The organism is Streptomyces sp. NPDC097981 (genome assembly GCF_040302565.1).
Lineage (GTDB): Bacteria > Actinomycetota > Actinomycetes > Streptomycetales > Streptomycetaceae > Streptomyces.
This window is the reverse complement of record NZ_JBEORW010000007.1, coordinates 56,828-167,940: the sequence shown is the minus strand read 5'-3', so window position 1 is coordinate 167,940 and position 111,113 is coordinate 56,828. Positions and strand designations below refer to the sequence as shown.

Annotated in this window: 106 protein-coding genes and 3 pseudogenes (2 of these 109 running past the window's edge); 54 read left to right on the top strand and 55 right to left on the bottom strand. The window is 72.8% G+C overall.

Going from position 1 to position 111,113, the window contains the following annotated elements:
- The 3 genes from ABTY04_RS09675 to ABTY04_RS09665 all read right to left on the bottom strand — a co-directional run.
- Positions 1-1,032, bottom strand: partial view of a sugar ABC transporter ATP-binding protein gene (locus tag ABTY04_RS09675; protein WP_352212796.1) — the 5' portion only. 540 nt of this gene lie to the left of the window's left edge; only the first 1,032 of its 1,572 coding nucleotides appear in the window; the start codon lies at positions 1,030-1,032; the stop codon falls past the left edge of the window.
- A 145-nt stretch (positions 1,033-1,177) separates the two neighbouring features.
- Positions 1,178-3,922 carry a SpoIIE family protein phosphatase gene (locus ABTY04_RS09670; RefSeq protein ID WP_352212795.1) on the bottom strand — a complete coding sequence of 915 codons (2,745 nt, stop codon included), beginning with the start codon at positions 3,920-3,922 and terminating at the stop codon, positions 1,178-1,180.
- Positions 3,923-4,018: 96 nt separating this feature from the next.
- The gene (locus ABTY04_RS09665) at positions 4,019-4,987 is read right to left on the bottom strand and encodes a cyclase family protein (RefSeq protein WP_352212794.1); all 969 of its coding nucleotides are present in this window, start codon (positions 4,985-4,987) and stop codon (positions 4,019-4,021) included.
- A gap of 418 nt (positions 4,988-5,405) precedes the next feature.
- On the opposite strand from ABTY04_RS09665, the gene ABTY04_RS09660 reads away from it, so the two are divergent.
- The 3 genes from ABTY04_RS09660 (at position 5,406) to ABTY04_RS09650 (ending at position 9,102) form a co-directional block, all read left to right on the top strand.
- Positions 5,406-6,818 carry a family 2B encapsulin nanocompartment shell protein gene (locus ABTY04_RS09660; RefSeq protein WP_352212793.1) on the top strand — a complete coding sequence of 471 codons (1,413 nt, stop codon included), beginning with the start codon at positions 5,406-5,408 and terminating at the stop codon, positions 6,816-6,818.
- 95 nt (positions 6,819-6,913) lie between these two features.
- Positions 6,914-8,206, top strand: a complete 1,293-nt coding sequence (locus ABTY04_RS09655) for a family 2 encapsulin nanocompartment cargo protein terpene cyclase (protein ID WP_352212792.1) — start codon at positions 6,914-6,916, stop codon at positions 8,204-8,206.
- A gap of 14 nt (positions 8,207-8,220) precedes the next feature.
- Complete coding sequence (locus ABTY04_RS09650; protein ID WP_352212791.1) at positions 8,221-9,102, top strand: geranyl diphosphate 2-C-methyltransferase; 882 nt, start codon at positions 8,221-8,223, stop codon at positions 9,100-9,102.
- An 88-nt stretch (positions 9,103-9,190) separates the two neighbouring features.
- Here ABTY04_RS09650 and ABTY04_RS09645 read toward each other — a convergent pair whose 3' ends face one another.
- The gene (locus tag ABTY04_RS09645) at positions 9,191-9,406 is read right to left on the bottom strand and encodes a hypothetical protein (protein ID WP_352212790.1); all 216 of its coding nucleotides are present in this window, start codon (positions 9,404-9,406) and stop codon (positions 9,191-9,193) included.
- A 260-nt stretch (positions 9,407-9,666) separates the two neighbouring features.
- Here ABTY04_RS09645 and ABTY04_RS09640 point away from each other — a divergent pair, with 260 nt between their 5' ends.
- Positions 9,667-10,455: a peptidoglycan recognition protein family protein gene (locus ABTY04_RS09640; protein ID WP_352212789.1), complete on the top strand. Its 789-nt coding sequence runs from the start codon at positions 9,667-9,669 to the stop codon at positions 10,453-10,455.
- 37 nt (positions 10,456-10,492) lie between these two features.
- Here ABTY04_RS09640 and ABTY04_RS09635 read toward each other — a convergent pair whose 3' ends face one another.
- Genes ABTY04_RS09635 through ABTY04_RS09625 form a run of 3 tightly spaced genes read right to left on the bottom strand, consistent with a single transcriptional unit; the run spans position 10,493 to position 15,010 of the window.
- Positions 10,493-11,464, bottom strand: coding sequence for an antibiotic biosynthesis monooxygenase (locus ABTY04_RS09635; RefSeq protein ID WP_352212788.1), 972 nt, complete (start codon positions 11,462-11,464; stop codon positions 10,493-10,495).
- Between the two features lie 4 nt (positions 11,465-11,468).
- Positions 11,469-14,186, bottom strand: coding sequence for a molybdopterin-dependent oxidoreductase (locus tag ABTY04_RS09630; RefSeq protein ID WP_352212787.1), 2,718 nt, complete (start codon positions 14,184-14,186; stop codon positions 11,469-11,471).
- Positions 14,183-15,010, bottom strand: coding sequence for an FAD binding domain-containing protein (locus ABTY04_RS09625; RefSeq protein WP_352212786.1), 828 nt, complete (start codon positions 15,008-15,010; stop codon positions 14,183-14,185). Before ABTY04_RS09625 ends, ABTY04_RS09630 begins: the two co-directional genes overlap by 4 nt.
- A 187-nt stretch (positions 15,011-15,197) precedes the next feature.
- Here ABTY04_RS09625 and ABTY04_RS09620 point away from each other — a divergent pair.
- Positions 15,198-15,433, top strand: a pseudogene (locus ABTY04_RS09620) (serine/threonine-protein kinase); the annotation flags it as partial.
- A gap of 57 nt (positions 15,434-15,490) precedes the next feature.
- On the opposite strand, the gene ABTY04_RS09615 reads toward ABTY04_RS09620, so the two are convergent.
- From ABTY04_RS09615 to ABTY04_RS09605, 3 genes are all read right to left on the bottom strand, one after another.
- Complete coding sequence (locus ABTY04_RS09615) at positions 15,491-18,391, bottom strand: ATP-binding protein (RefSeq protein WP_352212785.1); 2,901 nt, start codon at positions 18,389-18,391, stop codon at positions 15,491-15,493.
- A 190-nt stretch (positions 18,392-18,581) separates the two neighbouring features.
- Positions 18,582-19,961, bottom strand: coding sequence for a cytochrome P450 (locus ABTY04_RS09610; protein WP_352212784.1), 1,380 nt, complete (start codon positions 19,959-19,961; stop codon positions 18,582-18,584).
- 14 nt (positions 19,962-19,975) lie between these two features.
- Positions 19,976-21,010 (bottom strand): terpene synthase family protein, encoded by a 1,035-nt coding sequence (locus ABTY04_RS09605; RefSeq protein ID WP_352212783.1) that lies wholly within the window; start codon positions 21,008-21,010, stop codon positions 19,976-19,978.
- Positions 21,011-21,575: 565 nt separating this feature from the next.
- Here ABTY04_RS09605 and ABTY04_RS09600 point away from each other — a divergent pair.
- The gene (locus ABTY04_RS09600; RefSeq protein ID WP_352212782.1) at positions 21,576-22,022 is read left to right on the top strand and encodes a hypothetical protein; all 447 of its coding nucleotides are present in this window, start codon (positions 21,576-21,578) and stop codon (positions 22,020-22,022) included.
- A gap of 4 nt (positions 22,023-22,026) precedes the next feature.
- On the opposite strand, the gene ABTY04_RS09595 is transcribed toward ABTY04_RS09600, so the two are convergent.
- From ABTY04_RS09595 to ABTY04_RS09580, 4 genes and pseudogenes are all read right to left on the bottom strand, one after another.
- A complete protein-coding gene (locus tag ABTY04_RS09595) occupies positions 22,027-22,266 on the bottom strand; it encodes a hypothetical protein (protein ID WP_352212781.1) in 240 nt (79 codons plus the stop codon).
- Positions 22,263-22,964 (bottom strand): TNT domain-containing protein, encoded by a 702-nt coding sequence (locus tag ABTY04_RS09590; protein ID WP_352212780.1) that lies wholly within the window; start codon positions 22,962-22,964, stop codon positions 22,263-22,265. Before ABTY04_RS09590 ends, ABTY04_RS09595 begins: the two co-directional genes overlap by 4 nt.
- Positions 22,965-23,491: 527 nt before the next feature.
- Positions 23,492-23,641: pseudogene (locus ABTY04_RS09585) on the bottom strand (aminoglycoside phosphotransferase); the annotation flags it as partial.
- 12 nt (positions 23,642-23,653) lie between these two features.
- Entirely contained in the window at positions 23,654-24,463 is an 810-nt protein-coding gene (locus tag ABTY04_RS09580; RefSeq protein WP_352212779.1) for a dienelactone hydrolase family protein, read from the bottom strand.
- 389 nt (positions 24,464-24,852) lie between these two features.
- Here ABTY04_RS09580 and ABTY04_RS09575 point away from each other — a divergent pair, with 389 nt between their 5' ends.
- Genes ABTY04_RS09575 through ABTY04_RS09565 form a run of 3 tightly spaced genes read left to right on the top strand, consistent with a single transcriptional unit; the run spans position 24,853 to position 29,003 of the window.
- Entirely contained in the window at positions 24,853-26,379 is a 1,527-nt protein-coding gene (locus ABTY04_RS09575) for a lipase family protein (protein ID WP_352212778.1), read from the top strand.
- Positions 26,380-26,407: 28 nt separating this feature from the next.
- A complete protein-coding gene (locus ABTY04_RS09570) occupies positions 26,408-27,904 on the top strand; it encodes a cytochrome P450 family protein (RefSeq protein ID WP_352212777.1) in 1,497 nt (498 codons plus the stop codon).
- Positions 27,905-27,917: 13 nt separating this feature from the next.
- Positions 27,918-29,003: a beta-ketoacyl-ACP synthase 3 gene (locus tag ABTY04_RS09565; RefSeq protein WP_352212776.1), complete on the top strand. Its 1,086-nt coding sequence runs from the start codon at positions 27,918-27,920 to the stop codon at positions 29,001-29,003.
- Between the two features lie 52 nt (positions 29,004-29,055).
- Here the strand turns inward: ABTY04_RS09565 and ABTY04_RS09560 are convergent, their stop codons facing one another.
- The gene (locus tag ABTY04_RS09560) at positions 29,056-29,838 is read right to left on the bottom strand and encodes a 1-acyl-sn-glycerol-3-phosphate acyltransferase (protein ID WP_352212775.1); all 783 of its coding nucleotides are present in this window, start codon (positions 29,836-29,838) and stop codon (positions 29,056-29,058) included.
- 153 nt (positions 29,839-29,991) lie between these two features.
- Here ABTY04_RS09560 and ABTY04_RS09555 point away from each other — a divergent pair, with 153 nt between their 5' ends.
- The 11 genes from ABTY04_RS09555 (at position 29,992) to ABTY04_RS09505 (ending at position 41,203) form a co-directional block, all read left to right on the top strand.
- Positions 29,992-30,243, top strand: a complete 252-nt coding sequence (locus ABTY04_RS09555; protein WP_352212774.1) for an acyl carrier protein — start codon at positions 29,992-29,994, stop codon at positions 30,241-30,243.
- Complete coding sequence (locus ABTY04_RS09550; protein ID WP_352212773.1) at positions 30,240-31,445, top strand: beta-ketoacyl-[acyl-carrier-protein] synthase family protein; 1,206 nt, start codon at positions 30,240-30,242, stop codon at positions 31,443-31,445. The genes ABTY04_RS09555 and ABTY04_RS09550 overlap by 4 nt, the downstream gene beginning before the upstream one ends.
- 176 nt (positions 31,446-31,621) lie before the next feature.
- Positions 31,622-33,718, top strand: coding sequence for a SpoIIE family protein phosphatase (locus ABTY04_RS09545; protein ID WP_352212772.1), 2,097 nt, complete (start codon positions 31,622-31,624; stop codon positions 33,716-33,718).
- 37 nt (positions 33,719-33,755) lie between these two features.
- Positions 33,756-34,367 (top strand): nucleoside/nucleotide kinase family protein, encoded by a 612-nt coding sequence (locus ABTY04_RS09540; protein ID WP_352212771.1) that lies wholly within the window; start codon positions 33,756-33,758, stop codon positions 34,365-34,367.
- 261 nt (positions 34,368-34,628) lie between these two features.
- Positions 34,629-35,279, top strand: a complete 651-nt coding sequence (locus tag ABTY04_RS09535) for an RNA polymerase sigma factor (protein WP_352212770.1) — start codon at positions 34,629-34,631, stop codon at positions 35,277-35,279.
- Positions 35,280-36,226: 947 nt separating this feature from the next.
- Positions 36,227-37,033, top strand: coding sequence for an IclR family transcriptional regulator domain-containing protein (locus tag ABTY04_RS09530; protein ID WP_352212867.1), 807 nt, complete (start codon positions 36,227-36,229; stop codon positions 37,031-37,033).
- Positions 37,034-37,142: 109 nt separating this feature from the next.
- Positions 37,143-37,478: a hypothetical protein gene (locus ABTY04_RS09525; protein ID WP_352212769.1), complete on the top strand. Its 336-nt coding sequence runs from the start codon at positions 37,143-37,145 to the stop codon at positions 37,476-37,478.
- Between the two features lie 131 nt (positions 37,479-37,609).
- Positions 37,610-38,203, top strand: a complete 594-nt coding sequence (locus tag ABTY04_RS09520) for a hypothetical protein (RefSeq protein WP_352212768.1) — start codon at positions 37,610-37,612, stop codon at positions 38,201-38,203.
- Between the two features lie 105 nt (positions 38,204-38,308).
- Positions 38,309-38,554 (top strand): ferredoxin, encoded by a 246-nt coding sequence (locus ABTY04_RS09515; protein WP_352212866.1) that lies wholly within the window; start codon positions 38,309-38,311, stop codon positions 38,552-38,554.
- A complete protein-coding gene (locus ABTY04_RS09510; protein WP_352212767.1) occupies positions 38,547-39,938 on the top strand; it encodes an NAD(P)/FAD-dependent oxidoreductase in 1,392 nt (463 codons plus the stop codon). The genes ABTY04_RS09515 and ABTY04_RS09510 overlap by 8 nt, the downstream gene beginning before the upstream one ends.
- A 26-nt stretch (positions 39,939-39,964) precedes the next feature.
- A complete protein-coding gene (locus ABTY04_RS09505; protein WP_352212766.1) occupies positions 39,965-41,203 on the top strand; it encodes a cytochrome P450 in 1,239 nt (412 codons plus the stop codon).
- An 11-nt stretch (positions 41,204-41,214) separates the two neighbouring features.
- Here ABTY04_RS09505 and ABTY04_RS09500 read toward each other — a convergent pair whose 3' ends face one another.
- From ABTY04_RS09500 to ABTY04_RS09475, 6 genes and pseudogenes are all read right to left on the bottom strand, one after another.
- The gene (locus ABTY04_RS09500) at positions 41,215-42,333 is read right to left on the bottom strand and encodes a zinc ribbon domain-containing protein (protein ID WP_352212765.1); all 1,119 of its coding nucleotides are present in this window, start codon (positions 42,331-42,333) and stop codon (positions 41,215-41,217) included.
- A gap of 106 nt (positions 42,334-42,439) precedes the next feature.
- A pseudogene (locus ABTY04_RS09495) lies at positions 42,440-42,580 on the bottom strand (IS607 family transposase); the annotation flags it as partial.
- 17 nt (positions 42,581-42,597) lie between these two features.
- Entirely contained in the window at positions 42,598-42,903 is a 306-nt protein-coding gene (locus ABTY04_RS09490) for an excisionase family DNA-binding protein (RefSeq protein ID WP_352212764.1), read from the bottom strand.
- A 119-nt stretch (positions 42,904-43,022) separates the two neighbouring features.
- Positions 43,023-43,700: an HAD family acid phosphatase gene (locus ABTY04_RS09485; protein WP_352212763.1), complete on the bottom strand. Its 678-nt coding sequence runs from the start codon at positions 43,698-43,700 to the stop codon at positions 43,023-43,025.
- Between the two features lie 90 nt (positions 43,701-43,790).
- Positions 43,791-44,549 carry a 3-hydroxybutyrate dehydrogenase gene (locus ABTY04_RS09480; RefSeq protein WP_352212762.1) on the bottom strand — a complete coding sequence of 253 codons (759 nt, stop codon included), beginning with the start codon at positions 44,547-44,549 and terminating at the stop codon, positions 43,791-43,793.
- Positions 44,550-44,662: 113 nt separating this feature from the next.
- Entirely contained in the window at positions 44,663-45,664 is a 1,002-nt protein-coding gene (locus tag ABTY04_RS09475) for a CE1 family esterase (RefSeq protein WP_352212761.1), read from the bottom strand.
- 85 nt (positions 45,665-45,749) lie between these two features.
- On the opposite strand from ABTY04_RS09475, the gene ABTY04_RS09470 reads away from it, so the two are divergent.
- The 4 genes from ABTY04_RS09470 (at position 45,750) to ABTY04_RS09455 (ending at position 49,503) form a co-directional block, all read left to right on the top strand.
- Positions 45,750-46,718: a LysR family transcriptional regulator gene (locus tag ABTY04_RS09470; protein ID WP_352212760.1), complete on the top strand. Its 969-nt coding sequence runs from the start codon at positions 45,750-45,752 to the stop codon at positions 46,716-46,718.
- Complete coding sequence (locus ABTY04_RS09465; protein WP_352212759.1) at positions 46,715-47,587, top strand: serine hydrolase; 873 nt, start codon at positions 46,715-46,717, stop codon at positions 47,585-47,587. Before ABTY04_RS09470 ends, ABTY04_RS09465 begins: the two co-directional genes overlap by 4 nt.
- Positions 47,588-47,972: 385 nt before the next feature.
- Positions 47,973-48,728, top strand: a complete 756-nt coding sequence (locus ABTY04_RS09460; protein WP_352212758.1) for a carbonic anhydrase — start codon at positions 47,973-47,975, stop codon at positions 48,726-48,728.
- A gap of 109 nt (positions 48,729-48,837) precedes the next feature.
- Positions 48,838-49,503 carry a hemerythrin domain-containing protein gene (locus ABTY04_RS09455; protein ID WP_352212757.1) on the top strand — a complete coding sequence of 222 codons (666 nt, stop codon included), beginning with the start codon at positions 48,838-48,840 and terminating at the stop codon, positions 49,501-49,503.
- A 269-nt stretch (positions 49,504-49,772) separates the two neighbouring features.
- Here the strand turns inward: ABTY04_RS09455 and ABTY04_RS09450 are convergent, their stop codons facing one another.
- Genes ABTY04_RS09450 through ABTY04_RS09435 form a run of 4 tightly spaced genes read right to left on the bottom strand, consistent with a single transcriptional unit; the run spans position 49,773 to position 53,484 of the window.
- The gene (locus ABTY04_RS09450; RefSeq protein WP_352212756.1) at positions 49,773-50,882 is read right to left on the bottom strand and encodes an aryl-sulfate sulfotransferase; all 1,110 of its coding nucleotides are present in this window, start codon (positions 50,880-50,882) and stop codon (positions 49,773-49,775) included.
- 27 nt (positions 50,883-50,909) lie between these two features.
- Complete coding sequence (locus tag ABTY04_RS09445; protein ID WP_352212755.1) at positions 50,910-51,911, bottom strand: ABC transporter substrate-binding protein; 1,002 nt, start codon at positions 51,909-51,911, stop codon at positions 50,910-50,912.
- A gap of 50 nt (positions 51,912-51,961) precedes the next feature.
- Positions 51,962-52,696: an ABC transporter ATP-binding protein gene (locus tag ABTY04_RS09440; RefSeq protein ID WP_352212754.1), complete on the bottom strand. Its 735-nt coding sequence runs from the start codon at positions 52,694-52,696 to the stop codon at positions 51,962-51,964.
- Positions 52,693-53,484 (bottom strand): ABC transporter permease, encoded by a 792-nt coding sequence (locus ABTY04_RS09435; RefSeq protein ID WP_352212753.1) that lies wholly within the window; start codon positions 53,482-53,484, stop codon positions 52,693-52,695. Before ABTY04_RS09435 ends, ABTY04_RS09440 begins: the two co-directional genes overlap by 4 nt.
- Before the next feature lie 128 nt (positions 53,485-53,612).
- On the opposite strand from ABTY04_RS09435, the gene ABTY04_RS09430 reads away from it, so the two are divergent.
- Positions 53,613-54,188, top strand: coding sequence for a helix-turn-helix domain-containing protein (locus ABTY04_RS09430; RefSeq protein WP_352212752.1), 576 nt, complete (start codon positions 53,613-53,615; stop codon positions 54,186-54,188).
- An 88-nt stretch (positions 54,189-54,276) separates the two neighbouring features.
- Here the strand turns inward: ABTY04_RS09430 and ABTY04_RS09425 are convergent, their stop codons facing one another.
- Entirely contained in the window at positions 54,277-54,996 is a 720-nt protein-coding gene (locus tag ABTY04_RS09425) for a glycoside hydrolase family 16 protein (RefSeq protein ID WP_352212751.1), read from the bottom strand.
- A gap of 73 nt (positions 54,997-55,069) precedes the next feature.
- Positions 55,070-55,474, bottom strand: a complete 405-nt coding sequence (locus tag ABTY04_RS09420; RefSeq protein ID WP_352212750.1) for a DUF5997 family protein — start codon at positions 55,472-55,474, stop codon at positions 55,070-55,072.
- 58 nt (positions 55,475-55,532) lie between these two features.
- On the opposite strand from ABTY04_RS09420, the gene ABTY04_RS09415 reads away from it, so the two are divergent.
- Positions 55,533-56,315 (top strand): LysR substrate-binding domain-containing protein, encoded by a 783-nt coding sequence (locus ABTY04_RS09415; protein ID WP_352212749.1) that lies wholly within the window; start codon positions 55,533-55,535, stop codon positions 56,313-56,315.
- 61 nt (positions 56,316-56,376) lie between these two features.
- Here ABTY04_RS09415 and ABTY04_RS09410 read toward each other — a convergent pair whose 3' ends face one another.
- The 3 genes from ABTY04_RS09410 to ABTY04_RS09400 form a co-directional block, all read right to left on the bottom strand.
- Positions 56,377-57,117 (bottom strand): PP2C family protein-serine/threonine phosphatase, encoded by a 741-nt coding sequence (locus tag ABTY04_RS09410; RefSeq protein WP_352212748.1) that lies wholly within the window; start codon positions 57,115-57,117, stop codon positions 56,377-56,379.
- Between the two features lie 64 nt (positions 57,118-57,181).
- Entirely contained in the window at positions 57,182-58,315 is a 1,134-nt protein-coding gene (locus ABTY04_RS09405) for a site-2 protease family protein (protein ID WP_352212865.1), read from the bottom strand.
- Between the two features lie 108 nt (positions 58,316-58,423).
- Positions 58,424-58,780: a hypothetical protein gene (locus ABTY04_RS09400; RefSeq protein WP_352212747.1), complete on the bottom strand. Its 357-nt coding sequence runs from the start codon at positions 58,778-58,780 to the stop codon at positions 58,424-58,426.
- A gap of 360 nt (positions 58,781-59,140) precedes the next feature.
- Between ABTY04_RS09400 and ABTY04_RS09395 the strand changes: the two genes are divergently transcribed.
- From ABTY04_RS09395 to ABTY04_RS09385, 3 genes are read left to right on the top strand one after another with little or no spacing between them, the layout of a single operon-like run.
- Positions 59,141-61,264 carry a hypothetical protein gene (locus ABTY04_RS09395; protein WP_352212746.1) on the top strand — a complete coding sequence of 708 codons (2,124 nt, stop codon included), beginning with the start codon at positions 59,141-59,143 and terminating at the stop codon, positions 61,262-61,264.
- A 50-nt stretch (positions 61,265-61,314) separates the two neighbouring features.
- The gene (locus ABTY04_RS09390) at positions 61,315-62,961 is read left to right on the top strand and encodes a type 1 periplasmic-binding domain-containing protein (protein ID WP_352212745.1); all 1,647 of its coding nucleotides are present in this window, start codon (positions 61,315-61,317) and stop codon (positions 62,959-62,961) included.
- Between the two features lie 60 nt (positions 62,962-63,021).
- On the top strand, positions 63,022-63,612 hold the full coding sequence (locus ABTY04_RS09385) for an NIPSNAP family protein (protein WP_352212744.1): 591 nt from the start codon (positions 63,022-63,024) through the stop codon (positions 63,610-63,612).
- A 33-nt stretch (positions 63,613-63,645) separates the two neighbouring features.
- Here ABTY04_RS09385 and ABTY04_RS09380 read toward each other — a convergent pair whose 3' ends face one another.
- Positions 63,646-64,659, bottom strand: a complete 1,014-nt coding sequence (locus ABTY04_RS09380) for an alpha/beta fold hydrolase (protein ID WP_352212743.1) — start codon at positions 64,657-64,659, stop codon at positions 63,646-63,648.
- Positions 64,660-64,943: 284 nt separating this feature from the next.
- Between ABTY04_RS09380 and ABTY04_RS09375 the strand changes: the two genes are divergently transcribed.
- From ABTY04_RS09375 to hypE, 15 genes are all read left to right on the top strand, one after another.
- Complete coding sequence (locus tag ABTY04_RS09375) at positions 64,944-66,713, top strand: enoyl-CoA hydratase-related protein (protein WP_352212864.1); 1,770 nt, start codon at positions 64,944-64,946, stop codon at positions 66,711-66,713.
- A 91-nt stretch (positions 66,714-66,804) separates the two neighbouring features.
- Positions 66,805-67,863, top strand: a complete 1,059-nt coding sequence (locus ABTY04_RS09370) for an NADH-quinone oxidoreductase subunit B family protein (protein WP_352212742.1) — start codon at positions 66,805-66,807, stop codon at positions 67,861-67,863.
- Between the two features lie 97 nt (positions 67,864-67,960).
- Complete coding sequence (locus ABTY04_RS09365) at positions 67,961-69,745, top strand: nickel-dependent hydrogenase large subunit (RefSeq protein WP_352212741.1); 1,785 nt, start codon at positions 67,961-67,963, stop codon at positions 69,743-69,745.
- Positions 69,742-70,263, top strand: a complete 522-nt coding sequence (locus tag ABTY04_RS09360; protein ID WP_352212740.1) for a NifU-related iron-sulfur-binding protein — start codon at positions 69,742-69,744, stop codon at positions 70,261-70,263. The genes ABTY04_RS09365 and ABTY04_RS09360 overlap by 4 nt, the downstream gene beginning before the upstream one ends.
- Positions 70,264-70,313: 50 nt before the next feature.
- Positions 70,314-70,949 (top strand): DUF5947 family protein, encoded by a 636-nt coding sequence (locus tag ABTY04_RS09355; RefSeq protein WP_352212863.1) that lies wholly within the window; start codon positions 70,314-70,316, stop codon positions 70,947-70,949.
- The gene (locus tag ABTY04_RS09350) at positions 70,946-71,662 is read left to right on the top strand and encodes a DUF6084 family protein (protein WP_352212739.1); all 717 of its coding nucleotides are present in this window, start codon (positions 70,946-70,948) and stop codon (positions 71,660-71,662) included. The genes ABTY04_RS09355 and ABTY04_RS09350 overlap by 4 nt, the downstream gene beginning before the upstream one ends.
- Positions 71,659-73,080 carry a hypothetical protein gene (locus ABTY04_RS09345; protein ID WP_352212738.1) on the top strand — a complete coding sequence of 474 codons (1,422 nt, stop codon included), beginning with the start codon at positions 71,659-71,661 and terminating at the stop codon, positions 73,078-73,080. The genes ABTY04_RS09350 and ABTY04_RS09345 overlap by 4 nt, the downstream gene beginning before the upstream one ends.
- Complete coding sequence (locus ABTY04_RS09340; protein WP_352212737.1) at positions 73,077-73,607, top strand: hydrogenase maturation protease; 531 nt, start codon at positions 73,077-73,079, stop codon at positions 73,605-73,607. Before ABTY04_RS09345 ends, ABTY04_RS09340 begins: the two co-directional genes overlap by 4 nt.
- Before the next feature lie 9 nt (positions 73,608-73,616).
- Positions 73,617-73,718: a DUF6893 family small protein gene (locus tag ABTY04_RS41110; protein ID WP_502996596.1), complete on the top strand. Its 102-nt coding sequence runs from the start codon at positions 73,617-73,619 to the stop codon at positions 73,716-73,718.
- Between the two features lie 147 nt (positions 73,719-73,865).
- On the top strand, positions 73,866-74,273 hold the full coding sequence (locus ABTY04_RS09335) for a hydrogenase maturation nickel metallochaperone HypA/HybF (protein ID WP_352212736.1): 408 nt from the start codon (positions 73,866-73,868) through the stop codon (positions 74,271-74,273).
- Between the two features lie 3 nt (positions 74,274-74,276).
- Positions 74,277-75,152 carry a hydrogenase nickel incorporation protein HypB gene (hypB, locus tag ABTY04_RS09330; RefSeq protein ID WP_352212735.1) on the top strand — a complete coding sequence of 292 codons (876 nt, stop codon included), beginning with the start codon at positions 74,277-74,279 and terminating at the stop codon, positions 75,150-75,152.
- Complete coding sequence (hypF, locus tag ABTY04_RS09325) at positions 75,152-77,542, top strand: carbamoyltransferase HypF (RefSeq protein ID WP_352212734.1); 2,391 nt, start codon at positions 75,152-75,154, stop codon at positions 77,540-77,542. Before hypB ends, hypF begins: the two co-directional genes overlap by 1 nt.
- Complete coding sequence (locus ABTY04_RS09320) at positions 77,511-77,861, top strand: HypC/HybG/HupF family hydrogenase formation chaperone (RefSeq protein ID WP_352212733.1); 351 nt, start codon at positions 77,511-77,513, stop codon at positions 77,859-77,861. Before hypF ends, ABTY04_RS09320 begins: the two co-directional genes overlap by 32 nt.
- Entirely contained in the window at positions 77,858-78,991 is a 1,134-nt protein-coding gene (gene hypD, locus ABTY04_RS09315; RefSeq protein WP_352212732.1) for a hydrogenase formation protein HypD, read from the top strand. The genes ABTY04_RS09320 and hypD overlap by 4 nt, the downstream gene beginning before the upstream one ends.
- 97 nt (positions 78,992-79,088) lie before the next feature.
- On the top strand, positions 79,089-80,078 hold the full coding sequence (gene hypE, locus ABTY04_RS09310) for a hydrogenase expression/formation protein HypE (protein WP_502996602.1): 990 nt from the start codon (positions 79,089-79,091) through the stop codon (positions 80,076-80,078).
- Positions 80,079-80,093: 15 nt separating this feature from the next.
- Here the strand turns inward: hypE and ABTY04_RS09305 are convergent, their stop codons facing one another.
- Both ABTY04_RS09305 and ABTY04_RS09300 read right to left on the bottom strand, forming a co-directional pair.
- On the bottom strand, positions 80,094-80,303 hold the full coding sequence (locus ABTY04_RS09305; protein ID WP_352212730.1) for a hypothetical protein: 210 nt from the start codon (positions 80,301-80,303) through the stop codon (positions 80,094-80,096).
- A 67-nt stretch (positions 80,304-80,370) separates the two neighbouring features.
- A complete protein-coding gene (locus tag ABTY04_RS09300) occupies positions 80,371-81,210 on the bottom strand; it encodes a class II glutamine amidotransferase (RefSeq protein WP_352212729.1) in 840 nt (279 codons plus the stop codon).
- Between the two features lie 246 nt (positions 81,211-81,456).
- Here ABTY04_RS09300 and ABTY04_RS09295 point away from each other — a divergent pair, with 246 nt between their 5' ends.
- From ABTY04_RS09295 to ABTY04_RS09285, 3 genes are all read left to right on the top strand, one after another.
- On the top strand, positions 81,457-82,185 hold the full coding sequence (locus tag ABTY04_RS09295) for a DUF72 domain-containing protein (protein ID WP_352212728.1): 729 nt from the start codon (positions 81,457-81,459) through the stop codon (positions 82,183-82,185).
- 170 nt (positions 82,186-82,355) lie between these two features.
- The gene (locus tag ABTY04_RS09290; protein ID WP_352212727.1) at positions 82,356-83,000 is read left to right on the top strand and encodes a DUF4360 domain-containing protein; all 645 of its coding nucleotides are present in this window, start codon (positions 82,356-82,358) and stop codon (positions 82,998-83,000) included.
- A 48-nt stretch (positions 83,001-83,048) separates the two neighbouring features.
- Positions 83,049-83,732 (top strand): DUF4360 domain-containing protein, encoded by a 684-nt coding sequence (locus ABTY04_RS09285; protein ID WP_502996595.1) that lies wholly within the window; start codon positions 83,049-83,051, stop codon positions 83,730-83,732.
- 92 nt (positions 83,733-83,824) lie between these two features.
- Here ABTY04_RS09285 and ABTY04_RS09280 read toward each other — a convergent pair whose 3' ends face one another.
- The 3 genes from ABTY04_RS09280 to ABTY04_RS09270 form a co-directional block, all read right to left on the bottom strand.
- Complete coding sequence (locus tag ABTY04_RS09280; RefSeq protein WP_352212726.1) at positions 83,825-85,240, bottom strand: L,D-transpeptidase; 1,416 nt, start codon at positions 85,238-85,240, stop codon at positions 83,825-83,827.
- Positions 85,241-85,481: 241 nt separating this feature from the next.
- A complete protein-coding gene (locus ABTY04_RS09275) occupies positions 85,482-85,709 on the bottom strand; it encodes a DUF6296 family protein (RefSeq protein WP_352212725.1) in 228 nt (75 codons plus the stop codon).
- Between the two features lie 79 nt (positions 85,710-85,788).
- On the bottom strand, positions 85,789-86,454 hold the full coding sequence (locus tag ABTY04_RS09270; protein WP_352212724.1) for a maltokinase N-terminal cap-like domain-containing protein: 666 nt from the start codon (positions 86,452-86,454) through the stop codon (positions 85,789-85,791).
- A gap of 176 nt (positions 86,455-86,630) precedes the next feature.
- Between ABTY04_RS09270 and ABTY04_RS09265 the strand changes: the two genes are divergently transcribed.
- Both ABTY04_RS09265 and ABTY04_RS09260 read left to right on the top strand, forming a co-directional pair.
- Complete coding sequence (locus ABTY04_RS09265; protein WP_352212723.1) at positions 86,631-87,053, top strand: guanyl-specific ribonuclease; 423 nt, start codon at positions 86,631-86,633, stop codon at positions 87,051-87,053.
- 115 nt (positions 87,054-87,168) lie between these two features.
- Positions 87,169-88,098 (top strand): hypothetical protein, encoded by a 930-nt coding sequence (locus ABTY04_RS09260; protein WP_352212722.1) that lies wholly within the window; start codon positions 87,169-87,171, stop codon positions 88,096-88,098.
- A 30-nt stretch (positions 88,099-88,128) separates the two neighbouring features.
- On the opposite strand, the gene ABTY04_RS09255 is transcribed toward ABTY04_RS09260, so the two are convergent.
- Complete coding sequence (locus tag ABTY04_RS09255; protein WP_352212721.1) at positions 88,129-88,749, bottom strand: L-threonylcarbamoyladenylate synthase; 621 nt, start codon at positions 88,747-88,749, stop codon at positions 88,129-88,131.
- 313 nt (positions 88,750-89,062) lie between these two features.
- Complete coding sequence (locus ABTY04_RS09250; RefSeq protein ID WP_352212720.1) at positions 89,063-89,965, bottom strand: MBL fold metallo-hydrolase; 903 nt, start codon at positions 89,963-89,965, stop codon at positions 89,063-89,065.
- A 130-nt stretch (positions 89,966-90,095) separates the two neighbouring features.
- Between ABTY04_RS09250 and ABTY04_RS09245 the strand changes: the two genes are divergently transcribed.
- The gene (locus tag ABTY04_RS09245) at positions 90,096-90,524 is read left to right on the top strand and encodes a MarR family winged helix-turn-helix transcriptional regulator (RefSeq protein WP_352212719.1); all 429 of its coding nucleotides are present in this window, start codon (positions 90,096-90,098) and stop codon (positions 90,522-90,524) included.
- A gap of 40 nt (positions 90,525-90,564) precedes the next feature.
- Here ABTY04_RS09245 and ABTY04_RS09240 read toward each other — a convergent pair whose 3' ends face one another.
- Complete coding sequence (locus ABTY04_RS09240) at positions 90,565-91,266, bottom strand: TetR/AcrR family transcriptional regulator C-terminal domain-containing protein (protein WP_352212718.1); 702 nt, start codon at positions 91,264-91,266, stop codon at positions 90,565-90,567.
- Positions 91,267-91,385: 119 nt separating this feature from the next.
- Here ABTY04_RS09240 and ABTY04_RS09235 point away from each other — a divergent pair, with 119 nt between their 5' ends.
- Positions 91,386-92,132: a DUF4386 domain-containing protein gene (locus tag ABTY04_RS09235; protein WP_352212717.1), complete on the top strand. Its 747-nt coding sequence runs from the start codon at positions 91,386-91,388 to the stop codon at positions 92,130-92,132.
- Here the strand turns inward: ABTY04_RS09235 and ABTY04_RS09230 are convergent.
- From ABTY04_RS09230 to ABTY04_RS09215, 4 genes are all read right to left on the bottom strand, one after another.
- Positions 92,057-93,682 carry an FAD-dependent monooxygenase gene (locus ABTY04_RS09230; protein WP_352212716.1) on the bottom strand — a complete coding sequence of 542 codons (1,626 nt, stop codon included), beginning with the start codon at positions 93,680-93,682 and terminating at the stop codon, positions 92,057-92,059. The two genes, ABTY04_RS09235 and ABTY04_RS09230, sit on opposite strands and share 76 nt — an antisense overlap.
- A 162-nt stretch (positions 93,683-93,844) precedes the next feature.
- A complete protein-coding gene (lysA, locus tag ABTY04_RS09225; protein WP_352212715.1) occupies positions 93,845-95,179 on the bottom strand; it encodes a diaminopimelate decarboxylase in 1,335 nt (444 codons plus the stop codon).
- Between the two features lie 13 nt (positions 95,180-95,192).
- Entirely contained in the window at positions 95,193-95,531 is a 339-nt protein-coding gene (locus ABTY04_RS09220; protein WP_352212714.1) for an SAV_915 family protein, read from the bottom strand.
- Positions 95,532-95,611: 80 nt separating this feature from the next.
- Positions 95,612-96,529 carry a cation diffusion facilitator family transporter gene (locus tag ABTY04_RS09215; RefSeq protein ID WP_502996594.1) on the bottom strand — a complete coding sequence of 306 codons (918 nt, stop codon included), beginning with the start codon at positions 96,527-96,529 and terminating at the stop codon, positions 95,612-95,614.
- Between the two features lie 17 nt (positions 96,530-96,546).
- Here ABTY04_RS09215 and ABTY04_RS09210 point away from each other — a divergent pair, with 17 nt between their 5' ends.
- The gene (locus ABTY04_RS09210; protein WP_352212713.1) at positions 96,547-96,903 is read left to right on the top strand and encodes an ArsR/SmtB family transcription factor; all 357 of its coding nucleotides are present in this window, start codon (positions 96,547-96,549) and stop codon (positions 96,901-96,903) included.
- A gap of 285 nt (positions 96,904-97,188) precedes the next feature.
- Here ABTY04_RS09210 and ABTY04_RS09205 read toward each other — a convergent pair whose 3' ends face one another.
- The 11 genes from ABTY04_RS09205 to ABTY04_RS09155 all read right to left on the bottom strand — a co-directional run bounded on the left by ABTY04_RS09205 (position 97,189) and on the right by ABTY04_RS09155 (position 108,710).
- Complete coding sequence (locus ABTY04_RS09205) at positions 97,189-97,440, bottom strand: hypothetical protein (RefSeq protein WP_352212712.1); 252 nt, start codon at positions 97,438-97,440, stop codon at positions 97,189-97,191.
- Positions 97,437-99,347 carry a peroxidase family protein gene (locus tag ABTY04_RS09200; protein ID WP_352212711.1) on the bottom strand — a complete coding sequence of 637 codons (1,911 nt, stop codon included), beginning with the start codon at positions 99,345-99,347 and terminating at the stop codon, positions 97,437-97,439. The genes ABTY04_RS09205 and ABTY04_RS09200 overlap by 4 nt, the downstream gene beginning before the upstream one ends.
- Before the next feature lie 57 nt (positions 99,348-99,404).
- Complete coding sequence (locus ABTY04_RS09195) at positions 99,405-100,772, bottom strand: lipase family protein (RefSeq protein ID WP_352212710.1); 1,368 nt, start codon at positions 100,770-100,772, stop codon at positions 99,405-99,407.
- A 90-nt stretch (positions 100,773-100,862) separates the two neighbouring features.
- Positions 100,863-102,281, bottom strand: a complete 1,419-nt coding sequence (locus ABTY04_RS09190; protein ID WP_352212709.1) for a cytochrome P450 — start codon at positions 102,279-102,281, stop codon at positions 100,863-100,865.
- The gene (locus tag ABTY04_RS09185; protein ID WP_352212708.1) at positions 102,278-103,684 is read right to left on the bottom strand and encodes an FAD-binding oxidoreductase; all 1,407 of its coding nucleotides are present in this window, start codon (positions 103,682-103,684) and stop codon (positions 102,278-102,280) included. Before ABTY04_RS09185 ends, ABTY04_RS09190 begins: the two co-directional genes overlap by 4 nt.
- A 40-nt stretch (positions 103,685-103,724) precedes the next feature.
- Entirely contained in the window at positions 103,725-105,332 is a 1,608-nt protein-coding gene (mdlC, locus tag ABTY04_RS09180; protein WP_352212707.1) for a benzoylformate decarboxylase, read from the bottom strand.
- A 362-nt stretch (positions 105,333-105,694) separates the two neighbouring features.
- Complete coding sequence (locus ABTY04_RS09175) at positions 105,695-106,342, bottom strand: class I SAM-dependent methyltransferase (RefSeq protein WP_352212706.1); 648 nt, start codon at positions 106,340-106,342, stop codon at positions 105,695-105,697.
- A gap of 62 nt (positions 106,343-106,404) precedes the next feature.
- Positions 106,405-106,791 carry a VOC family protein gene (locus ABTY04_RS09170; RefSeq protein WP_352212705.1) on the bottom strand — a complete coding sequence of 129 codons (387 nt, stop codon included), beginning with the start codon at positions 106,789-106,791 and terminating at the stop codon, positions 106,405-106,407.
- 11 nt (positions 106,792-106,802) lie between these two features.
- A complete protein-coding gene (locus ABTY04_RS09165) occupies positions 106,803-107,690 on the bottom strand; it encodes an oxygenase MpaB family protein (RefSeq protein ID WP_352212704.1) in 888 nt (295 codons plus the stop codon).
- Positions 107,691-107,718: 28 nt separating this feature from the next.
- A complete protein-coding gene (locus ABTY04_RS41105; RefSeq protein ID WP_502996593.1) occupies positions 107,719-108,099 on the bottom strand; it encodes a WD40 repeat domain-containing protein in 381 nt (126 codons plus the stop codon).
- Positions 108,100-108,236: 137 nt separating this feature from the next.
- Entirely contained in the window at positions 108,237-108,710 is a 474-nt protein-coding gene (locus ABTY04_RS09155) for a MarR family winged helix-turn-helix transcriptional regulator (RefSeq protein ID WP_352212703.1), read from the bottom strand.
- 124 nt (positions 108,711-108,834) lie between these two features.
- Between ABTY04_RS09155 and ABTY04_RS09150 the strand changes: the two genes are divergently transcribed.
- Both ABTY04_RS09150 and ABTY04_RS09145 read left to right on the top strand, forming a co-directional pair.
- Positions 108,835-109,245, top strand: coding sequence for an organic hydroperoxide resistance protein (locus ABTY04_RS09150; RefSeq protein ID WP_030293642.1), 411 nt, complete (start codon positions 108,835-108,837; stop codon positions 109,243-109,245).
- A gap of 253 nt (positions 109,246-109,498) precedes the next feature.
- Positions 109,499-110,122, top strand: coding sequence for a hypothetical protein (locus tag ABTY04_RS09145; protein WP_352212702.1), 624 nt, complete (start codon positions 109,499-109,501; stop codon positions 110,120-110,122).
- Here the strand turns inward: ABTY04_RS09145 and ABTY04_RS09140 are convergent.
- Positions 110,100-111,113, bottom strand: partial view of a hypothetical protein gene (locus ABTY04_RS09140; RefSeq protein WP_352212701.1) — the final stretch only. It continues 2,592 nt past the right edge of the window; only the last 1,014 of its 3,606 coding nucleotides appear in the window; its start codon lies beyond the right edge, outside the window — the gene reads right to left on this strand; its stop codon occupies positions 110,100-110,102. The genes ABTY04_RS09145 and ABTY04_RS09140 overlap by 23 nt on opposite strands.

Genomic DNA, 111,113 nt, shown 5'->3' with positions numbered 1-111,113 from the left:
GCCGAGGGCGGCGGCGAACGAGCGCGGACGGTACGGACGGCCGTCGAGCACGGCCCGCCCGCCGAGGAGCGGCAGCCCGCCGGCGAGGGCGCGGCCGAGGTGCGTGTGGCCCGCACCGGTCAGGCCGACCATGCCGAGGATCTCGCCCTCGGGCAGATCGAGGCTGACGGGCCGGGTGCGTTCGGTGGTCACACCGTCGAGGCGCAGGACGGGCGGCCGGCGGGCGGGCACGCCGGGAGCCGCCGGCACGGCGGAGGGCGGGCGGCCGGCCGGTTCGCGGCCCACGATGTCGCGCACCAGACGGGCGGGGCTGTACGGGGCGAGGGCACCGTGGCTGACGAGCCGGCCGTCGCGCAGGACGGCGAACGTGTCGGCGACCTCGTACACCTCGTCGAGGCGGTGGCTGACGTACAGGATTCCGTGTCCCCGGTCGCGCAGGGCGTGCAGTACGCCGAACAGCCGGGCGCAGTCCGCGGCCGGGAGGGTGGCGGTCGGCTCGTCGAGGACGAACAGCTCCGCCTGTTTCGCCAGGCCGCGGGCGATCGCGACCAGTGAGCGTTCGGCGGGGGCCAGGTCGGCAACCCGGGCGTCGGCGGCCAGGTGCCCGGCGACGATCCGCAGCGCCTCGGCGCAGCGCTCCCGGGTCTGCCGCCAGGAGATCAGGCCGCGGCGGCGGGGGTACCCGGTCCCCAGGGCGATGTTCTCGGCGACGGTCATCCATTCGACCAGACCGAGATCCTGGTGGATGAAGGACATGGCGCGGTGGGCCGCGTCGGAGCCGAGCGGGTGCCCCGCCACGGTCACCTCCCCCTCGTCGGCTCGGTGGACCCCGGCGAGCACTTTGATGAGGGTGGACTTCCCGGCGCCGTTGGGGCCGAGGAGCGCGAGGACGCTGCCGCCGTGGATGTCGAGGCCGACGGCGTTCAGGGCGAGGGTGCCGCCGAACCGCTTGCGGAGTCCGCGCATGCGGACGAGGGGTTCTCCGCCGGAGCCCGAGGGCGGGCGCGTCGAGGTGACGGGAGTGTCATGCACGGACTTCTCCGGGGCCGCCTGGGGAGGTTCTTCCTGAAGCGATGAGGACATCGGTGATGCTACTGGTGGTTATAGCGACATGAGTGATATGTCGGCTTCTGTGCCTCCGATGGTCGAGTGTCCGGTACCGGGGGAGGCATGACGGTCAGGCCGCGTCCAGGGCGCATTCGGCCCAGATGACCTTGCCGTGGGTGGTGTACCGGGTGCCCCAGGTGTGGGCGAGCTGCGCGACGAGGAACAGACCGCGTCCGCCCTCCTCCGTGCTGGCCGCGCGCCGCAGGTGCGGGGCGGTGCTGCTGCCGTCGGAGACCTCGCAGATCAGGGTGCGGTCGTGGACCAGGCGTACCTGGATGGGTTCGGTGCCGTAGCGGACCGCATTGGTGACCAGCTCGCTGAGCATCAGCTCGGCGGCGAACGTGAGCTCGTCCAGCCCCCAGTCGGTCAGCTGCCGGGTGGCGGCGGCCCGGATGCCGGAGACGAGGGACGGGTCGGCCGGTACGTTCCACGTGGCGATCCGGTCGGCGGGCACGGCACGGGTGCGGGCGACGAGCAGCGCGATGTCGTCCCCGGGGTGGTCGGGTGCCACGGCGTCGATGACCGCCTGGCAGGTGTCCTCCGCCGTCCGGCCGGGATGGCCCAGGGCGCGGGTCAGCTGGTCGAGGGCCACGTCGATGTCGCGATGGCGGTCCTCGACGAGTCCGTCGGTGTAGAGGACGAGCGTGCTCCCCTCGGGCAGCTCGATCTCGGCCGTTTCGAAGGGCAGACCGCCCAGGCCCAGCGGCGGTCCGGCGGGCAGCTCGGGGAACGTCACGCCCCCGTCGGGATGGACCAGCGCAGGCGGGGGATGGCCGGCGCGGGCCATCGTGCACTGCCGCGACGTGGGGTCGTAGACGGCGTAGAGACAGGTGGCGCCGACGATGCCGGTGCTGCCGGAGTCGTTGTCGCCGCCCTCCTCCCGGTCCAGGCGCACCAAGAGGTTGTCCAGGTGGGTGAGGAGCTCGTCGGGGGCGAGTTCCAGTTCGGCGAAGTTGCGCGCTGCGGTGCGCAGCCGGCCCATCGTGGCGGCGGCGTGCAGGCCGTGGCCGACGACGTCACCCACGAGAAGGGCGACGCGGGTGCCGGAGAGGGGGATGACGTCGAACCAGTCGCCGCCCACCCCCGACTCCGCGGGCAGGTAGCGGTGCGCGACCTCGACGGCGCCCTGCTCGGGCATGCCGTGCGGGAGCAGGCTGCGCTGCAGGGCCAGGGCCAGGCTGTGCTCACGGGTGTAGCGCCGGGCGTTGTCGATGCAGAGGGCGGCGCGGGCCGCGAGTTCCTGGGCCAGCCAGCTGTCGTCGTCCCCGAAGGGCGCCGGGTCCTGCGAACGGTAGAAGCTCACGATCCCCAGCAGGACGCCGCGCGCGAGCAGCGGCACGGAGACGAGGGAGTGCACGTCGCGGGCGAGGATCCGCCGGGCGTGCGCGGGTTCCTGGCCGATCCAGCCGACGGCATGGCGCAGGTCGGGTTCCAGCACCGCCCGCCCGCTGTCCAGACACCGCATGTGGGGAGTGCCCGCGCGCAGCTCCACTCGTTGGCCGACGGGGTAGAACGGGCAGTCCTCGCGGATGCCGTGGACCACCGTGCGGTGCAGCTCGCTCCGGGGATCGGCGGACTCCTCACCGCGCAGCACGGCCTCGGGCACGTCGATGGTGACGTAGTCGGCCAGGCGCGGGACTGCCATTTCGGCGAGTTCCCGGGCGGTGCGGGTCACGTCGAGGGTGGTGCCGATACGGGTGCTGGCCTCGGCCAGCAGCTCCAGGCGGCGGCGCGCCGCGATGGCGTACTTCCCCACTTCGGGCTCGCCGACCAGTACCAGTCCTCTGACCTTGCCGGGGGTCTCCGCGGCGTCCGGGGCGCCCGCGGCACCGGGCCGGGGGAGGGGCGGGTGGTCCGGCGGAGGTCCGGCGCGGGTCGGGCCGCAGACGTGGTGCGCCGCCGGCCACCCGCCGCTGAACACGGCCTCGACGACGACGCCCTCCACCCCGGAACGGCTCGTGACCGGGCTGCTCAGCAGCGTGACCCCCCGCCCGTGGGGCAGGGACACCTCGACGGCGGCCCGCTGGGCCGAGCCGATGAGGTCGGTGGCCCGATCCTTGAGGATCAGCTGGTCGCTGCGGTCCAGCCCGCTGTCGCCGAGCTCGTCCAGCCCGATCAGCGGCCCGTCTCCGGGAGCCGCGCCGTCGTGGGCGAGGTGGCCGGCGTCGAGGTACGCCCGCAGCAGTGCGCGCTCGCGCTCGGAACGCTGCTCCATCAGCCGCCGCTCGATGGTCTCGGCCGCCCGGCGGACCAGCACGGGCAGTGCCGGGTGCTCAAAGCCGTGGGGGTACCCGAAGCAGAGGACGCCGACGATGTCCCCGCTCAGCTGGTCGCGGATCGGCGTCGCGGAACAGGCGTTCGACTGGGAGCGCTGGGCGAAGTGCTCGGCCCCGTAGACCTGGACGAGCCGCCGTTCGGCGAGCGCGAGACCGATGCCGTTGGTGCCCGCGAACCGCTCGGCGAAGACGAACCCGGGGACGCTCTGGATGGGAGGAAGGGTGCGGGCCAGGGTGGGCTCCCCGAAGCGGCGCTGGAGCACCGTTCCGTTCCCGTCGGCGAGGGAGACGTTCATCTGGCTGCCCGCGAACCGGTGCGCCAGCTGGTCGAGCACCGGTCCGGCCGCCCGGACGAGCCGGCTGTCCGGATCGAAATCGTCCCGGTAGGGAAGCTCGGTCTGGTCCGGCGAGAGTCCCAGCGACTGGCAGCGCAGCCAGGAGTTCAGGATCGGGCTGCGCACCCCTCCCGAAATCGGCTCGCCCACCAGGAACCGCTCACGGGAGCGTGCGGGGCCGATCTGCTCTCCCGTGGCCCCCATACGCATCACTTCCCCTTCCCGAGCCGCCCGCGGCCGCACCGGGGCGCTTACACCGAGCAAGTGCCTTCTGAGTATATTCCTACCCGTTTGTACGCATCATAGGATCGCGACCGGGTTGACGGGCGAACCGGTACCGCAGGGCACGTTCAGCGGGGTCACGACGATCATGAACTCGTAGCGCCCCGCCTCGGCGCACGCGGTCGAGAGCGCTTCGAGCTCCAGGTTGTCCAGCAGTGGCACCCCCATGGCGGCCACGGCGAGGGCGTGGACCGGGGAGTGGACGCCCTCGACCGGCGAGGGGCGCAGGTCGCTGTCTCCGTCCCCGCCGAGCAGGGCGATGGCGCGCTCGGCCAGCATCGGCACGGCGTCCACGTGCAAGCCCGCGCTCGCGGCGTCGGAGTCCCAGGGCCCGAGTTCCCGGCTGCGCCGGAAGCGGCCGGAGCGCAGCAGTACCGCGCAGCCGTCGTCGATCCTCACGCCGAGTGCGCTTTCCGCGGCGGCGAGGTCCCGCGCGTGGACCGCGTGCCCGGGCTCCAGCCAGTCGACCCCGAGGGCGGCCGGCAGGTCGAGCAGCACGCCCCTCGTGACCAGGGGGCCGAGCGCCGCCACGGAGCCGAAGCGGGTGCCCGCGGCGTCGATGGCCTCCCGCGCCGGACGACCTTCGTACAGCCGCCCTGCGTAGGCGATGTGTGACAGTGCGTCCAGGTGACTCACGGCCTTGCCGTGGTAGTCGACCGCGATGAAGTCCTTGTACGTGGCGGGCTCCGGGGCCTCCACGTCGCCGAGATCGGACATGTAGTGCAACGCGGGCCTGCGGTTGTCCGGGCCGGGCCGCGTGTCCCAGGGCAGACCCAGCGGCACCGCGGTCCCGGACCGGATCAGGGCGGCGGCGCGCCGCACGTGGTCCGGCGTGACCCGGTTCCAGGCGCCGCGGTCGGCCGGGACCCAGCGTCCCCACGTGCGGACCGCGGCGAAGAGCGCGTCGAACTCCTGGCGGGAGACCTCGGGCTCCCGGCCGGAAGGGGGCGGCGGGGGTGTCACGCCGTCCGCGGGGCTGGTGTTCATCCGTACTCACCGCTCCAGGGCTCGCAGGGCCCCCGTGTCGGGGGCGTGCTGGCGAACGAGCGCCCCGACGCCCGCACGGAACCACATGCCCGCCGGCCCCGGGATCCATGCCTGGGGCGCCACTCGTCATCCGCCGCTCGCCGCCACCGGGCGGGAAGCGGCAGTGGCACCGACCCGACCGGGGGACAGGTGTTCGACCGTGTCCGGAAGTCGTCGGACGGGTCTCCAAACGCCTCGCGGGACAAGATCGCCGTATCGAGGTAATGCCGCTGGCTGAAGGGGCTGCTGTGGCGAACTGACAGTTAGTGTGCTCCCGGATCTGGATGGATTGCCCGGATATCCGCCCCCCTTTTTCTTCTTTCACCGGTGGCGTGCGCGCGTGCGCCGATCACCGCCCTTACGAAGGAGAGCCTGCCCGATGACCGTGGAGACCAGCCCGGAGGCGCAGCTTGAGCCGCCCCGGCAGACCAGCCTGGGCACGGCAGCTGCACGCAACCTTGCCACGACGACCAAGTCCGCCCCTCAGATGCAGGAGATCACCTCCCGCTGGCTGCTGAGGATGCTCCCGTGGGTGGAGACGAAGGGCGGCACCTACCGGGTGAACCGCCGGCTGACCTACACCGTCGGCGACGGCCGCATCGAGTTCGTCCAGGACGGCGCCCACGTCCGGGTGATCCCCCGCGAGCTCGGCGAACTCGCCATGCTGCGCGGCTTCGACGACGAGGAGGTGCTGACCGAGCTCGCCGGCCGGTGCGTCCAGCGTGACTTCCGTGTCGGCGAGGTACTGGTCGAGCGCGGCACCCCCGCCGAGCGGATCCACCTGATCGCCCACGGCCGGGTCAACCAGACCTCCGTCGGCAAGTACGGCGACGAGGTCGCCGTCGCCGTACTCGCCGACGGCGACCGGTTCGGCGAACACGCCCTGCTCGACGGCGGCGGGACGTGGGACTACACCGCCACCGCCGCGACCTCCGGCACCCTGCTCACCCTGTCCCGCGCCGACTTCGAGGCCGTGCTCTCCTCGGCGCCGCACCTCCACGCCCACATCCAGCAGTTCGGCTCGCTCCCGCACCAGCGGCAGAACAAGCACGGCGAGGCCGAGATCGCGATGTCGGCCGGCCACCGCGGCGAAGCGGAGCTGCCCGGCGCCTTCGTCGACTACGAACTCCACCCGCGCGAGTACGAACTCTCCATCGCCCAGACCGTACTGCGGGTCCACACGAGGGTCGCCGACCTCTACAACGAGCCGATGAACCAGACCGAGGAGCAGCTCAGGCTCACCATCGAGGCGCTGCGCGAGCGCCAGGAGCACGAGCTGATCAACAACCGGGAGTTCGGCCTTCTCCACAACGCCGCCTTCAAGCAGCGGATCCAGACCCACTCCGGCCCGCCCACCCCGGACGACCTCGACGAGCTGCTCTGCCGCCGCCGCGGCTCCAAGCTCTTCCTCGCCCACCCCAAGGCCATCGCGGCGATGGGGCGCGAGTTCAACTCCCGCGGGCTCTACCCGGACCACGTCGACCTCGGCGGACAGCAGGTCCCGGCCTGGCGCGGCGTCCCGATCCTGCCGTGCAACAAGATCCCCATCAGCAAGGAGAACACCACCTCGATCCTGGTGATGCGAACAGGCGAGGACAACCAGGGCGTCATCGGCCTGCGCCAGACCGGTCTGCCGGAGGAGTACGAGCCCGGCCTGTCCGTGCGGTTCATGGGCATCGACGAGCGCTCGATCATCTCCTACCTGGTCTCCACCTACTACTCCGCCGCCATCCTGGTGCCCGACGCGCTCGGCGTGCTGGAGAACGTCCAGATCGCCCGCAGGCAGGACTAGGACCCGTAGGACGGCAACGACAGGCCGGACTGTCCCGGCCGGCCGGGCATGCCCGGGATCCGGGACAGTCCCCTCACTTCACCAAGGAGCCACGGATGCCCGATCCCGGGCTTTCCCCTCTGCAGTCGAGCCTCCCTGCCGCCGCGGCCCGGTTCGGGGCCCACGGACACGGCCGCGGCGTCGAAGCCGTCGGGATCGGCCTGCCCACCCTGCCCCCGGCCGCCGTGCCGGTACCCGCCGTACCTGAGGCACCCGCCGTGGCGGTACCCACCGCACCTCCGGTCCCCGCGCGGACAGCGAGTCCTGCCCTGGAGCGGATCCTGCGCGGCCCCAGTGGCCTGGGCACGGCAGGGCTGTCCCTGGCGCGCCGCGCGGAGCCGCCCGCACCTGCGCAGGCGCCCCCGGCGGCAGGCCGTCCGATCCCGGGCCTCTACCACCATCCGGTACCGAAACCCGACCCCGTACGGGTGGAGGAGGTCGGTCGCAGGATCAAGGCGTGGGCGGTGGACGAGGTCGAGCTGTACCCCCCGGAGTGGGAGGACCAGTTCGACGGCTTCTCCGTGGGCCGCTACATGGTCGCCTGCCACCCGGACGCGCCCACCGTCGAGCACCTGATGCTCGCCGCCCGGCTGATGGTCGCCGAGAACGTGGTCGACGACTGCTACTGCGAGGACCACGGGGGCTCGCCCGTCGGCCTCGGCGGACGCCTGCTGCTGGCGCACACCGCCCTCGACCCCCTCCACACGACGACGGAATACCAGCCGCACTGGTCGGAGTCACTCCACTCCGACGCGCCACGGCGCGCCTACCGGTCGGCCATGGAGTACTTCGGCCGGGAGGCCACCCCCTCCCAGGCCGACCGGTTCCGGCACGACATGGCCCGGCTGCACCTGGGGTACCTCGCCGAGGCCGCCTGGGCCGAGACGGACTACGTGCCGGAGGTGTGGGAGTACCTGTCGATGCGGCAGTTCAACAATTTCCGCCCCTGCCCCACCATCACCGACACCGTCGGCGGCTACGAACTGCCGGCGGACCTGCATGCCCAGCCCGCCATGCAACGGGTCATCGCGCTCGCCGGGAACGCGACCACCATCGTCAACGACCTGTACTCCTACACCAAGGAACTCGCCAGCCCCGGCCGGCACCTGAACCTGCCCGTGGTGATCGCCGAACGCGAAGGCGTCTCCGTTCGCGAGGCCTATCTGAAGGCCGTCGAGGTGCACAACGACCTCATGCACGCCTTCGAGGCCGCGGCCGCCGACCTGGCCGCCGCCTGCCCCGTCCCGATCGTGCTGCGCTTCCTGAAGGGCGTTGCCGTGTGGGTCGACGGCAACCACTACTGGCACCAGACCAATACCTATCGCTACAGCCTGCCCGACTTCTGGTAAGGACGGATTCATCTGTGACCAACACCGAGCTCACCATGGCCCCCGCCTCCACGTTCATCCCTGCCCCGGCGACGCCCTACCAGGGTGACATCGCCCGGTACTGGGACCACGAGGCCCGGCCGGTGAACCTGCGTCTCGGAGATGTCGACGGTCTCTACCACCACCACTACGGCATCGGGGACATCGACCACGCGGCCCTCGGCGACAGCAGCGACAGCGCATACGAGAAGAGGCTGATCGCCGAGCTCCACCGCCTGGAGTCGGCGCAGGCCGACGTGCTCCTGGACCACCTCGGCTCCATCGGCCGCGACGACACGCTCGTGGACGCCGGCTGCGGCCGCGGCGGATCCATGGTCATGGCCCATCAGCGGTTCGGATGCAAGGTCGAAGGCGTCACGCTGTCGGCCAAGCAAGCCGACTTCGCGAACCAGCGCGCCCTCGAACTCGGCATCGAGGACTCCGTCCGCGCCCGCGTCTGCAACATGCTCGACACGCCCTTCGAGACCGGGCAGGCCGCCGCCTCGTGGAACAACGAGTCGAGCATGTACGTCGACTTGCACGACCTGTTCGCGGAGCATTCCCGCGTGCTCGCCGTCGGCGGCCGCTACGTCACCATCACCGGCTGCTGGAACCCCCGTTACGGCCAGCCCTCGAAGTGGGTCTCCCAGATCAACGCGCACTTCGAATGCAACATCCACTCCCGCCGGCAGTACATGCGGGCCATGGCCGACAACCGTCTCGTACCGCAGGCCGTCATCGACCTGACTCCGGCGACCCTGCCCTACTGGGAGCTGCGGGCCACTTCCTCCCTGGTCACCGGCATCGAGGAGGCGTTCATCAACTCCTACAAGGACGGCTCGTTCCAGTACCTCCTGATCGCAGCCGACCGCGTCTGACCCTGAGGGAAACCTGAAAGGGCGGCGGGACCCGTGACCGGCGGGCCCCGCCTTCCGCGTGCCGCGGAGTGCGAGGCCCCGGGTCCGGCTACCGGGAACGGCGCTCCATCACCCGCCGCGCCGCCTCGCTCTCCGCTGCCGGCGGTGACAGCTCGTCGAGGATGTCGATGTCGGTGTCGCGCTCCAGCTCCTCCTCCCAGGCCGCGGCGAGCCGCTCCTGCTCCTCACGCGGGCTGCCCTCGACGACCTCCCGGTGGTCAGGGTCGAGAGCGGCCAGAAAGCGTCCGACGGCGTCGAAGGACATCCCGTACTCCTTGCATGGCTGAGTGGGACGAGGGACCTGCGGCGGCCCTCCCTCGCCCAGGATGTGAGACCCGGCCCGGCCGCAGCGCCGGACGCGGCCCGCGCCGCACCCGGATGGCCGTCCCCGCTCACCCCGTGGCGCCTCCCGGACGGCCCGGATCGAGGTCCGGGACCGTGAATGTGCCGCCCGTCGGTGTGTCCTGCGCGCTCCGGCGGGCGGAGCCCCTTCAAATGAACAGCCTCCGACGGAAAGGGCACGGCATGACCTCCTCCGTGCAGCAACAGGAACCGGCGCGCGCAGCGCACCTCACCCGCCGGGCGGTGGTCACGGGCGCGTTGGCCCTGGCCGCCGGATCCGCACTCCCCCTGCTCCCGGCGGGCCGCGCGTACGCCGCCGCTGCCGGACCGGACATCCTGAGCTGCGCCACCTGGGGGGCGCGGGCCGCGTCCGAGCCCGTGGTGATCCTGGACAACCGCCCGGAGCGGATCATCGTCCACCACACGGCCACGGCGAACGTGGCCGACTACTCGCAGCAGCGTGCCTTCGCCCTGGCCAAGGCGATCCAGACGTACCACATGGACGCCCAGGGCTGGATCGACACCGGGCAGCACTTCACGGTCAGCCGCGGGGCGTTCGTCCTGGAGGGCCGCCACAGCAGCCTCGCGGAGCTCCGCACCGGCACGCGGCAGGTGCGTGCGGCGCACTGCATCGGGCAGAACACGGTGTCGATCGGCATCGAGAACGAGGGCACGTACATGACCGAAGACCCGCCGGCGGTGCAGTTCGCGGCGCTGGCGGACCTGTGCGCCCACATCTGCCGCCAGTACGGACTGGCCGCCTCGGAGATCTACGGCCACCGCGACTTCAACTCGACGTCCTGCCCCGGCGACCGCCTCTACGCCCTGCTCCCGACGCTCCGCAAGGACGTCGCCACCCGCCTGGGCACCTCCGTGGTGGACCGGGACCCCATCCGGGACCTGATCGCCGAGGCCACCACGCACGCCCTCGGCGGCCTCCCGGAATACCTCCCGGCGGGCCTGCTGCCGTAGCGGAACCGCGGGTTTGCCGGCGTGGTGGTCCGCCGGGTCAGGGCAGGTGCCAGATCTGGGTCGTCATGAGGTAGAAGACGACGACCCAGAACAGGTTCAGTGCGGTGACGATCCCCAGGCCGATGAGGTTGGTCCGTCTCGGCGGTTCGTCCGGAGAGGGCCGCAGCCACCGCTTGAGCAGCGGGTTCACGTAGAACGGCATCGTGAAGAAGCTCATGATGAGGCTGGAGAGAAGGTTTCCGATGAGCAGCCCGATCCAGATCGGCAGCTTCAGCGGTGACATGGCGAGGGCCAGCAGCACGACGGTCGGGTACAGGCCGACCCAGACCGCGATCGCGGTCTTGATGTTCGAGGGCGGCGGCGCTTCCTTGTCGTTCTCCTCGAAGGCGAACCAGCTGCCGAACGAGTTGTCGATGGTACGCATCCTGTACTCGTTGAACTTCTCTCCCTCCTGCAGGACTTCCTGCCGCTTGGCCGACGTCAGCCAGGCGTCGAGGTGCTCGGCGTTGTCGAACCGGTACAGCGTGGTCCACTCGTCCTGAAGTCCTTCGACCGGGCGGAAGACCTCGGTTCCGCGGAATCCCTCGAACTTGCTCTCCTCCTCGCTCATGTGGCGCTGCCATGCGAGGAAGTCGTCCTCGGAATTCGGGTGGACGCGGTGGGTGACCACCACGGTCACCAGCGGATCCGCCGGGCGGGTGCCGCCGCTGACCACCTGCTGGGTCGCGGGACCGTCGAAGTACTTGCTGCCGGCGTCGAGGAGCTGCTGCCGCGTGGCGCTGTTGATCCACGTCTGCAGATTGCCTATCGAGTCGAAGCGGTACACGGTGACCCAGTCGGGCTGCAGGGGCGTCGGCGGGGAGATCTCGGAGCCGAGGGCCCCGGGATACCGGGAGGCGGCCGCGTTGACGTTCTCCTGCCACGTCTCGTACTCCCGCTCCAGGCCGGGCCGGACCTTCTGACCGATGATCGCGGTCGCCGTGGCGTCATCGTGCTTCGCGGTGTCCATGGTCTCAGGCCGCCCGTACGGACCGGCTTTCGCCCAGCCGGCTGTAGATGCGTTCGGGAGTCAGGGGCAGCTCGCGGTACCGGACGCCGGTGGCGTCGTGGAGTGCGTTCGCCAGCGCGGGGGCCACCGGGTTGATGCAGCACTCGGCCATCCCCTTCGCCCGCATGGGGCCGACGGAATCGGAGGAGTCCACCAGGAGCACCTCGGTGCGGGGGACGTCGGCGTAGGTGGGGATGCGGTAGTTGCGGAGGTTCGGGTTGACCATGACGCCGTTCGCGTCGATGTGGTGGTTCTCGGTCAGTGTGAACCCGATTCCCTGGGCGACTCCGCCTTCCACCTGCCCCCGGACCTGCGCCGGGTTGATCACGACGCCGGCGTCGGTCGCCTGGACGCTGTACAGGATGCGGATCTCGCCGGTCACCGGGTGGACGGCGATACGGAACCCGTGCGCGTTGGAGACGACGCTCCGGGGCGATCCGTAGGCCTTGCGGGCGGCGGTGAAGCGGATGCCGCGGGCCCGGGCCAGTGCGACGAGCTCGGCCAGCGACACGCGCCGCTCGCCGCAGACGACGCCGTCGTCGTCCATCGAGCACATCACCAGGTGGACGCCCGTGTGGGCGGCGGCGAACTCCAGGATGCGGTCGCGCACGGCGTTGGATGCCCTGAGCACCGCGTTGCCCGACACGAAGAGGCCCGCACTGGCGAAGGCGCCGGTGTCGAACCCGGTGCGGTCGGTGTCGGCTTGCACGAGGCGGATCCGCGACGGCGTCGTACCCAGCTGATTGGCGGCGATCTGGACATGGGCGGTCGACGTGCCCTCGCCGAATTCGACGGTTCCGACGGCCAGTTCGTAGACGAGGTCGTCGCCGAGCGTGAGCCAGGCCTCCGAGATGTGTTCGGTCGGGGGCGCGGTCTCGTGCAGTGAACTCGCGACGCCGGCCCCGACGAGCCACTCGGGGCCGGGGGAGGGCACGTCGGCCGTCCGGGCCATGGCCTTGTCGACCAGGTCGATGCACTTCGACAGCCCGTCCTCGGTGAAGAGCACGTCATCGGGGCCGTCGTGCATGGCGACGAGAGGATCGCCCGGCCGTACGATGTTGCGGCGGCGCAGCTCGACCGGGTCCATGTGCAGGGCGAGCGCCAGTTCGTGCATCGCCGATTCCACGGCGAACGCCGGCTGCGTCATCCCGTACCCGCGCAGCGCGCCGCTCGGCACGGTGTTGGTGTACACGGAGTACGCGTCGTACTTCTTGTTGGGGCAGCGGTACATCATGACGGCGGCGCTGCCGGCGAACAGCGTTTCGCCGCCGTGGTTCCCGTAGGCGCCCGTGTCCGACACGTTGCGGACCTGGAACGCCGTGAGCCTTCCGTCCGCCTTGGCGCCGAGCTTGACCGTCAGCGTCATCGGATGCCGCGGCGAGGCCGTCGTGAACTCCTCCTCGCGGGTGTACTCGAAGCAGACGGGGCGCCCGGTGTCCAGGGTGGCCAGCGCGACCAGATCCTCCGAGATCACCTCCTGCTTGCCGCCGAAGCCGCCGCCGACGCGCTTGCAGAACACGCGCAGCTGGTCCGGACGCAGCGCGAAGAGGTGCGAGAGTTTCACCTTCGCGATCGACGGAGACTGCGAACTGGTGCGGACGTTGAGGCGGCCGTCCTCCATCCATGCGATCGAGCCGTGCGTTTCGAGGTGGGCGTGCTGCACGCGCGGTGAGGAGTACGTGCCCTCGTGGATCACGTCGGCCTCGGCGAAACCGGCGTCGACGTCGCCGATGTGCGAATGGATTTCGACCAGGATGTTGTGCACGGGATCCAGCGCGAACGGGTCCTCCGCGCTGTGCAACTGCGGTGCGCCGTCGGCCATGGCCTCTTCGGGGTCGAAGACCGACGGCAGCACCTCGTACTCGACGACGACCCTGCGGCAGCCCTCCTCCGCCGCGCCGACCGTGTCGGCGAGGACCGCCACGACGCGCTGGCCCGCGAAGCGCATGGTGTCGTCGAGGATGTAGGTGTCGTCAGGATCGACGAGGTGGTCGGTGTGGATCGCCGTAGTGAACCGTTTCCGCGGTACGTCTTCCCAGGTGTAGACGCGATGGACGCCGGGAACGGCGAGTGCGGCGCTCTTGTCGACCGAGACGATCCGGGCGTGCGCGTGGGGTGAGTGCAGCACCTTGAGGTGCAGCATTCCCTCGATGTGGGTGTCCATCGTGAACTCGGCGCGACCGGTCACCACGTCGCTGGCCGCCGGCGCGCTCACGCTCGTGCCGACGGCCTTCCCCGGCGCGGCCGAATCCACGCCGACGACGCCCCTCACGGCGTCCTCGATCCCCCGGTAGCCGGTGCAGCGGCAGAGGTTGCCCTTCAGGGCGCGCGGCAGGTCCGCCTTCTGGGCCTCGGTGAACGTGGCCGAGGTCATGATCATCCCTGCCGTGCAGAAGCCGCACTGGAACCCGGGCGCGTCGCGGAACCGGCGCTGCATCGGATGCAGGTCGCCCGGTGATCCGAGCCCTTCGATCGTGGTCACCTCGTGACCGTCCGCGCGGAACGCGGGGGTGATGCAGCTGTGGACCGGGCTGCCGTCCAGCCACACGGTGCACGCGCCGCAGTCGCCCGCGTCGCACCCCTTCTTGACGCCGTGGTGGCCGAGCGAGCGCAGGAAGGTACGCAGGCACTGGCCGGGGTCCGGTTCCTCGTCGAAGCCCTTTCCGTTGACGATGTAGGTCATGCCCGACCCCCAGCCATGAGTTCGCGGCGGATCTCTTCGGCGAAGTGCTTCGTCAGGTGGCGGCGGTGGTCGGGGGTCCCGTTGGGATCCGCGAACCACACGTCGGCGGGGATGACGTCGACGCTCTGCTGGAGCGTTGCGGCATCGGGCATGGAGTCGAAGGCCATGCGCACGGGCCGCGTGGTGCCGGCGGTGACGGTGAGCATCAGGTCGTCTGATCCCTGCGTCTGCGTACCGATGAGGAACACGGTCGAACGGCCCAGACGGGTCAGCGTGAAGCGGCGGTGGGCGGTGCGTTTGCCCAGGGCGCGCACCGGAATGTCGATGCGCCGCAGGATTTCCCCGGGGGCGAGGACGTTCTGGTGGTCGCCGGTCACGAAGTCCAGGGCGTCCACCGTGCGGGTGGACCCGTCCGGAGCCCACAGCTCGTACTCCGCTTCGAGGGCGACGGTCAACGTGATCATGGGGCCGGCGGGCAGGGACATGCAGATGTTGCCGCCGACGGTGGCCGCGTTCCAGACTTTGAAGGAGGACAGGAACGCCTCGCAGCTCGTCCCGAAGAGAGAGCCCGCCGTCCAACCGGCGGGCGGCGCAAAGGCGTAGAGGTCGCGGATGGTGCACGTCGCGCCTATCTCCAGGCCCTTGTCACCCGGGACCAGCGGGTCCCAGCGCAATGCCGTCAGATCGATCAGGCGGCGCAGGCTCGGCTGCTCCGCCGAGAACAGCCACGTCCCGCCGGCGAGCCAGGCGTCGCCTTCGCGCCAGTCCGTGCTCGGATGATCGGACGGCCGCCGGATGACTTCGGTGATGGTGTTGAGATCCATGGGAACCGATCTCCTTCGGCGCTCATCGCGTAACGCGGCGCAGTCCGGGGCCGGCCGCCGGGGTCGCAGTGCCCGAAGGAGGACCGGCGGGGGCACGGATTCCCTTCCCACGGTAGAACAGGCGGATCGGTCCTGCCAGGCGAGCGCGGGGGCGCGGGCGTTCGGCCGGCGCCGGTGCCGGCCTGTGTCCGAGGGCGGCCGCACCGTCGCCGTGAAGGTGGTGCAGGCGGATACGCCGGGCACCCCGAGTTCCGCAGGCGTTTCGCCCGTGAAGTGGCCGCCGCGCGGCGGGTGGGCGGGAGTTGCACGGCAGCCGTGCTCGACACCGACCCCGAGGCCGCCGTCCCCTGGGTGGCCACCCAGTACGTCCCGGGGCCCGACCTGCACGCCGTGGTCGCCGAGCAGTTCGGGCCGCTGCCCGAGTAGCTGGTGGTGATGTCCTCAGCGGACGGTTCGGGCCATGCGATCGCGGTCCGGCAATCAGGCTCCCAGGGCTCTGCGCAGGCCGAGCCGGTCGGTGCCCAGCTTGGTGAAGACCGCCGACAGCAGCTCGGATACGGCCTGCACGTCGGTGTGCATCTTCGCCGCGATCGCCGTGTTGTCGAGGCCGAGTGCGGCGTGCCCGGCCGCCGCGTGCTCGGCGACGGTCAAGGTGTCCTGTTCGGAGGCGTGCAGGCGCCGTGGACGCAGTCCGGCCGACGCGAGCTGTGCGTGGGCGCGGCGTGCGAGTGCGTCGGCCCCGCATGCGACGGCGGTCTCCATGCCCCGGTAGAGCTGCTGCGCCGCCCGGTGCGGGTCACCCAGGGTGTGCAGGGCCGTGCCGTGGTCGATGAGCGCGTGAGCCAGTTCACAGGCGGCCGGGGACTGTTCGAGGTGGTCCACCGCCTCCTGCAGCAGGACGGCCGCGGGAGCCGGGTCGGTGACCGCGGCCGACACCCGCAGGGCGTGGCCGATGACGCTGGACGTTCCGAACGCCCGTGCCCGGGCCACCGCTTCGGCTGCCGTGGCGCGCGCCTGCTCGGGCTCGCGGGCGGCCTGCGCGAGGGCCAGGTCGAGTTGCCAGGGGCTCCAGGACGGGTTGCGGGTACCGCGCAGGTCGAGGCGCTTGCCCGCTGCGGCGAGGTGCTGTGCGGCCTCGTCGACCAGGCCCCGGGCCAGGAGGAGCTTGCCCCACACGGCCTGGGGGTCGGGGTAGACGACCGCGTTCGGGAAGCCCTCGGCCAGCTTGTAGGCGTCGGCGACCCGCTGCGCCTCCTCGGTGTTCCCGCGGGCGAGCAGCGTCTCGATGAGGGTCCCGATCGCGTACCACTGCGCCGGGATCCCGTGTCCGATGCGGTCGGCGATCGCCAGACCGTTGCGTACGAAGTCCTCCGCCTCGGCGAGCCGCCCGCGCCGGTAGCGCACGTAGCCGAGCAGGGTGTACACGAACGACAGGTGCGCGCCGCGCCAGCCCTTCCCCTCGAACTCGACGATGCCGGTGTTGAAGAGGTCCTCGGCGCGGCCCGGCTGATCGCAGTACATGAGGGTGATCGCGACGACGGCGGGTACCTCGAACCCGAAGTCCTGGTCGGTCCAGCTCATGCCGCCGTCCAGCGCCTGTTCCACGAACTCCAGTGCGGTGGTGGCCGGTTCGCCGCGCAGGGCGGCGTCCCAGGCCCGCAGGCCCAGGATGTGCCGCTCGGGCAGGCCGCGGCCGGTGAGCCGCTTGGCGAACTGGGCGAGGAGGCGGGAGCGGGCGGGCGAGTTCTCCTCGTCGACCCGGACCGAGTTCCACTTGAACTGCTCGGCCTGCATGCGCAGCCGGGTACGCGAGTTCGTGGCGTGCTTGGCCTCCTCGGAGAGGAGGCCGGCGGCCTCCGCCAGCTGACCCGTGTGCGCGAGGGCCTGGGCGAGCCGGTACGTGATCGCCTCGCGCAGGGTCTGTTCGGTCTTGGGCTCCTCCAGCGCGGCCCTGAGCTGGTTGACGGTGGTCAAGGGGTCGTGCAGGAGGTTGGCGGAGCCGAGCTCGAACAGCACCTCGGCCCGGTCCTCCGCGTCCGGCGGTTCGCGCAGCGCCCGGGCCAGGTAACGGCGTGCGGCGTCGGGCGCTCCTGCGGAGAAGCTCTCGCGGGCGGCCTGGCGCAGCTGCTGCACCACCCAGGGGTCCCCGTCGGGGTGCATCTCCAGCAGGTGGCGCGCCGCGGCCGCGGCGCCCTGCCCGTCGTCGACCAGGGCCTGTGCGGCCATCCCGTGCATCGCGACGCGCACACCGGGCGGAATCGACCGGTACACGGCGCTGGCGATGAGGGGATGGAAGAACTCCACGACCTCCTTGCGCCGCAGGCTGGTGAGGACGGTCAGGATGCGGGCGGTGCGCAGCTGGTCGATGGCCTCGGAGACCTGTGCCTCACCGAGGGCCGCCACGCTTCCGACGATGCCGGTGGGGACCGCGGTGCCGAGCACCGCGGCGGCCCAGGCGAGCCGGACGGTGGACGGTCCGAGCTGTTCGAGCCGCTCGATCAGGCCACTGCCCTTGACGGCGGATGCCAGATCGCGCAGCACGGGGATGCTGTCCTGGTGTGGCTTCAGGTCGCGGTCGCGGCCCTTCATGGCCAGCTCGACGACCTCGAAGGGGTTGCCGCCGGTGATCGCCCAGCACTCCCGGCAGAACACGTCGTCGGCGCTTTGGCCGAGGGCGTCGCGCACTATGCGGGCCACCGCGCTCGTGGTGAGCGGGGCCAGTTCGTGCGGACGCGTCCCCTGGCGCCCCATCAGGGCGCGCAGCGCGGCGGCGCCGGCGGGGATCTCGTCCGGGCGGCAGGCCACCATGATCAGCATGGCGAGTTCCTCGGCCCGTGCCGCGAACGCGGTCAGCCATGCGAGGGACTCTGCGTCGGCCCAGTGCGCGTCGTCGAGGATCAGTACCACGGGGGCACGGCGCACCGTCAGATGGGTGACGACCCAGTCCAGACCGTCGCGCACGCCCTGCGGGTCGGGTGCCGTCGGGTTTTCCGGGGCGGCGGTCAGTCCGAGCGCCGGGGCGACGATGTTGTACCAGGTGCCGAGGACGTCGCGGCGTTCGTTCTCGGTCATGGCGGCGAAGGCCGGTTGGATGAGCTGCCGCATCACGTGGAACGGCACCTGTTTCTCCTGCTCGCCGCCGCGGGCGAACAGTACGGTGCACGAGCGCTCGGAGGCGTGCCTGCGGGCCTCGGCCAGCAGCGTGGTCTTGCCGATGCCGCCCGACCCCGCGAAGGTCAGGACACCTCCGCGGCGGGCGGTGCTGCCGTTGTCCGTGGTGCCGCAGAGCTCGTCCACCGCGCGGTGGATCGCGCGAATCTCGGATTCCCGCTCGAGCAGCGGCTGGGACGCCCACCCTCGCGGTTCCGTGACATGTGACATTCTTGCCCCCTCCAGCGCGTGCGGCCGAGTGTACGACCCCGGGGACAAGAAGTTGCTGCTTAAGCACATTATTGCGGGATCACGTCACTCGTACGGGGAGAACGCTGTATCCTCGACGGTCTTTATGAGAAGCATGGCGTCGCGGGATCAGCGAACTCGTCTTGAAATGAACGGGATCAATCAGAATCCGTCAATGGCGTGAAACAGGGATCATGGGCAGCTCGCTGGGCTGGGGCATGCCCGCCGGAAGTTCACGTACCGTCACCCCCGGTGCGGGCACCAGTCGCCACCGGGATGCCACGGTCGCCACGGCCGTCAGGATCTCCGCCACGGCGAACGAATCACCGATGCACTTGTGCTGGCCGGCCCCGAACGGGATGTACCGGTGGGCACGGGGCCGTTCGTCCCCGTCCTCCTGCCAGCGGTCCGGATCGAAGACCGCGGGATCGCGGAACAACGCGGGGTCGCGGTGCAACGCGTACGGGCTGTAGGCCAGTTCGGCCCCGGCCGGGATGGAGACGCCGCCCAGTGTGAGAGGTTCCAGGGCCCGCCGGGTGAAGAGAAGGGGCGAATGCAGGCGCAGGGCTTCCTGGAACACGCTGTTGGTGTACGGGAGGTGCGCCATGTCGGCCGGCCGGACGGGGCGCGTGCCCACCACCGCGTCGACCTCGGCGTGGAGGCGCTTCTCCACCTCGGGGTGACGGCCGAGCTCGTGGAAGATCCAGGCCAGGGTGGTCGCCGAGGTCTCCGTACCGGCGAACATGATGGCGATGACCTCGTCCCGCACCTGCTCGGCGCCCATCGTCGTGCCCGTCTCGGGGTCGACGCTGGACAGCAGCAGGGAGAGCAGGTCGTGACGGCCCTCCTCGCCCCCCTCCCCGGCCTCTCCCGCTCCTTCGGCACCGTACTGGGCGATCACCTGGTCGATGATCCGCCGGAGGCGGGCGGCCGCCGCGTCGAACCGCCGGTTCAGCGGTATGGGCAGCCGGTCAAGGGATTTGGGTATCACCGCCCGGAGCAGCATGCCTTCGAGGACGACGGGCAGCGAGCGGTGCACTTCGGCGATGGCGGGCCGGCTCAGGTCCCCCGAGAAGATCATCTCGGCCACCGAGGACAGGGCGTACCGCCGGGTCTCGTTGACCATCGAGATCTCGCGGCCCGCCGTCCACGACGCGGTCATCTCCTCCGCCGCCCGGCTCATCACCGCGGCGTATTCGGTGATGTGGCTGCGGTGGAAGGCAGGCTGGATCATCCGGCGCTGCTTGCGGTGGAACTCCCCGTCGGTCGTCACGATCCCGTTGCCGAACATCGGCCGGAGCCTGTCGAAGATCCTGCCGCGCCCGAACTTCTGCGCCTGCTGGACCAGTACGGCGTGGACGTGGTCCGGGCTCGTGAGCACGTGGACGGGCCACGTGCCGATGTCGAGCCGCACGATGTCGCCGTGCTCGCGCAGCGATTCGAGGAACGCGATCGGCTGCCGCCACAGGGGGAGCGCGTGGCCCAGGAGTGGTAACCGCCCCGGAGCCGCGGGGGCGTGGACCGCAGGGCCGGGGTGTTCCGTACGGGCCATGGGCCGACTCCCTGTCATGCCACCGAGACCAGGTCCGGGCGGGTGTACGCAGACTCCAGCCCGGCTGCGAACCGTTCGTCGCTGTACCGTGTGCACTCGTAACGCTGCCACAGATCGGCGCCGATCATCCAGTCTTCGTAACTCCGCACGCACCGGGTGGCCGCTTCGCGCACGGCCGGGTCGGTCTCCGGCTCGCCGTCCATGACGTGAAACAGGCGCTCTTTCGCCGCGACGTAGTCCTCTATGCGGGACTGGATACGGCCCTCGACCGACTGGACCGCATCCGGGAGGGTGCATTCCTCCCAGGCGGAGACGAGGGAGACGAGGTTGTTGTTGTCCCCGCAGGCGTGCTCCTTCGGCAGGGAGAACACGTCGTTGCCCCACGAGATGATGTCCACGGCGCTCTGGAGGACCGCCTGGAAAGCCGGGAGGTCGTGAACCTGCTGCGGCAGGTCGATTCCCAGTCCGGCCTCGACCATGTCCATCATCGGTAGCAGTTGGGAACTGTGCCGGCGCATCAGGACGTAGTCGTGGACCGAAGGACGTGCAATGGAGGTGCGATTGCCCGCCTCCTGGTCCAAGGAACCCAGCATCAGGGGAACATGTGTCCGGTATCGCGCCGCGGTGCCCGGGGACATTCCGGCGAGGATCCGGTCGCACAGGTCGATGAATCCGTTCACCAGTGGATTCCGGGGCATCGCCGTGGTGGTCCTGCCGGTGGCCAGATATGTGGTGACCGCATCGGTGACGGGCCGCCAGGCCGCAAGTTCACCCGTTCTGATGAGGTGGTCGTGCTGGTCGTCCAGGACGAACGACCAGGCCATCCACTCGGCGAGCAACACGACGGTGTCGTACGGCACCTCGCCGCTCACCCGGCCCGCAAGGTGGCCGCAGCCGATCGACGCGAACTGCTCCGCGGCGTCGTTGACGAGCTCGTGGCGCAAGGCCCAGGACGTGGCCTCGGCGTTGGCCCGTGCGGCCAGCGGATGTTTGGAGTTCCCGAAGGGGAGATGGAAATCGGGAACGGGGAAAGGGTCGAGCCGGGCCATTGATCCCCCCAGGGAAGAGCCGGATTCGTCAATACCCGCTCAATGTACGATCGTCATGGCACGTGCGATTTCGGATCGCCCCTCCGAAGCGGTGCCGTCACGGCTGCACACTCCGCGACTGCCGGAATGAACCAGTCATGAACTGGCCAGATCCCGCCTCCGCACGACTACATCAGGCCACCCGTGAACTAATTTACCCTCAGGGCGCAGCGCACTGTCAATGTAGGAAGTGGGGAGATATTGCATTAACCCTGCTATTGCTCGAAGAATATCCCCGGGGGATATGCGGGCGGCATGGTCGCGGCCGCGGCGGCGCCGCTTGGGGAGCGTGGGCCCCTTGGGAGGGTGCTCGGGCGGCCGGACCCACCGCAGCCGACGGCCGGCATGGTCGCCTTCCGGCCACTGATGTGAGCGCCGGAACGGTCCGGTGCGAACCCGGCGACGGGTGAAGGCTGTTGAGGGCGGGGTGGTGCCCCGTCGGTCGGGTGGCCGAAGAGCGCCGTGATGGTACGGGGCACTCCCTACACTGCGAAGGGGACGCAGCCGTCCGGGGAAGGGGGGGAACATGACCGAGCACCATGCGGCAGACCCGGGCGACGGCCAGGAGGCCGATGTTCTGGGTCCCTACCTGGAGGTCCTGCGCTCCCGCCTGAGCGGGGAGCGGTTCGAAGTGCTCATCCGGGCCGTCCAGACCACGTGCGCACTGCTCGCCGACGGGCGCGAGGCCGTTATCGAAGCACCGGGAGGCACCGCGCTCGCCCCCGATCTGCAGCGCGAGTACCTGTCCCTCATGGCGGTCATGATCACTGGCCATCTCGACCACCGGCTCGTCGAACTCGCCGCCCCCGACGGCGGCAAGGGCTGGGCGGTCGTGGAGAACAACCCCCTCCGGCAGCAGCACGCGCCGACGGAGTCCCCGTCCGCCTCCGACGAGGCCGAGCGGGAATGGATCGCCAAGGAGCTCGACGGCATCGCCCGCGCCACCGGTGACACGGGCACCGCCCGGGACTGAGGGTTCAGACGCCGAGCAGGGCGCGCAGGTGCGCGCAGGCGCCGGACTCCGTCGTGTGCTCGGCGACCGGCTCGTGCACACCGCGCTCGAACACGCCCGTCTCCCAGCCGCCGCCGGGCCGCGTGCGCAGGTAGACGAAGTCCGGCGGGGGAGGTGCCGGTTCGTGGACGCCCTCGATCCGGTAGTACCCGTCGGGCACACCGGCCTCCCGCAACGCCCGTTCGAGGACCTGCCGTTCGTTCACGGGGTGACGCGTGCCAGGTAGCCGTTGTCGATCAGCCAGAGGACGTTCAGGCGCTGCCCGGTCCCCGGGTCGAGGAAGGCCGGATCCAGCTTGATCTGCCGGCCGCCGCCGGGCTGCTCGAACCACGGCGCGATCGAGCCCGCCCAGACGACGAACGACTTGGTCACCTTGTACAGGTGGTAGTCACAAGGGAAGGCCGCGTCCCGCGTGTTGAGGTTCTGCGGTGGCAGCGCCCGCTTCGCGTACGCGTCCCCCGCCGGAGCCAGGTACGAGCCGTACTCGGAGCCGAACCGGTCCAGTCGCTCACCTTCGGCCAGGAGCTCGGGGGCCTTGTCGACGGTGCCGTTCACCTCGGCGAAGCCGTCGTTCGGCGGGTACTTCCAGGATCCGGTGTCGGCGGGTCCCTCCCAGTACTTCTTGAGGAACGCGTCGGACGAGAGCTTTCCGGTGCGGTGGTAGCCCGTGAGCAGCGGCCGGACCGGAGGCTGCGATTTCCGCGGCAGGTACTGCGGCCCGAGCCGCTTGTCCCCCTTGAAATCGCCCGTGCAGGGCGCCGGCGGCGCGGCGACGGCCGCGGGCGCGGAGGCGGCGCTATCGGCCGGGGCGGCCTGGGCGGCCGGTGCGGCCGCCAGGGCGGCGGTGACTCCCACCGCGGCGAGGGCGGCGCGGATCCTCAGGTCGGTACGGCTGCGCTCCATGCGGGACTCCTTCGACAGGCCTGTCGGATGCGCCGCACAGAGTATTGGATCACCAACGGATGGTGAGCGGGGCCGGGTGCGAACCGGCCACCGGCTCAGCTGCCCGGACCGGCACCTGTCGCGGCGGTGATGCAGACCTGCCGCCCCTTCGCCGGGTGGTGGCCGGCTGTGCGGTTGACGCCCTTGAAGGCCGCGGCCTCGGGCCGGACTTGGCGCCGCCCGGCTTGGCACCGGCCGAAGCCTCCCCGCCGCTGCCCTCCGGGCCGTACGCCGAATCGGATGCCCCGGATACATCGGCCCGTGCGCGGAGGGCGGCTACGGGAGCGACGCAGGAGCCGCGGGATCTTCGGAAGTCCGTCCCGACAGCCGGTCGAGAGCGGACCTGCCCGCGTGTCCCCAGGTCGGTTGCCCACCGGGAAGGCCCCGCTCCCAGGCCTGTCCGATACCGGTGAGGGACACCGCGCGCAGGACGGCCCAGCCCCGGGCCCGCCGGATCATCGCCTCGTCCGCGTTTCCGTATGCGTCGAGGGCAGGCGTACGGCCAACTCGTCGCCCAGACGCCACATTTCGTTGTCCCAGCCGGCGGGGACCCGGCGCAGGCCCAGGCCGGACAGGTCCGGGTGCTGGTCCCGCAGCAGGGAGCGCAGCCGTGGCTCGCCGATGTCGGGGCCGTCCATGCCGTCGGCCTCTCAGGCCTTCAGCCGGTCGTGCAGGAAGGCGGTGACGTCCGCACGGGCCTTGAAGGCGGGGTGGTCCTCCGGGGTTTCGCGGACCTCCAGGGTCAGGACCGCATGGGCCCGGCGGCCGAAGCCGTCGCCGTTGCCCGGGGCGGAGCTGAGCCGGATGACCTGGAAGGCGTCCCCGAGCCGGGAGCGCAGGGTGTCGAACCGCTCCTCCGGGGCCATCCAGTCCTCACTGAAGCGCAGTCCCATGACGCACAGGCCGTTGTTCCGGGTGCGGTCGACGACGCGCTGGAGCTCGTCCTCGGAGACTCCCGCGTCCGCGCGCAGGCGGGGGGTCAGGGCGATCGGGGTCGAGGGCTGGCTCATGACGGGGGCGAGCACGGAATCGTCCACCGCGGCCGCCAGGGCGAACCCGCCCGTGAAACAGAGGCCGATGACGCCGACCCCCGCGGCGGGGGTACGGGCCGCGAGGTCGCGAGCGAGGGCCCTGACGTAGTCGGCGATGGGCCGCCGGGCGTTCGTGGCGAAGGCCCGGAACTCCGCGGAGACGCATGCCCGGGCGATGACGGCAGCCGCCCGGGCGGCGGAGGCGGGCTTGCCCGGCGTGCCGAACAGCGACGGCATCACGACGGTGAACCCCTCGCCCACCAGGTGCTCGGCGAGACCGAGCACCTCGGGCACGATGCCGGGCAGCTCCGGCAGGAGCACCACGCCGGGTCCTTCGCCCTTCTCGTAGCAGTCGTACGTGAGGCCCTCGGCGGAGAACGGAGCCCGGCGCCAGCCGGCGAGGGTGGCGGTCGGTGCGGTCCCTGTCATGGCTCCTGCTTTCGGTCGGCGTCGAGGGGGGCGGTGCAGTCCTGGCACCGGCAGCCGACTCTACGCCGCGTTCATGCCAAGTGGTGCGGCCGGTACTCCGGACCGGAGGACGCCCCCGCCCACCCGGCGTGTCGGCGGACGTCAACCGCGAGGGGGCTGCGTCATCCTCCCGGGGCCACCCCACCCCGTCGGGTGAACCGGGCGCCCGCCGGATCCGCCGCTGCCCCGTGGGCAGGGGCCCGGGAGGGGGCGGGCCCGGCTCCGCACGGGGGCCGGCGCGCGGGAACGAGGGTCCGGCCGCGCGGAATGGATCACATTCGGTGCCACCATTCCCCCGCACACAGCGGCCAAGGCTGCGAAGCCGTTGCACAGGGATGAGAGGTAGGAAAGTGGCGCCTCAGGTGGTCGACGAATCGGCTCAGCGTCTCCCCGCGCGGAAGGGGTCACAAACCGCCGCCCCGAGCGCGGCCCCGGCCGCACCCGATCCAGCCGCATCCGATCCAGCCGCATCCGATCCGGCCGCGCCGGAACAGGCCGCGCCGGAACAGGCCGCGCCGGAACCGGCTCCGGAGCGGATCGACACCGAGCTCCTCATCGCGGCGTCGGTGCTGCTCGCGGACGCGGCCCTCACGGCGAAGCAGTCCGGCGCGGAGCTGACCGGAGCCCTGTTCAGCTGGCGGTTCGGGCTGGAGGCGCTGCGCCGCCCCGGCTGGGCACTCGGCACGGCCGTCTCCTGCGCCCGGGCGCTGACCGGTTCCGGCGGGCTCGGGTTCGGGGCGAACGGCGGCCTGATCGGCGAACTCGCCAGGATGGCGGGGAGCGTGACGTACCGCCGCCCGGCGAAGGTGGCCATGGCCGTGGATGCCTTCGCGCTGCGGATCAAGGCGGCCGCCGCCGAACACCCCAACCTCGAAGCACCGGCCGCGCGCCGCCTCACCGACGCGATGGTCGCCGGGAACCGGCTGGAGGCGCTGCGGGCGATGTACGGGCTGATCGAGCAGCTGGGGGTGACCCGCGCCCTGACCACGGTGAGCCCCGTGATCATGGAGCTGCTGGCCCTGCTCGGCATGCTCGACGAGAACCCCGTCAACGACGGCTTCTCGTGGGTGACGCTCGCCGGAGGCGTGCCGACCACCGACCCCTTCCTGGGACTGCCGAGCTCGGTCCTGGGGTTCCTCAACCCCGGGCCGGGCCGCGCCGAACGCGTCGAGCCGGACACCATCCTCGCGAAGGTGCTCGCCACCTCCCGCAACGACATCGTCAGCTACGTCAACGACATCGGCGCCCTCGGCAACCACGGCCTGGCGCTGTTGCGCCGCGTCGCGTGCGCCGACGGCGCCGTACGGTACGTCCTCCTGCTGCCCGGCACCAGCTTCGGGCTGCTCAGCAACAGCACCCCGCAGGACCTGGTCGGCGCGTTCGACGGACTGCTGCGCACCGACACGACGTACACGCGTGCCGCGAAGAAGCTGCTGCGGCGGGCCGGGGTGCCGACCGGCTCGGAGCTGATGGTCGTCGGGCACAGCCTCGGCGGGATCACCGCGATGAACCTCGCGTCCGACGTGGAGGTGTCCTCCACCTACCGGCTCACGCACGTGGTCGCGATCGGCTCCCCGATCGACAGCAAGCGCCCTGCCGACCACACCACGCAGGTGATCAGCCTCGTCAACAAGCACGACGTGATTCCGGGCCTGGACGGGCGCGGACCGGCCTCGCCCAACGACATCCCCGGCAGCTGGGTCGAACTGGCCTGGCTGGACGAGTCGTACGACTACCCGCTGTCGCACGCCCCGCAGGCGTACTCCGACACCCTGCGCGGGGAACTCCCGCACTACCGGGAGCAGGTCAACAAGCTGATCAGCGCCTTCGACGGCGAAGTCGTCGGCAACCAGCCGTACATGCTGCGCGACAAGTGACCACCAGGGACCACAAGGGAGACGACCGATGACCACTGCCGACACCCCGGCCACCCCGGCGCGACGCCCCGCGACGGCCTGGCCCCTGGAGAACGCCGTGTTCAGCGCGGCGATGGTCGCCCAGCGCCTGCCGTGGGTGGACGCCCCGGCCCGCGCCCTCGGGCTGGACGTGCTGACCCGGGAAGGAGTGACGCGCCGGCTGCTGGCGTTCCTGCGTCGCACCCGGTCCGGGCGGCCGGTGCAACTGCGCACCCCGTTCGGCTCCTTCCTCCTGCCGCTGGCCGCCGCCGACGCCGCGGGCCTGCTCGCCCGGGCGGACGAGGCGGGGGCGCTCGCGCCCGCGGTCGGCCTCACGGCCGGCGGTCAGCGGTACGGGCTCTCGCCGCACGTACCGCTGCCCCGGGACGCGGCCGTACCCGCCGCGGAACTGGCGGCCCTGGTGGCCGAGGACGTGGACCGGGTGATCGCGGCCCGCCGCGGGGACGGCACGCTGGAGTGGCACGACTGGCACCGCGGCATGCTGCGGCTGGGCCGGCGCGTGGTGGCGGGCGCCGCGGCCGTCGAGGACACGCTGCTCAGCGAGGTGCTCGCGGCGGCGACGGCGGCTGTGGACAGCAGGTCGTACGGGGGCCGGGCCGAGGCGCTGCGGCGCCGGCTGGCACCGTACCTGGCCGACCCGGACCCCGCCTCCGTGGCGGGCCGGCTGACGGCCCAGGGGCCCGGCAGCGAGGGCACCGATCCGGACGTCGCCGTACCGGCCGTCGCGCACACGCTCGCGCTGGTGTCCGAGGCCGCCGCCGGGACGGTGCTCCAGGCGCTGGCCCTGCTCGCGGCGGGCGCCGCCGACTCCCCGGAGGCGGCCGTGGGCGAGGCACTGCACCGATACCCTCCGGTGGCCGCGGCCGTGTACCCCGTACGGGCGGACTTCGTATGGGAGGACCTGGCAGTCGCGTCCGGGACCGAGATCCTGCGGGTGCCCGGCTGGCTGCGCGGCCTGGACGACGGGGGCCGCCCGGACCCGCGGCCGTCGGGGGCGTCGGCGACGGCGGAGCCCGAGGGGATGCCGGCGCTGTGCGGTGCCCCGACCGGGTGCGCGGCGACGCGGTTCGCGGCGCTCGTGGCCGAGCACGTCGTGCGGGCCGTCACGGAGGCGGTCCGCCCGGTGGTGATCTCCCCGCAGTTCACCGCGGACCGGCTGCCGGACACCCTCGATCCGCGGACGCTGGTCCTGGCGCTCGAAGACCTCACCGCCCGGCCGGGCGACGGGCGCGTGACGGTCGGCATGCCGACGGCCGTGCCGGTCTCGGCGTTCGGCTACGCGCCGGCCGCGTACGGCGCCCTGGCGCACGCCAGTGCCGACCGGCTGGAGCGGCACGCCGAGAGCCTTGCGGCCTGTGCCGGGAACAGCGGCTGGAACGCCGGCGAGGAGGGGGAGCGGTTCCGCATGATCCTGCTGGGCCACGCCGAACGGTGTGCCACGGCCGCCGACGGCGTACGGCAGGCGGCGAAGCGGCTGACGGACTGAGGCGGACGGGTTCATGCACACTTCGGCAGCCTTCCCCGCGGCCGCGGCCGCGGCCGCGGCCGCGCCCGTGCCCGCTCCCGCACGGGGCCGCGGCGCGGTCCTCGCCGGGCTCGGCGCATATGTGCCGCCGCGCGTCCTCACCAACGCCGAGCTCTGCGGACAGCGGCCCATCGGCGACGAGTGGATCCGCGCCCGCATCGGTGTGGCGAGCCGGCGCATCGCGGACGGGGAGGCCACCGTCGACCTTGCGGTGCGGGCCGGGCGGCACGCGCTCACGGCGGCGGGGGTGTCCGCGGTCGACGCGGTCGTCCTGGCCACCATCTCCCCGGACCGGCTCATGCCGGCCGGGGCCCCGGAGGTCGCCGTGCGGCTCGGGCTGGGCACCGTGGCGGCGTTCGACCTGGGTTCGGGCTGCAGCGGGTTCCTGTACGGCCTGGGCGTGGCCTCCTCGATGATCACGGCCGGGGCCTTCGACCGCGTCCTGCTGGTCGCCTCGGACGTGTTCAGTGCGTTCCTCGATCCGCAGGACTGGCTGATGTCGGCCATCTTCGGCGACGGGGCGGGCGCAGTGGTGCTGTGCGCGGGCGACGCCTGCGCGCCCGGCGCGTTCGGGCCGTTCGACCTGGGCAGCGACGGGGCGCAGGCCGATCTGCTGGAGATCCCCGGCGGCGGTGCACGGGCGAGGAAGCGGATGCTGGCGGCGCCGGAGGAGGAGTACTCGCCGTACTTCAGGATGGACGGGCCCGCCGTACGCAAGCAGGCCGTCGTCGGGATGTGCGAGTCGGTGACGCGGGCCCTGGACCGGGCCGGGTGGCCGCTCGGGGACCTGGACGTACTGGTCGCCCACCAGGCCAACCAGCGGATCCTGGACGGGCTCACCGCCGGACTGGGCCTGGCGCCCGGGCAGGTGCTGTCGCACATCGAGACGTACGGGAACGCGGCGGCGGCCTCGGTGCCCGTGCTGCTGGCCCAGGCGGCCGCCGCCGGGACGCTGTCGCCGGGCCTGCGGGTGGCGCTCACCGCGTACGGCGCGGGGCTGGCCTGGGGGTCGACCACTCTGGTCTGGCCCGAGGTGCGGGCGGTGGCCGAGGACGGGTGATCCGGCCCCGGCCACCGCGGGTGCTCCGTGCGGGAGCAGGAGCGGGCGCGGGCTACCAGAACGGCGTTTCCCGCCTGCGCCGTTCCCGGTCCACCAACGTCTGTACGGCGGCCTCGGACTCGGCGCACAGCAGCCGGGCGGCGGCCGCGCGGGCGGCGTAGGACTCGGGCCGGCGCGGTGCGGGGATGGGCTCGCCGATGGTAACGAGCCACTTCGAGGGCAGCGGGAACACCGTGGTGAGCGGGAAGCAGGGGAGGTCGAAGAGGCGTGCCAGGGCGGGGATCTCGCCGATCCGGGGAGACGCCTCCTCGGCGCCGATGACGGACACCGGCACCACGGGGGCGCCCGTCCGGACGGCCGTGGCCGCGAATCCGGGGCTGAACGGCCGCAGCTGATAGCGCTTGCGAAATGGCTTTTCCAGACCGGAAAGCCCTTCGGGAAACACCCCAACGAGTTCCCCGGCGGTCAAGTGTTCCATTCCCAGCAGCGGATCGAGCGGAATGGCGCCCTTCTTGCGGGCGTACGAACCGATGACCGGGAATCGGAACACCAGCGGTGCGGCGGGGACGTGCAGGGGTCGCCGCAGGGTGCGGGCGAACACTTTCTGGAGAACGAAGGCGTCGAGCCCCCAGGCGCCCGAGTGATTGGCGACGAGGATCGCCGGCCCTTCGGCCGGGATGTTCTCCGTCCCCGCCACTTCGAGCCGGAAGTAGTCGTCGACGAGCCAGTCGAGGAAGCGGTCCCAGGCGCTCTCCCCGGCCTCGCCGAGCAGTCGGCCCACGTGCCGGAGCTCGGCGCCGGCCACATCGATCACATCGGCCAAGTTTTCCGACACGAATGATCCCCACTCTCGCGTTTTGAATCATCAACAGGCGTGATAATGCCGGGCTTTGAGTAAATACCCTGCCGTGGTACTTATTTGAGCACGAGAACACCTTGACCCCGCCACCCTGCTGCAATGGCACCGATACCGCAAATGAGAGCCTCCGTGACTACTTCCGCGCCGGAATCCGTCCTCGACGTGATCAGTGAACTGCTCATCGAGAGGTTCGAAGTCCCCTCCGACGAGGTACGGGCGAGCGCGCCCATGCGTGACCTGCTGACCGATTCGCTCATGATCGTCGAGATGGCCATCGCCGTTCACGAGATGCTGGGCATCAAGGTCGAGGAGGAGGAGCTCCGGGCCGCCACCCTCGGGGAGTTCGCCGCGTCCGTCGACGCACGGCGGACGGACCGTTGACCCGACGTCCCGAGGCCGTCGTGACCGGGCTCGGCCTGGTCACAGCGGCCGGGTGCGACCGGGACGCCACATGGTCGGCGGTCCGCACCGGCCGCTCCACCGCAGCCCCCGACCCCGTGCTCGACGGCCTGCCCGTCTCCCTCAGCTGCCGCGTACCGGAGCTGGACCACCCGGTCCTGCACCGGCGCGGCTCGGCCCACCTCGACCCGGTCGACCGGTTGGGCCTGGTGGCAGCCGCGCAGGCACTCGACCACGCCGGGCTCGATCCGCAGGAGTGGGACGGCAGCCGGGTCGCCGTCGTCACCGGCAGCAGTGTGGGCGGAGTCCTGACCCAGGACAAGGCACTCGCCCGGCTCGGGGAGCGGGGCCCGGAGTTCGTCTCCCCGTACTTCCTCCCCGGCTATCTGATCAACATGACGTGCGCCAACATCGCGCTGCGCTTCGGGGTGACCGGACCCGCGCTGTCCACCTCCACCGCCTGTGCCTCGGGCACCACCGCTCTCGGCCTCGCCCGGGACCTGCTGGCGACCGGGCAGTGCGACATCGCCCTCGTCTGCGGCGCCGAAGCGGCCGTCACCCGGCTGGTGGTCGTCGGCTTCTCCCAGCTGGGGGCCCTGTCGGGCACGGGATCGCGCCCCTTCGACGCCACCCGGGACGGCTTCGTCATCGCCGAGGGCGCCGGCGCGCTGATCCTGGAGCGTCCCGGGCACGCCGCCGCCCGGGCGGCCCGGCCCCTCGCGCGACTGATCGGCTACGCCGCCTCGACGGACGCGCACCACCTGGTGGCCCCGCACCCCGAAGGCCGCGGCGCCGAGCAGGCCGTCCGTGCCGCCCTCGCGGACGCGGGCGTCGGCCCCGAGGACATCGGCCACGTCAACGCACACGGCACGTCGACCCGGCAGAACGATGCCGTCGAGGCCGCAGTCCTGCGCCGGGTCTTCCCCCACCGGCCGCCCGTCACCTCGGCCAAGGGCACCCTCGGGCACACCCTCGGGGCCGCGGGCGTCATCGAGGCGGCCCTGACCGCCCTCGCCATGGCCGACGACACCGTTCCGCCCACGGCCGGGCCGGGCGGGACCGACGCCGGGATGGACATCGACGTCGTCACGGGAACGGCCAGGAGGCACGCCTCGCAGGTCGCCGTCAGCAACTCCTTCGGATTCGGCGGCCACAATGCCGTGGCGGTGCTCGCCCGCCCCTGACCGTGCCGGGGAGCGTTCCCGGGCCTACAGGGCGACCATGGGGGTGTGGAGGAAGTGCAGCCGAAGGCCTTCCTTGCCGGGCCCCCGCACGGAGCCGGCCACGGCACGCGGGCAGCACTGCGCCCGCACGGACCGTTCCGCCCGGCGGGGCACGGCCGTACGGGGGCGCGTGCGCGATGACCGAGCAGACGCCCATCGAGGATCTGATCAGCGGCGCCGCCCAGGACGCCGGAGGGTGGCTGGGCTCCCTGCCCGTGGCACAGCTGGCCACCAGCGCCGACGGGACGATCGTCCGCTGGAACCACGCCGCACAGGAACTGCTCGGCTACACCCCGCCGCAGATCGTCGGCCGGCACATCGCCGACCTCCTCCACCCCGGAGCCGACCGCAGCCTCGGCCGCGCCCTGTGGGAGACCGCCGTCACCGGGCGCGGGGTGATGGGCACCGTGACCGCGTGGCACCAGGACGGGCACCCGCTGGAGCTGGAGATCTGGGCCTGTCCCGTACCCAGCCGGCGGCACGACGCCTCGGCGGTCCTGGTGTTCGCCGCCGACGCCCACGCCGCCCGCCGGATCCGGGGATCGTCGGCGGTCTGGGACGGGCTGTTCGCCCGCTCGCCCGTCGGCATCGCCATCCTCGACACGCAGCTGCGATTCCTCCAGGTCAACCCGGCCCTGGAAGCGATGAACGGTCTCTCCGAGTCCGCCCACGTGGGACGGCGCCTCGCGGAGGTCCTGCCGGAGGTGAACGCCGAGGACATGGAGGACGCGATGCGGGAGGTCCTGGCCACCGGGGAACCGGTGCTGGACCGCCGCCGCACGGGCCGCACCCCGGCCGACCCGGTCCACGACCACGCCTGGTCGTGCTCGTACGTCCGGGTGGAGGACCCCGGCGGCCGCCCGATCGGCGTGATCGCCTCCCTGCTCGACATCACCGAGCAGCAACACGACCACGTCGAGGCCGAGGCGGGCCGTCGCAGACTGGCCCTGCTCAGCGAGGCCAGTGCCCGCATCGGCGCCAGCCTGGAGCTGGAGCGCACCGCGCAGGAACTGGCCGACCTCTCCGTACCGCGGCTCGCCGACGCCGCCACCGTCGACGTACTGGACAACCTCGCCCGCGGTGACGAGCCCGGCATGGGCCTGGCCGGAGGCGTCGCCCTGCGGCGCCTGGGCAAGGCGCCGCTGACCGGCTCCGCCGTGATCGGCGTCCTCGCGCCCCTGGGCAGGACCCTCGTCTTCCCGGCGGCCGCCCCCTACACCCAGGCCCTCGCCTCCCGCCGGCCGTTCCTGATCGCCCACCTGGACGACCAGGCCATCGCGCCGGCCGCCCGCCACACGAGCAGACCCGCACAGCTCCTGCCCCTCGGAGTGCACTCGTTCATGATGGTGCCGCTGACCGCGCGGGACCTCGTACTCGGCTTCGTCACCTTCTACCGCACCAGCCCCGTCGGCCCCTTCGGGCCCGACGACGTCACCCTCGCCGGCGAGCTCGCCGCCCGCGCAGCCATCAGCATCGACAACGCGCGCCTCTACCACCGCGAACACGAGACCGCCGTCGTCCTCCAGCGCAGCATGCTGCCCCAGCACATCACCCCGCCGCCCGGCATCGAGGTCGCCCACCGCTACCTGCCCGCCAGCGACGTCAACGAGATCGGCGGCGACTGGTACGACGTCCTGCACCTCCCCGGAGGCAAGGCCGCCCTCCTCATCGGGGACGTCATGGGCCACGGCATCGGGGCCGCGGCGGTCATGGGACGGCTCTCCGCCAGCGTGCGCGCCCTCGCCCGGCTCGACCTCGCCCCCGAGGCCCTGCTGCACCAGCTGGAAGCGACCCTGGACGATCTCGCCGACCCGATGATCGCCACCTTCCTGTACGCCGTGGTCGACCCGGAAACCGGCCACTGCCGCATCACCCGCGCCGGGCATCCGCCGCCCGCGACCGTCGACCCCGACGGCCGGGTCCGTCTCCTCGAACTGCCGCCCGGCACCCCGCTGGGCGTCGGCGGGACCGTCTACACCACCACCGACGTCACCCTCCCCCCGGGCAGCCTCCTCGTCCTGTACACCGACGGCCTCGTCGAAGCCCGCGGCAGAGACATCGATGAGCGCCTGACCGAACTGACCCGTCTGCTGAGCGAGCCCCAGGGCTCGCTGGGCCACCTGTGCGACTCGCTGATCACCCACCTGGTCCCGGCGTCCGCGGACGACGACATCGCCCTGCTCGTCGCGCGGGTCGGCGTCACCCCCCACCTGCCCCCGCCCCCCGCAGCCTGAGCGGATCGCACCCGCGGCGCGCGGGCAGGATGGGGGGATGGAATTCACCGAACTGGAGGAACGGGCCCGCGCGCTCGCGGCGTCGGGCGCCCGCCGCGTCCTCGGCATCGCCGGGCCGCCGGGAGCCGGCAAGTCGACCCTGGCCGCACGCCTCGCGGCGGCGCTGGGGCCCGGACTGGCCGTGGTCGTACCGATGGACGGGTTCCACCTGGCCCAGGCCGAACTGGAGCGTCTGGGCCGGGCCGACCGCAAGGGCGCCCCGGACACCTTCGACGCCGCCGGGTACGCGGCGCTGCTCGGCCGCCTGCGCACACCCGCGGCCGCGGCGGTCTACGCCCCGGCCTTCGACCGTTCGCTGGAGGAGCCGGTCGCAGGGAGCATCCCCGTCGCCCCCGCGGTGCGCCTGGTGATCACCGAGGGCAACTACCTGCTGTACGAGGCGGGGGAGTGGGCGGGGGTACGGGCGCTCCTCGACGAGGTCTGGTTCCTCGCGCCCGACGACGGTCTGCGCGTGCGGCGCCTCGTCGACCGGCATGTCCGCCACGGCAGGGCCCCTGCCCACGCCGAGGAGTGGGTGACCCGCTCGGACGAGGCGAACGCCCGGCTGATCGCCGGCGGGCGGGCGCGGGCGGACCTGGTGGTGGAGTAGGGGCGTACGCGGTGGCAAGGGGGCGCACAGCAGCGCAGATGCGCCACTTTCCGAAAGATTTCCGTCGACAGCCGTGCACAATCGGGCGTCTTTTCCGATGGGGTGGTGTTGGGGGAGCAGCCGGTCCGTCCGGCCGCTGGATGTGTGGGGGCATGCCCGTTCCGTTCACTTCACCGGAAGGTTTCGCGCCGACGTGAATCCTGTCCAGACCGTCACTCCCGTGCTGATACTCGTCGCCTTCGACGCCGTCAGGAGACATCCATGCCTGCCGGGTGCGAGGACCCGGGCCGCGACCGCTCGTACCGGCGACGACCGGGATCCCTGGAGGAGCGCATGAGCGAGGGCGAGTTCGACCCGTCCGGGGACCGGGCGGTCTCCAGCGAGCTGGCCGGCGTCCTGCCGGTCGAGTTCAGCGCGTTCCACTCCCAGCACCACCGCGCCTACCTGCGCTACGCACACCTGCAACTGGGCTCCCGCCAGGACGCCGAGGACGTCGTCGACGACGTGTTCACCTTCCTGCTGAAGGTGTGGCGCCAGGCGCTGAAGGAAGCGAGCCTCCACGGCTTCGCCTGGGCGGTGCTGCGCGAACACGTCGCACGCAGACTGGCGCTGCTGGGCCGGTCCGGGGCGATGGTCGAGACGGCCTGGTTCGCCGCCCTGCGCCGCGCCTCCCGGCAGCGGATGGAGCTGCTGGAATCCAAGCTCGGCCTGTACGCGGCGGTCGCGTGCCTGCCCGAACGGCACTACGACGTGGTGTTGCTGGGCTTCCTGCTGGGGTACGACCACGGAACCGTCGGCCGGACGATGGGGATCTCTCCTGCGGCGGTCCGTTCGCACATTCGAGGCGCAAGCCGAATCCTGTCCCAGAAGCTCGGGGCGGACTGGGCTCCTGCAGAGGAGAAGGGCCAGTGAGCGACATGACGACCGACCGCGACGCCGTGACGGGTGAGGAGCTGGCGGCGGCACTGGAGCAGGCACGGGTGCTGATGGAGGAGTACGCCGGCTACGACGAGGACGCCGCCCGGCGGCGCATCGCGCGCCGCATCGCGGCGGACCGGGCCCGTTCGGCGACGGGCGCCGCCAGCCGGTGCGGCCTCCCCTCGCCCTCGCCCGCCGCGCCCGCGCCCGTGCCCGCACCGGCGCCCACCCCGGCGGACGACCTCGCACTGGACGCCGCCTGCCACGTACGCGCCGCGCGGGCGCTGGACGACCTGGCCTGGTCCCTGGCGGAGAGCCGCACCTTCGCCGAGCTCGCCCTGGCCGCCGGAACCTGGCCGCACGGTGCGGAACCGGCGCTGCTGTTCGGCTGCCTGCTGCACCTCGCCGACCGGATGGAGGGCGCGCAGTTCTGGTTCCAGTACGCGGCGGGAGCCGGCTCGCGGACCGCGGCGCGCCTCCTCCACCTGCACCACCTCGCGCGCGCCGAGGTGTGCACCGCCCGGCACTGGAAGGCGCTGGCCGAGGCGCTGCCCCCGGACGAGGGCCTGCCGCACCTGCCGGAGATCCCGGGGAACCTGGAGGAGGCCCTCGGGGCCTCGGTCATCTGGACCTCGCCGCCGATCAGCACCCAGGACCTCACCGCCCTCACGGCCGCCCGGGGGCACGGCGGGCGGCCCCCGTACCGGCTTCCCGCCCGGCTGCGGCGGGCCGTGACGGCCCGGAGCTGGAGCGAGGACCACGACCTGGGGGAGGTGTTCCTCCTCGGCCCGCAGGTGGCGGTGGCAGTGGCCCAGCACGCGCGGCTGGACCTCCTGCACCTGACGGACGAGGCGAATGCCTGGGCCGTCGAAGCCCTGCAGGAGCCGCAGCCGGCCCGGGCCGCCCGCGGTTCGTCCGGGGAGCGGCCGGCTCCGGTCGCGATGGAATGCGTCCACCACGCGCTGCGCGTCCTGGAGGTCGTCAACCGCTACTCGGGCGGAGTGAGCCTCGCGCAGATCGCCCGCGAGACGAGGCTGCCGCAACTGGTGCTGGCCCGGGCGCTGGAGCAGCTGGTACGGGCGAACCTGGCGGCCCCGGCCGGCCCCGGCGCGTACATCAGGGGCCGGGCGCTGTTACTGGCCGGGGCGGCGACCGGTGACGGGCGCGGACACCTTCAGGAGACCCTCGCCTGGGTCCGGGACGCGGTCGGCGCCGCCGTGTACGTGGCCCGCTACTCCGACGGCGAGGTGTGCATCACCCAGTACGCCGACGGCCCGGCGACACCGCTCGTGGAGGAGTGGGTCGATTTCCGGGCCGCCGCCCACGCCTCCGCCGTCGGCAAGGCCCTGCTGGCCCAGCTCGGCACCGACGGCCGCAAGGACCACCTGTCCCGGCACCGGGCGGCCCGGTTCACCGCCCACACCATCACCCGGCAGGACCACCTCTTCCGGCAGCTCGACACCCGACGGCCGGGCGCCCCCCTGCTGGACCTCCAGGAGTACGCCCTGGGCACGGTCTGTGCGGCCCTCCCCATCACCTCGGGCCCCGACGCCGAATGCCTGGCCCTGTCCATCCCGGCCCCGGACCCGCACCGCCTGGGGCAGGCGGCCCGGATGCTGCAGAGCGAGGCCGCGGCGGTCCTGCTCGCCCTCATCGTGGCGGGCAGCACCCCGAGGGCACCCAGGACGGCCCCGCCGCGGGAGGAGGGAGCGGGCGAGCCGGGCAGCATCCTGATCACGGCGCATTAGCCCAAGGCGCGCGGCGTGGCTCCGGCCGAGTCGTGGGGGTTGCCCGGCGGCAGCTCCCACCGGTCGTCCAGAACCTCCACCCGGCTCCACCGCCGGGAAGCCGGCGCTGTTGGATGGCCACGTGGTGAGACGAAAGAGCGACAAGAAATGGCGGCCCCCCTTCGAAAGGCCGAAGGGCATCGTCCTGCTGGCGACGCCGGAAGGCTGGCGCCACAGCATCCTCGACGTGAAAGGCGCAATGATCTGCGGACGCCTCCCGGGCGTGCCGGCCGACGCCGACCCCCGGGAGGCGAAGACCGCTGCGGCCGCCATGGTGGTGGGCCTCGCGCGGGAATTCCATGAAGCCGATGTCGAAGTGACGTGGGACCCTCCCACGGAACCCCGGTCCTGGACCGGTCACGTCACCCTCGCTGCGGAAGCCGACACCACCCCGCCTGACGCCTGACGCCTCCAGGACCGCATGGCCCGGGGCCGGGTGCGTCACCCGGGCGGGTCGTCCCGCTGGCACCCGGGGCCGGTGCGCGGCTTGCTGGAGGAATGACACAGGGAGTACCGGGGAGCACCCGGGAAGACGGCATGAGCACTCCCAGGGCCGCAGGGCTGGCAGGGGTCGTCTTCGCCGTCCTGCTCGGGGCGGCGATGGTGCTCGCGCGGCTCGCGCTGCCGGGCGGGGCCGGCGGTGAGCAGGTGGAGATCACCTCCGGAGGACGGGGGGCGCTGAACACGGCGCTGCAGCTCGTCCCGTTCGCCGGCATCGCCTTCCTGTGGTTCATGGGGGCGCTGCGCGCGCACACCGGGGACGCCGAGGACCGGTTCATGGCCACGGTCTTCCTGGGCAGCGGACTGGTCTTCGTCGCCTGCCTCTTCGGTGCCGTCGCGGCCGCCGGGACCGTGCTGGCCGCCGGGGATGCCACGGGCTTCGGCCGGCATTTCGCGTACACGCTGCTCACGACGTACGGGATGCGGATGGCCGCCGTCTTCGTCCTCGCGGCCTCGATGATCGGCCGCAAGCTCGGGGTCCTTCCCAGGCCGCTGATCCTGATCGGGACTCTGGCCGGGCTGGCCCTGCTGGTGGTGGGCTCCAGCCTGCCCTGGTGTGAGCTGGTCTTCCCCGCCTGGGCCCTGATCATCAGCGTGTACATCCTGCGCGCCGCCCGCCGTTCCCCGTGACACCCACCCCCATCACCCCAATGGCCGCGCCGGACGGGCCGTTCCGCCTGCCGCGCCGCAGTCTGGCCGGGGAGCCGGAGGGGCCGACGAAAGGACTGGACCGTGCTGAGGCTTGTGGTCGATCTCAACCGGTGTCAGGGATACGCGCAGTGCGCCTTCCTCGCACCCGACGTCTTCGCGATGCACGGAGACGAAGGCCTGCTCTACGACCCGCAGGCCGAGGACGCCCATCGCGAGCGCGTGGCCCAGGCGGTCGCCGCCTGTCCCGTGCAGGCGATCCTCGTGGACGAGCTGGACATGGCGGCTGCCGCGGCCGGCGCCCCCGCCGCCGGGGAGGCATCCGATGCCTGACGGAAACCTGGACCGCCTCAAGGCTGACGGCCGGATCGTCGTCGTCGGTGCCTCGCTCGCCGGCCTGCGCGGTGCCGAGACGCTGCGCGAGAAGGGCTTCAAGGGCTCGCTGACCATGATCGGCGACGAGCCCCACGAGCCGTACGACCGGCCTCCCCTGTCCAAGCAGGCTCTGCTGGGCAAGGGCACGGCCGAGCGCACCGCGCTGCCCCGCCGCCGCGAGATCGACGCCGAATGGCGCCTCGGCGTACCGGCCAGCGGCCTCGACATGGCCGGCCGCCGGGTCAAGCTCGCCAACGGTGACGAGGTGCCCTACGACCGGCTGCTGATCGCCACCGGCGTACGGGCCCGCCCCTGGCCGAACCCGGCCGAGGCGGAACTCGACGGCGTGTTCGTGCTGCGGACCCGCGACGACGGCGCGGCCCTGGCCCGGCGGCTCGACGCCGGCCCGCGCCGGGTCCTGGTCATCGGCGCCGGGTTCACCGGCTCCGAGATCGCCTCGGCCTGCCGCGAGCGCGGACTGGAGGTCACCGTCGCCGAGCTCGGCGACGCTCCCCTCGTCGGCGCCCTCGGCGGGGTCATCGGCGCGGTCGCCGCCGAACTCCAGCGGGAGAACGGCGTCGACCTGCGCACCGGCGTCATGGTCACGGCCCTGGAGGGCGACACCACCGGACGGGTCCGTGCCGCGCAGTTCTCCGACGGCACCACGCTGGAGTGCGACGTCGTGGTCGTCTCGCTCGGTGCCCAGCGCAACACCGACTGGCTGGCCGGCTCCGGACTCGGCGCCGGCCCGCGCGGCATCGCCTGTGACGCAGGATGCCGGGCCTTCGACATCTTCGGCATCGTCACCGACGACATCTTCGTGGCGGGCGACGTCGCCCGCTCCCCGCACCCACTGTTCGGCTACCAGTTCCTGTCGCTGGAGCACTGGGGCAACGCCGTGTCCCAGGCCGAGACCGCCGCTCACAACATGCTCAGCGAGAGCAGCGACCGCCGCCCCCACATCTGGGTGCCGGCCTTCTGGTCGACCCAGTTCGGGGTGAACATCAAATCGGTCGGCGTGCCCTCGATGGGCACCGAGATCATGATCACCCAGGGCTCGCGCGCCGAGCGGCGCTTCACCGGCGTCTACGGCTACCAGGGCCGCGTCATCGGGGCGGTCACCTTCGACAACTCGCGCTGGCTCCAGTTCTACGAGAAGCAGATCGAGGCCACGGCCCCCTTCCCGCCGCCGTTCCCCACCGTCGACCGGCGCCCCGAAGGGCAGAAGCCCCTCCCCGCGGACTTCCCCGACCCGTCCGTGCCCACGCACGGACCGACCATCACCCTCAGCGGATATTCGCCGGCCGACCGGCGGATGACGTTCACCCCCGCCGGGCACTGACCCGCCCGCCCTCCGGAGGACCCGGCATGAAGCAAGGCATCCTGAGCGACATCCTCGACTACTCCAACCGCGCGAACCCGTACCCGCTCTACGAGGAACTGCGCAAGACCCCGGTGTTCCACGACGGGGACGGCCCGTACGCCATCAGCACGTACCACGACATCCTGGCCCTGCTGCACGACCCGCGGCTCAGCTCCGATGCACGCAACCTCGCCGCGACGGCCGGGGACCCGCTGGCCGAGGCCGAGGACGAGGGGGCCGGGACCCTGCCGCCCAGCTTCCTGAAGCTGGATCCGCCGGAGCACGACCGGCTGCGCCGGATGACGAACCGCCCCTTCGGCCCGCCGCACTCGCCGTACCGCATCGAGGGGATGCGCGACGACCTCCGCTCCATCGTCACCGGGCTCATCGACAACCTCGGCGACCCCGGGAACATCGACCTGGTCGACCAGTTCTCGTACCCGTTCCCCGTCACCATGATCTGCCGGCTGCTCGGTGTGCCGCGCGAGGACGAGGCCCGCTTCCACGTCTGGGCCGACACCCTGGCCGCGAGCCTGGACCCCGACCCGGACGCCGATCCGAAGGAGCGGGACAAGACCACGCACGACGCCCGGATGGAACTGGGCATGTACCTGGCCGGGCTGATCGAGGAGCGGCGCAAGAACCCCGGCGACGACATGCTCTCCCAACTGGCCCTCGGGCACGGGCCGGACGAGTCGATGAGCACGATGGAACTGCTCAGCACCGCCGCCCTGCTGCTCATCGCGGGCCATGAGACCACCGTCAATCTCATCACCAACGGGATGCTCACCCTGCTGCGCAACCCGGATGTCCTGCGGCAGCTGCGCGAGACGCCCGGGCTCGTGGTTCCCCTGGTCGAGGAGCTGCTGCGGTTCGAGCCGCCGGTGCAGCTGCTGCCACAGCGCACCCCGCTCGTCGACATCGAGGTCCGCGGGGTCACCATCCCCAAGGGCTCCTCGATGTGGCTGGTCCTCGCCTCCGGCAACCGGGACCCGCACCGCTTCGAGAACCCGGACCGCTTCGACCCGTACCGCAAGGACGTCCAGCACCTGGGGCTCGGCAGCGGCATCCACAGCTGCTTCGGCGCCCCGCTGGCCCGGCTGGAGGCCCAACTGGCGCTGAGCGAGCTGGCCCGCCGCCTGGAGAACCCGCGTCTGGTCGAGGACCCGCCGCCCTACCGTCAGAACGCGGTCCTGCGCGGCCCGCGCCACCTGCGGATCACCTGCGACGGGATCCGTTCCTGAAGCGTCTCTGATCAGCTAAGCGATCCCATGCGAACCGTAAGGTCCGGCACGGGTATTGCCCACCGTGGTGGGGAAGCGTGAGCGTGGAGGTGGAATCCCGCGCCGAGTGCTGCTCCGCGTGGCCGGTGCCGGCCTGTGGTGGGGGTGCTGATCGTGGTCACGCTCTGGTGCCGGTGGGCTGCACGGGGCAGCCGTGTCCGGTCCGTTGGCGCGTGCCCCTCCGGACGCTGGCCTGCACGACCTGAGGGCCGTGCGGGGGAGGGAACCTCACGTCGCCTGGGCGTGAGGCGGTTGGTTCGTGGCCGGGTCGGACTGGTCTTGGACCGGTCCGACCGGCTGGTCTTCGGGGTCGTCGCGATGACGGCCTTGGCCTCCATCACATCGACCACGGCGCGGATGACCATCGTGCCGCTGGCGCGGTCGGCGATGGTCTTGGTCTGGTGGGCGAGGCCGCGGGCGGCGATCCGCCGCCAGGCTCCTTGGTCCCGGTCGCCCTGCCAGCCGCACCTGGGGCAGATGGCCCACGTCCATCCCGGCACGGTGGGCCGGTCGGGGGCCTTGCGGTGCCGCAACGGGGTCAGACAGCAGGGGCAGTGCTTCGAGGTGTTGCGCGGTGGGACGGTGACGACGGCAATACCGGTCTCGGCGGCGAGGTGGCGGATGCGGTCGGCGATCTGGCCGCGCACGGTCTGGGACATGCGGGTGTTGTGGGTGCGGCCCATGCCGTCGGCTTCCATCGACCGGAGGTCTTCGAGGTAGATGACCGTGGCTCCGGCCGCGACGGCCTGGTCCACGGCCCAGCGAGCACCGGCCCAGGCGAGAGCGTCGTTGAGGTTCGAGCGTCGCTCGGAGACACGGCGGATCTCCTGAGCCAGCGTGGCGGCCTTGCCGTCCAGGGTGGAGTCGGCGAGGCGGGCGTACTGGTCAGCCTTGGCGTGCAGGCGCTCGGAGAGATTTCGCAGACGGTGCTGCTTGGCGAGTATTCCGGCGGCACGGAACTGACCGCCGGCTCCGGCGGCGGTGATCTTCCCGTCGGGGTGGAGTCGGCTCACACCCGCGCTGAGAAGGGTATTGAGGCCCCAGTCCACCCCCAACGCCACCTTGTGCCCGGTGCGCTGGGGCTTCGGCACAGGGTGGGTGTAGGCGAGGTCGGCACGGACTTTCCCGCCCGTGATGCGCAGTCACCAGGGAGACGAAATCTTCGAGGAGTTCGTCGCGGCTGCCGAGCTTCTTCGGGTGCAGCACTTCCACGGAGACCCCGTACACGGCGAACAGCCGCTTCAGCCAGCCCACCCCGAAACGCGCCAGCCGGTCCTCGTGCGTCACACGGACCACGGTCACCGAGCCGTCCGACACCATCGCCAACACCCGGTTCAGACCAGGCCGGTTCTCCTTCAGACCCGAGGCGCGGTCGCGGAGAACCTTGACGATCTCACCGGTCGAGGTACCCGCAATTCCTGCTCCTGGGCTTCCAGCGAGGACTCCTGTCCGGACGAGCCGGACACGCGCACATACAGAAGTTCAAGCCTCGGGCGAGAGGAGTCACTGCCGCGCTTCATGTTCTCCACATCGACCGAGGAGAACCGGCGCTCGCGACCGACCCACGTGTACAAGATCTTGCCGTCGAGAGCCCACTGACGAAGCGTCATCGGGTGTATCCCGAGACGCTTCGCAGCCTTGGACAAACGCAGCAACTCCATGAACACGATTATATGTGCGTAACACTAGGGATAACTAATGAAGTTGATGAGCCTCCCGGTGCAGCCGCCGGCCGCCGGTACGTGTGCCGGCGGCCGGCGGCGTGCCCGGCTGCGGCCGGCTAGGAGAGCTTGCCGTCGTAGTCCGGCAGCTTGAAGGTGCGCTCGGCATGGCCGCCGACCAGATCGCTGTTGTTGTTGCCGATGTTGGCGATGATCGTGTAGCCGCGGGCCTCGATTTCGGCGCGCTTGGCCGTCTTGTAGGCGCTGACCTCACTGAAGAGGGCGGGCAGGTCCCGGACGTACAGGTCCGTGACGGGGTAGCCGACCGCCCTGAGGTTGTGCTCGGTGAGGGACTGGACGATCCCGGGACGGGCGGTGACGAAGATGATGGCGACGCCGCGGTCGTTGGCGTACCGGGTCAGGTCGCGGACCTCGGAAATCGCCGGGGTCGGGAAGGTCCAGAACCAGTGGAAGTCCGTCTCCAGCGAGGAGTTGTCGATGTCGAGGACGATCGCGGGCTTCTCGCCGGTGGGCGACTGCGCGATGCGCTGCTCGACGTACGGGCGGGCCGTGGCCATGACGGCGGCCACGTCGCGCTTCCACGTGCCGTAGTCGATGCCGCGGATGAGCGCGTTGCCGCCGGGAGCGGAGGCGGTGGCCGCGGCCGGGGCGGCCGCCGGGGCCGGAGCGGGCGCGGTCCGGGCGGAGGCGGCGGGGGCCAGCATCAGGACGACGGTGGCCGCGGCCGTGCCGGTGGCGGCGGCGAGCAGGCGGAAGCGGGCGCGGGTGCTGCGCATGTGGGGGCGCTCCTCAGTGGCGGGAATTGGCATGTACAGGATCAGAATTGGCCAAGATCGCTCCCCTTGTCTACTGGTCGGTAGTTAATTTCAGGTGGCCGTCCAACCACCATCCAGGGGCAGCGAGGTGCCCGTGAGGTAGCCGGCGTGCGGCCCGCAGAGCCACACCGCGGCCGCGGCGACCTCCTCGGGCTCGATCAGGCGTTTGATCGCGGACCGGGTCAGCAGCACGTCGGACAGCACGTCTTCGGGACTGATGCCGTGCGCGGCGGCCTGCTGTTCGATCTGGGCCTCGACCAGGGGCGTGCGTACGTATCCGGGGCTGATGCAGTTGCTGGTCACCCCGTACGGGGCACTCTCGACCGCGGTGACCTTGCTCAGTCCCTCCAGGGCGTGCTTGGCGGCGACGTAGGCGGACTTGTAGGCACTGGCCCGCAGCCCGTGGGCGCTGGAGATGTTGACCACCCGGCCCCAGCCGGCGGCGTACATGTGCGGCAGCACGTGGCGCAGCAGCAGGAACGGCGCTGTGACCATCACCTGCTGGATCCGGGCGAAGCGCTCGGCGGGGAACTCGGTGATGGGGGCGACGTATTGCAGGCCCGCGCTGTTGACCAGGATGTCCACGGCCGCCGGCAGCTCCTCGATCGCCGCCGGGTCGGCGAGGTCGACGACGTGCGCCCGCCCGCCGACGAGTCCGGCGACGGCCCGGGCCGACTCCTCGCCGATGTCGACCACGTGCACCGTGGCACCCGCCTCGGACAGCGCGATCGCGCAGGCCCGGCCGATGCCGCTGCCGCCGCCGGTCACCAGTGCCACGCGCCCCCGAAGGGAAGGAAGTCGGCTCGTCATGGCTGAACAGTAGGGAGGCCGGGCGGGCCCGGCCCATGGCGGCGCACACCACTCTCGAACGCACAGGTGTGGTGTGCGCCGCCACCGGCGTCGCCCGGAGGCGAAGGGCACCGTCAGCGTCGCTGCGCGGCGAGGAAGTCGAGCAGGGTGCTGCTCGCGTCCAGCGCGGTGCTGACGGCGCCGAAGTCCGCGGGCGGTGGCATGGCCGACCCGGGCCAGGTGTGGCCCGCCCCGTGCAGGACGAGGAGCCGGACGGCCGCCCCCGCGGAGCCGGGCGGCCAGGTGACGGAGTCGTAGCCCGGCTTGCCCTCCTCGACGGGACCGCCCGCCCCGCCGGCGGTGGCGAACGCCTCCGCGCTCGCCCGGGCGGACATGGTCGGCGTCATGGGTTCCTCCCCCGGGCCGGCCGGGCCGGGACTGGGCAGGCCCGCGAGCGGCCGGACCGGGTCCTCGGCCCCGTAGACGATCATCGTGGACACCGCACCCGTGGGCTTCACGGCGGCGGCCCCGGTGGGCAGTTCGCCCGACACCGAGACCGCACCCGCGACCAGGTCCGGACGCTGCGCGGCCATGCGCAGGGCCATGGAGCCGCCGTTGGAGAACCCGGCGACGTAGACCCGGTGCGGATCCGCCCGGCCGGTGCGCACGAGCTCGGCGACCAGCGCCTCGGTGAACCGGACATCGGAGTCCGGATCGGGCCGCTGCGCGGTCGGAGCGGAGCCGGCGCCCCAGGCCTTGCCCAGTGCCTCGGGGTACACGAGGAGCATGCCGCGCTCGTCGGCGGCCCGGTCCAGGCCGCTCTGCCTGCGCAGGTGCTCGGCGTCGGCGCCGCGGCCGTGGAAGGCGATGAGGAGCGGCCGGGGAGCGCCGCCGTGGGCGGCGGGGCGGCGCAGCAGGTACTCCCGGGTGCCGCCGTCCACGGCCAGCCGCTCCCGGCTGGCGACGGAGACGCCGGCGGAGGCGGTCGCGGTCGCGGAGGCGGAGGCGGTGGTGGCGGGTGCGGCCGACGGCCGGGCCTCCGCCGTACAGCCGGTGAGCGCGGCAGCCAGCAGGAGGCCGCATGCCACGGAGGCGCCGAACCGGGCGCGCAGGGAGGGGAGATGTGGTGAGGACATGCCGTGAGCACAGCACCGCCGCCCGGCTCCTGTCCAAGATCTATATGGATCCCGGATCGATCAAAATTCGATATCGTTGCTGGCCGTGGACCTGATCCGGCATCTGCAGTGCTTCGTCGCCGTTGCAGAAGAAAGACACTTCGGCCGCGCCGCCGAGCTGCTCGGCATGGCCCAGCCGCCCCTGTCCCAGCGCATCCGGCGACTGGAGCGCGAGTTCGGCGTCCGCCTCTTCGAACGCACCAGCCGCCAGGTGTCGATCACCGCGGCGGGCACGGTGCTGCTGGAGGACGCCCGGCTGCTGCTCGCCCGAGCGGACGCCCTCACGGCCACCGCCCGCCGCATCCGCGACGGCGAGAGCGGGCTCCTGCGCGCCGCACTGCCGCCCGACATAGCCGGCGAGACGATCGCCGCGATCCTGGCCGCCTTCCGGCAGCACCGTCCCGGCGTCGAGCTGGAGCTGCACGAACTGTCCACCGCCGAGCAGCTGGCCCGGTTCGCCACCCGCGAGCTGGACGTCGGGCTCGTGCGGCACCCCTGCGACATCGCCGGGCTGGAACTCGGCCCGGTCCTGCGCCGCGAACTCGGCGTACTGCTGCCGTGCGAGGCCCCGGCCGCCGCGCTGGACGAGGTGCCGCTCGCCGCCCTCACGGGATACGCCCTGGTCCTGTTCCCGCGCGCCGAGGCCCCCGCCCTGCACGACGAGGTACTGAACACCTGCGCCCGGGGCGGCTACACCCCCGCCGCCGTCCGGCACGGCCGTGGCCCCGGCTTCGTCCGCGGTCTCGTCCTCTCCGCGAACGCCGTGGCTTTCGCCCCCCGTGACACCGCATCCGCCGACGCCGCGGACCCGCGCGCCGACATCGTCTGGCGTCCCCTAGCCGGCTCCCCGCTGGCCTGGCGCCACAGCGTCGCGTGGCCGCAGGGCCGGGGCGACGCCGCCGCCGGGGCCTTCGCCGAAGCGGCCACCCGCGCCCTGTGGAACACTGCGGCGGTGACCGCCGACGTACCCTCGCGGCCGCTCCACCTGCGCCCGGCAGCGGAGTACTGGCTGTGAACCACACCCTCCACCGCATCCGCACAGCCTTCTCCGAAGCCGGTGTCACCGGGTGGCTGCACGCCGTCGACATCGATTCCGGTGCGGAGATCGACGCCGGCGCGGACCACCCGGTCGTCACCGCCAGCGTGCACAAGCTCTGTCTGCTCGTCGCCCTGCACCAGCACGCCGCGGCCGGCCGCCTGGATCTCGGCGAACAGGTCGAGTGCCCCCCGGCCGACCGCACCGCCGGCCCCACCGGACTCGCCGCCATGCTCGACCCCGTACGGATGTCCCTGCGCGACGCCGCGTACCTGATGACCGCCGTCAGCGACAACGCCGCCGCCGACCTGCTCCTCGCGCGCACGGGCCTCGACGGCGTCAACGAGGCCACGGCCCGGCTCGGCCTCAGCCGTACCCTGGCCGTCCAGACCTTCCGCTCGCTCTTCGCCTCCGTACGGGAGGACGCGGGCCCCGCCGGTGCACAGGCCCTCGCCGATCCGCACGTTATAGCCCGGCTCCGCGCCCTCGACCCGGCCCGCAGCAACCGCAGCACGCCCCGCGACATGACGCGGCTGCTCGGCGCGGTCTGGCGCGACGAGGCGTGTCCCCCCGAACACGCCGCCGCGATCCGCCGGCTGCTCGGACTCCAGGTGTGGCCGCACCGGATGGCCGCCGGATTCCCCTTCGACGACGTCCACGTGGCCGGGAAGACCGGCAGCCTGCCGACCGTGCGCAACGAGGTCGGCGTCATCGAATACCCCGGCGGCGGGCGCTACGCCGTCGCCGTCTTCACCCGCGCGGCCAGCCCCGCAGCCATCCTCCCCGCGGCCGACGCGGTGATCGGCACCACCGCCCGCATCGCCGTCGACGCCCTGCGCGCGATGTAACCGGCCGGGCCGACGGCCGTGGGCCCGGGGTGCGGTGGGTGTCCTGTGGGCCGGTCATCTGCTCATCGGACACCGGCTGTACCGCCGGCCGCCGCCGCCCGGGGACCGCCCCGTGCCGTGGGGGACGGAGGGCGGCGTCACCGCCTGGGTGATCGCCGTGCTCGCCGCGTCCGAAGCGGTCCGGGCGCGCCGGGAGCAGTGTCCTGGACGAGCAGTTCGGCTGGACGGCCCTGGACGGCAAGGGCGGGGCCGGCTGATCCCCCGCCGGGCTCGGGCTGTCCACAGAATGAGACGAGTGTCTCGTTCAGGCCTGTTCCCGGCGGACATCCCGCCATTCCTCCCCGCACCCGGCCGACAGGCGCCGGAGCCGGGTTACCGTCCCGCGATGTATCCGAACATGCAGACAGCGAACGCCCCTTCGCCCAGTCGTCGCGGCCTGCTCCGCGCCGCCGTGGCGGGCTCGGCGGCCGTGGGGTCCGTCCTGACCCTCGGTTCCGCCTTTCCCGCCTCCGCCGCCCCGGCTCCCGCTCCCGCCGAGTCGGAGGCCGCCGGCCGCCCCGCCTCCCCGGAGGAGGCCCTGCGCCGGCTGGCCGCCGGCAACCGGCGCTGGCGCTCCTGCCGGCAGGAGCACCCGCGCGAGTCGCCGTCGGTGCGGCTCGAACTCACCCGGGCCCAGCACCCCTTCGCGATCGTCCTCGGCTGCGTCGACTCGCGCGTCCCTCCGGAGCTCGTCTTCGACCAGGGGCTCGGCGACCTCCTGACCGTGCGCTCGGCGGGCGAGGTGCTGGACGAGGCCGTCCTCGGCAGCATCGCGTACGGGGTCCTGGAACTGCAGATCCCGCTGGTGCTGGTCCTCGGCCACCAGTCCTGCGGGGCGGTCGGCGCAGCCGTCCACGCCGACGAGACCGGTGAGCGGCTGCCCGCGCACATCCAGTACCTGGCCGATCAGATCCGGCCGTGCATCGACCGCAGCCAGCACGGCGACGCCCGCGTCGACGCCACGATCGACGCGCAGGCCCGGCGCACCCGCGGCCGGCTCGCGGCCGAACCCGACATCGCCGGCCGCATAGCCGCCGGGAAGCTGGTCGTCGCCGCCGCCCGCTACGAGCTCCGCGACCAGAGGGTGCGCACCCTGGCGTAGACCGGGCTCCCCAGGGGCGCTGGAGCGCCGTCGTGCGCCCCTGGCGGAGAGGGCGGGCCGAGCGCCAGGCTGGAGCCCGGTACACCCACCAGGACGGGGGTCATGGTCGATGGAGAACCAGGGCAAACCGATCACCACACATGACATGGTGGTGGTCCACCGGATGTTCCGGCGCGAGTTCCGGGAGGCGCCGGGCCGGGTGCGCGGGGTGCGCCACGGCAGCCGCGCCCAGGTCAGGCTGGTCGCGGACCGGCTGGTACTGCTGCTCGACACCCTGCACCACCACCACGAGAGCGAGGACCGGCTGCTGTGGCCCAAGCTGGCCGAACGGGTCCCCGGCCAGAGTGAGTTGTGGAAGCGGATGCAGGACCGGCACGCCGGCCTTTCGGTCCACGCGGGACGGGCGAAAGCCCTGCTCGGGCCGTGGGCGGCCGGGGCGAGTGCGCACGGGGAGGAACTGGCCGCCGTACTGGAGCAGCTCTCCCGCGCCGTCGGCGAGCACTTCGACCAGGAGGAGCGCGAGGCACTGCCGCTCGTCCCGGGCGCGGTCTCGCAGGCGGAGTGGGACGAGATCGGCGCCGCGGCCGCCGCCGCCGTCCCCAGGAACAGGCTGCTGACCGTCCTCGGGATGCTCCTGAAGGAGGCGGACCCGGGGGAGCAGATCCTGATCATGGCCCATCTGCCGCTGCCGCCCCGGGTGGCCTGGCGGGCCGTCGGGGAGCGCAGCTTCCGGCGGCTGGAGGAGCGCCTGGCGCAGGCGGTGGGCCACGGGTAGCCGGCGCCCCGCGACGGTCTGCGCGGCGCCGACGAACTGCGGGTCGACGCGGTCCGCGGCCAGCGCGCGGTCCGCGTCGCCCCACCCCTCGACGTACGCGCGGGCCTCGTCGGGCGTGGGGAACGGGACGGCGCCCTCGGCCGTACGGATGCCGCATACCCGGGTCCGTGGCCGGAGGCGGTCTCCCGGGCGGTGGCAGCGTCCTCGGACGACTCGGCCTCGGGGACCGGGAAGCGGATCACGGGAATGCGGCGGTCTCGTTGCCCCGGTCAGAGCCAGGGGATCTGCCCGGCCGCATAGCGATAGGCGCGGAAGACGGAGTTCTGTGCGCCGCGCGAGGACTCCAGCCCCACGCCCTGCCCGAACGCGCCGAACTCGGGGACCACGTACTCCCACACCACGTCGCCGCCGGGGGTGACCTCGAAGAGCCTGCCGAACGAGCCCTCCGCGATGAAGGTGTTGCCGTTGGGCAGGCGCTGGGCGCTGGACATGTACGGGCTGTAGAAGTTCTGCGGCGGGTTGTCCTCGTACGACCAGACCTCGCGACCGGTGCGCGGGTCGAGTTCGAGCACCCGCGAGTACGGGACGGACGTCGTGTCCCGGTAGGTCCCGTTGTCGAAGACCAGGACATGGCCGTTCGCGAGCTCGTGCGGGTAGTGCTGCTGGGCCAGTACGCCGGGACCGATGCTCCAGCGCACCGAGCCGTCGGCGCGGTCCACGGCCACGGTGGTGGATGCACTGCGGAACCCCACGACGATGCCGCCGTCGGCGAGTTCGTTGACCGTGTTCGCCATCGGCCAGTGCTCGCGCGCGAAATGCCGGTTCAGCGGCACCTGTTCGGGATCGAGGTGCTCGATGGCAGCCCACCGCCAGACGATCTGGCCCTCCCAGGTCAGCTCGTACACGACGTCGCCGTAGACCACCCCGCCCGGGGCCTCCGAGCCGGGAATGCCACCCCGGATCCGGGCCGTGTGCGCCGGCTCCAGGGGCTCGACGCCGAGGAGGATCAGGTTCCCGTTGGCCAGCACCGAGGCGTCGTGGTGGTGGAAGGGGTGGCGGACCTCGCGCACGACGGTGCCGTCCGGGGCGAGCTCCTGGAGGATGCCGCCGTGGTAGACGTCCCAGATGGGGAACAGGGTCGGGCCGCCGGTGTCCTTGCCCTGGTAGAAGAGGTTCCCGTTCGGCAGGAGCCGGGCGTGGCGGCCGGGCGGGTGCGGCGGGGTCCACGTGTGGACGGCTTCGCCCTCGATGTCGACGAGGCGGACCTCGCCGGGCCCGGCGATCGGGGTGTACAGCGTGTAGCCGCCGAAGCTCCGCTCGGGATCGTGGGCGCGCAGGCCGAGGCCGCGGCGGCGCAGTGTGTTCTGGTCGATGCTCATGGTGGTTGTCTCTCGGTCGGTTGACGGTCAGCGGGACACGGTGACGGCGGCCGGATCGGCGGCCTTCAGCGGACCGGGGTGCAGGCGGCCCAGCAGCGAGGCCCGGTCGGCCGGGCCTGGCAGCCCCTGCGCGGCCTTCGCCCAGGCGGCCTCCTCCTGGAGCTGCGCCAGCAGCTCCGCCGACAGCGTCCCGCCGTACGCGTACCGGGGCTCGAAGGCCTCCACGTAGCCGGCCTGGAGGGTGCCCTTGGACTGCGCGAGCACGGCCCGCCGCGCCCCGGCCGGGTCGGCCGCGCGCTCGCGCTGGGCGCGGAGCAGCGCCCGGAGCACCGCGCCGGTGCCCGCCTCGCTCGCCGACGGGCCCGCGACGAGCAGGGTCCGCGCGGTGTACCCGGTGAACGGCACTTGCGCGTAGCGCTCCCCGAGGGCGGTGCGCGCGGCGTCGTAGAAGCCGGGGAAGGTGACGCCGGCGTCGATGTCCCCGCGCGCCAGCGCCGCGGGGACCTGGTTCGGCGCGAGGTTGACCACCGTCACGTCCGCCGCCGCCAGCCGCACCGACCCGAGCATCCGCGACAGCGCGTACTCGACGTTCGTGCCCTGCGGTACGCCCACCTTCCGGCCCCGCAGCGCCTGGAAACCGGTGATGCCCCGGTCGGTACGGGTGAGCAGGCGCCAGTCGGTGAACCGCGACAGGTCGGCGACGATCCGCAGGTCGCGCCCGCCGAGTGCGGCGGTGACGGCCGGCAGATCGCCCACGACGCCGAGCTGCGCCTGGCCGCCGAGCACCGCGTTCAGCGCGTCACGGCCGGTCGGCAGCGTGGTCACGCTCGCGTCGATCCCCTCGGCCGCCCACAGCCCGTGCTCCTGTGCGACGTAGAGGGGCGCGCCGCCGAGATGGTCGCTGCCGACGAGGGTGACCGTCGCGCGGCCGCTCCCGCCCGCGGTGTCGGGGCCGCCGGAGCAGCCCGTGGCGAGCGAGGTGAGCAGGGCGGCCAGCAGTACGGCGGCCGCCGTGCGGTGTCCGGGCATGGTGCGGGTCCTTCCTCGGGTCTTCTTCCGTGCCTGCGGCCGGTACGCGCTCACGCGGCACCGAGCCGGCGCGCGATCAGCGCACGCAGATCGGGGTCGGGCGGGCCGTCCGGCACGGTGTGGTCGGCGAGCACCCGGCCCGGTGCGCCGCCCAGCACCACGACCCGGCCGGCCAGCGCCAGTGCCTCGTCGATGTCGTGGGTGACGAACAGCACGGTGGTGCCGGTCCGCTGCCACAGCTCCCGCAGCAGTGCTTGCATCCGGGTCCGGGTCAGGGTGTCGAGCGCCCCGAACGGCTCGTCCATCAGCAGCACTTCGGGCTCGGCGGCCAGCGCCCGGGCCAGCGCCACCCGCTGCTGCATCCCGCCGGACAGCTGCGCGGGGTACTTCTCGGCGCCCTCCGCGAGCCCCACCTCGACCAGCGCTTCAAGTGCTCTGCGGCGCCGCTGCGCGCGGGGCAGCCCGAGCCGCTTGAGCGCGAACTCGACGTTGCCGCGCGCCGTGCGCCACGGGAACAGCGCGTACTGCTGGAAGACCACGCCGCGATCCGGGCCGGGTCCGGCCACGGGCACGCCGCCGACGCTCACCCGCCCGGCCGTGGGCCGGACGAAGCCCGCGACCGAGCCGAGGACCGTCGACTTCCCGCATCCGCTGGGGCCGAGCAGCGCCGTGAACGACCCCGCGGGGAGGTCCAGTTCAATCGGATCCAGCACGGGCACCGCCGCCCGGCGCCGGGTGCCCCCGTACGCGACGGACAGCTCCTCCAGCCGCACGCCCCGGCTCATGACGTGCCCCAGTGCACGAAGCGGCGGCCGATCGCCGCCAGGACGAGGTCGACGCCCACCCCGAGCAGTCCGAGGACGAGGAGGCCGGCGAACATCCGGTCCACCCGGAGGAACTGGCCGTCGACCTGGAGCCGGTAGGCCAACCCGCTGTCGGCGCCGCCGAGTTCGGCGGCCACCAGGGCCAGCAGTGCCACCGAGGCCCCGTACCGCAGGGCCGCGAGGAGCGCGGGCGCAGCGGCGGGCAGCAGCACCTCGGTGAACCGCCGGTGCAGCGGTGCCCCGAGGGAACGGGCCGCCCGCAGATGGGTCACCGGAACGCGGGACACTCCGTCGTGGACGTACAGCCACACGGCCAGCAGGACGGCGTACGCGATCAGCAGCCGCTTCGCGGTCTCGCCGATGCCGAACCACGCGGTCGCGAGCGGCACCAGGGCGATCGCCGGAACGGGCCGCAGGAACGACACCACCGGCGTGACGGCGGCGGACAGCCGGGGCAGGTAGCCGGTGGCGAAGCCCAGCGCGCCGCCGACGGCGGAGCCGAGCGCGAAGCCCAGCCCGGCCCGGGCCAGGCTCGCACCGAGGTCGGTGGCGAGGGTGCCGCTGCGCGCGTCGTCGGCGAGGGCGGCGGCGGTCTGCGCGGGCGTGGGCAGCAGCCCCGGGGCCGCCGCGCCGGACCAGGCTGCCAGGGACCACAGCGCGAGCACGGCGCCGGCCGCACCCAGGGCCGGGCCGAGCCGGCCTGCGACCCGGCCCGCGGTCCGGCCCGGTGGTGAGGGGGTGGCGTGCACGCGAGGACTCCTCGTTCGTCGATAAGTGAGGTCAATAATTGACGACGCTTATGAACGAGGTGTTGCAGCAGTACGAAACCTCCCCGGGCCGCCCGGCCCCTGATCCCCGATGGGGTACGTTCACCTGCGTGTCCCGACCCGAACCCACGCGCGAGGCGGTCGAGGTCGGCCGCGTGATCCGGTCCTGCCGCAAGCAGCGCGGCGTCTCCATGGCCGTGCTCGCCGCCCGCTCCGGCCTCTCCCAGCCCTTCCTCAGCCAGCTGGAACGCGGCCTCGCCACGCCCAGCCTCAGCTCGATCTACCGGATCGCCGAGGCGCTCGACGTGACCCCGGGCACCTTCCTGCGGCCCCCCGGCCGCCCGGGCACGGTCAGCCACGAGAGCGACCCGCAGGTGATCCGGGTCAGCGAGGCCGCCGGCCAGGTGGCGCGGGTGCTGATTCCCGGCGGCCGCAGCGGGCTGATGGAGGCGTACGAGCACCACTTCGAGCCGGGCCGGGGCGAGCGCGGCTGGTTCCGGCACCCCGGTGAGGACTTCCTCTACGTCCTGGAGGGCGAGATCGTCCTGGAGGTCGAGGACGAGGAGCCGCTGACCCTGCGGGCGGGCCAGAGCGCCCACCACCGAGGGGAGGTCCCGCACCGCTGCCGCCTGGCCGGCCCGTCGGCACCCGCGGCCCGCGTGCTCCTCGTCATCGCGAACGGATAGGACCTGCCGCCTGTAGTGCTTTGTCCGGTGGTCTCGTGGGGCTGCCGGCACCCGCCGGCCGCGCAACCGATCTGCCCGGACAGCACGCCTAGCCGCGGTACACGCGCAGATCCGAGACCTCGTAGGACATCTCGGAGACGTCCGGGCCGGGGGCCGGGTGGTAGCGGCCCGCGCACACGGACAGGTTCACGATGATGTACGCCTGCCAGCGGCTGCCCACCCCGCTGAGGTCGGCGTACACACGGACGCCGTTGACGTACCAGACGACCGAGGTCGCACCGAACTTGACCTTGAGGTCGACCCAGGCGCCGGGCCGCACGGCCGGGTCGCGGAAGTAGAACGAGCCCCCGCCCCGTACGTGGTTGGACATCTCCAGCAGGTCCGGGTTGTCCGGGTGGTACTCGAAGACGTCGACCTCCTGGCCGCCGTCCCGCCAGGTCCAGATCGCAGGCCAGGCGCCGACCGCCTCCGGCAGTCTGACCCGGGCTTCCAGCACGTCCTCCGCACGCAGCAGGAAACCCTCCTCGCTGCCCTCGGTGGTCAGCAGTCCGGTGTTCCAGTTGCCGTCCGGCCGCCGGGTCGCGCGGAAGGTCCCGCTGCGGCTGTAGGAGGGGTCGTCGACGAGGTGATCGAGTTTGTCGTCGCCCGGATTGACCGGGCCGCCGTCGGGATAGGCCCAGGAATGCCCGGCGACCCACCGGGACGTCGAGCCGAAGTCGGCGGAGAAGACGAGTGTGCTGGTGCGCCGGAATTTGGCGAGGAGTTGCGAGATCACCCCGCAGGTCTGCCCGAGGCACGCCGTCCGCATTCCGGTGACCTTTACCCGAAAGGTGCGCGATGGGGCACTTCGAGGCAGCCCGGTGCCCCCCGGCGCACGTGGTTCAGGAGCCCGACTGCTGCAGGCGCTCGGCGCGCTCCGCGTGCTTCTCCTTGATCCGGACCGCTTCCTTGCGGACCTCGGCCTGGGTGGCGCGCTCCTTCTGGAGCCACTCCGGGTTCTCCTGCTTCAGAGCGTCGATCTGCTCCGTGGTGAGGGCCTCGGTGACCCCGCCGCGCGCGAGGCCGGCGATCGAGACGCCGAGCTTGGCCGCGACCACCGGCCGGGGGTGCGGGCCGCTCCGTCGCAGTTCCTGCAGCCACTGGGGCGGCTCGGCCTGCAGCGCGTTCAGCTCGCTGCGGGTCACGACACCCTCCTGGAACTCAGCGGGGGTGGCTTCGAGGTACACACCCAGCTTCTTCGCCGCGGTGGCGGGCTTCATGGTCTGGGTGGTCTTGTGCGACGTCATGGGGTCAAGGGTATCGAGCATGTGCGCTACTTCTGACCACGGCCGGTAACCTGGCCGGGTGACAGGCTCGGAAGCATCTCCCTCGTTCCGGCTCGCGTACGTCCCCGGAGTGACGCCCAGCAAGTGGGTGCGGATCTGGAACGAGCGCCTGCCCGGCATCCCGCTGACCCTCCTCCAGGTGTCCGCCGCCGAAGCCCCCGACGTACTGCGGGGCAGCGGGGCCGACGCGGGGTTCGTGCGGCTGCCGATCGACCGCACGGGCCTGGCCGCCATCCCCCTCTACACCGAGACCACGGTCGTCGTGGTCCCGAAGGACCACGTCGTGGCGGCCGTGGAAGAGGTGTCCGCCGGGGACCTGGCCGACGAGATCGTGCTGCACCCCCTCGACGACACCCTGGACTGGGAGACCCTGCCCGGCCGGCCCGCGTTCGAACGCCCCGCCACGACGGCGGACGCGATCGAGCTGGTGGCGGCCGGCATCGGCGTCCTCGTCGTTCCGCAGTCCCTCGCCCGGCTCCACCACCGCAAGGACCTCACGTACCGGACGGTGACGGACGCCCCGGAGTCCCGGGTCGCACTGTCGTTCCCCGACGGCGAACCCACCGACCTGGTCGAGGAGTTCATCGGGATCGTGCGCGGCCGCACCGTCAACAGCACCCGCGGCCGCGCCCAGACCCCCGCGCAGCCGAAGCAGCGCAAGCGCCCCGAGGCGGCCGGGAAGCCCGGCGGCAAGAACCCGCGCGCCGGCTCCGGCGGCGGGTCCAAGGGCGGCAAGGGCGTCGCCAAGGGTGGCAAGGCCGCCAGGAACGCCAAGGGCGGCAAGCCCCGCGGGCGGCGATAGCGCAGGCGCTCCACCCGCTCCGGGGGCGGTCGCAGACGCCCCCGGGGGCCGCGGCGGCCTGCTATGTGCCGATCCTGACCAAGGCCAGCGTGATGTTGTCCGGGCCCCCGGCGCCGATGGCGGCCCGCCACAGCTCGAACGCGGCCTTCCCGTCGTCGTGCACCCGCAGCAGCTCGTCGAGCTCCTCGGGCGGTACCGGGTCGGTCAGCCCGTCCGAGCACACCAGGTAACGGGCGCCGGCGGGCAGCGGCTCCGTCGAGACGTGCGGGGTGATCCCGCTGCGCCGGCGGGCACCGCCGAGCGCCTGGGTCAGCAGGGACGTGGTGCGCTGCCCCGGCTCCAGCGGCGGGTTGTCGTCCACGCTCACCTGGCGGACCTCCTCGGCCGTGGCGTCGAGCACCCTGCTGTCGCCGACGTTGAAGGAGATCAGCGAATCCTCCAGTACGACGGCACCCGCCACGGTGGTGCCCATGGTGGCCAGCTCCGGATCGCTGTCCGCGGCCGCGTACACCGCGTGGTTGCACAGGGCGAGCGCCTCGCGGACGGCTCCCTCGCTGTCCAAGGACGGACCGAGCATCGCGAGTTGGCGTACGACCAGCGCACTGGCCACCTCGCCGGCGGGCTGTCCGCCGATCCCGTCGGCGACCGCGACGACGAGCGGCGCACCGATCGGGAACACGAAGGTCTGCGGATTGCGGGTCACCCCGGCGCACAGCGTCCACGGCCCGACGACGAGGCTGTCCTCGTTGTGGTCGCGCACCAGCCCGGCATGGCTCAGGGCGCTCACTGCTATGTACGTCATCGCACCCCCATTGTCCCGCCCCGGGCCCGAAGGCGCCCTCGGAGCCGCCCGGGCGCAGACCCGCTCATCCGGGCTCGCGGCCCCCGCCCAGTGCACGCCGCTGCATGAGCCGGGTGATGTCCTTCGCGGTGACGATCCCCACCAGCAGGCCCGCGTCTAGCACCAGGACCGGCAGCCCGGTTCCCGGCCGCAGCCCCTCCAGGGCCTCGCCCAGCAGGTCGTCCGGGGCGGCGACCGCGCACCGCTCCAGCGGGGTCGCCACATCGCGCACCCGCAGTTCCTCGCGCCGAGCCTCCGGGATCGGGGCCAGCCCGCGTACGTGCACCACCCCGCTGGGGCGGCCCTCGAAGTCGAGCAGCGGCAGCGCGGAATGCCGGGACCGCACGGCGACCTCGTCGATGAACCGCCGCACGCTCAGCCAGTCGGCACCCGTGGCCACCGGGCTGGACATGGCATCGGCCACGCGCACGCCGTGCAGCGCCGCGCGCAGCACGGCCTGCTGGCGCTCCGCGCCCGCGACGAACGCGATGAACAGCCCGATCATGACCAGCCACAGTCCGCCGGACGACCCGCGCAGGAAGGAGATCCACCCCGCGGCCATCAGCAGGACGCCCATGACCTGCCCGCTGCGCGAGGCCGCGCGCTCGGCCCGCTCCCGGTCGCCCGTACGCCACCACAGAAGCGCCTGGAGCACCCGCCCGCCGTCGAGCGGAGCGGCCGGCAGCAGGTTGAACACGGCGAGGAACAGGTTCGTCCAGCCGAGCCAGACCAGGACGGCGGCGGGCACCGCCCAGCCGAGCAGCGCATGGAGCCCGAGCCCCGCGCCGAGTGCGGCGCCGCCGATCACCAGGCTGGTGAGCGGGCCGCTCACCGCCACGGCGAAGGCCGCCGCCGCGGTCTGCGGCCGGCCCATCCTGGTCATCCCGCCCAGCGCCCACAGGGTGACGTCCTCGACGGAGATCTTCTTCCTGCGGGCCGTCGCGGCGTGCGCCGTCTCGTGCAGGAGCAGGCTGCCGATGAGCAGCAGTGCCCCCACGGCACTGGCGAGGGTGTACACGGCGTTCGAGCGCCCCGGAGTCCACACGGGGAGGGTCTGGCGGCCGAGCCCGTACGCGAAGAGCACCACCAGCACCGGCACGCTCCAGTGCATGCGCAGCGGCACCCCGACGACACGTCCGATGAGGACCGAGCCGTTCATCGACGTCTCCTGCCGGCTCGGCAGCGGTTTCACACACCCCATTGTCACTCCGGGGCGGCGGACCCGCGCCGGAGCGGCCCCGGCCCGCGGGCGGCTCCGGCGCGGGGCTCAGCTCCCCGCGGCGGCGGGAGCGGCCGGGACCTCGTCCAGCTCCCAGGCGTGGCGCTTGAACTCCCGCACGAAGTCGCCGTGGTCCTCCCACTGGCGGGCGATACCGCGCAGCACGTCCCAGTGGTGCTCCACCGACTGGTCGATGACCCGGCGCAGCGCGGGCTCGGCCGTCGCCCGCTTCTCGATGAGCCCCTTCACGGCCGAGGCCTCCAGCACCGCGTTGCGCAGGGCACGCAGTGCCCGGGAGGTGTCGTCCATCGCGAAACCGCGCTCGCTGCCGGTGGCCTCGTCGAACAGCGGGGTGAGCCGCGCCTCGATGAATGCGGTGATCCGCTCGAAGTGCTGCACGTCCATCAGGGCTCCGTCTCCTGCCGCGCGCGATGCGGCCCGGCACATTGGTGTTGCGTCTGCTTCCACGCGATCTGGCTGCTCGCGGCGCGGATGCAGAATATCGGGTGAAGATCGGCCGGAGACGGGCGGCGGGGGCGGAGGGTGTCCACGACGACACGGCCCGGTGCCGGTGCCCGCCGCGTTCCGCGCCGTCCCGGAATTCCGGGAAAGGGATCCGGTGCATTCGCCGTCGCTCCGCGTCCTCCCGGTGTTACCTTCCGTGTCGTCGGCGCGTACGTCGCGATTCGGCTGGGGGGCGGGGGAATGGTGAGCGCAACGGCGGAGCTCGGCCATGCGGAGGGGACCGACGCTTTTCTTCGGCACATGATCTGGCGCCATCCGGACCAGCGGCAGCCCGTCGTGGCGCTGCTCGGGCCCCGGCAGTCGGGCAAGACCACCCTGCTCCGCTCCCTGTCCCAGGGGTGCGGCTCCACGGTGGTCCATGCACACCTCGACTTCCACGAGAGGCCGCTGGACCCGGTGTCCGCCGCGGCCCTGGTGGCCTTCCAGATGATGCGCGGCTGGGACACACTGCGCCACAGTCCCGTCTTCCACCGGTTCGCCCTCGGGCTGCTGGCCCTCAACGAGAACCTGGAGCCGGACCGGTCCCGCGCCACGGACCAGATCAGAGGGCTGATCCAGGAGTACACGCGCAACACGCGCCACGGCAGGTTCGCCAACCGGCTGCAGCTGGCCGTGGACACCACGATGGACGTCGTGGCCACCGGCGCGCTCAGCCCGCTGGTGCAGGGGCAGGCCCGAGAAGTGGTCACCGCCGTACGGGACCAGGCCCGGCCGGTGATCGGAACGCTGCTGCAGAGCACCGCGCGCTGGGGCCTGCGCGACGCCCTGCGCTGGCACGTCGGCATCCCGGAGGCGGAGGCCGCCGGCTCCCTGGACGCGCTGATCAGGCTGAGTTCCGCGTCGCGGTCGGCCGCGGTCGGGCCGTTGCTGGCCGCCTTCCTCGCGGACGCCAAGGACCAGGCGGAACGGCACCGCGCGCTGCGCTCCGCGTGCTCCTGCGAGCTGCCGGAGGAGTACGCGGGCCGGGCCGCCCGGCACGACCACGCGTGGGTCCTCCTCGTGGACGGTGCCCAGACCCCGGCCGGACGGCGGTTCCTCTCCGCCCTGATCGCGGCGCGCATCCGCAACGGGCAGACCGGGCGGGACCCGGGAGCCGCCGCCGACCCGCTCGTCGTCCTGGCCGCGTGCGACCAGTGGCAGCCGGAATGGACCACCCGCTGGTGCGAGCCCTGGCGCACCACCCCGCTGCCGGACACCCAGCAGCGCCGCGTCCCCCTCCTCACCCAGGCCACCCGTACGCGCTGGACCCGGCAGGACGAGGCGGGCCCCGGACCGGACCCCGCCTCGGCGGCGCAGTACTGGTATCCGGTGTGGCTCGATCCGATGTCCGAGGAGCGGGTCTCGTACGTCACCGACGACTCCGCGTCCCTCGCCGCACCCGTCGCGGCGTCGGTCGTCCACGCGCTCACCGGCGGCCACTGGGGCGCCGCCGTCACCGTGCAGGACCAGCGGGAGAGCACTCAGCCGGACGCGGAGACCGCCGTACCGGAGAGACCCCTGGCCACCGCGGTCGACGCGAACGGCAGACCGCTGTGGGCGAGAGCCCTGGAGACCAGCCTTCCCGAAGGGCTCGCCGCGCCCGCGCCGGGACGGGCCGACCCGCCGCCCGCCGTACTGGCGGCCGCCTACCTGGCGGACATGCGCACCGCAGACGACCCCCGGGTACCACCGGAGATAGCGGACCTGCCCCGCAGCCTGGAGCTGTTACGCCGCAACCTGTGGGTCAGCACCTTCTTCCACCGCCCCTCGCGGATCCGGGAGGTCGGCTGGGGCGAGGCGGACAGACCCGCGGTGCTGCATCCCTGGCTGAGCCGCTGCGCGCTCACCGCGCTCTCCGCCGCGCCACCCACGGGCGCCGCCGTTGCCGCCGCAGCGGAAGGGGAACGGCCGGCCGACCCCTGGCGCGAGGTCTTCACCCGCCAGTCCCAGGCCCTGGCCTCCCTCGCGGCCTCGCACAACGGCTCGGGCGGCGTCGCCCGTGAGGAACAGCAGCTCTTCTACGACCTGGCCCTGGGCGGGTTCGCCCCCGTGGCCGAGGCGCTGGCCCACCGGTTCGACCGGGACCACCGCGCGTGGGTGCGCCTTCTCGACTACCTGGCGTCGGCGCCGTGCCGCCTGGCCCACGAGCTGTCCGCCCAGCAGGCGTACACGATCCTCCTCGCCGGATTCGAGCAGACCGGCCGGGACGTCGTGGCGGTCGCCACGGCCAAGCTGCTGGCCCTGCTGTGGCTGTACAACGATCCGCTCACCGAGCGCAGCCGACGCTGGGACGCCCAGATCGAAGAGGGCTTCGAACGGCTCTCGCACAACTCCCGCCTGCTCGACGTCAGCGCCCTCCAGCAGGCGGGCGCGCTCTTCGCCTGACCCCCTCCGCGCCACGCACCGCGTGGCCGGGCGCACCGCAAGGAGTCCTCATGCCCGCAGGTGTACGCAACCCCCGGCTCGGCCGGCTGCGCCGCCATCCGGTGCTCTCGCTGACCGCCGCCCTCCTCCTCCTGGCCGGTGCCGTGCTCGGCGGCAGATGGGCCTACGGCGTGCTGTTCCCGCCCGCCCTGTCGTGCGGTCCCGGCATGACCGCCGTCGGCACCCCGCGGGCGTGCGTGGGCGTGAACCTCGCCACCACGCCCTTCACCAAGGGCGAACCGGAGCGCATGCGCAAGCTGGAAGACACGATCCGCACCGCCAACCAGGCGGTGAAGGGGAACTCCACCAGCGTGGTGCTGATGCTGAACCTCTCACCCGTCGAAGACGTGGACACGCTGACCTACGAGTCCATCTACCACAACATCGAGGGCGCCATAACGGCCGTCTGGCGTGCCGACAACACGGCCGCATACGGCAGTACCCCCGGCGTCAAGCTGTACCTGGCCAACATGGGCAGCCAGTACGCGTCCTGGCAGGAGACGGTCGCGAGCATCAAGAAGAACGCGGAGTCCGAGCACATCTCGGCGGTCGTCGGACTGGGCCAGAGCACCGAGCAGACCCGGCAGGCCGCCGCGGCCATCTCCTCGCAGCTGCACATCCCCGTCATCGGATCGACGGTCACCGGCAATTCGATGAACGTCGACCCCTCGGACCCGGCGGGCAAGCGGCCGATCCCCGACATGTTCCGGGTCTCGCCCACCAACACCGACTCCGTCATCGCGGCCAACCAGTACGTGACGGGGCTGCGCCCGGCCGTGACCTCGCTCGCCGTGGTGGCCGACAGCGTCGCCGACGACGACTACACGGCCACGCTGGCGGCGGAGGCCAAGACGCGTTTCCAGGCGCCGGACCGCACCGTGACGGTGCTCCCGTACACCTCGCCCCGCGACCTCCCGCGCGGCGCAGGCCGCCAGGACTACCTGATCCAGCAGTTCAACCTGATGCACGCCAACCTCTGCCAGGCGGCGCCGTCCGTCGTGTACTTCGCCGGACGGGGCCGCGACCTCGGGGCCTTCGTGCAGAACTGGGTTCAGGGCACGCCCTGCGGCATCGCGCAGCTGCGCATCCTGGTCGGGGACGACGCCTCCGAGGCCATCCGCGACGAAGCGGTCCTCAAGGGGGTCGCCTCCGGCCGGGTCACGGTGGCGTACACGGCACTGGCCAGCCCGGACGAATGGGGGACCGAGTGCCCCGGATCGGACGCCAAACGCAACTACGACCAGTTCTGGTCGGCTTTCACCGGGCGGCCCGACCCGTGCACGAAGCAGCCCCTGGCCACCAACCGGGCCGGCGCGGCGCTCCTGTCCTTCGACCCCGCGGACCTCGCCAGCGGGCAGGCGATGCTCACGCACGACGCCGCCGTCGCCGCGATCAGCGCGGCCCGGCACGACGAGGCGGGGCTGAAGAACCCGGGTCTGGAGACCGGCATCCTGCACCAGTTCTACTGCGCCCAGATGCTCCCCGGGGCGAGCGGCTGGCTCTCGTTCGGCCCGGACGGCAACCCGGTCGGCAAGCCCGCCCCCATCGTCCAGCTGGGACCGGACGGGACGACGAACACGGTCACCCTGGCCTGGCCGAGCTCCGCCCCCAACCTGAGCCTCCCGCAGCGCGGCGGCACCGGCGCACCGGGCTGCTGACGGGACCGAGGACCGGTCCACTGACGGGAGATGTCAGTGGACCGGTCCTAGCCTGCGGGAATGATCGTCGAACTTCGGCAGTACACCCTGCACCCGGGCGCCCGGGACACCCTGATCACCCTCTTCGAGCGCGAGTTCGTCACCGGGCAGGAAGCGGCGGGCATCACCGTCGGCGGGCGGTTCCGGGACCTGGACGACCCGGACCGCTTCGTCTGGCTGCGCGCCTTCCCGGACATGGAACAGCGGGAGCGCTCGCTGCGCGCTTTTTACGGCGGCCCCGTCTGGCAGGAACACCGCGACCGGGCCAACGCGACCATGGCGGACTCCGACGACGTCCTGCTGCTGCGCGGCCCCGGGTTCACGGCCCCGGCCGGCACCGGTCCGGTCACGGCGACCGTCTGCCACCCGCTGGCCCCGGCCTTCGCCGGTCACTTCGAGCGGAGGCTGCGCCCGCAGCTGACCGCCGCCGGCTTCGCGCCGGCGGCGGTCCACCGTACGGAGCACGCCCGGAACACCTTCCCCGCCCTGCCCGTACGCACCGGCGAGGACGTCCTGCTCTGGTTCACGGCCGGGGAGGCGCCGCCCCTCCCGGACCTCTCCGCGCACCTGGCCCGCAGTCCGCAGTACCTGCGGCTCGCGCCGGTCGGCTGATCCGGACCGCCCGGCAGCCGACCCGCCGCCGGCTCAGTGGCAGAGCCGCGAGACCCGCTCCAGTTCCTCCGCCAGCAGCGCCGGGTCGCGGGGGCCGATGTGCGGGGCGGCCACCGACCGCACGCGGAAGCGGTTGTGCGGGGTCAGCTCGTCGGCCTCCCTGATCATCAGGTCCTGGAGCGCCGGCGGGATCGTCCGGTCCTCGGTGAACCGCACGAACGTGCGCGGGATCCGGCCCCAACGGTCGGGCAGGCCCCGGGAATCGGCGGCCCCGATCGCGGCCGACTCGTCGGGCTCCAGGGTGTTGAGCAGCACCCGGACCTCGGCGTCGGTGTAGTCGGCGCCCAGTGCCTCCTTGGCGGCCCGGAAGAACACCGGGTCGTTGGTCCGCCAGTTGACCCGGCTGACGCCCAGCTCCGGCGGCGTGGGGACCGGGGTCATCTTGAACACGCCGCTGGAGGCCGCCTCCGGGGTGGTCATCAGCTCTGCCACCGAGGCCCGCTTCGCGGGGCAGAAGGCCGAGACGTACACCAGGTGCGAGATCAGCTCGGGCACCAGGTCGGCCACCGCGTTGAGGGTGGCGCCGCCCAGGCTCTGCCCGGCCAGGACCACCGGGCCGTTGCGGTGCGCCCGCCGCACGACGCCGGCCACGTGCTCGGCGCAGTCGGACAATGTCACCTTGCCGATGGGGGAGGGCTCCGTGCGCAGCCGCTCCAGGTCCTGCGGGGCCTGGTAAGAGAGCGGGAAGTACGCGCCGGTGCCGTGCCCGGGCAGGTCGACCGCGATGGCACGCTGCCCGCGAAGCCCCAGCTCGGCCAGTACGGGCGACCAGCCGTACGAGTTGCTGCCCGATCCGTGGACCAGGACGAAGGTGACCGGGCCGGAGGGGCGGGGGGCCGCCTCGGCCGTCGCCGCTCCGGCTCCCACCATCGCGACCGCTCCGGCGCCGGCCACCGCCGCCTTCAGGGCGGCGCGGCGGGACTGCCCATCGCTGCCGTCGGCCGTCCGGATGCCTGCCGTATCGCGCTTTCCACTTAAGTTACTCATGAGTAGATAGTACGGGGCCGGGTGGGCACCGCTTCGGCCCCCCCCGGAGGGGGAGTGCCCACGGCCGCCGCCGGTGATCGGCAGGCCGCGCCGCCGGTCCGCCCGCTCCGGCGCCGGGGCGTCCGGCGTGCGCCTTCCGTCCACCAGGTGGCGGCCCCGGACGCCCCTTCCGAGTGACACCCCCCGTAGGTCGCCCCGGCCCGCGCACGCCGGTGGCCGACGATCTCCAGCGGCCGTACCTGTTCCGGCCGCAGCTCGCCGAGGGCCGGACGCTTGGAGATCACGTGCACATCCTGCTCGCCGCCAGTGCGTTCAACAGTCTCACTCAGCGTGTACACGCCGAACTGAGGGACCGCGGGCACAGTGTGGCGGTCGAGCTCGCCCTGCCAGGGGTCTCCCTCGCCGAAGCCGTCGACGGGCACCGGCCGGACCTCGTGCTCGCGCCGATGCTCAAGACGGCCATCCCCCGGGAGGTCTGGTCCGCCCACACCTGCCTGATCGTCCACCCGGGGCCCGTCGGAGACCGCGGACCCTCCTCGCTCGACTGGGCCATCACCGAGGGCGCGACCCGCTGGGGCGTCACCGTCCTGCAGGCGGGTGAGGAGATGGACGCGGGCGACGTCTGGGCCACGGCGGACTGCACGCTGCCACCCGTCGGCAAGAGCGACGCGTACCGCGGCGAGATCGCCGACGCGGCCCTGGCCGCCGTGCTGACCGCCGTCGACCGCGTCGCCTCGGGCACCTACGTCCCGCAGCGCCAGCGATCCGGCCGCGCCCGGCCGTACCTGCGCCAGGAACAGCGCCGGATCGACTGGGACAACGACTCCACGGAGAGCGTCGTGCGCGCGCTGCGCGCCGCCGACTCGCAGCCCGGCGTACTGGACGAACTGCCGGGCGGCCGGTGGTACCTGCACGGCGGGCACCCCGAGGACCGGCTGCGCGGCCGGCCCGGAGAACTGATCGCCACCCGGGCGGGTGCGATCTGCCGGGCGACCGCCGACGGCGCCGTGTGGATCCCCGAGCTGAGGGCCCGGCGCACGCCCGGTGAGCCGGCCCCCGTCAAACTCCCCGCCACCCTGGCCCTCGGCGACCGGCTGCCGCCGCTTCCCGAGATCCCCGCGCCACCGTACGCCGACGCGGGCCCGCGCACCTGGTCCGACATCACCTACCGGGAACAGGGCGGAGCCGGCTTCCTCACGTTCTCCTTCCCCGGCGGCGCGATGAGCACCACCCAGTGCCGGCGCCTGCTCGCCGCCTACCGGGAGGCCTGCGCCCGCCCCGTCTCCGTCCTCGTCCTCGGCGGCGGCCGCGACTTCTTCTCGAACGGCATCCACCTGGGCGTCATCGAGGCGGCCGCCGACCCGGCCGAGGAGTCCTGCGCCAACATTGACGCGATGGACGACCTGGTGGAGGCCGTGCTGACCACCACCGACCGGTTCGTCGTGGCCGCCCTCGGCGGCAACGCGGCCGCCGGCGGGGTCATGCTCGCCCTCGCCGCCGACGAGGTCTGGTGCCGCAGCGGCGTGGTCCTCAATCCGCACTACCGGCTGATGGGGCTGTACGGATCCGAGTACTGGACGTACACGCTGCCCCGCCGCACCGGTACCGGCGTCGCGGAGCGTCTCACCGCCGACGCCCTGCCGATCAGCGCCGAAGCCGCCCGGCGGCTCGGGCTGGTCGACCGCACGATCGACTGCGGCCCGCAGGGCTTCGCGGACGAGACCGCCCGGCTCGCCGTCCGGGTGGCGGACTCGTCCGCCGTCCGGTCCCGCATCGCCGGCAAGAAGGCCCGCCGCGAGGTCGACGAGAGCCTCAGGCCGCTCGCCGCCCACCGGGAGGCGGAGCTGGCACGGATGCGCGAGACCTTCCGCGACCCGCAGGCCCCGTACCACGCCCTGCGACGCGCCTTCGTACGCAAGGACCCCCCGGACCGCACCCCGGTGCACCTGGCGCGGACCGTCCCCGGACGGCGCACCGCGACCCTGCCCTCCCGACGGTCCGGAGTCACTGGACCGGCCGAACAAGACAGAGCACCGGGCCCGGCCGGCTGCTAGCAAGAAGGGTGAGGCCGGCGCGCGGCGCCTGCCCGTCCCCCCTCCCCAGCCCCACCCACCCCCCCGCATCCCTCCCCAAGGAGCGATCCTCATGGATGCAGCAACGCCGAGCACGGCAGTAGAGGACCCCCCGATCCACATCCTCTGGATCAACGCCGGACTGAGCTGCGACGGCGACTCGGTGGCCCTGACGGCAGCGATGCAGCCCAGCATCGAGGAGATCGTCACGGGCGCCCTCCCCGGCCTGCCCAAGATCGCCGTGCACTGGCCGCTGATCGACTTCGAGTGCGGACCGGTCGGCGGCGCCGACACGTTCATCGAATGGTTCTTCAAGGGGGAGCGAGGGGAGATCGATCCCTTCGTGCTCGTCGTCGAAGGCTCGGTCCCCAACGAGAGGATCAAGCCCGAGGGCTACTGGTGCGGCTTCGGCGACGACCCGGAGACCGGTCAGCCCATCACCACCAGCGAGTGGATCGACCGCCTCGCGCCCAAGGCCCTCGCCGTGGTGGCGATCGGCACGTGTGCCACGTACGGCGGCATCCACGCGATGGAGGGCAACCCCACCGGCGCCATGGGCGTCCCCGACTACCTGGGATGGGACTGGAAGTCGCACGCCGGCATCCCGATCGTGTGCGTCCCGGGCTGCCCGATCCAGCCGGACAACTTCTCGGAGACCCTCACCTACCTGCTGTACCAGGCCGCCGGCTCCGCCCCGATGATCCCGCTGGACGACAAGCTGCGCCCCACCTGGCTGTTCGGCAACACGGTGCACGAGGGCTGCGACCGGGCCGGCTACTACGAGCAGGGCGAGTTCGCCGACACCTACGACTCGCCCAAGTGCCTGGTCAAACTCGGCTGCTGGGGCCCGGTCGTCAAGTGCAACGTCCCCAAGCGCGGCTGGATGAACGGCATCGGCGGCTGCCCCAACGTCGGCGGCATCTGCATCGCCTGCACCATGCCGGGCTTCCCCGACAAGTTCATGCCGTTCATGGACGAGCCTCCGGGCGCGAAGGTGTCCGTCACGGCCAGCGGGGTCTACGGCGCGGTGGTCCGCAAGCTCAGGGCGATCACGGAGCACACCGTGGACCAGGAGCCCAAGTGGCGCCACGCGGGGCGGCAGCTGACCACCGGCTACCGCAAGCCCTGGTGACCGGGCCCGCAGCCCCGTATCCCTCCCGCTCCCGTCCCACCGCTCCGCCTCCAAGAACCTCAAGCCCCGGTCTCCCAGAAGGGTCACGGCAGACAAGATGACACCGAAGACGAAGGCGGCCGGTGACGGCAGCGGCCTGGTGGAGATGGCCTGGGATCCGATCACCCGGATCGTGGGCAGTCTGGGCATCCACACGAAGATCGACTTCAAGCAGAAGAAGGTCGCGGAGTGCTACAGCACCTCGTCCGTCTTCCGCGGCTACAGCGTCTTCATGCGCGGCAAGGACCCCCGCGACGCGCACTTCATCACCAGCCGCATCTGCGGCATCTGCGGCGACAACCACGCCACCTGCTCCGTCTACACGCAGAACATGGCGTACGGAGTGAAACCGCCCCACCTCGCCGAGTGGATCATCAACCTGGGCGAGTCGGCGGAGTACATGTTCGACCACAACATCTTCCAGGAGAACCTGGTCGGGGTCGACTACTGCGAGAAGATGGTCCGCGAGACCAACCCCGGCGTCCTCGAACTCGCCGAGCGCACCGAGGCCCCCCATGCCGGCGAGCACGGCTACCGCACCATCGCCGACATCATGCGCTCGCTCAACCCCATCGAGGGCGAGTTCTACCGCGAGGCCCTCCAGGTCAGCCGCTACACGCGCGAGATGTTCTGCCTGATGGAGGGGCGCCACGTGCACCCCTCCACCCTCTATCCCGGCGGAGTCGGCACCGTCGCCTCCGTCCAGCTCTTCACGGACTACATGAGCCGCCTCATGCGGTACGTGGAGTTCATGAAGCGGGTCGTCCCGCTCCACGACGACCTGTTCGACTTCTTCTACGAGGCCCTGCCCGGGTACGAGGAGGTCGGCCGCCGGCGCGTCCTGCTGGGCTGCTGGGGCGCGCTCAACGACCCCGAGTACTGCGACTTCACGTACGCCAACATGACCGACTGGGGACGGAAGATGTTCGTCACCCCCGGTGTGATCGTGGACGGCAAGCTGGTCACCAACGACCTCACCGAGATCAACCTCGGCATCCGCATCCTGCTGGGCAGCTCGTACTACGACGACTGGCAGGGCCAGGAGAAGTTCGTCACGCACGACCCGCTCGGCAACCCGGTCGACGCCCGCCACCCCTGGAACCAGCACACCATCCCCGCGCCGCAGAAACGGAACTTCGACGACAAGTACAGCTGGGTGATGTCGCCGCGCTGGTTCGACGGCAAGGACCACCTCGCCCTCGACACCGGAGGCGGCCCCCTCGCCCGCCTGTGGTCCACCGCCCTGTCCGGGCTCGTGCACACCGACTACGTGCAGGCGACCGGCCACAGCGTGGTCATCACCCTGCCGCGCACGATGACCAAGCCCGAGACCCGCTTCGAGTGGAAGATCCCGCAGTGGAGCAACGCGCTGGAGCGCAACCGCGCCCGCACGTACTTCCAGGCGTACGCGGCCGCCATCGCCCTGCACTGCGCCGAGAAGGGGCTCGCGGAGGTCCGCGCGGGACGCACCCAGACCTGGGAGAAGTTCGAAGTCCCGGACGAGGCCCTCGGCGTCGGCTTCACCGAGGCCGTACGCGGCGTGCTCTCCCACCACATGGTGATCCGCGACGGCAAGATCGCCAACTACCACCCGTACCCGCCGACTCCGTGGAACGCCAGCGTCCGCGACAGCTACGGCACCCCCGGACCGTACGAGGACGCCGTGCAGAACACCCCGATCTTCGAGGAGAACACCCCGGAGAACTTCAAGGGCATCGACATCATGCGCGCCGTGCGCAGCTTCGACCCCTGCCTGCCGTGCGGCGTCCACATGTACGTCGGCCAAGGCAAGACGGTGAAGCAGATGCATGTGCCCACCGGCCTGAGCGGACTCGGCGGATGAGCGCCGCGGTGACCGACGCCCGCGAGGCCGGCCGCCGGGTGGACGAGGTCCTCGACCGGCTCGCCGCCACCGGCGACCGCGCCGCCTGCGCCGCGGCCGAGGAACTGGTGCGCGTGCTCATGGACTTCTACGGGGCCGGGCTCGCCCGGATCGTGGAACGGCTCGGCGTGGAGCGCCTCGGCGGGCTGCTGGACGACGAGCTCGTCACCGGCCTGCTGGCCCTCCACGACCTGCACCCCGAGGACGTCCACACCCGGATCGCCCGGGCCCTGGACACCGTACGGGACCCCGTATCGCTTGCCGGCTTCGACGAGGCCACCGGCGTCCTGCGCCTGCGGTCCGAGCCGGGCGGCGGCTGCGGCTGCGGCTCCGCCGACGGTGTCGTCCCGCAGAGCGTCGAGGACGCCCTCGCCTGCTTCGCACCCGAGGTGACCGCGGTGGAAATGGAAACCGCCGAGGCACCCCGGCCCCTGCTCCAGATCGGCACCCGCCCGCAGGCCCCGGCGCGGGCCCGGTGAACGCACGGCAACCCTGGGCACCGGCGGAGCCGTGCACCGGCCCCGCCGGGTTGCGCGGCCCGCGCGGCCTGCGCCGCTTCACCGGGCCCCGGCCGCCCCGGACCGAGCGCTGCGAACTGTGCGCGGTGGCGGTCCCCGAGGACGGCCACCGCCACCTCGTGGAGGTCGAGAAGCGCACGCTGGTCTGCGCCTGCACCGCGTGCGCCCTCCTGTTCGACCGGCCCGGCGCCGCCACCGGGCGCCTGCGCGCCGTCCCCGACCGCTACCTCACCGACCCGGAACACCGGCTCGACGAGGGCGCCTGGGAGCGGCTGCGGATCCCGGTCGGCGTCGCCTTCCTCTTCCACAACACCGCCCTCGACCGGCTGGTCGCGTTCTACCCGAGCCCGGCCGGCGCCACCGAGAGCGAACTGGACCCGGCCACCTGGCAGGACGTACTCGGCGGCGGGGCGCTCGCCGCGCTGCTCGAACCCGACGTGGAGGCGCTGCTGTTGCGCCGCACCGAGGACCGCACCGAGTGCCACCTCGTGCCCATCGACATCTGCTACGAGCTGGTGGGGCGGATGCGGCTGCTGTGGCAGGGCTTCGACGGCGGTGCCGAGGCGCGCGCCGCACTGGAGGCCTTCTTCGAGCAGGTGGCGCGCCGGGCCAAGGTCCCGGCCGCGGCGGGGGAGGGCCGGCCGTGACCGATTTCAGGTTCGCCGTCACCGGGGTGCGCGCCGACCCGTACGCGGCCGGCCCCACCCTCGTCTTCCGGCTGCGCATCACCGCCTCCGCGGCCAGGCCGGACGAAACGGTCCGTGTCCACGCCCTCGCGCTGCGCTGCCAGATCCGCATCGAGCCGGCCAAGCGCGGCTACGGCACGGGCGAGGCCGCCGCGCTCCACGACCTGTTCGGCGAGCGGGCCCGCTGGGGGACCACCCTCCAGCCCCTCCAGTTCGCCCAGGTCGCGGTGATGGTCCCCAGTTTCACGGGGGAGACCGAGACCGACGTCGTCGTGCCCTGCACGTACGACATGGACATCGCCTCCGGCCGCTACCTCAGCGCCCTGGAGGACGGTGAGGCGCCGCTGCTCATGCTCTTCTCCGGCACGGCCTTCACCGGGGCCGGCGGCTTCCACGTCGAACCCGTCCCCTGGGACCGCGAAGCCCCGTTCCGGATGCCCGCCGAGGTGTGGCGGGAGATGGTCGAGCAGCACTTCCCGGGCTGCGGCTGGCTCCGCCTGCCCGGCGACACCATGGCGGACCTGCTCGCCTACCGCTCCCGCCACGCGCTCGCCTCCTGGGAGGCGACCGTACGGGCCCTGCTGGACGCGGCGGCCGCGGCGGAGCCGCCGCCCCCCGACCCCGCCTGGGCCGGCGCCGTACTGCCCCGGGCCGTCGAGAGGACGGCGCCGTGACCGCGACGACCCTGCCCGGATCCCGGTTCGCCGTCGCCCGGCAGGTGGCCGACGCCGTCCTCTTCGAGGGCTACGTGCTCTACCCGTACCGGGCCTCGGCGGCGAAGAACCGGCTGCGCTGGCAGTTCGGCGTACTGGTCCCGCCCGCCTGGGGGCCCGCGCACGGCGAGCACTCCTTCCAGCGCACCGAAGTCGTGATGGAACCCCGCGGCGCGGCCACCCTCGCCGTCGAGCTCCGCTTCCTGCACGCGCAGCGGCGTACGGTCGAACAGGCCCGCCCGGACGGCTCCTTCGAAGCCGTGCCCGAGCTGCACCTGCCCGACCGGGTCCTGGTCCCCTGGGACGAGGGAACCGAGGAACGGGTCGAGATGACCGTTCCCGTGGCGGAACTGGAGGAGGGCGAGGTCAGCCTGCCCTTCGCACGGCCCGCCCGCGAGGAGACCGAACCGGTGCCGGGCGCCGACGGCCGGGTGGTGGGCCGGCTGGTCCGGCGCACCGAGCGGGCCGACGGCGTACTGCGGCTGCGCGCGGAGCAACTGGACGTCCCGTACCGGGCGTTCAAGCTGACCGCCGTCGTCGAGAACACGAGCGACTGGGCCCCTGAGGCCGGCGGCGGCGACCGCGACGCCGCCCTGCCGCGCTCGCTGGTCGCGGCCCACCTCCTGCTGGGCCTCAGCGCCGGATCCTTCCTCTCCATGACCGACCCGCCCGAGTGGGCCAAGGCCTCCGTCGCGGCCTGCGCCAACCGGCACACCTGGCCCGTGCTCGCCGGGGAACCCGGCGGCGCCGACGTGGTGCTGTCCTCGCCGATCATCCTTGAGGACCACCCGGGCATCGCCCCCGAGAGCATCGGGGCCATGTACGACGCCACCGAGATCGACGAGATCCTCGCCCTGCGCACGGCGGCCCTGACCGACCAGGAGAAACGGGAGGCGCGCGGGACCGACGCCCGCGCGGCCGCCGTGATCGACCTGGCCGACACCATGCCCCCCGAGGTGCTGGACCGCCTGCACGGCGCGGTGCGGGCACTGCGGGAGGTCACCGGTCCCGGCGTGCCCGCCCCCGACCGGTTCCCCGAACTCCAGGACGAGGAGGCCGTGTTCAGACCGGAAACCCCCTGGTGGGACCCGGCGCACACGGACCCCGCCGCCCCGGCGCGCGACCGGATCCCGATCGGCGGGACCTCGGTGGGACCCGGCAGCCGGGTGCTCCTGCGCCCGGGCCTGCGGCGCACCGACGCCCAGGACCTGTTCCTCCACGGCCGCACCGCTCAGGTCGAAGCCGTCCTCCACGACGTCGACGGAGGAGTGCACCTCGCCGTCACCGTCGAGGGGGACCCCGGCGCCGACATCCGGCGCGAACAGGGCCGGTTCCTGTACTTCCAGCCCGATGAGGTCGCCCCTCTGGAGGACGTGTGAGCGGCCGCATCCTGATCGCCGGCATCGGCAACGTCTTCCTCGGCGACGACGGCTTCGGCGTCGAGACCGTCCGGCGGCTGACCGGGCCCGGGTGCGGGCTGCCCGGGCACGTCGAGGTGGCCGACATCGGGGTACGCGGGGTCCACCTCGCCTACCAGCTCCTCGACGGCTACGACACGCTGGTCCTGGTGGACGCCACCGCGCGCGGCGGAGCACCCGGCACCCTGTACCTGATCGAGGCCGCCGAGCCCGGCTCCGTCGCCCCGCAGAGCCCCGTGCTGGACGGGCACCAGATGTCCCCCGACACGGTGCTGGCCCTGCTGGACACCCTGTGCGCCGGCACCGGAGCCACACCGCCCCGGCGGATGTGGGTCGTCGGCTGCGAACCCGGCTGCCTGGAGGAGGGCATCGGGCTGAGCGCCCCCGTGGCCGCAGCGGTCCCCGAGGCCGTACGGATGGTCCTGGACCTCGTCCGCAGTCCGGGCGGGGAACCGCTCGCAGAAGAACACAACGCCGCCGCCAACTGAGGAGAACCCATGAAGAAGGCCATCATCGGCGGCACGGCCGTCGTCCTCGCCGCCGTACTGACGGCAGTGCTCCCCGACATCCAGCGCTACCTGCGGATCCGCCGCATGTGACCCGGCCGTCTCCGGTCTTCGGCCGGCCCCCGTTCCCCGTCCGATGCCCCGGCGCCCGAATGGCGTACGGGGCGTCGGCGCGTCGGCGTGCCCGACCGCCCCGTACGGCGCCGGCCGGTCTAATGAGCCCCGGCAGGACGGAGCCCCATGCACGAGATGTCGATCGCCGTGGCCGTGGTGGGCCAGGTGGAGGAAGCCGCCGAGGCGGGCGGCGCGACCGCCGTCACCTCGGTCCGGCTCCAGGTCGGGGAGCTGGCCGGGGTGGTGCCCGACGCCCTCGCCTTCTGTTTCGAACTGGCCTGCGCAGGAACGCTCCTGGAGGGCGCCGAACTCGTGACGGAACCGGTTGCCGCCCGAGCGCACTGCCGCTCCTGCACGGGCGACTGGGCCGTCGGCATGCCGCCCCGGCTGGTCTGCCCCGGCTGCGGGCAGGCCGGGGACGTCGAACTCCTCTCCGGGCGCGAGCTGCAGATCCTCAGCGTGAAGTGGGAGGACGGCCCCGCCCGTGTCCGGCCCCCAGTCCCCGCCCGCGAACCGATCTCCGAGGAGAGCTGAACCATGTGCCGTGTGGTCGACCTGAAGCAGGCGGTCCTCGCCAAGAACGACTCGGTCGCGCACACCCTGCGCGCCGAACTCGGCGCCCGCGGCACCACGGTGGTCAACCTGCTGTCCAGCCCGGGAAGCGGGAAGACCGCCCTGCTGGAACGCGAACTCGTCCTGGCGCGCGGGCGCGGCGTGCCGGTCGCCGCGCTGACCGCCGACCTCGCCACCGAGAACGATGCGGTACGGCTGGCGCGTTCGGGCGTCCCCGTCAAGCAGGTGCTCACCGACGGGCTCTGCCACCTGGAGGCCGGGATGCTGGGGCGGCACCTCGACGGCTGGATGCCCGAGGACACCCGGCTGCTGTTCGTGGAGAACGTCGGCAACCTGGTCTGCCCCGCCTCGTACGACCTCGGCGAATCGCTGCGCGTGGTCCTCGCCTCGGTGACGGAGGGCGAGGACAAGCCGCTCAAGTACCCGACGGCCTTCGGGCTGGCCCACCTCGTCGTGGTGACGAAGACGGACATCGCACAGGCCGTGGAGTTCGACGAGGCCGCCTTCCGTGCGCACGTCCAGCAGGTCAACCCCGGGGTGGAGGTGGTGCTGACCTCGGCCCGCGGGGGCCAGGGGGCGGGCGTCCTGCTCGACCGGGCGCTGGCGGTCGGCGACGGCGGTCCGGCCCACGCCCCGGTCATGGCGCAGCAGCACGGGCGCCACCGTCACCATCACCACGCCGAAAGCCCCGGACACGGGCACGCACCCGGCGCCGGACACGACCACGACCACGGCCACGGCCACGACGACAGCCCCGGCTCCGGCCGTGCTGCCGAAGCCGGCCACGGCCCGGTGTCCGGGCCCACCCACCCGCACTCCGCCGCGGTGCAGACCCGCTGATGGAAGCCGTACAGCGCCGCAGGATCGTCGTGCGCGGAGTGGTGCAGGGCGTCGGCTTCCGGCCGTACGTGTACACGCGGGCGACCGGACTCGGCCTCGCCGGGCACGTCACCAACACGCCCGAGGGGGTCGTCGCCGAGGTCGAGGGCGCGCCGGCGGCCGTTTCGGCCTTCTGCGAGCGGCTCGCCGCGGACGCCCCGCCGCTGGCGGTCGTCGACGCCGTCGACCACTGCGAGGTCCCCGCGGCAGGCGGCGCGGGCTTCACCATCATCGCCTCCCGGTCCGGCGGACCCGTGCGCACCCTCGTCTCCCCGGACACGGCCACCTGCGCCGACTGCCTCGCGGAGCTGACGGATCCGGCCGACCGGCGCCACCGGCACCCCTTCATCACCTGCACCCACTGCGGACCCCGCTTCACCATCGTGACCGGGCTGCCGTACGACCGGGCGCACACCACCATGGCCCGCTTCCCGATGTGCCCCGACTGCGCCCGCGAGTACGCCGATCCGTCCGACCGGCGCTTCCACGCCCAGCCGGTGGCCTGCCCCGCCTGCGGACCCCGGCTGCGCCTCCTGGCCGGTACGCCGCCGTGGGAGGCGGCCGGCGCCGACCCGGTGGCCGGGGCCCGCCGGCTGCTGGCCGACGGGGCGATCCTCGCCGTCAAGGGCCTCGGCGGCTACCACCTCGCCTGCGACGCCGCGCACGCCGGCGCCGTGGCCGAGCTGCGGCGCCGCAAGGCTCGCGGGGACAAGCCGTTCGCCCTGATGGCCCGCGACCCCGCCGACGTCGAGCACCTGGTCCACCTCGGACCGGCCGAACGGGACCTGCTCACCGGTCCCGTCCGGCCCGTCGTCCTGCTGCGCCGCCGGCCCGGAGCACCCGCCGGGGAACCCGTAGCCGACGCCGTCGCCCCGCGCTGCCCCGACCTCGGCGTCATGCTCCCGTACACGCCTGTCCACCACCTGCTGCTCGGTCTCCCCGGCGACCCGCCCGGCCCGCGCCTCCTCGTCATGACCAGCGGAAACCTGTCGGGGGAGCCCATCGTCACCGACGACGCCGAGGCCCTGGACCGGCTCGGCCACCTCGCCGACGCCTGGCTCACGCACGACCGCCCCATCCACGTCCCGTGCGACGACTCCGTGGTCCGTGTCTGCGACGGCGAACCGCTCATCGTGCGCCGCTCCCGCGGATACGCCCCGCTGCCCCTGCCCCTGCCGCTGCCCGTACCGGCCGTGCTCGCCACCGGGGGAGACCTCAAGAACGCCTTCTGCCTCGGCGAAGGCCGCAAGGCCTGGCTGTCCGCGCACATCGGTGACATGGACGACCTCGCCACGCAGTACGCCTTCGAACGCGCCGAGCAGCAGCTGGAATCCATCACCGGTGTGAGCCCCGCCCTGCTCGCCGCCGACCGGCACCCCGGCTACCGCTCCGCCGGATGGGCGCAGCGCGCGGCGGGCCCGCGCCCGCTGGTCCGCGTCCAGCACCACCACGCCCACATCGCCTCCGCGATGGCCGAACACGGCCTGGACGGCGGCAGCCGCGTGATCGGCATCGCCTTCGACGGCACCGGGTACGGGGACGACGGGGCCGTGTGGGGCGGGGAGGTCCTCCTCGCCGACTACGCCGGATACCGCAGGTTCGCCCACCTCGCCTACGTGCCGCTGCCGGGCGGGGACGCCGCGGTACTGAGGCCGTACCGGATGGCCCTGTCCCATCTGCGGGCCGCGGGCATCCCGTGGTCGCCGGACCTGCCCTGTACGGCGGCCTGTCCGCCCGAGGAACTTCGCGTACTGGAGCGCCAGTTGGAGCTGGGGCTCAACTGCGCCCCGACCTCCGGCATGGGACGGCTCTTCGACGCCGTCTCCTCGCTGGCCGGCGTCTGCCACCGCGCCGGATACGAGGCCCAGGCCGCCGTCGAGCTGGAGTCCGCCGCCCTCGCGGTCCCCGGGCCGCAGGCGCAGGCGGACGGCCGGTACGCCTTCGCGCTGCGCCGGGGAGAGGCCGGCGGCGAAGCCCCGGTCACGGCCGATCCGGCCCCCGTCCTCGCGGCGGTCGTGGCCGACGTACGGGCCGGCACGCCCCCGCCGCTGATCGCCGTGCGCTTCCACGCCGCGGTCGCCGGCCTCGTGGCCACCCTCGCCGGCCTCGCCCGCCGGCGGCACGGGCTCGACACCGTGGCCCTCACCGGCGGGGTATTCGCCAACACCGTGCTCTCCTCCGCCTGCGCCCGCCTGCTGCGCGAGCGCGGCTTCACCGTCCTGCGCCACCACCGCGTCCCGCCGAACGACGGCGGGCTGGCGCTCGGCCAGCTCATGGTGGCGGCCTGCGCCCCGCAACACCCACAGCAAGGAGAGGGCCATGTGCCTGGCGGTACCCGGCAGAGTGCTTGACATCGGGGAGAAGGACGGCACCCGCATGGCGACCGTCGATTTCGGCGGGGTGGTCAAGGAGGTGTGCCTGGAGTACCTGCCGGACCTCCAGGTGGGCGAGTACGCCATCGTCCACGTCGGCTTCGCCCTGCAGCGCCTCGATGAGGAGTCGGCCCGGCAGACTCTCGACCTTTTCGCCCAACTCGGCATGCTCCAGGAGGAGTTCGGCGACCCGTGGGAGCGGGCGGCGGCCGAGGCGGGGGCGCAGGACTGGCCCTTCGCCGACGACATCGCGCAGCAGCAGGCCGGGGACGCCGTACAGGAGGCGCAGCAGCAGTGAAGTACATCGAGGAGTTCCAGGACCCCGAGCTGGCCCGCCGCCTGCTCGACGACATCCACGCCGCCGTCACCCGCCCGTGGGCGCTGATGGAGGTCTGCGGCGGCCAGACCCACACCATCATCCGGCACGGGATCGACCAACTCCTGCCCGAGCAGGTGGAGTTGATCCACGGTCCGGGGTGCCCGGTGTGCGTGACCCCGCTGGAGGTCATCGACAAGGCGCTGGAGATCGCCTCCCGTCCCGAGGTGATCTTCTGCTCGTTCGGCGACATGCTCCGCGTCCCCGGGACCGGCCGCGACCTCTTCCAGGTGCGCAGCGAGGGCGGCGACGTACGCGTGGTGTACTCCCCGCTCGACGCCCTGAGGATCGCGCAGCAGAACCCGGCGCGCGAGGTGGTGTTCTTCGGCATCGGCTTCGAAACCACCGCGCCGCCCAATGCGATGACGGTGTACCAGGCGAAGAAGCTCGGCATCCCGAATTTCAGCCTGCTCGTCTCCCACGTCCGGGTGCCCCCGGCCATCGAAGCGATCATGAACTCCCCGAGCTGCCGGGTCCAGGGCTTCCTCGCCGCCGGGCACGTGTGCAGCGTGATGGGCATGGGGGAGTACCCGGAGCTGGCCGCGCGCCACCGGGTCCCCATCGTCGTCACCGGGTTCGAGCCGCTGGACATCCTCGAAGGCGTACGCCGGGCCGTGCGGCAGCTGGAACGGGGCGAGCACACCGTCGACAACGCGTACGCCCGCGCCGTCCGGCCGGAGGGGAACCCGGCCGCCCTCGCCATGCTGGAGGACGTCTTCGAGGTCACCGACCGCGCCTGGCGCGGCATCGGCGTCATCCCCGGCAGCGGCTGGCGGCTGTCCTCCCGCTACCGCGCGTACGACGCAGAGCACCGCTTCTCGGTGACGGACATCGCCACGCAGGAACCCGCAGAATGCCGCAGCGGTGAGGTCCTCCAGGGCCTGATCAAGCCGCACGAGTGCGAGGCCTTCGGCACCACCTGCACCCCGCGCACCCCGCTCGGCGCCACGATGGTCTCCAGCGAGGGCGCGTGCGCCGCGTACTACCTCTACCGGCGCCTCGACCTCGCGCCGGCCCGCACCGCACCGCTGGAGGCGAGCCCCGTTGTCTGAGACCGCCCGGACCGTGTCCGGCACCCCGTCCGGTGCCGCCCTCGACGTGACCGGCTGGACCTGTCCGGCCCCGCTGCGCGACCGCCCCCGGGTGGTGATGGGCCACGGAGGCGGCGGTGCGCTCTCCGCCGAGCTCGTCCAGCACGTCTTCGCACCCGCCTTCGGCGGCGAGGTGCTCGCCCAGCTCGGCGACTGCGCATCGGTCACCCTGGGCGGGGCCCGACTGGCCTTCTCGACCGACTCGTACGTGGTGCGGCCGCTGTTCTTCCCCGGCGGCAGCATCGGCGACCTCGCGGTCAACGGCACGGTCAACGACCTGGCCATGAGCGGAGCCCGGGCCGCCTACCTCTCCTGCGGGTTCATCCTCGAAGAGGGCGTCGAGATCTCCGTCGTGGCCCGGGTCGCCGAGGCCCTCGGCGCGGCCGCGCGCGCCGCGGGCGTCGAGGTGGCCACCGGCGACACCAAGGTCGTCGAGGCCGGCCACGGCGACGGCATCTACCTGAACACCGCGGGCATCGGGCTCATCCCCGACGGCGTGGACCTGCGCCCCCAGCGCGTCGTACCGGGTGACGTCGTCATCGTCAGCGGGGAGATCGGCCTGCACGGCGTGGCCATCATGAGCGTCCGCGAGGGGCTCGGCTTCGGCGTGGAGATCGAGAGCGACTGCGCGCCGCTGGGCGGGCTCGTCCAGGCCATGCTCGCGGTCACCCCCGACCTGCACGTGCTGCGCGACCCCACGCGCGGCGGGCTGGCGGCCGCGCTGAACGAGATCGCGGCCGCGTCGGGCACCGGGGTCGTCGTACACGAGGGCCGGGTGCCGGTTCCCGAGGCGGTGGGCAACGCCTGCGCGATCCTCGGCCTCGACCCGTTCTACGTGGCCAACGAGGGCAAGCTGGTCGCCTTCGTGCCCCGGCGGCATGCCGACGCCGTCCTCGACGCGATGCACGCCCACCCGCTGGGCCGCCGCGCCACGGTGATCGGAGAGGCGGTCGAGGCCCACCCCGGCCTCGTCGTGGCCCGCACCGGCCTCGGCGGCACCCGGGTGGTCGACCTGCCGATCGGGGAGCAGCTCCCCCGCATCTGCTGACGCCTGTCCGGCAGGCTACGGCCGCGCCGGGGCCGCGGGGCCGGCCGGCAGGGTGCGCAGGTCGGTGATCCGGTAGCCGCGCGACCGGACCGCGTCGATGATATGCGGCAGGGCCTGTGCGTCGAGCACGGGCCCCTGCCCGTCGGGCGAGCCGATGTGCATCTGGACGATCTCGCCCGGCCCGAGCGCGTCCAGGGCCCGTTTGACGGCCTTCTGCGTGGTCATGCCGCCGGCCGTGCCGCGGTAGCCAGCCCGACGGCGCGCGGAACGGGTCATCACCCCCCCCGCATCGTCAGGGGAGATCGGGGATGAAGGGGTGGTAGTCCTCGGTGGCGGCGGAGGGCAGGACCGCGTAGCTGGCCTCGGGGAGCTCGTTCCACACACCGGGGAGGTCGCCCAGGGGTTCGGAGACCACCAGACGGGTCGCGTCGGACACCTGCCGCAGGAACGGCAGCTCCGGGTACAGCTGCCGTACCGTTTCGGCCTTGCTGCTGTAGTACAGCGAACGCGACTGGCCCGCGCTGGAATAGCGGAAGGCCCAGACGCGCAGGCCGTCGCTGACCGCGATCGTCATCTGCATCGGGTCGGGGACGCCGTGCTCCTTGCCGAGCCGCTCCACCAGGCCCGTCATCCGGGCGACCGCGCCCGGGACGTCCTGGTCGAGCCCGAAGGTGACGGCCAGGTAGAACATCACCTCGGAGTCCGTCGAGCCCTCGATGAACGGGAACAGGGCCGGGTCGACGGCCATGCACAGGTCGCGCTGGAGGCGGTGGAAGTCGGTGATCGCCCCGTTGTGCATCCACATCCAGCGGCCGTGCCGGAACGGATGGCAGTTCGTCTGCTGAATGGCCGAACCGGTGGAGGCGCGGACATGGGCGAAGAACAGCTGCGAGCGGACGTGGGCGGCCAGTTCCCGCAGATTGCGGTTGTTCCAGGCGGGGCCGATGTCCCGGAAGATCGCCGGTGTGCCGTCCCCGTGGGTGCTGTACCAGCCGATGCCGAAACCGTCACCGTTGGTCGACTCGACGCCCATCCGCGCGTGGAGGCTCTGATCGATCAGCGAGTGTTCCGGCTGGTAGAGCACCGCGTCGAGCAGCATGGGCGAGCCGGAGTAGGCGAGCCATCGACACATCAGCATCATTCCTCTCCTGCGCCCCGTACGAGCCTATCGCGGCCGGGCCCCCGCTGCCCCGCGTCGGTGCCGTGTCCGCCGTACGCGGGCGCGGGCCGGGCGCTCCCGCGCGGCCTGCGGCCCCGGTTCCCCGGGCGCGGCCCGCGCCGGGCGGGGCCCGCGCCGGGCGGGGCCCTGTCGAGGCGGGCCCGGCGAGCTTCGCGGAGCGGGATGCGTCCCGGACGGGGCCTGTGCATCATCGGGACTGTGCCCGTGCTCGTCGGAACCTCAGGGTGGCAGTACCGGGACTGGGCGGGTGTCCTCTACCCCGCCGGCCGGCCGCAGCGGCTGTGGCTTGAGGAGTACGGCCGCCACTTCCGCACGGTGGAAAGCAACAACGCCTTCTACCGGCTGCCCACCGCGGAGATCTTCGAGGCCTGGCGCGAGCGCACCCCGGACGGCTTCGTCTTCGCGGTGAAGGCCAGCCGCTTCCTGACCCACGTCAAACGCCTGCGCGAGCCCGAGGAGCCGGTCCGCCGCCTCATGGAGCACAGCAGCGCCCTCGGCGACCGGCTGGGTCCCGTCCTCCTGCAGTTGCCGCCGACCCTGCACGCCGACCCGCAGCTGCTGGATGCCTGCCTCGCGTGCTTCCCGGAGGGCACGCGGGTGGCCGTGGAGCCGCGGCACGACTCCTGGTGGACGCCCGACGTGCGCGCGGTGCTGACCGAGCGGACGGCGGCGCTGTGCTGGGCGGACCGGGGCTCGCGGCCGGTGACCCCGCTGTGGCGCACGGCCGACTGGGGCTACGTCCGGTTCCACGAGGGCCGGGCCCGGCCCTCGCCGAGGTACGGACGCACCGCGCTGCAGTCGTGGGCGGGCCGGATCGCCGACACCTGGCCCCGGGACGCGGACGTGTTCGCCTATTTCAACAACGACGCCGGCGGCGCCGCCGTCCACGACGCCAGGGCGTTGTGCCGCCTGACCTCGCAGGCCTGAGGATTCGTCAGTCGGACCGCGCCGGTTCTTCCGGCCGAATTCGGCCAGCCGCGTGTGCGCCGGGGGTGTTGTCCGTATCGCGTCCTTCCCAGCACGCACCCGCTGTGGTGGCATGTGCATGCCGAAATTCGCAATCGGTTCCGAAATGACGAACGAATGGAGAAACAAAGATGTTGCTCCGCAGACTCACCGTCGGCGCGGCGGTGGCGGCGTTATCCGCTCTGGCCGTGCCCGCGCAGGCCGACAGCGCGTCCACGCCGCCCGGGAGAATCACCGTCGACGTGGTCGGCGTCAACGGTTCGGGATGTCCCCAGGGGACCGCGAGCGTCGCCGCGGCCTCCGACAACACGTCGTTCACCGTCACGTACAGCGACTACCTGGCCCAGGCCGGGGCGGGCTCCGGCGGTACCGACTTCCGCAAGAACTGCCAGCTCGCCCTCCAGATCCACGTACCTCAGGGGTTCACGTACGCCATCGCCCGCGCCGACTACCGCGGCTTCGCCCACCTCCAGCGCGGGGCCTACGGGCAGGAGCGCGCGAACTACTACTTCCAGGGCATGGCCCAGACGGCCCGCTCCACCCACCAGTTCAGCGGCCCGTACTCCGACAGCTGGCAGGCGAGCGACCAGACCGAGTACGCCGACCTGGTCTGGGCGCCCTGCGGCGAGGAGCGCAACCTCAACGTCAACAGCGAACTGCGCGTCTACTCGGGGACATCGAACCCGCAGGCGCTGAGCTTCATGAGCATGGACTCGACGGACGGCAGCGTCAGCACGATCTACCACTTCGCATGGAAGGAATGCCCCGCGGCCTGACGCGGCGTGAGCGCAGGAATCACCGATCGATGGTCAGGAGTGACAACGATGTCTCATTCCCTGTCTCGTACCCTGCTCACCGGCGGCGCAGCGGCCGTACTGATCGCCACCGCGACGACGTCGGCCGGAGCCGCCGGCCACACCCCGCAGATCACCGCACCCCCCGACAAGATCGTGATCGAACTCGCCACGGTGAACGGATCCGGCTGCCGCGAAGGCACTGCCGAGGTGGCCGTCGCACCCGACAACACCGCCTTCACGGTCACCTACAGTGAATACCTCGCGCAAGTGGGACCCGGTGCGCCGCCGACGGCATTCCGCAAGAACTGCCAGCTCAATCTCCGCGTCCACGTTCCTTCGGGATTCACCTATGCGATCGTCCAGGCGGACTACCGCGGATTCGCATTCCTCCAGCCCGGTGCGTGGGGCCAGGAACGGGCGAACTACTACTTCCAGGGAATGCCCCAGACGACTCAGCGCACCCACCAGTTCAACGGGCCGCACAATGACAACTGGCAGGCGAGCGACAAGACGGAGTACGCGGACCTCGTCTGGGCACCGTGCGGAGAGAAACGAAACTTCAACATCAATACGGAACTGCGCGTGAACGCGGGCACGTCCAACCCGCAGACCACCAGCTTCATGGCCATGGACTCCACGGACGCGAGCGTGAGCACCCTCTACCACCTCGCCTGGCAGGTCTGCCCCACCCCCAAGCGGCCGGCCCCCTGACGGCCCGTTCCCGCCCCGACGCCCTGCGCCGTACCCGGCCGATCCGCCGGGTACGGCGCAGGGCGCTTCGCGCGGGACCCGAAGCCGTCGGGTCAGGTCAGAGGGCGCAGCCGGGACGCGGTGCGGGCGGACGCCGCCGGGACGGCGGGGGCCGGGACGGGTCCGGACGCGAGGGCGCTGCCCGCCTGCCAGGCCCGCCAGTCCACGTTCCAGTCCCCGAATCCGTTGTCGAACGGGGCCATCGGCTCGCCCTCGCTGTTCACCACCTGCACGATGTCCCCCTCCCGTACCATCTGGAAGAACCAGGCGGCGTTCTCCGTGCTCATGCCCGTGCAGCCGTGGCTCACGTTCTCCTCGCCCTGCGCCTCGACCGACCAGGGCGCGGCGTGCACGTACTCGCCGCTCCACGTCACCCGGGTCGCGTAGAGGACGGGGAGGTCGTAGAACTCGCTCGTGCCCGGCTTGATGCCGACCGTGTCCCCGCGCATCCGGACCTGCTGTTCCTTGCCCAGCACGACCTTGACGCCGCTGCGGGTCCGGAACCCCGCCTTGCCGGTGGTGACCGGGATCGTCCGCAGGACCCGGCCGTTGCGGCGTACGGTCATCTCGTGCGCGGCGGCGTCGGTGACCGCCTCGATCCGGTCCCCGACGGTGAACTCCGTGGAGTCGGAGTGGCCGCCGTAGTCGTGGTCGCCCACCTCGACCCCGTCGAGCCCGCTCCGTACGCGTACCACGGCGTGCGCCGGCCAGTACCCGCGCGGCCGGTAGTGCAGCGTCGAGTCGTCCACCCAGTGCCAGGCGCCCTCGACCGCCGGCTCCGAGGTCACCTGGAGCGCCCGCTCCACCCGGGCCCGGGCGGTCCGGTCGGCGGCGGGAACCGGCCGGCTCAGGGCGGCCGTCACGATCTGCCCCACGCCGTACGTCCCGGGTTTCGGCCCGAACGCCACCGTGAACCTGCCCTCGTCCGTGGGCGGCGCGGTCCGGAACGCCATGGTGACGCCGACCGGTGTCCCGGCCGCATCCTGTGCGCCGACCCGGACGGTGTACAGTTCGCCGGCCCGCAGCGGCTCGGTGTTGGTCCAGCGGCGGCTCTTCAAGACGAGTTCGCCACCCACGTAACGCCCGTGCCCGTCGCGGACGGTGACATCGGTGAGCTGCCCCGCTTCGGCGAGCGCGATTTCGAGCGGCCCGCCGGAGTTCGTGGGGAGGAGGACCGTACGATCCGCCCCGCCGGTATCGCGGGAGGCGGGGCCCCGCAGCACCGACCCGGCTCCCCGGGCGGTGGCCCGTACGCGCTGCTGCCGCCAGCCCGTGCACAGACCGTCCCGGAACGCCTCCACAGCGCAGCGCGCGGCGATGCCGCCGTCCCCCTGGTCCAGGGCCCGGCCGACGAGCAGGGTCACGGAGGCGTTCGGGCCGCCGGCCGGCCGCCCTGCATCATCCTGCTCCGGCGCCCAGCCCGGCGCCGCGGCGACGACGAGGGCGGCGCCGGTCACCGCGGCGACCACGCTCCACGTCCTGCTCCGTCGTGACTGTCGTGACTGTCGTTCCTGTCGTGCACGGTGCGTCGATGACATCGCCACGCAGCCTTCCCAGCTCGCCCACGGCCCGTTGGGAGCATCAAAACGATTGCGCGGCTAGATGATGATCATGCGCTCGGCCGGTGCGACCGAACGGGCACGCAAGAGAACTCGTACGGACCAACGGAGGGCAGCCGGGAAGGCACGTGCGGGACCGCCGGACGCGCGCTCAGGGCAGCGGCCGGATCCGGACCACGCGGGCCGGGTCCTGTCCGCCGCCGGAGGCGAGGATGCGCACCTCTTCCTGGTCGCTGATCTCCGCCCGGACGATGCCGGTCGCATCCGCGTAGACCGGGTGGCCGCCCGGACCGGCCTGGCCGGTGGCGGTCACCACGACGACGTCCTCGCTCGTGTCCGGGCCCTCGGAAAACACCAGCTCGTACCGCTGGGAACTCATCCGCGCCCCTCCTCTGCCGGGCGAAAAGAGCGTCCCCCACCTCCATGATGCGCGCGACGCCCGGTCCGCGCCGCCTAGGCTAGGCCCGGACCACGGCGTACCGGCCGCGGGCCTTCGCGCCGTCGGGCAGCGTCCAGTCCGCGGTGACGTGCCCCAGGAGCCGCCCCGCGGTGTCCTCCTCCTCCGGTGCGGGCCGCAGGACGCGCTGCACGGCGACGGTCAGCTTCCCGGCCGGGGTCTGCACGAGCACGTCGGACGTGCCGGCGCCGGCGGAGACGCCGAGGATCTCGACCGGCCCCGGCCGGCCGGACCCCGCGTACCATCCCGTGACGGACGGGTCTGGCGTGTCGCTCTCGCTCTGGGCCTGCGGCTCCGCCTCACCGAGGACGAGCGCGTACAACCGGGCGACGAGCACCGGGTCGTGGGTCCCGTCGTATATCCACCGGCGTCCCAGCACCCCGTGCTCCGAGGTGCCGACGAGGGCGTGCTCCGCCCCGCCGAGCGGTGCTCCGCGGTACGTGAGGGGCACGTGGTAGGTGACCGCGTGCTCTCCCTCCCCGTCGGTGATCGCCATGAACTCGATCCCGACCTCGCCCTGCGGGTCGTCGAGCCGGAAGCCGCCGGCCTTGGCGGGCAGCGGTGCGCCCTCCGCGCGCGGTCCCCGGTACCAGTGCTGGGCGGGAAGCCAGGAGGCGAGCAGCTCCAGCTTCCCGGGGGTCATCGTGGTCCGGTGGACGACGGCCATGGTGCGACACCTCTCGGTTGACTGTTGATCATCCTGCCACCACCGGCACCGGGTTGCGTCCGCCTTAAGAGTCGGCGGCGATTGTGCCAAGCCTCGTACAGGTTCGGTGAACAGCCGGGAAATACAGTGGAGTTGGCGTTGACCAGCGCTGCTCTACGCGCGTCATCATGGGCCGCATGAGAACTCCCCCACGCTTCATGGCCCTTGCAGGCGCCGCGGCAGTCGCCGCCGCCCTCCTCGCCGGACCGGCCGCCTCGGCGGCCCCCGTTCCCGTTCCCGCTCCCGTTTCGCTCGCGGCCGCCTCCGCGGCCTCGGTCGGCAGCATCTGCTACTCGGCGCTGCCGTCCCAGGCGCACGACACCCTGGACCTCATCGACGAGGGCGGCCCGTTCCCGTACTCCCAGGACGGCGTCGTCTTCCAGAACCGCGAGCGGCTGCTGCCGGTACACGCCACCGGCTACTACCACGAGTACACCGTCATCACCCCGGGCTCGCCGACCCGCGGGGCGCGCCGGATCATCACCGGGCAGCAGTGGGAGGAGGACTACTACACCGCCGACCACTACGCGTCGTTCCGGCGCGTCGACTTCGGCTGCTGACCTCCCCGTTCGCACGCCCTCCCCGCGACCCCCGGCCCGTGCCACGCCACGGGCCGGGGGTTCCGCCGGGGCCGGTGTGACGGTACAACTGCCCCTGGGATCAAGGGGGATGCGGATGGGCGAACGGCGTACGGGGCGGACCGGCGTGATCAGGGCATGGCTCTTCGGGGCCGCCGGTCCGGCCGCGCCGCGGACGACGGCCGAGGCGCTCGGCCTCGCCGAAGACGCCCCCGGGCTCCAGCGGCTGCGGGACACGGAGCCGGAGCAACTGGCCCGGATCGAGCGCCTGCACACGGCCGCTCAGGGCGCGTTCGAGCAGCGTACCGGTGACTCCGTGTGCCGGGCCCTGGAGGCGGCCGTACGCGCCGGCATCCGGGAGACCGCGGCAGCCTCCGCCGGGCGGCCCGCAACCGACCGCCTCAGAGCCGAAGGCGACGCCGCCGCCCAGCGGCTCGCGGCCGACGCGGCGCTCGCCGGAGGACGCGGGCTCAACACGGGCCTCGCCTTCGGCATCCTCGTCAGCCCCGTGGTGCTCGTACTGACCCTGCTCGCAGGGAAGTTCGTGCCGCCGCTGTTCCGCAGCGGCATCGGCTGCCCCGAAGAGCTGGTCCTGATGGACTCCCTGGTCTGCTTCGCGGGCGGGGCGATGGGCGCGGTCTTCAGCGTGATCATCCGGCTGCGCGACGCCTACCAGTTGATCCGGCCGGCTCCCGGCTCCGCCGCGCCCGCCGACATCCCCGCGGACCCGGTGCAACTCGCCCGGATGATGCGTCAGGAAGGCTGGTACCGGGTGGTGGTCGGGTGGTTCCTGGCCACCTCGCTCTTCCTGCTCATCAACGGCGGCATCCTCACCCTGCTCACCCCGCCCGCCGCCCCGGACGGCATGTGCGGGCCCGGACCTCTGTCCACGGCCGGGCACCAGGCCCTGATCAAGGCCTGGTTCTTCTGGGGCGGCGTCGGCTTCCTGGCCGGCCTGAACGAGCGCTGGGCCTACGGTCTGGTCCGCCGCGGCGGCGAGCCCCGGCCGGCCGATCCGCCCGCCTGAGGACCCGGGTCGTCAGGCGGGCGGATGCCGTCACTCGAACCGCGTGGTGTCGCCCGCCCCGCGGCGGACGATCTCGGCTTCGCCGCCGGAGAAGTCGATGACGGTGGTCGGCTCGGTCCCGCAGTCGCCCGAGTCGACGACGATGTCCACGAGGTAGTCGAGCCGCTCCTTGATCTCCCAGCCCTGGGTCAGCGGCTCGGGCTCGTCGGGCAGGAGCAGGGTGCTGGACAGCAGCGGCTCGCCGAGGTCGGCGAGCAGGGCCTGGGTCACGGCGTGGTCGGGGATGCGCACGCCGACCGTCTTCTTCTTGGGGTGCAGCAGCTGGCGCGGCACCTCCCTCGTCGCGGGGAGGATGAAGGTGTAACTGCCGGGTGTGGAAGCCTTGATCGCGCGGAACACGTCGTTGTCGATCTGCACGAACTGGCCCAGCTGGGCGAAGTTCTGGCACACCAGCGTGAAGTGGTGGCGGTCGTCGAGGTTGCGGATGGACCGGATCCGGGCGAGGCCGTCACGGTTGCCGAGCTGGCAGCCCAGCGCGTAGCAGGAGTCCGTGGGGTACGCGACGAGCGCGCCGGAGCGGATGCTGTCAGCGACACTGCCGATGGTGCGCTGCTGGGGGTTCTCGGGGTGCACGTCGAAGTACTTGGCCATTGGCCGAGCCTACGCGATCAGGACACCGACGGTGAGCGAGCGAGCGGCGGCGGGCGTGCTCGCGGAAGGCCCCGGTCGCGGAGTGGACCGGCGCGGCGGGCGCGACGAAATGCACGGTCACGGGGACGGCGCCGGTCAGCGGCAGATGCCGGACGCCGCACCGACGGCGACGAACGGCTCACGGTCATCGCGCCCGGGCGAGGCCGTCGGGGTCACCGCGGAGACCACCCGGCACAGCCAGGGTGGCCGTCGGCCGTCGGCCGCCGGCCGGCGCCCGTCCGGCCACAGGGCCGGGCGGCGGGGCTCCGGCGGGTCAGGAGTCCAGGGGGCGCCAGGCCGGGCCGTCGCCGTCCTGCCGGACGTGTCCGAACACCACGTCGGCGAAGTGGACGCCGAAGCCGATCGTGCCGGGCTCCGCCAGCTCGGCGACGAGGCGGCGGCGGTGCCCGGCGGTCAGGGTGCGGTCGTGGTCGAAGCCCGAGGACCAGCCGGGGTGGTCGACCTGGATCGGCGAGTGCATGGCGTCGCCGAACGCGATCAGACGCCGTCCGCCCCCGGTGATCACGTACTCGGCGTGCCCGACGGTGTGGCCGGGGGTGATCCGCACGCCGACTCCGGGGAAGATCTCCTGCCCGTCGGTGATCGTGCGTACGCGCGGTGCGAGGGCAGCGACCTGCTCGGTCATGCCCTGGGCCTCCAGTAGGTGGCGCCGGTCCCACTCCGGCTCGGAGACCAGGTACTCGGCGCGGGGGAACAGGAGCCGGTCACCGCCGGGGGCGGGATGGCAGGCCCAGCCGAGGTGGTCCGCGTGGAGGTGGGTGAAGGCCACCGCTTCGATGTCCTCGGGGCGGCGTCCGAGTTCGGCCAGGCTGTGCGCGAGCGCACCTCCGTGGACCACGCTGAGCGGGCCGTCCGGGGATTCGTACGTCTGCGGGCCGAAGCCCGCGTCGATCAGCAGCGCGCGCTCGCCGTGCTCCACCAGCAGAGCGCCGACGCTCCCCACGAGGTGGCCCGTGGCGTCCAGGTACTCGGGGTGCGCGGCCCACACCTCGTCGGTGGTGTCCTGCAGCAGGTGCTGCGGCCGGAGCCGCACATCGCCGTCCGGCACGTACGACACCTTCGTGCCGCCCAGCCGGAGCGAGCGGATTCCGGAAGGCCGGCGCAGCCGTCCGTCCTGATCCACCTGCTCGATCCGGTCCACCGTCAAGTCGGCCATGACTTCTCCCTCGTGAGTTCCCATCAGGCGTCGCCGCACTGCTCGCGGCGGCGACGCCAACCATAAGCATCAAGTTCGAATGATTCAAGTTGTAAATATGTCGGCTTGACGGACTTGCTAGGGTGGCGGCATGACGACGTCCCCGGAGCGGCAGGCCATCGCCGAGCGGCAGCTGTGCGGTCTGGTGAACGGACTGGCCCAGCGGATCGCCGAGCACGTACGGGAGCGGGCCGCCACCCTGGGGCTCACCGCATCCCAGGCGACCGCGCTGCGGGAGATGAGCGGGCCGATGACCATGCGGGAGCTCTCCGAACGCATGAGCTGCGAGCCCTCCAACACCACCTTCGTCGTCGACAAGCTGGAGAAGCGGAACCTGGTCGAGCGTCACCCGCACCCCACCGACCGGCGCGCCAAGCACCTCGTCCTCACCGCCGAAGGCACCGCACTGCGTGAACACCTCCTCGCGCTGCTCGCCGTGGACTCCCCGCTGTCCGGCCTCGACCCGCAGGAGCAGCGCGTCCTGCACGGCCTGCTGGAGCGGGCCGTCGTCCGCCCGTGAGCCGGCGCCGGCCCGGCAGCCGCACGCGGCCGGGCCGGTCTCAGTCTCCGGCGCGCCTGCCGCCGGAGGTCCACCCCTGCAGGCGGAGGCGTTCGAAGCCGTCCAGGAGGAGATCCAGCGCGAACTCGAATTCGAACTGATCGTCACAGCCGGGGCCCACGACCGAGTCCCCGTCGTGGGCCGCGGCCATGGCCAGCTCCGCGACGTGGGGGTAGGCCGCCGCGGCCTCCGGGGGTAGGGCCGCCTGCTGCGGGTCCGGGTCCGGGCCGGCGTCGAACAGCTCCTGGGTGAACCCCAGGATGCGGCTGCCCAGCGCGTGCATCGCGTGGTGGGTGAGATCGACCGAGAAGCCGCCGGTGCGGAACATCCCGATCACCGAGTCCATGTACGCGAGCACCGCCGGGGTCGGGCCGGTGCGCGAGCGGATCACCTGCGCCGCCCAGGGATGTCCGAGCAGAGCCGCCCGCGCCGAGAGGACCCGCTGCCGGACCGCGCTCTGCCAGTCGGATCCGGGGGCCGGCGCGTCGATTTCACCCACGACGGCCTCGACCATGGCGTCCAGCAGCTGTTCCTTGTTGGCCACGTGCTTGTAGAGCGCCATCGGCACGACGCCCAGCTCCTGGGCGAGCCTGCGCATGCTCAGCGACTCGATCCCGATGCCGTCGGCCAGTGCGACGGCGGCGCGCAGCACCCGGTCCCTGTTCAGGGGTGCCCGGGGCGCCGCCTCCGTCTGCCGCGTCATCTTGACCAGCTCCCTCGTCGTCGTGTGCGGGCCGGGCTCCCGGCTTGACGAGTGTACGGCGTACACCTAGCGTATGTCAGGTGTACGCCGTACACCTGACAAGAGGGGGTAGTTCCGGGATGCGCTCAACCAGGAAGACGTCGGTCGTCACGGGTGTGTTGTTCCTCGTCACCGAGGTCGCCGCGATCGGCGGGCTCACGCTGTACGGCCCCGTGCTCCACGACGCCGGCTACGTCACCGGCCCGGGCGCCGACACCCGGGTGTACCTGGGGGCCCTGTTCGAGTTCGTCCTCGCGCTGGCGGTCGTCGGCACCGGGGTCGCCCTGTTCCCGGTCGTCAAGAGGCAGAACGAAGGCGCCGCGCTCGGCTACGTCTGCGGGCGCCTGCTGGAAGCTGCCGTCATCGTCGTCGGCATCATCAGCGTGCTGTCGGTGGTGACCTTGCGCAGGGAGGCCGCGGGAGCGCCGGGCGGTGATGCCCCGTCCCGCCTCACGGCCGCCGACACGCTCGTGGCGATCCACGACTGGACGTTCCTTTTCGGGCCCAACTTCGTGCTGGGCGCGAACACCCTCGTACTGGCCTGCCTGATGTACCGCTCGCGGCTCGTCCCGCGACCCGTCGCCGTGCTGGGGCTGGTCGGCGGCGCCATGATCTGTGCCTCGGCGACCGCCGTGCTGTTCGGCCTGTACGAGCAGGTCTCGGTCGCCGGGTCGCTCGCCGCCCTTCCGGTGTTCGCCTGGGAGGTGACCTTGGCCGTGCGTCTCCTCGCCAAGGGGTTCACCGAGCCCGCTCAGCTCCCGAACACCTCCGAGAGGTGGGCGGCCAGCCCCGAAACGGTCGGCGGGCACAGCCTGGCGCCGAGGTAGCCGTCCGGCCGGACCACGAACGCCGCCGGCTCCCGGACCCCGTACCGCCGGGCGAACTCGCCCCGGCCGTCCCGGTACACGGGCACCGGCGCCGGCCGGTCGGCCCCGGTCTCGGCGAGGACGGCGCACACCCCGACCCGGCCCGTCGCGAAACCCCGTACCGTGGAGGCGAGTTCGGCGAGGCCGCCCAGCGCCGGACCCGGCCCGTACAGCAGCAGCACGTGCTCGCGGCCGCGCAGCAGGTCGTACAGCCGCAGCGGATAGGCGGCGATCTCCCCGTCGAGGCCGCCGCAGTCCGGTGCCCGGTCACCGGGCCGCGGCCCGGGCCCGCCGTCCGGCTCCGCCCGCTGCACCAGGGGACTGCCCCGGTAGCCGACGAGCAGCTGCGCCTGGCGCAGCATCAGGGTCTGCGGGTCCTCCGGATCGGCCTCCATGCCCTCGGTGGCGTGCCGGACGGTGCGGCCGACGACCTCCTCGCCCACCGGCCGGCGCTCGGCGTCGTAACTCGCGAGCAACCCCGGAGCGGCGGCGCCCTCCACGGCCAGCGCGAGCTTCCAGGCCAGGTTCCAGGCGTCCTGGATCCCGGTGTTCATGCCCTGCGCGCCGGTCGGCGGATGGACGTGCGCCGCGTCCCCGGCCACGAAGACCCGCCCGTCCCCGTACCGGTCCACCAGCCGGTGGCTGATCCGGAACACGGACGACCAGCGCATGGCCGACGCGGTGGTGGGCTGCGGCGACAGCCGGTCCAGGACGGCCTGGATGTGGCCGAGTCCGGGGCTCCCGCCCTCCAGGCCGTGTACCACCCCGTCACCGTCCTGCGCCGGATCGGCGGAGAGCTCGGGCGGCACCGTCATCGACATCCGGTAGCGGCGCATGCCGGGCAGCGGGATGCACACCAGCACGTCGTCGACGCTCCCCCCGGCATCGCGGTGCACGGCCCGTACCCCGTACCCGTACGGCAGGTCCCAGTCGACCTCCACGTCGGCGAGCATGTACTCCTCGGGGAAGGCGCCGCCCTCGAAGGTCAGGCCGAGCCCCTTGCGGACGATGCTGTGCGCGCCGTCGCAGCCCACCAGGAACCGGGTCCGGACCTCCTCCTCCCCGGCGGGAGTGGTGAGCCGGCAGGTCACCCCGTCGGCGTCCTGGACGAACGACACCAGCTCGCTGCCCCGCTCGATGCGCGTCCCGAAGCCCTCCAGGAACTCCTCGATGATCCGCTCGGTCTCGTACTGCGGCAGCGCCGCGAAGCGGTACGGCACCTCGGGCGGCAGCACCAGGTCCAGCCGCGGCTGCTCGACGCCGTTCACGTACATCAGCTGCCCGCGCATCGGGACGGCCGCCTCCAGCGCGGCCCGGACGAAACCCATCCGGTCCCAGATCTCCAGGGTGCGGGGCTGGACCCCCACCGCCTTCGCGAACGGCAGCCGTGCCGGAAGCCGGTCGACGATGCGGCAGGCGATCTTGCGCCGCCGCAGCTCGGCGGCCGCCGTCAGCCCGACCGGTCCGGCTCCCGCCACCAGGACGTCCGCGGCAGCTCCATCGGTGTGCATCAGCCACGCCTCCCGGGCGGGGTTCCCGTGGATACGGATCTCCCTCCATGGTGGCCCGGGGGCACGCTCCCGGCGATCGGGCCGAGGGCGGGCGCGGCGCTCGTCCCGGGCGGACGGGCACACCGGCCGGTCCGCGGGCCGGCCGGTGTCCCCGCCCGTGTCTCAGTCGCCGATGTCCCGGCGGCGGAAGTCGTCCAGCGTCTCGCGCCGTACGAGCAGCCGGGCCGTGCCCTCGTCGACCGCGACGACCGGAGGACGGCCGACCATGTTGTAGCCGGATGCCATGGACAGCTGGTAGGCACCCGCCACCGGTACGGCGAGGAGGTCCCCCGGGTGGACGTCGCCGGGCAGTTCCACGTCGGAGGCGAGGATGTCGCCGGCCTCGCAGTGCCGGCCGACCACGGTGGCCGTGCACGGGTCGGCGGTGGAGTGGCGGCCGATCAGGCGGGGCGCGTAGCGCACCCCGTACAGAGCCGGGCGGGGGTTGTCGCTCATCCCGCCGTCGACGGCCACGAACACCCGGTCCCCGGTGCGTTTCACGGCGAGGACCCGGTAGAGCGCGACCCCCGCCGGACCGGCGATCGCCCGGCCCGGCTCGATCGCGAGCCGGGGCACGGCCAGCCCGGCCGCCGCGCAGCTCTCCACCAGCTCGGTGCGGAGCCGGCCGGCCAGGGCGGTGAGGTCGAGTGCCGGCTCCCCGGGGCGGTAGGCGATGCCGTGACCGCCGCCCATGTCGAGCTCGGGCAGCACGGTGCCGTGTGCGTCGCGGATGCGGGCCATCAGGCCCACCATGCGGCGCACGGCGCAGACGTACGGTTTGACCTCGGTGATCTGGGAGCCGATGTGGCAGTGCAGGCCGACCAGTTCGAGCTCCGGCCGGCCCAGGATCCGGGCGACGGCGTGCTGCGCGGACCCGTCGGTGAGGGACAGCCCGAACTTCTGCCCGTCCGTGCCGGTACGGATCTTCTCGTGGCCGCCGGCCGCGATGCCGGGAACCACCCGGACCAGCACCTTCTGGTGTCCGCCCGGGCCGACGGCGGCGGCGAGGCGGGCGATCTCCGACGGGCTGTCGATGACGATCCGGCCCACCCCGAGCCGCAGCGCCGTCTCGATGTCGCGCGGGGACTTGGCGTTGCCGTGCAGGAGGATACGGTCCGGCGGGAACCCGGCGGTGACGGCGAGTTCGAGCTCGCCGGCCGAGCACACGTCGAGCCCGAGGCCCTCCTCGGCGACCCGGTGCACCATGGCCCGGGACAGGAAGGCCTTGGCGGCGTACAGCACTTCGGCGTCGGGGAAGGCATCCCGGTAGGTCCGGCAGCGGGCCCGCACCTCGCCCTCGTCCAGTACGTACACCGGGGTGTCGAAACGGTCGGCGATCTCCGCCAGCGAGACGCCGCCGACAGCGAGACCGCCGTGCGGGAGCCGCGTCGCCGACGCCGGCCAGACGGACAGCTCGTCCGCGGCCGCCCCGATTCCGGACAGTGTGGCAGTGGTCATGGCGCTCCCTCCCTCACGCGGCCCGGACCGGGAGCGGGCCCGGCCGCAGCGGCGGCGGAGCGACGGACGGAGCCGACAGCGTCGGATCGACGGTGACCAGGGCGGCGCCCAGCGGCTCGCACAGCTCCCGCAGCAGGGACTCCGACAGCCGGATGCGGCCCTGGCCCTCACCGAGCGTGGCGGCCAGCCGGGCAGCGCTGGTGAAACCGACCGCCGTACGGGCGCCCAGCGGAGTACGGAACAGCCGGATCACCGCCTGCGCCCCGCTTCCCGGCCGGACAGGCACGTACAGGAGCCCGGCCGGGACCCGTTCCTCGGGCTCGGGATCGTCTTCGTAGCGGAACAGACACATGGGGCCCTCCCTGAGGAACCGCAAGAGGCGACTGGTGACGCCCCGACTGCGGGGAGGCAGTCCGGGGCGCGCCACCGAAGCTATCCCCGCCCGCGCACCCTTCGCGCCGGTCCCTGACGCCACCTTGACGCCGAACGGCCGACTCCATACACGGTGCTGACGCGCGGCGGCCCCGGCACGCACCGCGGACCCGTCGGGACGTCCGCCGTCAGCCGTCGGCAGACCTCGCGCGCGGCGTCGCGCACCACCATGACGATGGCCGCGGTGATGAGCAGGCCGACGACCGGGTCGGCGCTCTGCCAGCCGACCGCGGTGCCGGCGGCGCCGAGGAGTACGGCGAGGGAGGTGAACCCGTCGGTGCGGGCATGCAGGCCGTCGGCGACGAGCGCGGCGGAACCGATCCGGCGGCCGGTGCGGATCCGCTGCAGGGCCACCCATTCGTTGCCGAGGAAGCCGGCCAGCGCGGCGCCGGCGACGGCCCAGAGCTGGGTGACCTCGCGGGGGTGGAGCAGCCGGTCCACGGCCTGGTGGGCGGTGAGCGCGCAGGAGGCGGCGATCGTGAGGACGGCCACGATGCCCGCGAGGTCCTCGGCCCGGCCGTAGCCGTACGTGTAGCGGCGGTTCGCCGCGCGCCGCCCGAGGACGAAGGCGATGCCGAGGGGCACGGCGGTCAGCGCGTCGGCGGCGTTGTGAACGGTGTCGCCGAGCAGGGCCACCGACCCCGACAGGACGACGACACAGGCCTGGACGACGGTGGTCAGGCCGAGGACGCCGAGGGACTGCCACAGCGTGCGCATCCCCTGGCGGGAGGTCTCCATCGCCGGATCGACCTTGTGCACCGCGTCGTTGTGGCCGTGCGGGGTGAACGCGTGTGCGAGACGGGCGAGACGGTGGCGGAGCCGTGCGCGGAAGCGCCCGTCGTGGTGCTCGCGGTGGTGGCTCACGGCGCGCTCGCTTTCGACGAGGACGACAGGGAAGGGGTGGACGCAGGCACCCACCCGCCTATTGTGTGCGTATGAGCGCACGCATGCATCTATCACCTGCGCAGCCTTCGCACCCGCAAGAGCCGGGCCCGCCGGCCTTCGAGGCCGCGGCCGAGCTCCTCGGCCTGCTGGCGGACCGGACCCGCCTCGCCCTCCTGCACGAACTGGCCTCCGACGAGGCCGATGTCGGCACCCTGGCCGCGCTGGTGGGAGCGGCCCGGCCGGCGGTCAGTCAGCACCTGGCCCGGCTGCGGATGTCGGGGCTGGTGACCACCCGCAAGGAGGGCCGCCGCGTGGTCTACGCCCTGGCCGACGGCCGACTGCGGTCCCTGGTCGCCGGGGCGCTCGCGGCAGCCGGGCCCGCTCGCCCCGGCCACCACAGGGTGTGAGACCGGGTGGGTGTCCGGAGGACGCCTCTTCCCGGCTGGTGCGGTCACCGTCGCGGCAGCGATGATCACCGAGCTGTTCGCGCGCACGGAGTTCCCCCGCGTGTCCGGCCTGCTCACCGTCGACGGCGCGTCGCCGTACCTCAAGGACACCCTGACCCCGGTCCAGTGGTCGGGGTGGATGCACGAGGCCGAGGCCACGGGCCCGGGGAAGGGCCTCGAAGTGCCCGCCTACGGAAGGAGCGGCAGCCCGGTCCGCCGGCTGCGCCCGCCGGGCCCGCCCGGCCGTCAGCGGGTGCGAACGGCCGCGTCCAGCTGTTCCGCGGACCGGGCCAGACCGGCCGCCGCCGTCGCGCAGCGGTCGGCCAGGTCCTCGATCCGCCACCGGAAGGCCTCGGCCTGCGGACCCTTCCAGTTCAGGGCGACGGCCCCCGCCCGCAGCCGTTCCGCGTGCCGCAGCAGCGCCGCGGAGTGGGCCCGCAGCCCCTCCGCGGCCTCGTACCGCTGCTGCTCCCCGCGCGGCGGGGGAATGACGGTCACAGGGCCCTCCAAGGGGTGAAGGCGTTCGTCACACCGTCGAGGGCCGGGGCCAGTTCGGGGTGGTGGCGCAGGAGGACGGAGACCATGCCGCCCCGGTCCACCCACTCCAGGCCCTCCGCCGTGTAGACCTCGGGCCGGTAGTCGGTGGTGAAGAAGCGGTCGCTCTTCAGCCGCCTGCTCGCCATCAGGATGAAGATCCGGAACAGGGAGTCGCTGAAGCCGAATCCGGCCGGCCGCGGCTCGGCGAGGTTGCCGACGAGCGTGTCCACCCGGTCGAGGCGCCCCTCGTACAACTCCTTCAGCAGAGGCGTGTCACCGGGGTGCCCGCCCGTCAGCTCCTCGAAGGAGGTGACCGGGCGCTTGCGCAGCATCTGCCGGTACGCGTTGTAGCGGGGGATCCCGCGCTCGCGGTCGCGCAGGATGTCCACGGTGCCCAGGTCGATGTGCTCGCCGGTGAGCCGGGCCAGATTGCGCAGTGCGTCCGGGTGGTTGTGCAGCACGAGGGCGCCGGGGTGGGCGGTGCCGAAGCTGTAGAAGAGGTCGCTCATGCCGTACGCGTCGATCGCCGTACGGGTGGTCGCCCCCTGCATGTCGTCGAAGCCGATGGTCGCGCGGACGGCGCCCGCCCGGTGGTCGCGGACGGCCAGTTCGTCGGGGATCAGCGGGTGCAGCCGGTACGCGGAGACGAACTCCTCTGTCATCGAGTACGGCGCCGCGTGGTGGTCGGTCGGGGAGCCGAGGATGCCGCTGAGCATCTCGCCCGTGCCGAGGCGGCCGTACGTCCGGCTGACCCAGCGCGGCAGCACCCCGTACCAGTTGGCGTCCATCGCGCGCCGCAGGACCGGGGTGTCGAGGATGCCCGGCGTCCACTCCACCGTGTGGATCTTCGCCATGAGCGCGGTGTTGACCAGCCGCGCGGTGTGGAAGAGCCGCTCGTCGTCCCAGGTCGGGTAGTGCGCGCGCAGGTAGTCGCAGATCGCGTTGTGCTCCTTGGCGAAGAGCGTGTGCAGCAGCGACAGGCCGGTCCAGTAGTCGCTGTTCATGCCGGTCAGGTCCAGGCAGGACATCCCGGGCCGCGGGTCGGCGGGCAGCCGGCCGTCCTCGATGATGAGTCGCCCGTGCTCGCCCGTGCGCAGCGACCGGCAGCGGGCCTCGTCCGAGCCGTAGATCTGCGAGCCGTCCCACCAGTGCGTGACGGTGTTCTCGTACGTGGGCGGGGTGTCGGCCGATGTGTGGGCGACCGGGTCGGGGCGGGTGCGGTTCACGCGCATCGGGCAGCCGCCGCCCTGCTCGGCCCAGTCGTCGTCGGCGGCGAGCGGGACGGTGAACGGCTCGGCGTCCCCGTTGTCCCCGTGGTTGGCCCAGCCGTGGTTCTCGAACTGGATCCAGGCGGCGGCCAGGAGGTTGAGCGTGGGCGCGGGCACGAACCCCTTGCGGGCCAGCAGCTGCCTGCTGATCTCGCGCGGGCTCGGCGACATCAGCTCCTCGTCGGAGTCCGGGAAGACCAGGTGCAGCGGGGCGTTGCGGTCGAGCCGGGTGCCGACCCGGCCCATGTCCTCGTCGTACGGGTCGTAGCCCGAGCCGTCGTACGAACGGAAGGGTGCGAGCTCGGGGGTCGGGCGCCGCCGGCGTTCCCCGCCCGCGCCGTACGTGTCGTACAGGTTCTTGCGGCGCAGGTCGTCGCGGAGCACCCGGAGGTTCAGCAGCCCGAGGGGGACCGGCAGTTCATGCCATTCGCGGGTGCGGTTGACGCGGGCGAAGGCGGCCGAGCCGAGGCGTTCGAGGAGCCCGGGAGGGCCGTAGGCGGGCGCCTGCCCGGGGCGGGCGGCCTGCGCGGGGACGTCCGCGGCGGCCGGGGTTCCCTTCCGCGGAGCCGCGCTCTGCTCGGTGGAGGTGGTGTCGGTCATCGTGTTCCTCAGCGGTCGGCGGAAAGGGGTCGGCGGGCAGGGGTCGGCGGGCAGGGGTCAGCGGTCGTGGAGCCGGAAGAAGCGGGCGGCGGTCACCCGGCCCCGGAACGGCGCGAGGGCCGCGTCCACGAGCGCGCTCACCTCGGGGACTTCGTGTTCGAGGTTGTGCGCGTACCGCTCGGCGGCGTGGCACAGTGGGAAGGCGTGCGTGTCGTCGGTCCAGGTGAACTCGGTGAACTGCTCCGGGAGCGCGTACGGGGAGACCGCGGAGCGGCCCTCCAGGCTGGGCACCACGTCGTGCTCGTTGACCAGCGAGTACACCCGGGTCCGCGGGTCCGCGGGGCGCTTGCCGTCGATCGGGGAGCCGATCGCGACGACGTGCGTGACCTGGTGGATCCCGCAGAAGTCGCGGTCGGCGGCCAGGTTCATGGCGGTGATCCCGCCCAGGCTGTGGCCCACCAGGGCCAGTTCGGAGCCCGAGGGGACCAGCAGGCGCAACGCCTTGGAGACGGCCCTGGAGTACGGGTTGGCGGGCCGCGCCACCGCGTGCACGGCGCCCAGCAGGTCCTGGGGGCTCTCGTCGCTGACGCCGGACATGCCGGCGAGCTGGACGACGTACCGCTGCACGCCGTCGGGCCCCACGACCTGCTGCACGAGCAGCGTTCCGTCGGTGCCCACCGCATCGATGTTGCGGACGTACCCGGCGACGGTGCCGCTGGTGTCGAGGCACTCGGCGAGCCGCGGAGAGGGGACGAACGGTTCGGCCCGGCCGGGGCCGCGGTCGAGGAAGGCCCAGACCCGGGCGCTGATGCCGAGGATCGGCTCGGCCCCGGTCAGGGTGCGGCCGGTGGCGACCTCCCAGCCCGCCCCGTCGTTGAAGGGGTTCTCGTCGGTGAGGGCGTTCCACGCCAGGATGTCCGCGAACGAGGGGGCCAGCAGGGCGAAGGCGCGCTCGGCGCCCTTGCTGCCGAGGATGGAGCGGAAGACGCGGATCGCCTCCCGCTGGCGGTCCCCCTCGACGGCCCGCAGCACGCGTGCGGTGTCGGGGTCGCCGAGCAGCTCGGGGTGGGTCACGGCGGCGGCCCGGATCCGGGCCTTGAGGCCCGTCACGGCCAGGCTCACCGCGAGGCTCTCGCGGCTCGTGAACACCCCCGCGAGCCGGCCGAGCCGCGCGAGGCCGCGGCCTCGCGCGGCCCAGCCCAGCCCCTTGGGGTCGGTGATCGTCCGCAGCAGGGTGCGCCGGGCGGCGGCGCCCCGGGCGGCCCGCGGCAGCCGGGTCCCGAGGGCGAGTTCGGAGGCGTACCGGGAGGCGTCGCCCACCCCTTCGGCTGCCTCCGCGAGCAGGCGGCACAAGTGGTGCAGGGAGTCGATGTCCGGTTCGTGCCCGGTGACGGCGGTCGTGGCATCGGTCGTGGCATCGGTCATGCAGGTGTCCTCCGGGGCATGGTGGGGAGGTGGGGTGCGCCGGACCTGCGGTGCGGGGCCCGGCGCCGCCCGGCCCCGCACCGCACGTGCTCAGCGCACGGCGAGGGTGAGCCGGATACCGGCAGAGGAGAGGATGCCGGGCAGCGGAAGACAGGGGTCCACCGCGGGCCTGCCGCCGCTGACCCGATGGCTCCGCAGCACCGCCGCGGTCAGCTCGGCCGCTGTCAGCACGCCCAGATGCTCACCGGGGCAGCGCCCGCCGCCGTGGCTGAAGGGCGCCATCCGGACGTCCTGCGACGCCCCGGGCCGCAGCCACCGGGCGGGCACGAACTGGTGGGCGGCCGCGACGTGTTCGGGGTCCCGCTGATGGAACAGGGCGGGCACCAGTACCGCCGTCCCCGCCGGATAGTGGACCCCGCGCCACTCGGTCTCGGCGCGGGTGACCCGTACGAGGTCCGGCACGATCGGGAACAGCCGCAGCGTCTCCTGTACACAGGCCCGCAGCCGGGGCAGTTCCGCGCCCCCGCCGTCCACCTCATCCCGCACGGCCTCCTGCTCGGCCGGATGCGCGGCGAGCAGCAGCAGGGTACGGGCCACGGTCGGCCCGACGGTGTCGAGGGCGAGCAGCCAGTGGTGGGCCTGTCCCACCGCGTCCAGTGCGGCGGCACCCGATCCCGCGGCGGCCGGATGGCTGCGCGCGAGCGCGGCCAGGGTGTACGGCTCCGCCCGCTCGGCGTACTCCTCGACGCGGGCGGCGGCCTTGCGGTACAGCGCCTCGGCGGCCGAGGCCCGGCCCTTGCGCATCCGCATCCAGTTGGCCTCCTCGCGGATCGCGAGCAGCCACCGCGCGAGTTCCTCGTCGCCGGCGGCCGCGTCGCCGAGGACCATCCGGCGCCCGATCCGGGCCACCGTGCGGCGCAGCAGCGGGAAGTCCAGCTCGGCGCCCCGGACCAGGGCCGTTGCCTCCTGCGCGATCAGGGCCTGGAATTCCCGGCACGAGGGGTGCACGGGCCGGTCGGCCGCGAGTACGTCGTCGTTGACGCGCCGGCGCTCCTCGCGGGTGTCGCCGTGGGAGCAGATGACACCCGTGGGCTCCAGCAGGGACAGCCCCTTGTACTTGTCGGGCGCGTCCATGGCGAGGGTGCGCACCGGCAGTTCGTAGAACCGCCGGACGTCGGCGTGGTCCAGCAGCACCAGCAGCGGCCCGGACAGGCCGCGCACCTCGACGGGTGCCCCGCCGTGCCGCGCCCGCATGGCCCGCAGGGTCGCGGCGGACCAGCCCTGCTGGCCGAGGGCCGCGTACGCGGCCACCACCCGGGGCCGCAGGTGGAAGGCCCCGCGGACGAACGCGGGCAGCGTGTGGGTGGCGGCGAAGCGGACGGTCTCGGCGCGCCCGGCCCGGGCGGGCCGCGGTACGGCGAGGGCGGGGGCCGGGGCCGCGGCTTCGGCCGCGGTCGCGTCGGTGGTCCCGTCAGTGGATCCGCCGGCGGCGGGCATGGCCTCGGTCATGCCTCCACGACCTTGCCGGGGTTGAGCAGGTTCTTCGGGTCGAAGAGGCGCTTGAGCCCCCGCTGGAGCTCCAGGCTGACCGGGTCGAGCTCGCGGGTCAGCCACTCGCGCTTGAGCGTGCCGATGCCGTGCTCGCCGGTGCTGGTGCCGCCGAGCGCGAGGCCCGCGGCCATGATGTCGTCGTACGCGGTCTGGGCGCGGCGGAACTCGTCCGCGTCCGATTCGTCGAAGACGACGGTCGGGTGCAGGTTGCCGTCTCCCGCGTGGCCGAGGGTGAAGATCCGCAGCCGGTTGCGTGCGGCGATCTCCTCGATGGTGCCCATGAACTTGGCCAGTTCGGAGCGCGGCACGGCCACGTCCTCGATGAAGGCGGTCGGCCTGCCGCCGAGCGTCGCGGCGAACGCGCCCAGGGCCGGGGTGACCAGCCGCCGGGCCTCGATGACCTGCCGGGACTCCTCGGCGCTGGACGCGGCGACCACGTTCCGGGACCCGGCTTCCTTGCACAGCAGGGCCATCGCCGCGAGGTCGCGGCCGGGATCGGCGGTGTCGCTCTCGATGATGAGCGTGGCGGCGGCGCCCGGGGCCAGCATCGGGTGTCCGTGGTCGGCGACGGCTTGGGAGGTGGCCCGGTCGAGGAGTTCGAGGGCGGACGGTACGTGGCCGGCCGCGGTGATCGAGGCGACGGCGTCCCCGGCCGACGTGAGGGTCGGGAACTGGGCCAGGAGGGCCAGGGCGGGCGGCCGTACGGGGCACAGCCCGAGCGTGGCGCCGACGATGACGGCCAGGGTGCCCTCGGAGCCCACCAGCAGGCGGGTCAGGTCGTAGCCGGCGACCCCCTTCGCCGTGTCCCGGCCGGTCCGCATCCGGCGGCCGTCGGCGAGCACGACGTCCAGGCCGCGCACGTAGTCGGCGGTGACCCCGTACTTGACGCAGCAGATGCCGCCGGCGCCGGTGGCGATGTTCCCGCCGATCGTGCAGTGCTCCCAGGACGCCGGGTCGGGCGGGTAGGAGAGGCCGTACTCGGCGGCGGCGTCGTTGAGGCGCTTGGTGATTACGCCGGGCTCGCAGCGCACGAGCCGGTTGGCCGGGTCGATTTCGAGGATGCGGTCCATCCGGGCGGTGCTCAGGACCACGCAGCCGTCGATCGCGTTCGCGGCGCCCGCGAGACCGGTGCGGGCGCCCTGCGGGACGACGGGGACGCCGAGCTCGTACGAGGTGCGCATGATGCGCCGCACCTGTTCGGCGGTGCGCGGGAAGGCGACGACGGCAGGGGTCCCGGCCTCGGAGAACGGAGCCGCGTCGCGAGCGTGCGCGGCGAGGGTCTCGGGGTCGGTGTGCAGGACGTCGGCGTGGTCGGTGAGGAGGGTCCGCAGGCGGGACAAGAGGGGCGTGTCGGGGGACATGAGGGGCTTTCTGATGGTGGTGGGGAGCCGGCGTCCGGGCTCAGAGGGAGGGGAGCTCGGTGGTCACGGGCACGTCGATGAGCACCGGCCCGTCCTGCTGGGAGGCGGAGTCCCGTACGAGCTTGGTGAGTTCCCCCGCGCCCTGGGCCCGGTGGGTGCGCACCCCGTAGCCGTGGGCGACGGCCGTGATGTCGAGACCGGGGATGTCGAGGCCGGGGGCGCCCTGGGCGTGCTCGATCTGCGCGAACCAGTGGAGGATCGCGTACTTGGCGTTGCTGAGGACGACGAAGGTGACGGGGACCTTGTACGCGGCCGCGGTCCACAGGGTCTGTACGGCGTAGTGGATGGAGCCGTCGCCGATGACGCAGACCACGGGCCGGCCGGGCGCGCCGAGCTGTGCGCCGACGGCCGCGGCGGCCCCGAAGCCGAGTCCGCCGCCCGCGGAGAACAGGTACGAGCCCGGGGTGCCGATCCGGGTCGCCTCATGGAACTGCGGGACGTTGGAGGGCGATTCGTTGACCCAGAGGGTGTTCTCCGGGGCGCCCTGCGCGATGGCCGCCATGGCGGCGAGCGGGGTCAGGACGCCGTCGGCCGCCTCGGGGAACCGCACCTGCTCGTGCGCCGCGGGCGTGCTCCCGCCGCCGGCCGGGAGCCGGTCCGCGAGGGCCCGTGCGGTCAGCGCCAGGTCCGCGACGACCGCGTCCCCGACGGGGGCCTTGGCGGCCTCCTCGGCGTCCCGGGTGAGGAGGACGAGCCCGGTGCCTTCGGGCAGGTGGGAGCCGGGGATGTAGGGGTAGTAGCGGAACACGGGCGCGCCGATCACGACGACCAGGTCGTGTTCCGCGAGCTGCCGGGCGAGCGGGCCGATCGCCGGGGTCAGCTCGCCGCGGAACTGCGGGTGGTTGCGGGGGAAGGAGACGCGGGCCGATACGGGCGCCGCCCACACGGGCAGCCCGGTGCGCTCGGCGAGCGCGAGGACCGCGTCCCACGCACCGGAGGCGTCGACGTCGTCGCCGACGACGAGGACCGCGGACCGGGCACGGGAGATCCGGTCGGCGAGCGCCTCGACCGTGACCGCGTCGGGCGCGGCGGCGTGCGTGATGCGGCGGGCCGCGGCCGCCTGGCCGGCCCGGTCCTCCGCCTCGGTCAGCTCCGCGTCGAAGTCGTCCATGGGGAGGGAGAGGAACACCGGCCCGTGGGGCGGGGTTTCGGCGACCTGCACGGCCCGGGCCAGCGCGGCCGGGACGTCCGCGGGGCGCGGGGGCTCGTACGCCCACTTGACGGCGGGCTGGGGGAGCAGCGTGGCCTGGGGGTTGGAGAGCAGGGCCTCCATGGTGAGCATGGCGCGCACCTGCTGGCCGGCGGTGACGACCATCGGGGTCCGGTTCGCGCGGGCATTGAGGATGGCGCCCATCGCATTGCCGGTACCGGGACCGGTGTGCAGGTTGACGAGTGCGGTGGTTCTGGAGGCGAGTGCGAAACCGTCGGCCATGCCGACGACGACGGCCTCCTGGAGGCCGAGTACGTACTGGAAGTCGTCGGGGAACCGCTTGAGCATCGGCAGTTCGGTCGAGCCGGGGTTGCCGAAGACCGTCGTGATGCCACGTGCTCGTAGAACGTCCAGAACTGATTCGCGAACCGTGCGCATGGGGTGTCCTTCCGCGCAGCCGGGGGCACTGTCGGTGATCAATCCAGCACACTGGGTTGATCTTTACAAAAGGCCTCCCTGGCGCCCCCGTATCTGCTAAGGCCCACCGCGTACCCGCCCGCGCACCGGCCGTGCGGCCGGGGACGGTTGACGCCGCGTCCACGGGGCGGGCCGGATGTCACCCCGACGGGTGGAGCGCACATTCACCCCACCGGCGGGCGCGCCGACTTCGGCCGGTTCGCTCCCGCACGCGCGGAGGCCGGCGTACGCCGGTACCGCATCCAGCGCCCGGTCGACGATCCGCCGCTGACGCGCATCCTGGCGACGGCCGAGGAGCCGAGGAATCGTGTCCCCCGGGTGGGCTACGGCTTGCGCGCGAGCAGCTGCAGCGCCCGGGACGGGTTCCCGTTCATCGTGGTGACGTCGATCGGGCGCTCGTGCACGAGGTCGAGACCGGACAGCAGGGAGCGCAGCCGGGCGGGGGTGTGGTGCCGGCAGACGGCACCGTCGCCGGTGGTGAACACCCCGTACGGCGTGCCGAACCCCGCGGCGTGGGCGGCGTAGCGCTCCCGGTTGCGTGCGTCGTCCTGGAGGACCATGTCGCTGACGTACAGCAGGCCGCCGGGGGCCAGGACCCGGATCAGCTCGGCCACCGGAGCACGCTGTGCACCGTCGTCGGGGATGCAGGTCAGCACCGCGAACAGCACGATGACGTCGAAGCTCGCCGACGAATACGGGAGCAGCGGGGGATCCTCCAGCACGGTGAATTCCAGATCCGGCCTCGACCGGCGGCCGCGCGCGATCAGGGCGGGGGACAGGTCCACGCCGCAGACGCGGGAGAAGCCGTGCCCGCTGAGCTCGGCCATGGTGCGTCCGTAGCCACAGCCGTAGTCCAGGACCCGTGCGCTCCGGTCCGCTCCCGCCAGCCAGCCGAAGTCCAGGGGATGGGTGAACGTTTTCGCCGCGCCGGCGGTGTCCCAGTAGGCGATCTGACGGTCGAGATCCTTCATGCGGGTCCATCCTACGGCCCGGCCCCCTCGCGCAGGAGCTGCCGCCAGGGCCGTGGAGGGGCTCAGGGGCGGAAGCGCAGGGGGTGGTCCGCCGGGACCTCCACCACGGCGATGCGGACGCCGTCCGGGTCGGCGATCCACATCTCGATCAGGCCCCAGGGCTCCCGCCGGGGCGGCCGCAGAACCAGGGCCTCCCGCATCCGCAGCTCCTCGTACGCGGCCTGCACGTCGGCGACTTGGAGCCACAGCCGGAGCCCGGGCGCGGGCGGGGCCCCGGCTCGCCCCGAGACCTCCAGGAAGCCGCCGCCCAGGAAGTAGACCGTGCCGCGCTCGGGTCCGGTGCCGAACTCGCGGTAGACGGCGAGGCCGAGGGTGCCGCCGTAAAAGGCGCGCGAGCGCTCCGGGTCCGTGGGGGTCAACAGGATCCTGCTGCCCAGGACGTGCACCATGCGGCAACCCCTTAAGCCGGGTCCGGGGTGTGCGCCTGCCGCAGGGGCCGCATGGCCCAGCGGATGCCCCCGGTCAGGGCGTGCCCGGCCGGCCGTACGCACGCCCGGTCCAGGAGGGGCGCGTACGGGAGGCCGAGCAGATCGCGGGCCCACGGCGGCAGCATCCCCACCGCGTTCGCGGCCAGGACGGCGTACGGGCCGCGGGCGGCCCCCGGCAGCGGCGGGCGCAGCAGGATGAAGCGGGCGGCCTCGCGCGCCTCGCGGGTGGCGCGCAGCTCCGGCCGGTACGCCGCCAGCCGGGCGGCGAGCTCGGCCTGGTCGCGCGGCGGGTCGGTGACGCCCAGGGCAACGGCCACCCGGGCGGTGTCGGCGAGGTACCCGTCGCAGCCGGCGCCGTCGAGGGGGTGTGCGCCGTACCGCTGGTGGGCCCGCAGGAAGGAGTCGACCTCGGCGGCGTGGACCCAGCCCAGGAGATGCGGGTCGCCGGCCCGGTACGGCTGCCCGTCGGCGGTCACCCCGCGCACCCCTTCGTGGACGGCGCGCACCCGGGCGACCGCCTGCTCGGCGTCGTCCGCGGTGCCGTACGTCGTCACGGAGAGGAAGGTGCTGGTGCGCTGGAGCCGCCCCCACGGGTCCCCGCGGTAGCCGGAGTGCCCTGTGACGGCGGCCATGGCCAGCGGGTGCAGCGACTGGAGCAGCAGGGCGCTGAGGCCGCCGATGAACATCGAGGCATCGCCGTGGACGGTACGGATCGGGCGGTCCGGGCCGAACCAGCGGGGGCCGGGGGTGTTGTGGATGCGGGCGCGGTTCTGCGGGCCCGAGGGCCCGGCGACGCGGGCGAACAGGCCGCGGCCGATCTGCTCCCGCAGCCGGTCCAGGGCGGGCGCCGGCAGGTTCATCCGTCCATTGTCGTCCACGGTGGCCCGCTCATCCGGGCTTTCGGGCTTTCGGGCGTTTGGCGTTCGGAATGCGGGCACCGCGGCCGGTCAGCCGCAGCCCGGTGCGTACGGCGTGCCCGGTACGAGGCGCTGCCACAGCTCCCGGCCGTGCGGACCGGCGGTGGCCGCGCGCAGCCGGGGCAGCAGCCGGGCCGGGTCGGTCTCCCGGAGCCGGACGGTGTCGTCCCAGCCGGCCGTGACGAGGGTGTGGCCGTCCGGCGGCGAAGGCCACGTCGCCGACCGGCAGCGTGTGCCTCGTCAGCGGCCCGCCCAGCGGGGCACGCGCGGCCTTGTCCCACAGCCGGACCGTGGTGTCGGCCCCGCCGCTGGCCAGGGTGCGGCCGTCCGGGCTGAAGGCGAGGGCGCCCACCAGGTTCTGGTGGCCGGTGAGCCGCCCGGCCAGGGTGTGGTCGGGGCCGGCGGGTGGGTGTCGAGCTCCGATTCCTGCGCATCGTACGGATGCCCGCCGGGCGGGTCGCCCGCCCGTTCCGGCCGGACTGGCGGCCGTCACACCTCCGGTACGGCGGCGTCGAGCGCGGCGGTCAGGCGGCGCAGCCGGGTCTGGAGGTCGCGGATCTCGGCGAGCTCGAAGCCGGTGGCGGCTGCGATCCGGCGCGGTACCTCCGCCGCGCGTGCGCGCAGCGCCGTACCCGCCGCCGTGAGGCCGACGCGTACGGACCGTTCGTCCTCGGCGCTGCGCTCGCGGTGGACCAGCCCGGCGGCCTCAAGGCGCTTGACCAGCGGCGACAGCGTGCCCGAGTCGAGCCGCAGGTGGCTTCCGAGCTCCTTGACGGGCGTCGTGCCGTGCTCCCAGAGCACGAGCATCACCAGGTACTGCGGGTAGGTCAGGCCGAGGTCCTTGAGGACGACGCGGTAGAGACCGCCGAAGGCCCTGCTCGCCGCGTTCAGCGCGAAGCAGATCTGGCCGTCCAGGCGGAGGAAGTCCTCGTCGCGGAGGGTTCTGGTGGGCTGCTCGCTCATGGGCGCCAGTGTACCCGGGGACGGCTTGCGGGTCATTCAGTTGTGCACAACTGAATTGTGTGTTCTAGTAGTGGACGTCAGCCGATCACCGGCTGCCACGGTCACCACTGCGAGAGGAACCCCGATGGACGCGCTGTACACGGCTGTCGCCACCGCCAACGGCCGCGAAGGCCGCACCGTCAGCTCCGACGGCCAGATCGACCTCGCGCTCGCCATGCCCCCGGCGCTCGGCGGCAACGGCCAGGGCACCAACCCCGAGCAGCTCTTCGCGGCCGGCTACGCGGCCTGCTTCGCCAGTGCGCTCGGCCTGGTCGGCCGCCAGGCCAAGGTCGACACCGGCGAGGTGTCCGTCACCGCGGAGACCTCGATCGGCAAGGACGACACGGGCTTCGGCCTGGCCGTCACCCTGCGTGTCGAGCTCCCGGAGTCCCTCGCCGGCGAGACCGGCGCCCTGCTGGTCAAGCAGGCCCACGAGGTCTGCCCCTACTCCAAGGCCACCCGCGGCAACATCCCGGTCGAGCTGGTCATCGAGTAGTCCCGATCGGGGGCCCTGCCTGCAGGGCCCCCGGACCGGCCCCACCGGCCCGCCGCGTCCTCGCCGCCGAGCAGCCCGGCGCCGACGTACATCCCGTGCGCGGCCGGCCCGCCACGAAGGCTATCGTCGCTCGCCACGTGGCCGGACGAGGTCTGGGAGGCAACGACTCCGAGCACGGTCTCAGGGACGCCTCAGGGGCGGATCAGGGCGTTCCCCGAGGGCGGGGCGAACCCCCCGCCGACATGATCAAGGCATGTCGAACACACCTTTGCGGCGCGCGGCGTTCACGGCCGGTCCGCTCTGCATGACGGCCTACGGGCTCATCCGGCTGACCGGTGGGGAACACCACGGCCCCGGATTCGGCTGGTCAGCTGGGCATCTCGCCTTCCTGGCAGGCGTGTTGTGCTTCATCCCCATCGTGCTGGAGCTGCGGCGGACGGCGGTGCGGGAGCGTGGCCCGGCCGGCTGGTGGCTCGCCGGTGCCGGGATGGTGACGGGCCTGCTCGGCACGGCCGCGGTCGTCGCGCAGGCATCCATCGACCTCGTGGTCGGGTTCCTCAGCGAGGACCGCGAGGCCATGAACGAATTCTTCGGGCGCGTCAAAAGCCATGCGGGTGTGGAGCCCGCCGTCTACACCGTCGGCCCGCTCCTCTTCTACGTCGGCCTGCTGCTGCTCATGACCCAGCTGGCGGCGCTTCGGCGGATCGCCGCCTGGCGGCCCGCCCTGGTGGTCGCGGCCATCGCGGTCACGGGTATCAACCTGGACCTGCTGCCGCTGGCAGGGCTGTTGTACCTCCTCGCGTTCGCGCCTTTGGGGCCGCAGGTCGGCCATGAGGACCGCCGCCCCCCGACGGTCACGGCTCCAACAGGTGGATGACCGCGCTCCCCGGATCCCAGTCGGCGTCGCGCTCGGCGAGCCGGGCGGTCACCCGGCCCCAGGCGACGGGATCGGCACCCAGCCGGTCCCGGATCAGCGCGGCGATCTCGTCGACCGCCGCCCGTGCCTCCGCAGGGGCGTCACCGCGCCGCCGCGCGGCGTTGAGGTAGGAGAGGATAAGGGCGGCAGGCGCGGCCAGGTGCGCCAAATCCCGGCCGCTGAGCCGGCCCGCCGCCAGCAGCCGGTCCACCTGCAAGGTCAACGGCTCGTGGTAGACGCCCCCCAGCCCGTACCGGGCGCGGGCGCGGGTCGCCTCCGGGCCGTGCGTCCGTCCGGATGCGGGCTCGGCGAGCTGCTCAGAGTGCCGCAGCTTGAGGTCCTGCGGTGCTTCGGGCCGGTTGACCAGCCGCTCCCATTGCGGGATCGGCTCGCGCAGGTGCTCCGCCTCCAGACCCGCCCAGTCCGGCTCGGCGGGGTGGTTCGCGATCACCGAGTCCGTATGCCACATCCCCTCGCACCGCCGCAGCCGCTTGACGAGCTTCGCCGTGGACAGTTCGAGATCGCACCGCGACTGGATGACGGCGGCCGGGTCGTCCGTGGCCAGTGCCTTCTGGCACAGCCGGGCGGCCGCCTGTCCCAGTCGCCCGCCACCCACCACCGCGGCCAGCCGCTCCGGGCCCCCGTACCGCACCAGGTTCAGACAGCCTGTGAGTTGCTCGGCGAGACCGAGGTCCTTCGCGTCCCGCTCCAGGATGATTTCGATGGCCTCCGGTACGGCTGAGTTCAGCCACAGCCGACCGCCGGGCAGCCTCGCCGACGGGTCGGCCCGCAGTTCGGCGATCAGTCTTGCGGGCACTGTTCTCGTGCGCCTGATGACGCGCAGTTTCACGTGCCTGCTCCGGCTGTCGTCCAAGAGGGCGAGATCGACGGCCGGATCGCACAAGTCGGCCAGTCTTTCCTGGAGTCCGTCGCCGAGCCGGTGCGCATGCGA

Bases quoted from the DNA above. Each gene is read 5' to 3' on its own strand.
- ABTY04_RS09670 (WP_352212795.1), bottom strand. From the start codon at position 3,922: ATGGGGGCCACGGGAGAGCAGATCGGCCCCGCACGCTCCCGTGAGCGG.
- ABTY04_RS09665 (WP_352212794.1), bottom strand. From the start codon at position 4,987: ATGAACACCAGCCCCGCGGACGGCGTGACACCCCCGCCGCCCCCTTCC.
- ABTY04_RS09660 (WP_352212793.1), top strand. From the start codon at position 5,406: ATGACCGTGGAGACCAGCCCGGAGGCGCAGCTTGAGCCGCCCCGGCAG.
- ABTY04_RS09655 (WP_352212792.1), top strand. From the start codon at position 6,914: ATGCCCGATCCCGGGCTTTCCCCTCTGCAGTCGAGCCTCCCTGCCGCC.
- ABTY04_RS09645 (WP_352212790.1), bottom strand. From the start codon at position 9,406: ATGTCCTTCGACGCCGTCGGACGCTTTCTGGCCGCTCTCGACCCTGAC.
- ABTY04_RS09640 (WP_352212789.1), top strand. From the start codon at position 9,667: ATGACCTCCTCCGTGCAGCAACAGGAACCGGCGCGCGCAGCGCACCTC.
- ABTY04_RS09635 (WP_352212788.1), bottom strand. From the start codon at position 11,464: ATGGACACCGCGAAGCACGATGACGCCACGGCGACCGCGATCATCGGT.
- ABTY04_RS09630 (WP_352212787.1), bottom strand. From the start codon at position 14,186: ATGACCTACATCGTCAACGGAAAGGGCTTCGACGAGGAACCGGACCCC.
- ABTY04_RS09625 (WP_352212786.1), bottom strand. From the start codon at position 15,010: ATGGATCTCAACACCATCACCGAAGTCATCCGGCGGCCGTCCGATCAT.
- ABTY04_RS09615 (WP_352212785.1), bottom strand. From the start codon at position 18,391: ATGTCACATGTCACGGAACCGCGAGGGTGGGCGTCCCAGCCGCTGCTC.
- ABTY04_RS09610 (WP_352212784.1), bottom strand. From the start codon at position 19,961: ATGGCCCGTACGGAACACCCCGGCCCTGCGGTCCACGCCCCCGCGGCT.
- ABTY04_RS09605 (WP_352212783.1), bottom strand. From the start codon at position 21,010: ATGGCCCGGCTCGACCCTTTCCCCGTTCCCGATTTCCATCTCCCCTTC.
- ABTY04_RS09600 (WP_352212782.1), top strand. From the start codon at position 21,576: ATGACCGAGCACCATGCGGCAGACCCGGGCGACGGCCAGGAGGCCGAT.
- ABTY04_RS09590 (WP_352212780.1), bottom strand. From the start codon at position 22,964: ATGGAGCGCAGCCGTACCGACCTGAGGATCCGCGCCGCCCTCGCCGCG.
- ABTY04_RS09580 (WP_352212779.1), bottom strand. From the start codon at position 24,463: ATGACAGGGACCGCACCGACCGCCACCCTCGCCGGCTGGCGCCGGGCT.
- ABTY04_RS09570 (WP_352212777.1), top strand. From the start codon at position 26,408: ATGACCACTGCCGACACCCCGGCCACCCCGGCGCGACGCCCCGCGACG.
- ABTY04_RS09565 (WP_352212776.1), top strand. From the start codon at position 27,918: ATGCACACTTCGGCAGCCTTCCCCGCGGCCGCGGCCGCGGCCGCGGCC.
- ABTY04_RS09545 (WP_352212772.1), top strand. From the start codon at position 31,622: ATGACCGAGCAGACGCCCATCGAGGATCTGATCAGCGGCGCCGCCCAG.
- ABTY04_RS09540 (WP_352212771.1), top strand. From the start codon at position 33,756: ATGGAATTCACCGAACTGGAGGAACGGGCCCGCGCGCTCGCGGCGTCG.
- ABTY04_RS09535 (WP_352212770.1), top strand. From the start codon at position 34,629: ATGCCTGCCGGGTGCGAGGACCCGGGCCGCGACCGCTCGTACCGGCGA.
- ABTY04_RS09530 (WP_352212867.1), top strand. From the start codon at position 36,227: ATGGAATGCGTCCACCACGCGCTGCGCGTCCTGGAGGTCGTCAACCGC.
- ABTY04_RS09520 (WP_352212768.1), top strand. From the start codon at position 37,610: ATGAGCACTCCCAGGGCCGCAGGGCTGGCAGGGGTCGTCTTCGCCGTC.
- ABTY04_RS09510 (WP_352212767.1), top strand. From the start codon at position 38,547: ATGCCTGACGGAAACCTGGACCGCCTCAAGGCTGACGGCCGGATCGTC.
- ABTY04_RS09505 (WP_352212766.1), top strand. From the start codon at position 39,965: ATGAAGCAAGGCATCCTGAGCGACATCCTCGACTACTCCAACCGCGCG.
- ABTY04_RS09490 (WP_352212764.1), bottom strand. From the start codon at position 42,903: ATGGAGTTGCTGCGTTTGTCCAAGGCTGCGAAGCGTCTCGGGATACAC.
- ABTY04_RS09485 (WP_352212763.1), bottom strand. From the start codon at position 43,700: ATGCGCAGCACCCGCGCCCGCTTCCGCCTGCTCGCCGCCGCCACCGGC.
- ABTY04_RS09480 (WP_352212762.1), bottom strand. From the start codon at position 44,549: ATGACGAGCCGACTTCCTTCCCTTCGGGGGCGCGTGGCACTGGTGACC.
- ABTY04_RS09475 (WP_352212761.1), bottom strand. From the start codon at position 45,664: ATGTCCTCACCACATCTCCCCTCCCTGCGCGCCCGGTTCGGCGCCTCC.
- ABTY04_RS09460 (WP_352212758.1), top strand. From the start codon at position 47,973: ATGTATCCGAACATGCAGACAGCGAACGCCCCTTCGCCCAGTCGTCGC.
- ABTY04_RS09455 (WP_352212757.1), top strand. From the start codon at position 48,838: ATGGAGAACCAGGGCAAACCGATCACCACACATGACATGGTGGTGGTC.
- ABTY04_RS09450 (WP_352212756.1), bottom strand. From the start codon at position 50,882: ATGAGCATCGACCAGAACACACTGCGCCGCCGCGGCCTCGGCCTGCGC.
- ABTY04_RS09445 (WP_352212755.1), bottom strand. From the start codon at position 51,911: ATGCCCGGACACCGCACGGCGGCCGCCGTACTGCTGGCCGCCCTGCTC.
- ABTY04_RS09440 (WP_352212754.1), bottom strand. From the start codon at position 52,696: ATGAGCCGGGGCGTGCGGCTGGAGGAGCTGTCCGTCGCGTACGGGGGC.
- ABTY04_RS09425 (WP_352212751.1), bottom strand. From the start codon at position 54,996: ATGCGGACGGCGTGCCTCGGGCAGACCTGCGGGGTGATCTCGCAACTC.
- ABTY04_RS09420 (WP_352212750.1), bottom strand. From the start codon at position 55,474: ATGACGTCGCACAAGACCACCCAGACCATGAAGCCCGCCACCGCGGCG.
- ABTY04_RS09410 (WP_352212748.1), bottom strand. From the start codon at position 57,117: ATGACGTACATAGCAGTGAGCGCCCTGAGCCATGCCGGGCTGGTGCGC.
- ABTY04_RS09405 (WP_352212865.1), bottom strand. From the start codon at position 58,315: ATGAACGGCTCGGTCCTCATCGGACGTGTCGTCGGGGTGCCGCTGCGC.
- ABTY04_RS09400 (WP_352212747.1), bottom strand. From the start codon at position 58,780: ATGGACGTGCAGCACTTCGAGCGGATCACCGCATTCATCGAGGCGCGG.
- ABTY04_RS09395 (WP_352212746.1), top strand. From the start codon at position 59,141: ATGATCTGGCGCCATCCGGACCAGCGGCAGCCCGTCGTGGCGCTGCTC.
- ABTY04_RS09390 (WP_352212745.1), top strand. From the start codon at position 61,315: ATGCCCGCAGGTGTACGCAACCCCCGGCTCGGCCGGCTGCGCCGCCAT.
- ABTY04_RS09385 (WP_352212744.1), top strand. From the start codon at position 63,022: ATGATCGTCGAACTTCGGCAGTACACCCTGCACCCGGGCGCCCGGGAC.
- ABTY04_RS09380 (WP_352212743.1), bottom strand. From the start codon at position 64,659: ATGAGTAACTTAAGTGGAAAGCGCGATACGGCAGGCATCCGGACGGCC.
- ABTY04_RS09370 (WP_352212742.1), top strand. From the start codon at position 66,805: ATGGATGCAGCAACGCCGAGCACGGCAGTAGAGGACCCCCCGATCCAC.
- ABTY04_RS09365 (WP_352212741.1), top strand. From the start codon at position 67,961: ATGACACCGAAGACGAAGGCGGCCGGTGACGGCAGCGGCCTGGTGGAG.
- ABTY04_RS09360 (WP_352212740.1), top strand. From the start codon at position 69,742: ATGAGCGCCGCGGTGACCGACGCCCGCGAGGCCGGCCGCCGGGTGGAC.
- ABTY04_RS41110 (WP_502996596.1), top strand. From the start codon at position 73,617: ATGAAGAAGGCCATCATCGGCGGCACGGCCGTCGTCCTCGCCGCCGTA.
- ABTY04_RS09335 (WP_352212736.1), top strand. From the start codon at position 73,866: ATGCACGAGATGTCGATCGCCGTGGCCGTGGTGGGCCAGGTGGAGGAA.
- hypB (WP_352212735.1), top strand. From the start codon at position 74,277: ATGTGCCGTGTGGTCGACCTGAAGCAGGCGGTCCTCGCCAAGAACGAC.
- hypF (WP_352212734.1), top strand. From the start codon at position 75,152: ATGGAAGCCGTACAGCGCCGCAGGATCGTCGTGCGCGGAGTGGTGCAG.
- ABTY04_RS09320 (WP_352212733.1), top strand. From the start codon at position 77,511: ATGTGCCTGGCGGTACCCGGCAGAGTGCTTGACATCGGGGAGAAGGAC.
- hypE (WP_502996602.1), top strand. From the start codon at position 79,089: ATGGGCCACGGAGGCGGCGGTGCGCTCTCCGCCGAGCTCGTCCAGCAC.
- ABTY04_RS09305 (WP_352212730.1), bottom strand. From the start codon at position 80,303: ATGACCACGCAGAAGGCCGTCAAACGGGCCCTGGACGCGCTCGGGCCG.
- ABTY04_RS09300 (WP_352212729.1), bottom strand. From the start codon at position 81,210: ATGTGTCGATGGCTCGCCTACTCCGGCTCGCCCATGCTGCTCGACGCG.
- ABTY04_RS09290 (WP_352212727.1), top strand. From the start codon at position 82,356: ATGTTGCTCCGCAGACTCACCGTCGGCGCGGCGGTGGCGGCGTTATCC.
- ABTY04_RS09285 (WP_502996595.1), top strand. From the start codon at position 83,049: ATGTCTCATTCCCTGTCTCGTACCCTGCTCACCGGCGGCGCAGCGGCC.
- ABTY04_RS09275 (WP_352212725.1), bottom strand. From the start codon at position 85,709: ATGAGTTCCCAGCGGTACGAGCTGGTGTTTTCCGAGGGCCCGGACACG.
- ABTY04_RS09270 (WP_352212724.1), bottom strand. From the start codon at position 86,454: ATGGCCGTCGTCCACCGGACCACGATGACCCCCGGGAAGCTGGAGCTG.
- ABTY04_RS09265 (WP_352212723.1), top strand. From the start codon at position 86,631: ATGAGAACTCCCCCACGCTTCATGGCCCTTGCAGGCGCCGCGGCAGTC.
- ABTY04_RS09260 (WP_352212722.1), top strand. From the start codon at position 87,169: ATGGGCGAACGGCGTACGGGGCGGACCGGCGTGATCAGGGCATGGCTC.
- ABTY04_RS09255 (WP_352212721.1), bottom strand. From the start codon at position 88,749: ATGGCCAAGTACTTCGACGTGCACCCCGAGAACCCCCAGCAGCGCACC.
- ABTY04_RS09250 (WP_352212720.1), bottom strand. From the start codon at position 89,965: ATGGCCGACTTGACGGTGGACCGGATCGAGCAGGTGGATCAGGACGGA.
- ABTY04_RS09245 (WP_352212719.1), top strand. From the start codon at position 90,096: ATGACGACGTCCCCGGAGCGGCAGGCCATCGCCGAGCGGCAGCTGTGC.
- ABTY04_RS09240 (WP_352212718.1), bottom strand. From the start codon at position 91,266: ATGACGCGGCAGACGGAGGCGGCGCCCCGGGCACCCCTGAACAGGGAC.
- ABTY04_RS09235 (WP_352212717.1), top strand. From the start codon at position 91,386: ATGCGCTCAACCAGGAAGACGTCGGTCGTCACGGGTGTGTTGTTCCTC.
- ABTY04_RS09230 (WP_352212716.1), bottom strand. From the start codon at position 93,682: ATGCACACCGATGGAGCTGCCGCGGACGTCCTGGTGGCGGGAGCCGGA.
- lysA (WP_352212715.1), bottom strand. From the start codon at position 95,179: ATGACCACTGCCACACTGTCCGGAATCGGGGCGGCCGCGGACGAGCTG.
- ABTY04_RS09220 (WP_352212714.1), bottom strand. From the start codon at position 95,531: ATGTGTCTGTTCCGCTACGAAGACGATCCCGAGCCCGAGGAACGGGTC.
- ABTY04_RS09210 (WP_352212713.1), top strand. From the start codon at position 96,547: ATGAGCGCACGCATGCATCTATCACCTGCGCAGCCTTCGCACCCGCAA.
- ABTY04_RS09200 (WP_352212711.1), bottom strand. From the start codon at position 99,347: ATGACCGACACCACCTCCACCGAGCAGAGCGCGGCTCCGCGGAAGGGA.
- ABTY04_RS09195 (WP_352212710.1), bottom strand. From the start codon at position 100,772: ATGACCGATGCCACGACCGATGCCACGACCGCCGTCACCGGGCACGAA.
- ABTY04_RS09190 (WP_352212709.1), bottom strand. From the start codon at position 102,281: ATGACCGAGGCCATGCCCGCCGCCGGCGGATCCACTGACGGGACCACC.
- ABTY04_RS09185 (WP_352212708.1), bottom strand. From the start codon at position 103,684: ATGTCCCCCGACACGCCCCTCTTGTCCCGCCTGCGGACCCTCCTCACC.
- mdlC (WP_352212707.1), bottom strand. From the start codon at position 105,332: ATGCGCACGGTTCGCGAATCAGTTCTGGACGTTCTACGAGCACGTGGC.
- ABTY04_RS09175 (WP_352212706.1), bottom strand. From the start codon at position 106,342: ATGAAGGATCTCGACCGTCAGATCGCCTACTGGGACACCGCCGGCGCG.
- ABTY04_RS09170 (WP_352212705.1), bottom strand. From the start codon at position 106,791: ATGGTGCACGTCCTGGGCAGCAGGATCCTGTTGACCCCCACGGACCCG.
- ABTY04_RS09165 (WP_352212704.1), bottom strand. From the start codon at position 107,690: ATGAACCTGCCGGCGCCCGCCCTGGACCGGCTGCGGGAGCAGATCGGC.
- ABTY04_RS09155 (WP_352212703.1), bottom strand. From the start codon at position 108,710: ATGAGCGAGCAGCCCACCAGAACCCTCCGCGACGAGGACTTCCTCCGC.
- ABTY04_RS09150 (WP_030293642.1), top strand. From the start codon at position 108,835: ATGGACGCGCTGTACACGGCTGTCGCCACCGCCAACGGCCGCGAAGGC.
- ABTY04_RS09145 (WP_352212702.1), top strand. From the start codon at position 109,499: ATGTCGAACACACCTTTGCGGCGCGCGGCGTTCACGGCCGGTCCGCTC.